The sequence below is a fragment of the Mycolicibacterium sp. XJ2546 genome (genome assembly GCF_053483195.1).
In genome coordinates, this window is record NZ_JBEFRW010000012.1 from 1 (window position 1) to 115,010 (window position 115,010).

A 115,010-nucleotide genomic window follows, 5' to 3' on the forward strand; every position below is an offset into this window, starting at 1 on the left:
TCTTCTGCGACCCACCGCCCACCGCTCCGGACCCCGAGCATCTTTCGACGACGTCACGACAACATCGCCGATGACGTCTGGCTTTGCCATCGCGCTCCTCAGGACTGCGTGATCGGGCGATCGGATTGAACCGTCTCCCGAACGCAAAGGTTCGCACCGAACCACGGCGCCTCACACTGAGCGTCCCGCTTACCGGGAGAACCGGTCAGCGGAACATTCCACGGACGCGCCCGGGTGCGCATGGCAGGCTTGTCGTGTGACCAATATGCGTGAGATTCAGACGCCCTCAGGGACGTTGCGCTACTACGACACCGGCGCCGGCCCCGTATTGCTCTTCCTGCACGGCTCCGGTCCGGGGGTGACCGGTTGGCGCAACTTCCGCGGAGTGCTTCCGGTGTTCGCCGAGCACTTCCGGTGTTTGATTCTGGAGTTTCCCGGGTTCGGGGTCAGCGACGACTTCGGGGGGCACCCGATGGTCACGGCACAAAGTGCGGTCGCACCGTTCCTCGACGCGCTGGAAGTCGAGCGTGTCGACATCGTCGGCAACTCGATGGGAGGCGGTGTCGGTATCAACTTCGCGATTCACCATCCGGACCGCATCGGCAAGCTGGTCACGATCGGCGGCATCGGGACCAACATCTTCAGCCCCGGACCCAGCGAGGGCATCCGGCTTCTTCAGGAGTTCACCGAGGATCCGACGCGCCAACGCCTGGTCGACTGGCTCAACTCGATGGTCTACGACCAGTCGATTGTCACCGAGCAGCTCATCGAGGAACGCTGGCAGCTGGCGACCGATCCGGACACGCTCGCGGCCGCGCGGCGCATGTACGGCAAGAAGGCGTTCGCCCAGATGATGGCGATGATGAAGTCCGCCGATATGCCGATGCCGTGGGCGTTGATGCACAAGGTGGCGGCCCCGACGCTGCTGACCTGGGGTCGAGACGACCGGGTGAGTCCCCTTGATATGGCGTTGATTCCGATGCGCACCATCCCCAACGCCGAGCTGCACGTCTTCCCCAACTGCGGGCATTGGGCCATGATCGAGGCCAAGGAGGCGTTCGAAAGCACCGTGCTGGGGTTCTTGACGCGCCGTTGAGCGTTACGGCGCCGAGATCAGCTCGAACCCCTTATAGCCGGCGTCGGCCACCTCGTTGCAGATATCGAGGTACACGCCGAAACCGCCGATGAACAACATGAACCCACGCGGTTTGCCCGGCACGTTGGCGCCCATGTACCAGGAGTTCGCTTTCGGAAACAAGGTGGCTTCGGCGCGTCGGTCGCATTCGGCTACCCAGTTGTCCACCGCATCCGCCGTGGCCTCTATCGCGGCGTACCCGTGCGCGTCGAGATAGCCGATCGCGTCGGCGATCCAGTTCACGTGGGCTTCGGCGTGCAGCACCATGTTGGCCAACACCGCGGGTGCGCCGGGGCCCGACACCAGGAACAGGTTGGGGAAGCCGTCGACGCCGAGTCCCAGATAGGTGCGTGGCCCGTCGGTCCAGTCGTCGCGCAGCTTCTGCCCGCCGCGGCCCACGATGTCGATCTTGGCCAGGGCGCCCGTCATCGCGTCGAAGCCGGTGGCGAGCACGATGGCGTCCACGTCGTAGTGGGTGTCGGAGGTGTTGATGCCGGTCGCGTCGATGGACTCGATCGGTGTCTTGCGCACGCTGATCAGGGTCACGTGCGGCTTGTTGAACGTCTGAAAGTAGTTGGTGTCGGTGCAGATTCGTTTGGTGCCGATCGGATGGTCGTTAGGGATCAGCAGGTCCGCGACCTCGGGGTCGTCGATGACCGCCCGCACCTTCTCCTCGTAGAACTTGCGGGCCTCCTCGTTGGCCTCCATGTCGATCATCTGGTCGCTGAAAGTCTTGGAGAACAGCACACCGCCGAGCTGCCAACGTTTTTCGAATGCCTCCCGACGTTCTTCGGGGGTGGCCTCCATCGTGAGCTTGGGGTGGGCAACGTGCGGTGACCCGCCGCCGCTGCGCCACGACAGCCTGCGTCGCTCGGCGTACGTGGCCTTGATCTGTGCCCGCTCGTCGTCGGAGAGCGGCCGGTTGCCCGACGGCACGCTGTAGTTGGGTGTGCGCTGGAACACGTACAGCCGCTCGGCCTGTTCGGCGATCACCGGAATCGACTGGATACCTGAGGATCCGGTGCCGATCACCGCGACGCGTTTACCCGTGAAGTCGACGGTCTCGTGGGGCCAGTGCGCGGTGTGGTACAGCTCCCCCGCAAAGCTGTCCAGGCCGGGGAAGTCGGGGGTCAGCGCCGCCGAGAGCGGGCCGGTGGCCATGATGCAGAACCGGGCGCTGACAACGTCGCCGCGGTCGGTGGTGACCGTCCACCGCAGGGTCTCTTCGTCAAGCACGGCCGACGTGACCCGGGTGTTGAACGTGATGCCGTCGCGCAGTTTCAGCTTGTCGGCAACCCAGTTCAGATAGCGCAGAATTTCGGCCTGGGTGGCGTACTTCTCCGACCAGTCCCATTCCTGCTCGAGCTCGGTGGAAAACGAGTAGCAGTAGTCGACGCTCTCCACGTCACAACGCGCGCCGGGATAGCGGTTGTAGTACCAGGTGCCGCCGACTTCGGGGGCCGCCTCGAACACCGTCACCGACAACCCCTGGCCGCGCAGCTTGTGCAGTGCGTAGAGACCGGCGAACCCCGCGCCGACCACGACGGCATCCACCTCGACCACCGAACGCTGCGAACCCGCGGAGCTACTCACGGCGCCACGGTAGGCCGGTGGCGTCGCCGCTGCACGGTCGACGTCCCGGTCACCGGGCGGTTGGTGCGACTCTCTCCCGGCTATCGGGCACGCGCGTCGACAGTGCGCGAACCGCTGGACAGGATCGCCTCATGTCGCATCCCGAAGTGTGCCGCGTCCGCGTCGACGCGACGGTCCACGTCGACCTGGACGGGACGCGCCATCGGCTGCGGTGGCCATCGGACAAGACCCTGGTCGATGTCCTGCTGGAGGCCGGGCTCGACGTACCGCACTCGTGCCGCGAAGGCCGTTGCGGATCGTGTGTTGCCACGGTGGTCTCGGGAGCCGTGGACATGGGCGCGGGCATGGACGCGGGCGCTGTGCTGCAGCCCGACGACCTCGCCGAGGGCCTGATCCTCGGTTGTCAGGCGCACCCGGCCAGCGCCGAATTGCACATCGAATATTGAGCTGAATCCAGTCCGCTGAACGGGATTACCGCCCGAACGGCGATCGACTGCGGTAGACCATGAATCAGTCCACCCACAGATAGGACCTTTTGAAGATGAGCGAGCGCGTACTCGACCGGCTGATGGAGCTGGCCGACCAGTTCAAGCAGCAGGCTGTCGAGGCCGAGAAGATCGGCCAGTTGCCGGACGCCACGGTCAAGAGCATGAAGGCCATCGGCTCGATCCGCCTGCTGCAACCCGAGTCGCACAGCGGATACGAGGTCCATCCGCGCGAGTTCGCCGAGACGGTGATGGCCACCGCTGCGCTGGATCCGTCCGCCGGCTGGATCAACGGCGTGGTCGGGGTGCACCCCTATCAGATCGCCTACGCCGATCCGAAGGTCGCCGACGAGGTGTGGGGCGATGACGTCGACACCTGGATCGCCTCACCGTATGCGCCCCAAGGAGTGGCCAAACCGGTGGACGGCGGCTACCTCTTCAATGGCCGCTGGCAGTTCTCCTCCGGTACCGATGCATGCGACTGGATCATCCTCGGCGCCATGCTCGGCGATGCCGACGGCAAACCGCTGATGCCACCGCAGATGCTGCACATGATCCTGCCCCGTAGCGACTACGAGATCGTGCCCGACTCCTGGGATGTGGTGGGTTTGCGCGGCACCGGATCCAAGGACGTCATCGTGCGCGACGCGTTCGTGCCGCAGTACCGCACGATGGACGGCATGAAGGTGATGGACGGCACCGCCCAGCTCGAGGCCGGCATGACCAAGACCCTCTACAAGATGCCGTGGTCGACGATGTTTCCGCTCGGGATCAGCTCGGCCACCATCGGGATCTGCGAGGGCGCGCTGGCCGCGCACCTGGACTATCAGCGGGAGCGCGTCGGCGCCAGCGGCACCGCGATCAAAGACGATCCGTATGTGATGCATGCCGTCGGCGAGGCGGCCGCCGACATCAACGCCGCGCGCCAGGAGATCCTGGCCAACGTCGACCGCATCTACGACATGGTCGACGCCGGCAAGGAGGTGTCCTTCGCCGATCGGGCCGCCGGTCGGCGCACCCAGATCCGCGCGGTGTGGCGCGCCGTGATGGCGGTCGACCAGATCTTCGCCCGCTCCGGCGGTAACGCGCTGCGCATGGACAAACCACTGCAACGGTATTGGCGCGACGCCCACGCGGGACTGGCCCATGCCATCCACGTGCCGGGCACCGTCTATCACGCCTCGGCGTTGAGTTCGCTGGGTGTCGATCCGCAGGGTCCGCTGCGGGCCATGATCTAGAAGGGCCGCCATGAGTGATCTGAAAAGCCTTGGATACGTGAAGGTTCAAGCCACCGACATGCAGCGCTGGCGCCACTTCGCGTTCGGCGTGCTCGGCTTCGCCGAAGGCTCTGGCCCCGACCCGGACGCACTGTATCTGCGCATGGACGAGCGCGCCGCGCGCATCATCGTGGTGCCCGGCGACGTCGACAAGATCGTCACCGTGGGCTGGGAGGTGCGCGACCACGCCGCGCTCGAACGGGTGAAGGCCACGCTGACCGGCGCCGGGATCGCGGTCAAGGAACTGTCATTGCAGGAGGCCGACGCGCGCCGCGTGGAGGAAGTGCTCGCGTTCGACGATCCGGCGGGCACGTCGACCGAGGTGTTCCACGGTGCGGTGCTCGATCACAGCCCTGTCGTCACACCGTTCGGCGCCAGGTTCGTCACCGGCGACCAAGGGCTGGGCCATGTGGTGCTGCCGGCGCTGGATGTGCCGGGGCTCTTCGAGTTCTACACCGAGACACTCGGTTTCAAGTCCCGCGGTGCGTTCCGGGTGCCGACACCACCGGAGTTCGGTCCGCTGCGGGTGCGGTTCCTCGGGATCAACGAGCGCCACCACAGCCTGGCGATCTGTCCCGCGATGACGTTGCGCGACCCCGGGTTGATCCACCTGATGGTGGAGGTGGACAGCCTCGACACCGTCGGGCAGGCGCTGGACCGGGTGAACAAGGACGGCTTCCAGTTGTCCTCGACGCTGGGCAGACACACCAACGACAAGATGGTGTCGTTCTACGTCCGCGCACCCGGCGACTGGGACATCGAGTTCGGCACCGACGGTATGCGGGTCGACGAAACGTATTACACCGCAGAGGAGATCACCGCGGACAGCTACTGGGGCCACGAGTGGGTCAGCGACCTGCCCGCAGCGATGCGCCCGTGACACCCGACGCCGAGGTCACCCCGGTTCCCGCCGCGTCGATCACCAGCTGGGACCACGAGGCCGACGTCGTGATCGCCGGATACGGCGTGGCCGGCGCCGCCGCCGCGGTGGAGGCGTGCCGCGCCGGTGCCGACGTGCTGGTGCTCGAACGCACCGGCTCGTGGGGCGGCGCCGCGTCGATGGCAGGCGGCTTCATCTATCTCGGCGGCGGCACCGCGATCCAAAAGGCCTGCGGTTTCACCGATTCCGTCGAGAGCATGGCAGCGTTCCTCAACGTCGCGATGGGCCCCGGCGCCGACGAGAACCGCATCGCCGACTACTGCGCGGGCAGCGTCGGCCACTTCGACTGGCTGGTCGACTGCGGGGTGATGTTCAAGCCGGAGTTCTTCGCCGAACCGGGCTGGGAGCCGATGGGCGACGAGGGCCTGATGTACAGCGGCGGGGAAAACTCCTACCCGTTCAACACGATCGCCGACCCGGCGCCGCGCGGACACGTGCCGCAGATGTCAAACAAGAAGCAGGGCGAGGCCAGCGCGGGTTTCATGCTGATGAAGCCGCTCGTGGAGACCGCCACCGCGGCGGGCGCACGGGCGATCTATGACGTGCGAGTGCAGCGCCTGGTCGTTGAATCCGACGGCCGGGTGGTCGGCATCTGCGCGCGCCAGTACGGCACCGACGTCGCGATCCGCGCCCGCCGCGGCGTGGTGCTCGCCACCGGCAGCTTCGCCTACAACGACGCCATGGTGGCGCGGTACGCACCGCGCATCGCGGGCCGCCCGGCCGCGTCCATCGAGCAGCACGACGGCCAGGCGATTCGGATGGCGCAGGCGCTCGGTGCGGACCTGGCGCACATGGACGCCACCGAGGTGGCCATCTTCATCGACCCGCAACAGCTGGTGCGCGGCATACTCGTCAACGCCCGCGGACAGCGCTACGTCGCCGAGGACACCTACCCGGGCCGGGTCGGACAACTCACGCTCTACCACCAGGACAACACCGCCTACCTGATCATCGACGGCGACGCGCAGGACGAGGCGATGGCCTCGTTGTCGCCGCAGTTGATGTTGCGCCCGCCGACGTGGGTGTGCGAGACCGTCGCCGAACTCGAACACGAAATCGGCCTCGCCCCAGGCGCATTGCAAGCAACCGTGAGCGCCTATAACGAGGGCGCGCAACGCGGTGAGGATCCGCTGTTGCACAAAAAGGCGCAGTGGCTCAAACCGATCGGCTCGCCGGTGGGCGCCATCGACCTGCGCGAGAGCACCGGTGGCTTCACGCTGGGCGGGCTGCACACCACCCTGGACGGCGAAGTGCTGCACGTCGGCGGCGCGCCGATCCCCGGGCTGTTCGCCGCCGGCCGATGCACGGCCGGGTTGGCCGCCTGGGGCTACGCCAGCGGCGTGTCCCTGGGCGACGGCAGCTTCTACGGCCGCCGCGCCGGCTGCGCCGCCGCCAAGGCCTGATCCCGTTTCTGACGTCGCTTCCGGCCGTGAACGCGGCCACTTTTGTCGTTTCGTCGTGAGATCAACCACAGCCTGCTATATTTCTATTAGTCATATACCGACTAGAAACATTTGGTCGTCTCGGAGGACACATGGCAACGAAAGTCGAACCGTCTACCCCCAGTGCCGTCATCGACCGGGTCTCCCTGGTCCTCGACGCGTTCGACGGGCCCGGCCGGTTGACTCTCGCTCAGATCGTGCGCCGCACCGGCCTACCGCGGTCGTCCGCGCATCGCATGCTCGAGCGGCTGGTCCAGTTGCGGTGGCTGCGCCGCAACGGCCGCGACTACGAGCTGGGCATGCGGCTCGTCGAGCTGGGTTCGCTCGCGGTGCACCAGGACCGGCTGCACCGCGCGGCGATCCCGCTGCTGCACGACCTGCACCGGGCCACGGGCCTCGTCGTGCACCTGGCCGTGCTCGACGGCGCCGACGTCGTGTACCTGGAGAAGATCGGCGACCGGATGACCGCGGCCATCCCGACCCGGGTGGGCGGACGCCAGCCCGCGCACTGCACCGCGGTCGGCAAGGCCGTGCTGGCATACCGCCAGGACGACGTCGACGTCGATCTCACCAACCGCAAGACCCGCTATTCGATCGGCACGCCCGCCCAGCTGACCGCCGAGCTGGCCAAGGTACGCGGCCGCGGGGTGTCCTTCGACCGCGAAGAGTCGCTGCCCGGCTTCGGATGCGTGGCCGCACCCATCGGTGGCCCCGGCGAAGCCGTTGCGGCCGTATCGGTTTGCGGCCCGATGAACCGGATGATGTTCGACCAGCGGCTGGCCGCGCCGGTCCGCATGACCGCGATGGGCATCTGGCGCAACGTCGAAGACGGGCCTCAACGGGTGGCGCCCACCCTGCAGCCGATCCGGCCGCTGCGCGCCGTTTCGGCACGCGAACCGGCTACCCTGCAGTACGCATGAGCCTGGATCCACAGATCGCCGGTTACCTCGAGGCGCTCGACTCCGGATTTCCCGCCGTGCACACGATGACGGGCGCGGAGGCCCGAGCGGTCATCAAGTCACGGTTCGTCCCGCCGCGCCAGCCCGAACAGGTCGGCGCGGTCGCCGATGAGATCGTGGCTGGGCCCGACGGTTCGATTCCGGTGCGCATCTACCGACCCCTCGGGGCGAGCGGTGCACTACCGGTTCTCGTGTACGCCCACGGCGGCGGCTGGGTGTTCTGCGACCTGGACAGCCACGACGGGTTGTGCCGGGCGTTCGCCAACCTGCTAGGCGCCGTGGTGATCTCCGTCGATTACCGGCTGGCGCCCGAGCACCGCTGGCCGGCGGCCGCGGAGGACGTGTACACGGTGACGCAGTGGACGGCGCAGCGCGCGGACGCACTCGGCGTCGACCCGGCACGGCTGATGGTCGGTGGTGACAGCGCGGGCGGCAACCTGGCGGCCGTCACCGCGCTGATGGCCCGTGACCGTGGGGGCCCCGTGATCTCGGCCCAGTTGTTGGTGTACCCGATGATCGCCGCCGACTTCGACACCCGCTCGTATCAGCTGTACGGACGCGGCTTTTACAACCCGCGTCCTGCGCTGCAGTGGTACTGGGACCAGTACGTCCCCTCCCCTGCCGACCGCAGCCATCCGTACGCCTCACCGCTTTTCGCCGACCTGCAGGGTTTACCGCCGGCGGTCGTGGTCATCGCCGGCCACGATCCGTTACGCGACGAGGGCGTCGCGTATGCAGATGCGTTGACCGCGGCCGGCGTGCACACCGTGCAGTGCCACTACGAGGGGGGCATCCACGGGTTCATGACGATGGCGATGCTGGATTTGGCTCAACGGGCCCGCGCCGAGTCCTGCGCCGCACTGTCAGCGCTGCTGGCCGAGACGGCGGCGGGCACCCCGTAACGCTGCTCCGGGTCCAGCACGCAATGTGTGCGGCCGAAGACGGTCACCATGCATTTGTTGTTGTGTGTGCAGCGACTTTTCGTGTCTGGGTCGGCGATCATCTTGTTGACGAGGTCGGGTTCACGCAGCAGCGCACGGCCCATCGCCATCAGATGAAAGCCCTCGCGCATACCGGTCTCCAGATGCGCGCGGTTGGTGATGCCGCCGAGCAGGATCAGTTTGGTGTTGCGCATGACCGGAACGAACTGCCGTGCGGCGTCGAGCATGTACAGGTCCTCGTACGGGTAGTCCCCCATCGCCCATTTACCCGCCAGCCGCACTCCAGCGCGCATGCCGCGCGGCATGACTTCGGCGAACTCCTTGACCGGAACGTCGCCGCGGAACAGGTACATCGGTTTGAAAACCGAAGATCCCTGGGTCAATTCGATGGCGTCGAGTGTGTTGTCGGCATCGAGCAGCTGTGCGGTGCGCAGCGCCTCGTCCACCCAGATGCTGCCGGGCAGCCCGTCGTCCATGTCGAGTTTGGCGATCACCGCGATCGACGTACCGACCGTCTCCCGCACCCGCGCGGCGATCTCGCGCACCAGCCGCGACCGGTTGTCGATGCTGCCGCCGTACTCGTCCTTGCGGCGGTTGATCAGCGGACTCAGGAACGAACTGGGCAGGTAGAGATGGCCGAAATGCAGTTCGACGGCGTCGAACCCGGCGTCGACCGCGACCTGCGCGGCGCGCCCGAACTGGTCGATGACCTCGGCGATTTCGGCGCGGGTGATCGCCCGGCAGTACGCCATCGACGACGGGTTCACGAACCTGCTGGGGGCCACCGGTGTCACAGCGGTGAGCTTTTTGGGCGCGACCACGCCGGCGTGACCGAGTTGCGCCGAGATCGCCGCGCCAGCATCGTGAACGGCGGCGGTGAGCCTGCGCAGGCCGGGCAGCGCGGCGTCGCTCATCACGATTTGTCCTGGCGCGCTCGCACCTTCCGGTGACACGCAGCAGTATGCGACCGTCGTCATCCCCACGCCGCCGTCGGCGTAGGCCCGGTGGAACTCGATCAGGTCATCGGTGACCAACCCATCCGGGGATCGTCCCTCCGAGGTCGCGGCCTTGACCACGCGGTTGCGCAACGTGACCGGCCCAAGTCGAGCGGGGGCGAAGGGGTCCATGGCACCACGATGCCGTCCGAGTCGGCTATCCGAATGGATCTTTCCCGATGGATGGGAGCGGATAGCGCCCTGCCCAGCCGCTCGAAATATCGTCGGGCCCATGGGCGCCGTCTACGTCATCGACCGCGTCATCACCCGGCCCGGCTGCGCGCACCGGTTCGTCGACACCTACCTGGCCGAATACGCGCCAGGGGCCCGGGATCGCGGCATGACGCTGCGCAGCGTGCTGGTCAGCCCGCCGATCTGGTTCGAGGATCGATCCAACGTCGTCACCGTGACCTGGACGCTGCCCAACCCGCGGGCCTGGTGGGAGATGACGTGGAAAGGGCGGCCGGACCCGTCGCTGGGCCAGTGGTGGGACGGCATCGCCGAGCTGATCGTGGAGCGGACCCGCGACGTCGCGGCCGCGGCAGACGACGTCGACGGGCTGGGCGATGTTTAGCGTGACGCGGTTGCTCACCGCAGAAGAAAAAGACCGCGACCGGTTGGTGCGCGCGATTCGCACCGCCGCATCGGAAACGGGCGTCGCGCACGCCGTCGTCGAACCGACCTTGCCCGGATCCCGCAACGGCGGCGACATCCTCGCGCATCTCCGGTTCACCGACCGCGCCCAGTGGGACTGTGCCGCAACGCGATTCGAGGGCATCTTCGAGGACCCGGCGGTCCACCACGTCGACGGTGTGACGTATTCGGGCACCATGACCGTCTCGGAGCCGTCCACGCCGGCCACCGTCTACCGGACGCTGCTGCTGCGGGTGGCGCCGGGCACATCCGATGCCGTCGTCGAACGCTTCGAGGCCGACCTGGAGCTCATGCCGCGATATGTCGACACGATCACGGCGTGGCAGCTGAGCCGCGTCGAGTCGGCGATCGGCACCTCGCCGTGGACCCATGTGTTCGAGCAACGCTTCGTCGACGCCGACGGCCTGATGGGTCCCTACCTGATGCACCCGATTCACTGGGCCTACGTGGACCGCTGGTTCGACCCGGAATGCCCCGACGTCATCGTGCGCGACCGCGTCTGCCACAGCTTCTGCCGCTACGCGTGATTTCGGTGCGCAAACCATCGCTGAGCGCAGGTTTGGGCACCGAAATCACTACATGCCGGCCGGTTTGATGTTCGGGTTGGCCGTGGCCGGCGGTTCCAGCGGCGGCAACACCGTGCGGCCGTCGAGGCTGTGCACCGACAGCTTCTGCGACCACGGATAGTGCAGGCTGAACGCCACCAGCCCGGTGCGCTCGGCGGCCGGCAGGTGACACATCGCGAGCACGGTTTCGGCCAGGTACTCCACCGGTTCGGTCGGAAACGTCTCGGGTATCAGCGATGAGGCGCCGGGGGTGCGGATCGCGGTGGACGGTCCGACGCAGTTGACGGCGATGTTGGCGTCGAGCAACTCGGCCGCCACCCCCTGGGTGAACCGGTGTAGTGCCGCCTTCATCGACGCGTACACGACGTCGCCTGAGGTCTTGTTGTACTCCCGGTAGGGCCGCACAGGCGCGACGCCAGTGACCGACCCGATATTGACGATCCATCCGGCACCCTGTTTCCGCATGTGCGGGATCGCCGCGCGGGTCAGCACGAACGGGACGCGAAGGTAGTGCTCGACCGTGCGGTCGAACGTCTCCATGTTCATGCCTTCGACGAGGGCATAGTCGGCGAAACCCGCGTTGTTGACCAGGATGTCGATGCGCCCGGTGCGATCGAGAACCTCGTCCACCAGGTCTGCGCGTTGCTGCGGATCCTCCAGGTCCGCGGCGATGCCGATGGCCGTGCCGCCGGCGGCCTCGATCAGCTCGATGGTCTCACCGATGGTGCCCGGCAGTTCCGTCGCTGCCGCGCCCCGTACCGACGTCGACGGCTGATATGAGCGCGCGGTCACCACCACCGTCGCCCCTTCGGCCGAAAGACGTTGCGCAACAGCGCGACCTATCCCCCGGCTGCTGCCGGTGACCAATGCCGTTCTGCCGGCAAGACGTTTGCTCATGACAGCGTGAAGTGGTCTTCGACGGGAGCGCGGTGCTGGTGCCACACGTCGACCAACCGGTACGGCGAGGCCACCACCACCCGACCAGAACCCGAACGGTAGTAGGTGTGGGCATTGGGGGTGTGGCACCACACCGTCTGCGACATCGTCTCGTCGATGTCGGCCACATACTCCTCGTACGCTTGGCGGGTCACCTCCATGGTGGTCGCGCCGCGCAACGCCATCAGCTGCAGGCACTCGATGATGAAGTGCGCCATCACCTCCATCGAGAAGTTCGCACCCGCACCGTGGCCGGGGCTGTAGTTGGGTGCGGAGTTGATGAACAGGTTCGGGAACCCGGGCACCGTGCCGCCGCGGTAGGCCCGTGGGCTGTCGCCCCACTCCTGCTGCAGGGTGTGCCCGTCGCGGCCGCGGATATCGATGGTGGACAGGAAGTCCAGGTGATATCCGGTGGCGTAGATGATCACGTCGAGATCGATCTGCCGACCATCCTGGGTGACAATGCCTTTCGGGTTCACCTGGGCGGGTTCGGCGGCCTCCACGTCGACGTGGTCGCGGGTCAGCGCCGCATAGTAGCCGCCCGGGTCGCGCACGATCCGCTTGCCGTACGGCGCGAAATCCGGTGTGACCTTCTTCGCCAGTTCGGTTCCCTCGCCGAAGGTCTGGTTGATGTAGTCCAGACATATCTGCAGCAGCACGTCGTTGGCCGGGGAGATGGACAGGTTCTTTTCGGCCCATTGCGGATCGCGCACGATGACCGGGTAGTTGTTGTCCGCGGTGCCCCAGTAGGACTTGAGCCGATGCCAGTTCGCGTAGTACGGCAGGTGGTGGCCCAGGAAGCGGCGATGCTCGGGCACGTCGTCGGTGAGCCGTTTGCGCGGCGCCACCCAGTGCGGCTGGCGCTGGAACACGGTCAGGTGCTCGACGTCGTCGACGCACGCGTCCACGATCTGCACCGCGGTGCAGCCCGCACCGATCACCGCCACCCGCTTGCCTGCCAAGTCCAGCGACGGATCCCACAGTGCCGAGTGAATGCTGGTGCCGGCGAACGTGTCTCGGCCGGGCACGTCCGGCCAGCGCGGACGGTTCAGATAGCCGGCCGCGGTGACCACCACCCGTGCGTAGCTCACCTCACGCTTACCGGCACGGTCGACCGAATGGATCTGCCACTGGCGGCGATCCTCGTCCCACCACAGCGCCTCCACCTCGGTGCCGAACCGGGTGTGCTGACGAAGGCCGTGCTTGTCGGCCAGGGCCACCAGATACGCCTGATATTCCCCGCCTTCGGGGTAGTAGCTGGTCCAGTCCGGGTTCACTTCCCGCGACAACGAGTAGTAGGCAGAGGGGGTGTCGACGCCGATGCCCGGGTAGGTGGTGGTCAGCCAGGTGCCGCCGACTTCGTCGTTGCGGTCGAAGATCTGGTAGCTCACCCCGGCGTCGGCCGCCGACAGCGCGGTGATGATGCCAGCCAGCCCGGCACCGATGATCGCCACCGTCATCGTTTCCGGAATCGGCACTGTGCGCGGCAGGGTCGGCTGCGAAAGTTGAAAGCCGCCCTGCTCGAGCAGCAGCGGAACGAACTCGTCGTCGACGTCGGAGCCAAGCGCGACGGGCAGCAGCCGGGTGAACAACTGCGGGTCGTCGGCCGCCAGCGCGTCCGGTGCCCGCGGTGTGTCCAACGCGTCGACGATCGCGCTGATCAGTGCCGCCATGGTGTCGGCGTCGGTGACGCCGGCACGTTCGGGGGGATCGGGTACGTGCGAGATGGCCGGTGCGAACCGGTCGGCCACCGTCGGATCGCCGGTCAGCTGCGCCAGCACCGCCACCAGCACCCCGGGGTCCGCCTGGCGCAGGTGCGCCCTGAGTTCGGCCGCATCGACCGGTACTCGCGTCATGGCTTGCGCATCAGTCGTCACACCGACGAGTATCGGCGCGAACCGGGCGGTTGGACATCGGGTGGCCTACTGAGCGGGACACCAACCGGCCGGGACCGGCCGTCCCGGCCTACGCTGCGGCTCATGCAACGGTCGCAGGATTTGAACGCCGTGATCGCACAGGCGCGCAGCCACAGCGTCGGCGATATTCCGCGTCGGTCGGCCCGTCGACACCCTGACAAGACCGCCATCATCGACGGCGACCGGCAGTTGAGCTTCGCCGAATTCGACCATGTCGTCGACCGGGCGGCGGCTGCGTTGCACGACAACGGGTTTCGGCCGGGCGACCGGTTGGCTCTGTTGTCGCGCAACTGCTGGCAGTACGCGGTGCTGGCGTTCGCGACGGCGCGCGCCGGGGTGGTGCTGGTCCCGATCAACTTCATGCTCACCGCCGATGAGATCGCCTACATCCTCGGCCACTGCAACGCCACCGGGTTCGTCGTCGAGGCCGACCTCACACCGACCGCCGAGCAGGCCATGAGGTCAGGTGGTGCGGTCACGACCACCGCGGCGCTGATCCCGCCGGGGCAAGCGGCGCCGCCGGGATGGGACGACTTCGCGCAGTGGTTGACCACCACCTCGCCCGCACCGACACCGCACATCGACGATGACCAACTGCTGAGGCTGATGTACACCAGCGGTACCGAGTCGCGCCCCAAAGGGGTCATGCACTCCAGCCGCAGCCTGATCTGGCAGTACGTCAGCACGATCGTCGCCGGCTCGATGTCCGGCGATGACGTCGAGGTCCATTCGTTGCCGCTCTACCACTGCGCGCAGTTGGACAACTTCCTTGCCACCGACATCTATTTGGGCGCCACCAGCATCATCGTGCCGCGGCCCGACCCGGATCTGGTGCTGCGGGCGATCGAGCGTCACGGCGTCACCAACTATTTCGCCCCGCCGACGGTGTGGATCTCGCTGCTGCGCTCACCGGTGTTCGACGAGGTGGACCTGTCCAGCCTGCGTAAGGGCTACTACGGCGCGTCGGCGATGCCCACCGAGATCCTCGCCGAGCTGCGCCAGCGGCTGCCGGAGCTGCGGCTGTGGAACTTCTACGGCCAGACCGAGTTGGCGCCGCTGGCCTCGGCGTTGGGACCGGACGAACAGGATGCGCACGCGGGCGCGGCCGGACGGCCGGTGGTCAACGTGGAGACGACGATTCTCGACGACGCCGACAACCCGGTGCCCGCCGGTGTGGTGGGTGAGATCGCGCACCGCAGCCCGCACTTGATGCTCGGCTACCTCGACGACCCGGCCAAGACGGCGGATGCGTTCCGCGGCGGCTGGTTTCATTCCGGCGACCTCGGCTACTACGACGAGCACGGGCTGCTGCACGTGGTGGACCGCAAGAAGGACATGATCAACACCGGCGGCGAGAACGTCGCCAGCCGGGAGGTCGAGGACGTGTTATACCGCCACGCCGGCGTCGAGGAAGTCGCGGTGTTCGGCCTGCCGCATCCCGTGTGGGTCGAAGCCGTGGCGGCAGCGGTCGTTCCTCGTGCCGGTGTCGTGTTGACCGCCGACGAGCTGCTGAGTCACTGCCGGGAACACCTGGCCGGGTTCAAGACACCCAAACAGGTCTTCTTCGTCGACGCGTTACCGAAGAACCCGAGCGGAAAACTGCTCAAACGTGTGCTGCGCGAACGTTTCCGCGCCGAGCAGCACACCCCTAACTGAACCGAGAGGAACCAGTGTTCACAGGACGGATCGCACGATTCGACGAACCGCGCAAGCCGTTCGAGATCGAGACGGTCAGCCTGCCCGAGGTGGGGCCGGGCGAGATCTTGATCAAGGTGAGCCGCACCAACATCTGCGGCTCTGACGTACATGCCTGGCACGGCACCTTCGCTACCGGCGGGCTCGGCGGCCAGTTGCCCACGGTGCTCGGCCACGAGATGGTGGGTGCGGTGGCGGCGCTCGGGGACGGCGTTTCCGCGGACTCCAACGGCGCGCCGCTGACGGTGGGCACCCGCGTGGTGTTCCCGTACTTCTTCGTCTGCCATACGTGCCGAAACTGCCTGGCGGGTCGGCGTAACGCCTGCCTCAACCTGAAGATGGCTATGCTGGGCCGCGCCGACGAGCCGCCGTACTTCGTCGGAGGCTACGGCGACTACTTCCTGCTGCCCGCAGGCGCGGTGCTGTACACCGTGCCCGACAGCCTGCAAGACGATGTGGCGGCCGGTGCGAATTGCGCGCTGTCGCAGGTGATGTACGGGCTGGAACGGGTCGACCAGCAGCTCGGTGAGTTCGTCGTGGTGCAGGGCGCCGGCGCGTTGGGCCTCTACGCCGTGGCGGTGGCCAAGGCCCGCGGTGCGGCCCGCGTCATCGCCGTCGACGGGGTGCCGGAAAGACTCGAGCTGGCACGGGCTTTCGGAGCCGACGAGGTGATCGACATCAACGAAGCGGCGACGGTGAAGGACCGGATCAAGATCGTGCGGAACCTGACCGACGGACAGGGCGCCGACGTGGTGGTCGAGGTGGTCGGTCACCCCGCGGCGATCGACGAGGGCCTGAAAATGCTGGGCCAGTTCGGTCGTTACGTCGAAATCGGCAACATCAACATCGGCAAAACGTTCGAATTCGACCCGTCGCGGTTCGTGTTCGGCAACAAGACGATGGTCGGGGTGTCGCTGTATGACCCTGCCGTGCTGTCGCGGGCACTGACGTTTCTCGAACAGCACCAGGACAGGCTGCCGCTGAAACGCCTTGCCGCCGCACAGTATCCGCTCGACGACATCAACGTCGCGTTCGCGGCCGCGGAGGCCAAAAGCGACGTGCGCGCCAGCATCGTTCCCTGATCGCCTGAGGAGATCCATGCACGACTACACCCGTAAAACGCTGTTCATCGACGGGCAGTGGGTGACGCCGTCGGCAGGCGACGTGATCGAGGTCGTCGACCCCGCCACCGAGAACGTGATCGGCTGCGTGCCCAACGGAACGGCCAGCGATGTGGACGCGGCGGTGGCCGCCGCCCGCCGCGCCTTCGATCCGCTGATCACCCTCGCCGAGCGACGTGACCGCCTGGCCCGCGTCATCGCCGCGATGGAAAAGCGGCTACCCGACATCGCCGAGACCATCAGCCGCGAGATGGGCGCCCCGGTGCGCGTGGCGCAGGGCGTTCAAACCAAGGTTCCGCTGGCGGTGGCACGCGGGTTCGCCGACGTCCTCGACTCCTTTGAATTCGAAGAGCGCGTGGGTAACGCGTTGGTGCTGCGCGAGCCGTACGGCGTCGTCGGCGCGATCACCCCGTGGAACTACCCGCTGTACCAGGTGGTGGCCAAGGTGCTGCCCGCGATCGCGGCGGGCTGCACCGTCGTGCTCAAGCCGAGCAACGAGGCCCCGCTGTCGGTGTTCGAGTTCATCGAAGCGGTGGAAGAAGCCGGACTTCCCGGCGGTGTGGTGAACCTGGTGTCGGGCCGCGGATCCGTGGTGGGCGAGCGCATCGCCTCGCATCCCGACGTCGACGTGCTGTCGTTCACCGGGTCGACCGCTGTGGGCCGCCGGGTCGCCGAGCTCGCCGCCGGATCGGTGAAGAAGGTCGCCCTCGAACTGGGCGGCAAGTCCGCCAACGTCATCCTCGAGGGCGGCGACCTGACCACGGCGGTGAAGGTCGGCGTGGGCAACGCGTTCCTCAACAGCGGGCAGACCTGCATGGCGTGGACCCGGATGCTGGTGCCGCAGTCGCGCTACGACGAAGCCCTCGAACTGATCGCAGCCGCCGCCGCCAAGTACACCGTCGGCGACCCGTCCGATCCCGACACCCGGATCGGCCCGCTGGCCTCGGCCGCGCAATTCGACTCCGTGCGCGGGTTCATCGACCGCGCGCGCAGCGACGGCGCCCGGCTGCTCACCGGCGGATCAGAATCGGTCCGCGACGCCGGCTACTACGTCGCCCCGACCGTGTTCGCCGACGTCGATCCCGACTCCGAGTTGGGCCAGGAGGAGGTGTTCGGGCCGGTGCTCGCCGTGATCCCGTTCCGCGACGAGCAGGACGCCCTATCCATCGCCAACGGAACGCCCTACGGGCTCGCGGGCGCGGTGTGGGGTCCCGACCTCGACACGGCCATCTCGTTCGCCCGCCGCGTGCAGACCGGACAACTCGACATCAACGGCGGCATGTACAACCCGGTGGCTCCGTTCGGCGGATACAAGAAGTCCGGTGTCGGCCGGGAGCTCGGCCGCGCGGGGTTCGAGGAATTCCTGCAGACCAAGTCCCTACAGTTGCCGTTATGAGCACACCGCTGAACATCGCCGCTCACGGTGCGACGCAGACGTGGACCATCGATTTGCCCGAGGTCGGCAACGCGATCACCGACAAGGGTTTCATCGGGGCGTTCGAGGCCGCCGTCGACGCGGCCAACGCCGACATCGACGTGCGCGCGGTGGTCCTGACCGGCGCGGGCAAGATCTTCTCCGCGGGCGGCAACGTCAAGGAGATGGCCGATCGCACCGGAATGTTCGGCCTCGACGCCCTCGACCAGCGGCGTGCCTACGTCGACGGAATCCAGCGGATACCGCGCGCACTCGGTCGCCTGGAGGTCCCGTTGATCGCCGCGGTCAACGGTCCCGCGGTCGGGGCGGGCTGCGACCTGGCCCTGATGTGCGACATCCGGGTGGCCTCCGAGCGGGCCTCGTTCGCCGAGAGCTTTGTGCAGATCGGCATCATCCCGGGCGACGGCGGCACCTGGTTCCTGCCGAGGGCGATCGGCTACGAGCGCGCCGCAGAGATGACGTTCACCGGCGACCGCATCGATGCGGCCACCGCGTTGGAGTGGGGCATGGTCAGCCGCGTCGTGCCGCACGACGACCTGCTCCCCGAGGCGCTCGCGCTGGCCGACCGGATCACGAAGAACCCGGCGCACGCGCTGCGGATGGCCAAACGTCTGCTGCAGGAGTCGCGGACCGGCTCGCTGGACTCCACGCTGGCCATGCCCGCGGCGATGCAACCGCTGGCCCACCGCGACCCCGAGCACGAACAGCGCATCGACCGGTGGCGGACCGTCCGGTGACGCTCCCCCGCCTGGTGCCCCCCGCGGCCGTCGACGCCACCGCGACGGCGGCCCTACGAACCGAGGTCCGCGAGTTCCTCGCCGAGCAACGCGCCGCGGGCGCGTTCACGCCGTCGGTCGACGCGTGGCTGACGATGTGGGACGAAGACTTCACCAAAGCACTTGCCGCGCACGGTTATCTCGGCATGACGGTGCCGGTCGAGTACGGCGGGCACGGACGCTCGTTCGTCGAGCGGTTCGCGGTGACCGAGGAACTCCTCGCTGCCGGCGCACCGGTCGCAGCGCACTGGATCGCCGACCGGCAGATCGTGCCGTCGCTGCTCAAGTACGGCACCGAACTGCAGAAGACGAAGTTTCTGCCGCAGATCACCCGGGGCGAGTGCTTCTTCGGCATCGGTATGAGCGAACCCGACTCCGGTTCCGATCTGGCCAGCGTGCGCACCAAGGCGGTGCGGGTCGACGGTGGCTGGTCGCTGTCGGGCACCAAGGTGTGGACCTCGGGTGCGCACCGCGCGCATGCGTTCATCGCGCTGGCCCGCACCGCGCCGGTCGACCCGGACAACCGGCACGCCGGGCTGAGCCAGTTCATCGTCGACCTGCGTGGGCCGGGCGTCGACATCCGACCGGTCGTCTCGATGAACGGCGCACACCATTTCAACGAAGTGATCCTCGACGACGCGTTCGTGCCCGACGACATGGTGTTCGGCGAGATCGGCGCGGGCTGGCGTCAGGTCACCTCGGAGTTGGCCTTCGAGCGCAGCGGACCCGAGCGGTTCCTGTCCACGTTCGTCTTGCTCAGAGCGTGCGCTGACAACGCTGCGGCACAACAGGTCCCGCGCGACCCAGGGATCGGTCGCCTGGTCGCCAGAGTCGCCGGCCTGCACCAGATGTCGGCCGCCGTCGCGGGCGCGCTGGAGCGACATGAGCCTGCCGATGTGCCGGCGGCGGTGGTCAAGGTGCTCGGCACCACCACCGAGGGCGACATCGCCGACTTCGCCGACACGCTGGCCGACGCCACCACGGATCCCGCTCTCGCCGAACTGATTTCGAGGGCCGTGGATCAGCGGCCCGGCTTCACGCTGCGCGGCGGCACCAACGAGGTGTTGCGCGGTGTGATCGCACGAGGGTTGGGACTGCGATGAACACACTGTCGGCCGTCGATCCGGCGCTGGTCGAGATGATGGGCGCGGTCTTCGCCGAGCACCGCGAAGCCCACCCGCCGGCGAACACAGTCGCACGAGACACCGAGTTGTGGCGGCGCCTGGACGATTTGGGCCTGGTGCGCCTGACCGGCGCCGAGGAGTCCGGCGGCAGTGACGCGAGCTGGTTCGAGGCCGCCGAACTGCTCGCGGCCGCGGCGCGCAACGCGGTGCGAATACCGTTGGCCGAACACGACCTACTGGCCTGCTGGCTGCTCGAGGCGAACGGGATGGGCAGCGACGATGCGGTGCGCACGGTGTGCCTGCTCGGTGACGACGGAACCGCAAGCGGTGTCCCCTGGGCGGCGAGCAGCGACCGGGTGGTCGTCGTGTGGCGCGACGGCGACGACCACCGCGTCGCCGACGTCGACGCCGCGGCACTGGCGATCACGCCCGGCACCAACCTGATCGGGGAACCCCGCGACACCGTCCAGGCCGACGTCGCCGCGCTCCACGGTGTCCCGGTGGACTCCGGGCTGGTCGAACAGTTGTGGCTGAGATCGGCGCTAGTGCGGGCGATCCAGGTGTGCGCGGCGCTCGACACGATCGTCGCGTCGTCGGTGGAACACGCCGCGTCACGGGTCCAGTTCGGTCGGCCCTTGTCCCGGTTCCAGGCCGTCCAGCATTTGATCGCCGACCTTGCGGCCGAGGCGGCGCTGGCCCGGGCGGCGACCGAGTCGGCGTTGACGACAGCGGTCGGCAGTAGTTGGGCGGCGACGAACCTGCGCTTTCGCGTCGCGGCGGCCCGATCGTGCGTCGGCCACGCCGCCTCGGTCGTCGTGCGCAACGCCCATCAGGTGCACGGTGCCATCGGCACCACCCTCGAACACCGGCTGCACGAGTTCACCCGCGCCGCGCTGGCGTGGCGGTCGGAGTACGGGTCGGTGCGCTACTGGGACGAGCAGGTGACCGACGCGGCGCTGGCCGCCGGCGCGGACGTGTGGACGCTGATCACCGACTGAGCAGCCGGGCGAGCGGTGTTCCACTCAACGGGCACCGCGGTGCCAAGGGCAGCCCGCCGGAGGTTGACTCGCTGCCATGAGCAACGACATCACGCTGTCGGAGGTCCAGGAGTTCATCGCCGGCTTCTGGTACCACTACGACCAGGGCCACTTCGACGAACTCGGCGCCCGCCTCGGCGACGAGATGGAGTACCTGAGCCGATCGGACTCGGGCAACTGCCCGTTCGAAGAGCTGCTGGCCGCCGAGTTGCACGGCAAAGCCGAGACGTTGGCGTGGCTCACTCAACACCGCAACGAGAACCCCTATCCGCTGCGTCACCACGCGACCAACATCTTCCGCACCGGCGTCGACGGGGCCGTCACCACCGTCCGCTTCTACCTGTACGTCAACCAGGTCACCAACAACGTCCCGTTCGACGTCTCCAGCGGCGTGGTCGACGTGGGCATCCGGCGGGCCGAGGGCGGCGGGCTGGTCTTCACGTCGATGACCGTGATCCTCGACGCCGAGGATTCCATCCCGTTCGCCGAGCACGCCGCCAAGTCCGCGACTGCCGCGACCGGTTCCTAGCCGGTGGACGCACGGGCGACCTTCGGCGGTGGTGTCGCGGTCATCACCGGCGCCGGCAACGGCATCGGTGCGGGGCTGGCGCGTCACGCCGCCGCGCTGGGCATGACCGTAGTCCTGGTCGACGTCGACACCGAGGCCATCGCCGCGTTGGGTCGGGAGCTCCCCGGCTCCGTGGCCGTCGTGTGCGATGTACGCGAGCCAGATGCACTCGAAAACGTTGCCGCACAGGTCTACTCGGATGTCGGCCCGGTACGGCTGTTGGTCAACAACGCCGGGGTCGAGCAGTTCGGTTACCTCTGGGACACCCCGGTCGCCAACTGGGACCGGTTGGTCGACATCAACGTCAGCGGGGTTTTCTACGGGATTCGCGCGTTTCTGCCCCGCATGATCGCCGCCGAGACCCCGGCGTGGGTGTGGAATCTGTCGTCGATCGGCGGGGTCGTCGCGGTGCCGTTGCAGACGCCCTACATCATGAGCAAGCATGCGGTGCTGGCGCTGACCGAATGCCTGCGCCTGGAGGTGGAACTGGCCGGGCACGCCGACCGAATCTGCGTGCAGGCGGTGCTGCCGGGGGCGGTGCGGTCCAACATCTTCGAAGCGGCCGGTGGGGTCGACGACGGCGACGTGGGGGCGGCCGAATCGCAGCGGACGGCGATGCTCGACATCAAGGCCGAGGCGATGGATCCGCTCGAGGCGGCGCGTGTGGTGTTCGACCAGTCGGCCGTCGGTGAGTTCTATCTGCTCACCCAACCCGACTATGTCGGAAACGCGATGGCGGAGCGGGCCGAAGTGCTGGCGCAGCGCCGCGCGCCGGTGTTGCGCACCAAGCAGCGATTCGATCCCGCGCAGCAGTGACGGCATCCGGCTGAAAGAAGGTCGCTGAAAGAGGGTTGACGTGCAGATCGCCGACAGGGTGTTCGTAGTGACCGGCGCAGGCAACGGAATGGGCCGGCAAGTCGCGCTTGGCCTTTCCCGCCGAGGCGCCCGCGTCGCGGCGGTGGACCTCGATGCCGTCGGGCTGGCCGGCACGGCTGAGCTCGCGCGCAAGATCGGGACCCCGGTGTCGACCCACGTTCTCGACGTCACCGACGACGAGGCCGTCGCGGCACTGCCGCACGTGGTGACAGAGGCGCACGGGCGGGTCGACGGGCTGGTCAACATCGCGGGCGTGATCCACCGATTCGCGCCGTTCGCCGAGCTGCCCGCGGCCGAGACGGACCGCATCATGGCCATCAACTTCGAAGGCACGGTGCGCATGTGCCGCACGTTCCTGCCCACGCTGCTGGCGCGTCCGGAGGCGAACCTGACCAACATGTCGAGTCTTTCCGCGCTGTTGCCGTTTGCCAGCCAAACGCTGTACAGCGCGAGCAAGGGCGCGGTCAAGCAGTTCAGCGAAGGCCTTTACGCCGAACTGTGCGACACCAACGTCCATGTGATGACGGTGTTTCCGGGCAACATCGACACCAACCTGACGGGCAACTCCGGGGTGCAGATGCTCGACGCCGGCGGCAAGAGAGTCCGTTCCACCAGCGCCGTGGCCGCGGGCGACAAGATCGTCGACGGCATTGCCGATGACCGGTTCCGCGTCCTGATCGGCACGGATGCGCGGGCTCTCGACATCCTGACCCGACTGTCGGCGAAGCGCGCCACCCGGTTGGTCGCCAAACAGATCAAGTCGGTCCTGTGAGAGTGAACATGCCAACAACAACTGAGTACGACGTCATCGTCGTCGGGTTCGGGGCTGCCGGTGCCGCCGCGGCGATCGAGGCCGCCGACCGCGGCGCACGCGTGCTGGTGCTGGACCGCGGATACGGTGGCGGGGCCACCGCGCTGTCGGGCGGAATCATCTACGCGGGCGCGGGAACCGCCGAACAGCGGGCCGGTGGATACGACGACACCGTCGAGGACATGCGGGCCTACCTCGAGCAGGAGGTCGGCGACGCGGTCAGCGGCGAGACGTTGCAGAGGTTCTGCGAGCAGAGCCCGGAGCTGATCGACTGGCTCAAGAAGCAAGGGGTGCGGTTCCGCGGCGGTCCGGTGTCGGCGTACAAGACGTCGTATCCGACCGACGACTTCTACCTGTACTACTCCGGAAACGAAAAAGCCCATCCCTACTCGCTGCACGCGCGTCCCGTACCGCGCGGCCACCGAGTGCTGGCGCCGGGTATGAGTTCGGGCAAGGTACTGTTCGAGCACCTGCGCCGCTCGGCGAAAGCCAAAGGCGTCGAGTTTGTTCCGTTGTGCCGAGTGCACGAGCTCATCGCGGACGGCGACGGGCGCATCCGCGGGGTTCGCTACCGCGCGATGCCCGCGAATCATTCCCACGCACGTCGACACCGGGTGCTGACCAAGCTCACCGGAAAGACCGGCACCTGGCTCCCAGGTCTGGTCAAAGGCGCGGTCGACCGTGCCGAAAGGCTCTGGGCCGATGCCGCCGAAGACGGTGCCGCCCACGCCCGCGCCGTGATCCTGGCGGCCGGTGGCTTCGTGCACAACCGCGACTGGATGGCCGAACACGCGCCGGAGTTCCTCAAGATCTCCCCGCTGGGCACCCCCGGCGACGACGGCTCGGGCATCGCCCTGGGCGTCGCGGCCGGCGGCAGAACCGACAAGATGGGCAACATCACCGCCTGGCGCTTCCTGTCGCCGCCGAGCGCGTTCCTGGAAGGCCTCACCGTCGGCCGCGACGGCAGGCGCATCGCCAACGAGGACCTCTACGGCGCCACCCACGGCAACGTGATGATGCGCGAGTTCGGCGGCACCGGATGGGCCGTCTACGACGCCCCGACCTGGCGGAAGGTCAAAGACCAGATCGGTGAGCAGACACAGCTGTTCCAGCGCCTGCAGCTGATCTACCTGTTCACCGTCGGGCACAAGAAGGCGTCGACGATCGAGGGCCTGGCCGCCAAGAACGGGATCGATCCGGCGGGGCTGCGTCGCACCGTCGACGACTACAACCACGGCATCTCCAGTGGCGCGGGCGATCCCGCGCACAAAGAACCGGACCTGTGCCCGCCGCTTCTGACCCCGCCGTTCTACTCGATCAACATCTCGGCGGACTCGTCGATGTTCTATCCGATCCCCGGGTTGACGCTGGGCGGCCTCGTCGTCGACGAACGCACCGGCGAAGTCGCTCATCGGGACGGCGGGACGGTGGCCGGTCTGTACGCCGCGGGCCGCAACGCGATCGGCATCTGCTCCAACAGCTATGTCAGCGGGCTATCCATCGCAGACTGCATCTTCAGCGGGCGACGCGCGGGCGCACACGCCACCCCCACGCTATGGTCGGCCTCCGGGGACCGAGATCAGCCGTGACGCAGTACCGTCTGGACCCCGACGCCGCCGAACGCGTCGCCGCCTTCGGGCCGATTCCACCGATGCGGCAGCGCGGTCTGAACGAAGTACGCCGGGGCATCGAATCCGCGCCGCACCCCGACGACATGCCGGAGATGGTCGAGGTCGAAAACCGCGCGATTCCCTGTGCGGGGGGAGCCATTCCGATCCGGATCTACCGGCCGACCCTCACCGACAGCGCCCCTGTCCTCGTCTACTTCCACGGCGGCGGAATGGTTTTGGGATCCAACCACTCGTTCGAACCACTCGCCCGCGCACTAGCCGTACACAGCGGCGCCACGGTGGTGTCGGTCGAATACCGGCTGGCGCCCGAAGCGCCGGCGCCTGCGCAGTTCGAGGACGCCTATGCGGCCACCTCATACGTCGGGGCCCACGCCGGCGAACTGCGGATCGATCCCCGACGGTTGGCCGTCGTCGGCGACAGCGCGGGCGGCTCGTTGGCCGCGGCGGTCGCGCTCGCCGCACGGGACCGCGGCGGCCCGGCGATCTGCTGTCAGGTGCTGATGTATCCGGGTCTGGACCGCGACATGACCTGCACATCGATTGTCGACATGCCCGACGCGCCGATGCTGTCCCGCGACGACATCGACTACATGCACGCACTCGCCGACCGCGACGTGCGCATTCCGCCAGACCAATACCGTTTCCCCGCAATGGCAACCGATCTGACCGGGCTGCCGCCGGCCGTCGTCGTCACCGCCGAATACGATCCGATCCGCGACTGGGGCGAGCGGTACGCGCTTCGGCTACGCGACGCCGGCGTGCAGACCACGATGACCCGCTATCCCGGCATCTACCACGGCTTTCTGATGCGCTCGGAGGCCACGGCCAGGGGCCGGTTGGCAATCGCCGAGATCGGTGCGCTGTTGCGCGCGAAACTCGCCACCTCCTAGGGCGCGAGCAGCCACCTCCTAGGGCGCGAGCAGGCGCAAAAGCCCCTTGAAACCCGCCGAAAAGGGGGCTTTCATGTCTGTTCGGCGGGAAGACCGGCGTAAAAGCGGTGTCCCGATGACCGGACAGGTGCACGGTCGACCGCCACCGAACGCGCCAGAATCAAGCCATGCTTACCGAACAGCAGCGGATGGAGCTTTCCGACGTCCTGCGGCCGGCGTCGCCGCCGCGGGAGATCGACGATGTCTACACCGACGACCAACGCGAGCGGTTGCTCGATGTGGTTCGCACCCAGGGTCCGTGGCGGCTGATCATCGCCCAGCACTTCGCGTCGGCCGAGGAGCTGATGGCCACCATGAGCGGAATGTTCCCCGAGGGGTTCACCCCGTCGCTGGACCTGTTTCTGACCGCGACGTTCCGCGGCTATCTGGCGAACTACGGCACGGTGCTCTACCCGGAGTTGCACGACTGCTTCTACAACAAGCGGTTCGTCGACCTGGCCAAGAGCTACTGGAACGCGGAATACGCCAAGCCGCAGATGATGCTGTTCAACATCAACGGGCCGTGCGCCAACCGCGATCCCGGTCATCTGGACTCCCCGAGCTTTCGCGGTGTGCGCCACGAGAACGCGCCGACCTGGCTGTGCAGCGTGATGGGCAAGTCCGGGCTGTTCCAGGACTACCTGATCAAGATGGCGCAGGTGATCGCCTGGTTCTCCCTCGATGAGGGCAGCGGTTTCACCTACTGGCCCGACGGTCCGCTCAAGGAGCCGCGCCGTGTCCGGCCGCCGATCTACAACCGCGGTGTGCTGGTGCAGAACGAGATGATGGTGCATCGCGGCGAGGCGAACGGGCCGCTGGAGCAGCAGACCCCGCCGGGCCTGGCTTTCGACACCGTGTTCACCGGTGACCCCGCCGATCGTGACCATTGGCTGCTCAAGAATGGCGACGACGTGATCGCCCGGCACCACACCGACGAACTGCGGTTCCTGGTGCACTGGTCGGCCGAGGTGTTCACCGACTTCGACGAGCTGAAGAAGAACATGGACGGCAGCGACGACCTCACCGTCGACAAGGCCATCGACATGCTCGTCGACGACGTGCACAAGAAGGGCATCAAGCTCGACGTGCCTGCCGAACCGCTACACGACCCGGAGTTCATCGCCGCGCTCAACGCGGTCTACGACCTGGGCGGTCCGACCAGCTACCCGGAGGAAGCGCCGATCAGCGCCTTCCAGCTGACCTGACGCGTCAGCGCACGACGACGTCGCTGGGCGGGCGCGGTGCGCCCAGCATGTCCCGGTGCGACGGCGGCTGTCGGCCGTCCTCGTCGGTGATGCCGTAGCGCTGGGCGAGTTCGGCGGCGATCAGGGTGTGCCCGCTGTACTGGCCGCGCTGCGGGTCGCGGTACAGCGCGTCGATCACATGCCCGACGAACTCGGGGGTTTCGGCGTGCTGCGCCATGGCCGCCAGGGCTTCGGGCTTGCCGTCGAAAGCGTTGCGCAGCTTGGCCGTCAGCAGGATTCCCATCCAGATCGATGCGGTGTGCACGGGGGTGCCGCGGAAGTCGACGGCCATATCGGCGGTCATCTTGTCGAGGCCGGCCTTCTGCGCCCCGTAGGCGGGTCCGTGCATGTAGCACACCGAACCCGGCGAGGACGTGAAGGTGATCAGCCCCCGCTCGGCACGAAGCAGCAGCGGGGCCGCGAAATACGACGCGACATACGCCGAGCGCAGGCCGACATCGAGGATTTCGGCCAAGTCGATGGGCTTGTCCCAGAACGGTTTCGGGTCGGTCAGCGCGTCGTGTACCGCGGCGGCGTTGTTGACGAGCAGGTCCAGCCGGCCGTTCTCGGCGCCCACCCGGCGAAACAGCGCGGCCACGGCGTCGTCGTCGCGGTGATCGAGCGGCGCCGCGATCACACCGTCGCCGCCGTCGGTGACGCTGCGGCCGGTCGCGTACACCCGCCAGCCGCGCGCCACCAGCGCCCGCGCGATGCCGAGGCCCGCGCCGCGGCTGGCGCCCGTCACGACGGCGACGGGCGGGTCGTGGTTTTCGGTCACGAGAGCCGCCCCGCGATACCGTCCGACAACAGCGTTCGCGCCTCGGCGCGGCCGTCGAGTGTGCGGGTGGCGCGGTGGGTGATCTGCCAGCGCCCGTCGATCCGCTTGAGCCGGAAGTGGTTTGCGGCTGCGCGCCACACCGCGTAGCCGTCCTCGCGCCGGGTCACCACCAACGATTCGCACACCGCGGTCGCCTCATCGCCGTGCACGGTGACCACTGCCGGACCGAGGAAGTGGGCGCAGCCGCGCTCGATCAGGCCGCGGTGGGCGTCGGAGGCCACCATGGCGGCGACGTCGGCGCGGCTGCGCATCGGCCAGCCCTCGACGTCGTAGGCGCCGTCGACCGCCCACAGCCCGGCCGCCGCCTCAGCCTCACCCGCATCGACCAGCGGGCCGTAGGACGCGATGATCCGTTCGATCGCACGCTCGTCCTCGACGCGGGAAAGCCGCGCTTCCAGTTCTGCCAGTCGGTCGTCGGTCACGACGGCTCCTCACATGTCGTCGGCCACCGTGCGTAGCGCGCCGAGTTGGTCACAGTAGTCGTCGGGGTTCCGGGCCGCCAAGGAGCAGGTGACGGAAGTGGCACCCAGGTCGGCCAGCTTGCGCAACCTGCGCACCGTCGTATCGGCATCGCCGCGGGGGTCCAGCGGGCCGACCGGTAACACGACGTCGAACTGCGGCGGAAGTTCTACGGCGGCAAGCAGTCTGGCGATCTCGGCGCTGCGCAGCCCGAAGGGCATCCAGCCGTCGGCCAACTCGACCGCGCGGCGCAGCGACCGGGCGCTGCGGCCACCCACCCAGATCGGCACCCGTGGCTGCACCGCGCACGGTTCGACCACCATCGCGTCGTACCGGTAGTACTCGCCGTCGTACGCCGGGTGCGGTGTGGACAGCGACGCCCGCAGGGCACGGATCGCGTCGTCGGAGCGCCTACCCCGGTCCGCCCACGCGGCACCGAGCAGGTCGAACTCGGCGGACAGCGAGCCGACGCCGACGCCGAGCACCAGCCGTCCACCGCTGATGCGGTCCAGCGTGCCGTAGCGCTTCGCGAGCGCCAGCGGGTGGTGATATCCCAATACCACCACCGACGTGGCCAGCCGGATGCGTGCGGTGCGCGCCGCCAGAAACGCCAACGTGGCCAGTGGATCCCAGTAGACCGAGCCGCGCACCGAGGCGTCGTCGTCGGGGACGGCGACATGCTCCGAACACGTCAGGTAGTCGAACCCGAGTTCGTCGGCCGTCTGTGCGATCCGCGCGATGTCCTCGATACCGGCGTCGCGCTCCCACGCGCCGGCCACGCCGGGCATCTGGATGACCACCGGTGTCGACAATCCGATTCGCACAGCTTCAGTTCTAGTCGATGTCGGCGTTTCCGATGAGCTGCTGTATCGCGCGGTGGGCTCCCAGCACCACTTTCGCGCGGTCCGGATGGGTGCGCCGCGCGACGTCGTCGGCGTTGCCGCCTGCGACGAACACCGGACCGTTGGGAAGTTGTTCCAGTCCTTCGCGGGCCACGTCCTCCGGTTCGGCCACGCGCATGCCCGGGACGTCGAAGTTCAGCCCGACGCGTTCCATCGCCGGCGTGCGGGTCACGCCCAGCACCAACTCCAGCACGTGCACGTCGTAATCCCGCAGTTCCAGCCACAAACTCTCGGCGAAGATGCGGCCGAACGCCTTCACCCCGCCGTAGATGGTGTGTCGCATCGAGCCCAGGTAACCCACCATCGAGCCGACCAGCAGGATTCCGCCACGGCGACGCTCACGCATCGGCCGGGCGAAATGCTGGACCAAGGCGAGCATGGTGCCGACGTTGAGGTCGATGACCCGTTGGAATTCCGCGAGGTCACCGTCGAGGAAGTTCTCGCTGCAGGTGTTGGCGCCCGCGTTGTAGATCAGCAGTCCCACCTCGAGGCCGTCGGTGGCCTCGATGACGCGCTGTACCGCGTCCTGGTGCACCAAATCGACTGACAGGGTGCGGACTTCGACGCCGTGTTCGCGACACGCGGCGGCGGCGGCTTCCAGCGGGCCGGGTTTTCGCGCCAGCAAGACGAGATTGAGGCCCGAGCGCGCGAGTAACCGTGCGAACTCCGCGCCGACGCCCTCTGATCCGCCGGCGATCACCGCCCATGGCCCGTATCTCGCGAGATCTGTCATAGCCCGATTCTGCGTCACGACGACGACGCGTCATCGGGGACGTCTGGCGCTTCGTCGACGATGCGCACTGTGCCGCTGTTCACCGCCTCGTCGATCGAGTCCCGCAGGTCCGAACACGCCAGGAACACGCCGCCGCCGTGCGTGTTGAGCTCTGCTGCCTGCCGTCGTTGCGGACACCGCGCGGTCGCTTGCGCGTTCCATTGGATGCTGGTCTGTTGCCAGCTGCTCTTACGCACGAGTACTTCAGCGGCGCAGCGGCTGCACCGCACCGGCACCGGCGGCAGGTCCTGCAGGCGGTTGTCGGTCCGGACAGCCATTTAAGCCTGCGCGGCGCGTGCGGCGGTGTTTTTGATGTTGTCCTCGATCTGCTGCTGCCACGCCTCGCGGGGGCGGGTGACATCGATCTCGTACTCGAACCGGTCGACCATGTCCGGTTCGACGTCGGCGACGTCGACGTAGAACTGCTCATACCAGCGCCGCAGCTGATAGACCGGGCCGTCTTCCTCGCACAGCAGCGGGTTGTCGATGCGGGCCTTGTTCTTCCAGATCGCCACGTCCTGCTCAAAGCCCATCTTGACCCAGTCCCCCAGCGCGATCGCCGTGGCCATCGCGGCCTCCTCCGGCAGGCTCGCGGACTTCTTGACGATGATCCCATACTGCAGCACGAAGGAATTCGCGTCGATCGGGTAATGACAGTTGAGCAGAATCGTGTTCTGGTCTTCGTGCTCGAAATGATAGGTCAGATCGTCGATCATGAACGACGGGCCGAAATACGATGCCGCCGAGGTGGTGCCGAGCATCTTCGGTTGGTCCTCCGGGTGGGGGATGTCTTCCCGGGCACCGCTGTTCATGTACTGCGTGGCGACGTGTCCTTCGAAGATGTTCTTGAAGTAGGTCGGCATCGACCCGTGAATGTAGAAGAAGTGCGCCATATCGACGACGTTGTCGATGATCTCGCGACAGTTGGTGTGCACCACCGTGGTGTACCAGTGCCAGTCGGTCCACTCGTCGCTGCCGGCGCCTTCGATGCGCGGAATCGTCACCTCGTCCGGCGGCGGATTGCCCTCGGGGTCGTTCCACACGAACAGCATCCCGTCCTGCTCCAGCGTCAACCAGGTCCTGGTCCGGGCCAGCCGCGGCGCCCGCTTGCTGTAGGGCACCTTCTTGCAGCGGCCGTCACCGCCCCACCGCCAGTCGTGGAAGGGGCACGCGATCTCGTTACCCTTGACCTCACCCTGGGACAGGTCACCGCCCATGTGCCGGCAGTAGGCGTCGAGCACATTGATCCTGCCGTCACCGCTGCGGAACACCACCAGCTTCTGGCCGAAAGCGTTGACGGTGTGCGGCGTACCGTCCCCGAGTTCGCGCGCCAGGCCCAGGCAGTGCCAGCCGCGAGCGAACCGTGTCGGCGCCTGCTCTGTTTCGATTTCGCGGACCTCGACATCAGGCTGCAGCGTCATGGCTTGAGTTCTACCGCAAAAACCGACCGGGTTCGAAGATCGTCCCGCTGGTAGGGATGCTGAATTCGGGCTGCGGCGGCGGCTCTCTACTGTCGACAAACGTGACGACTTGCAACTCAAGCACCATCCCCGCCGGGTTAGGGATCGACGACACCGTCGTCGACCTTCTGGTCGTCGGCGCGGGCACCGGGATGGCCGCTGCGCTGGCCGCCAACGAGCTCGGGTTGTCCGTTCTGCTCGTCGAGAAGTCCTCGCATGTCGGGGGTTCGACCGCAAGGTCCGGCGGTGCGCTGTGGATTCCGGCGAGCCCAGTCCTCGAAGAGAACCGCGCCGGTGACACGCCGTCGCGCGCGCAGCAGTACCTGGACTCGGTCGTCGCCGAAACCGCGCCCCGACACCGCTCCACAGCGTTTCTCGCACACGTCGGACAGACGGTCGAGTTGCTGCGGCGGACCACGCCGATGCGGCTGTTCTGGGCGAAGGACTATTCCGACTATCACGCCGAGAAGCCCGGCGGCAGCGCGGCGGGACGCACCTGCGAATGCCGGCCGTTGAACACCTCGATCCTCGGCGCGTACCGGAGCCGGTTACGCGGCGGGGTGATGGAGGTCAAGATCCCGATGCCCACCACCGGTGCCGATTACCGCTGGCTGAACCTGATGTCGCGGGTGCCGCGCAAGGGGTTGCCGACGGTCGCCAAACGCCTCGGCCAAGGGGTGGGCGGGCTGCTGCTCGGCCGCCGTTACGCCGCGGGCGGTCAGGCGCTGGCCGCCGGCCTGTTCGCCGGTGTGCTGCGCGAGAACATCCCGATCTGGACCGATACCGCGTTGCGCCGCCTGACCACCGAGAACGGCAGGGTCACCGGCGCCGTCGTCGACCACGACGGGCGCGAGGTGACCGTCACCGCGCGGCGCGGTGTCGTGTTGGCGGCCGGCGGCTTCGACCACAGCATGGAGATGCGGTGGAAGTTTCAGTCCGACGCCCTCGGCGAGCATATGAGCCTGGGCGCCGACACCAACACCGGTGACGCGATCTGCTGCGCTCAAGAGCTCGGCGGCGCAATCGATCTGATGGATCAGGCATGGTGGTTCCCTGCTGTCGCACCGCTGCCCGGGGCGGCTCCATTGGTGATGCTGGCCGAACGGTCGCTGCCCGGCTCGGTGATCGTCGACCAGAACGGCACCAGGTTCGTCAACGAGGCAACGGATTACATGTCGTTCGGGCAGCGGGTTCTGCAGCGCGAACGTGCGGGCACTCCAGTCGAATCGATGTGGATTGTGTTCGACCAGCAGTACCGCAACAGCTACGTCTTTGCCGCAGAATTGTTCCCACGGATGGCCATTCCGCAGGCCTGGTATGACGCCGGCATCGCACACCGCTCGTCCGATCTCGCTGAGTTGGCAGCGCTGATGGGAGTTCCGGCGTCGCAGTTCACCGTGACGATGACGCGGTTCAACGATATGGCGCGTGCCGGTCACGACACCGACTTCCACCGCGGAGGTGGCGCCTACGACCGCTACTACGGCGACCCGACCATCAAACCCAACCCGAACCTGCGGGCCCTCGACAAGGGGCCGTTCTATGCGGTCAAGATGGTGCTCAGCGATCTGGGCACGTGCGGCGGTCTTCGTGCCGACGACCGAGCCCGGGTGCTGCGCGAAGACGGCAGCGTCATCGAGGGTCTGTACGCGATCGGCAATACCGCGGCCAATGCGTTCGGTGCCGCGTATCCCGGCGCGGGCGCGACCATCGCCCAGGGTCTGGTGTTCGGATACATCGCGGCGCGGCACGCCGCCAGCGTCGCGGAGCCGACCGGCTAGTCGGACTCTTCGGCCTCGGCCTTCTTCTCGATCTCGTACCAGTATTCCGGCTTGGGCCAAGGGATTCCGGCCTCCGTGCCGCCGGTGGCCTGGGCAAACACGGCCTGCGCCTCGTCGAGGTCCTTGATCATCTGCAAAGTCAGTTCGCGCTCTGCGGCGTAATGGCGCTCGGCCCACTGCAATCCGACGCGGGCGAACGCCCACGCCGGCTCCACGTCGGCCCAGCGCGCATCCTTGGCCGCCTCGGCGTGCATCTGCTCCGCCCAAGCCAGGTGCTCCTGCAAGATCTCCTTGAGCCGGGCCGGATTGGTCAGATGGCCCAACGTCACCCGCAAGATCGCGCTGTGCTTGAGCACCGGCGGATCCAGCGGCGCCTCGTTGGCCCACCGGGTCACCGCCTCCATACCGGATTCGGTGATCTTGTACAGCCGACGGTTGCGGGCGCCTGCGCTGCTCTCCACCCGCGACGTGACATAACCGTGCTCTTCGAGCTTCTTCAGCTCGGAGTAGATCTGGCTGTAGGCCGGGCTGCCGTAGAAGAACCGCATGCTCCAGCTGATCCATTTGCGGATGTCGTAACCGGACAGCTCCGTGTCGTACGACAGCATGCCCAGCAGCGCCCACGCGGTCGCTGTCAGGTTCGGCATCGCCGAGGTCGGTTCCACCGGTCAAGGCTATCAACGGCGGTGTCGGCGACCTTGTCAGCTGCCGCTCACCGGGACGCACAAATCACCGGCTCTGCCTGCGATGGAAGACTGTGGTCGTTGTCGATGCGGCGATGGAGGCAGATGTGGTGGCGTATGACCAGGTCGTGGATGTCCTGGTGGTCGGGTCGGGCGGCGGTGTCACCGGCGCCTATACCGCGGCGCGCGAAGGTCTTTCGGTGGCGCTGGTCGAGGCGACCGACAAGTTCGGCGGAACCACGGCCTATTCGGGCGGCGGCGGGATGTGGTTTCCGTGCAACCCGGTGCTCAACCGCGCGGGCAGCGACGACACCGTCGAGGACGCCCTGGCCTACTTCCACGCCGTCGTCGGCGACCGCACACCGCGGCAGCTGCAGGAAACCTACGTTCGCGGCGGCGCCGCGCTCATCGAATACCTGGAAGCCGACCGGCATTTCGAGTTCGCCGTGCTGCCGTGGCCCGACTATTTCGGCGCGGTGCGCGGCGCGCGAACCGACGGTCTGCGTCACATCGTCGCCAAGCCGGTTCCGGCAGCACGGCTCGGACCGTACGCCGGGTCGGTGCGCGGACCGCTCGACAGCGAGCGGCTCGGCGTCCCCCAGCCCGATTCGCTGACCGGTGGACGTGCGCTGGTCGGGCGGTTCATCGCCGCGATGGTCGACATGCCCAACGCCACAATGCATCTCAATTCTGCGCTGGTGGAGCTGATCACGGAGGACGGCACCGTGGTGGGCGCGGTCCTGGAACGTGAAGGCAAGCGGGTGGCCGTCGGCGCCCGACGTGGTGTGCTGCTGGCGGCGGGCGGATTCGAACACAACCACCGCATGCGTGCACGCTATGGAGTACCCGGCCGCGCCGAGGACACCATGGGAGCACCCGGCAACACCGGCGCCGCGCACGAAGCCGCGATCGCGGTCGGCGCGTCCACCGATTTGATGGACCAGGCGTGGTGGTCACCGGGGTTGACCCATCCCGACGGCCGTTCGGCGTTCGCGCTGTGGTTCACCGGCGGCATCTTCGTCAACCAGGCCGGAGACCGCTTCGTCAACGAATCCGCACCCTACGACCGGCTCGGCCGCGAGATGATCGGCCAGATCGACAGTGGGGCACTGCGGTTGCCGTGCTGGATGGTCTACGACGACCGGGAGGGCGAGGTGCCGCCGGTCAAGGCGACCAACGTGTCAATGGTCGAAACCGACCGTTACCGCGCCGCAAGCCTGTGGCACTCCGCGGACACGTTGGAGGGACTCGCGCAGCTGATCGACGTGCCCGCCGACCGCCTCGCGGCCACAGTGAAGCGTTTCAACGACCTGGTGGCCCGCGGCGAAGACGAGGACTTCGGCCGCGGCAACGAAGCCTACGACCGGGCGTTTTCGGGTGGACGGCTGCCGATGGTCCCGATCGACAAGCCGCCGTTTCACGCCGCGGCCTTCGGGCTGTCCGATCTGGGCACCAAAGGCGGACTGCGCACCGACAGCCGCGCGCGGGTACTGGACGCGTCGGAGCGGCCGATCCCGGGCCTGTACGCGGCCGGGAACACGATGGCGGCGGTCAGCGGCACCGCCTACCCCGGCGGCGGCAACCCGATCGGCGCGTCGATGCTGTTCAGCCATCTGGCCGCGCTCGACATGACATCGCGGGGACCGCGCGCGTGACCGACGACTTCGAACCGCTCACGCAGTCGGTGCGGCAGCTCATCGACGCCACCATCCGCAGCGAAGTGAACCGCGACGTGGCCGCAGAGGCCAAGGCGCACGTCGACCGGGCCGTGGAACTGTTGTCCGCCGAGTTGATGCCCGGTTCCTACGGGGTGCGCGCCACCGCCGACGGCCGGCCGACCGCACTGGGCAATGTGTTGATCGGGGCCCGCAACGCCGTCGCTCCCCCGCTGGTGATCCACCACGAGCCGGGCGGGCGCGCAGCCACGGAATTCGAACTCGGGGCAGCCTACGAAGGCCCCGCGGGACACGTGCACGGCGGGGTCTGCGCGCTGATCCTCGACCACGTGCTCGCCGCACCCGCCCACCAACCGGAAAAGCCCGCCGTCACCGGAACCATCACTGTGCGCTACGTGCGCCCGACCCGGCTGGGCCGACTGCGCGCCGAGGCGTGGGTCGACCGCGTCGACGGAGTCAAGACCTACGTCGTCGGCCATATCGCCGACGCCGAAGGGGCCACGGTCGAGGCGTCCGGCGTGTTCATCCAGCCCAAGCGACCGTGATTCCAACGATCGGGACATCCGGGTGACACCTGGTTCCCGACAGTGTTGTATCGGCCCATGGCATCTCTTCAGCGATACACCGACCGTCGTGTGCTGATCACCGGCGGTGGTTCAGGCATCGGGCAGGCCACCGTCCTTCGCATCCTCGACGAGGGCGGCCGCGTGGTGGCCGCCGACATCAGCGAGGCCGGATTGAAGGACACCGTCGCCAAGGCCGAACCGCACGGTGACCGGCTCACCACATTGGTGATGGACATCAGCAGCGAACCGTCGGTGCAGGCCGGCGTCGCCGAGGCGGTGCGGACGCTGGGAGCGCTGGATACCCTCGTCAACGCGGCCGGTGTGTTGCGCTCGGCGCACTTTCTGGATACCACGCTGACCGACTTCGAGCAGGTGCTTCGGGTCAACCTGATCGGCACCTTCCTGGTGACCCGCGAAGCGATCCCGGCCCTGCGCATGGGCACCAAACCCGCTGTGGTGAATTTCAGTTCGACGTCGGCGGCGTTCGCGCATCCGTACATGTCGGCCTATGCCGCGTCCAAGGGCGGCATCCAGGCGATGACGCACGCGTTGGCCCTCGAGTTCGCCAAGGAGGGCATCCGGTTCAATTCCGTTCAGCCGGGCTCGATTTCGTCGGGTATGACCGACGGCACCGGCGAATCCAAGCAGAGCGTCGGGCCCGGTCTGCCCGCCGACATTGACTTCTCCCTCTTCGGCAAGATTCAGCCCGTGCTGCACGTCGACGACGGGACGATGTTCGCCAAACCCGACGCGGTCGCCGCGGTGGTCGCGATGCTGGGCTGCACCGACGCCTACTTCGTGACCGGCACCGAGGTTCGCGTCGACGGCGGCACCCACATGTAACCTCCTGCAGATGAACGCACCACCCCGGCCCCTTCGCGTCATCCAATGGACCACCGGCAACATCGGCCGCCGGTCACTGCACGCCATTCTCGGCCGCGACGACATGCAGCTGGTCGGTGTCTACGCCCACGGCGCCGACAAGGTCGGCGTCGACGCCGCGGAGCTGTCGGGCTGGCCCGAACCGACCGGGGTGGCCGCCACCAACGACATCGACGCGCTGCTGGCCCTTGCGCCCGACGCCTGCTGCTACAACCCGCTGTGGCCGAACATCGACGAGCTGGTCCGCCTGCTGGAAGCCGGCGTCAACGTCTGCTCGAGCGCGGCATGGATCACCGGCGGCAAGCAGTCGCCCGAAGATCTCGACCGCATCCGAAAAGCCTGCGAGAACGGCAATTCCACGATCTTCGGCAGCGGAGCGCATCCGGGGATGTCCAACATGGTCGGCATGGTGCTGTCCGGTGCGTGCGAACGGGTCGACGAGATTCGCATCACCGAGTCGGTGGACTGCTCGACCTATGAGTCCGCGGGAACCCAGACCGCGATGGGGTTTTCGCAAGATCCCGACACACCGGGTCTGGCCGAGAGCGTGCGCCGGGAAAGCGAGGTCTTCGCCGAATCCGCCGCGATGATGGCCGATGCCATCGGCACGAAACTGGACCGGATGACGTTCGACGTGACGTTCACCGCCGCCACCGGCGACAGCGATCTGGGCTTCATGCAGATTCCGGCGGGCACGGTGGCCGGGGTGCACGGCTATCACCGCGGCTGGGTCGGCGATCACAATGTGGTCAGCGTGGGGTTCAACTGGATCATGGGCAGCCACGTCACCCCGCCCAAACCGCTCGAACACGGCCACGTCATTCAGGTTTTCGGATTGCCCAATATGCGCACCGTGCTGCACTGTCTGCCGCCCGAGGACTGGGCCGAACCCGGCTTCATGGGGCTGGGCATGATCTACACGGCGCTGCCGGTGACCAACGCGGTGCCTGCCGTCGTCGCCGCCGAACCGGGCATCGTCACGCTCAAGGACCTGCCGCCGATCACCGGGCGTGCCGCGGTCTGACCCTCGAGGCGCCGAGCGCACAGCTACGTACGGTTTTCTCGACAGTTTCCGTACCAGGGTGAGCGCTCGCGCCGGTGGGGGTTAGTCGACCAGACCGGCGTAGCGATGCAGATACAGCGGCCAACCGCCGTCGCCGCCAACACCTTCCGCGACCGCCTGCCAACCCTCGCCGTGGCGCTCGATGTGACGGTGTTCGAGATCGACGCGGGTACGGTCGGCGGCCTCGGCGGTGAAACGGACTTCGACTTCACTACACCGGGCACTGTCGGTTTCCAGCTGCCAGGTCGGCCCGATGTTCCAGGTGAAGACGACCCGGTGCGGCGGCTCGTAGGCGACGATGGTCGCCCATTTGCACAGGCTGCCGTCCACGCCACGGTCATAGATGTGCCCGCCGACGCGGGGTTCGAAGACCGTCTCGGCGATCGGACCGCTGAGCAGATTGTGCTCACGCGGCTTGAAATCCCCGAACTGCTCGGTGAATACGCGAAACGCCCGCTCGAGCGGTGCGGCCACGACGACATGGTGGCGGATGATTTCGGGCCGGGTTTGCGTCATGGTTGGTCACCTTCCATAGATTCGACGGTCTCCTTGAAGCCGGCCAGCGTCTGCGCCCAGAACCGGTCGAGGTAGTCGCGCAACGCGATCAACCCGTCGTGGTTGACGCGGTAGATCCGCCGCGTTCCGGCGATCGATTCGACCACCAGATCGGCGTCCTTGAGTACGCGCAGATGCTGAGATACCGCAGGCCGGGAAATCGGCAGCTGTTCGGCCAACACCCCGACGGCCGCCGGTCCGTCGGCCAGCTTCTCCAAAATCGAGCGCCGGGTCTTGTCGCCCAGTGCGTCGAGGACAGCGGATGCAGAGGCGGACACATCCGTAAGTCTACGCTAACGGTAAGTCTGTATCAACCGTTCGTCGTTACTTACGGATTTCTGGACGACGACGCCCACTGCCCCTGCGCCCACGTGGATCGACAGCACCGGCCCCATATCGGAGACCGTGAGCGACTCGATCTGCGGGAGCCGCGTCGTCAACTCCGCACCGATCGCGTCGGCGCCATCATGGTTGTCGACGTGGTGCACCGCGACCGCGGCCCGACCGTCACCGACCACGTCGACCACCCGGTCCACCATCGCCGCGTGTGCCTTGGTGACCGTGCGGACCCGCTGATCCAGCACCAACCGCCCGTCGACGTCCAGGCACAGCAGCGGTTTGACCGCCAGCGCGGTGCCAAGCCACGACGCGGCAGCCCGGATGCGTCCGCTGCGGCGCAGGTTGTCGAGGCGGTGCACGACGACGTATACGCTGCCGCGGTCGGCAGCCTCACGTGCGGTGGTTTCCACGGTGTCGAGGTCCGCACCGGATGCCGCGGCACGCGCGGCGCTCAACGCGACGAAACCCACCCCCATCGCGACCGATCGCGAGTTGACCACCCGCACCGCCGGGCCGAACTCGCGGGCGACCTGCACCGCCGAACTGTACGAGCTAGACAGGGCCGCCGAAAGGTGCACGGCCACAACGCCGTCGCCGCCGCTGTCCTGTAGCGCCTGTCCATAGGCTTCGGCGAGTTCGGCCGGCGTCGCCCCCGCGGTACTGGCGCGCGCCAGCTCGTGGACGTCGTAGGGCACCTCGTCGACGCCGTCGCGCAGATCGACCTGGTCGACGAGCACGTGTAGCGGCACCTGCCGGATCTGCCACTGCTTGAGCTCGTCGGGATGCAGCCGCGACGAGGAGTCCGTGACTACGACTACGGACACGAGACCCCTGCCTCCACCAGTGCTTTGAGCATCAGTTCGGCAACGGCCTGGTGGCCTTCGAAGTTCCAATGGATGCCGTCGGGGTTGCCCTGGCCGGACATCACGTATTCGCCGACGGCCGCCTTGAGGTCGACGAGCGCGATGTCGTGCTGTTGCGCCCACTCGGTGATCGCCCGCACGGTCTGGTCGCGGCCGCTGTGCACCTTGGCGTAGGTGTCGGCGATGTGCACTGACGGCAGGCACGCCACCACGGGAATGCCCGGACGATTGAAATCGATGGCGCTGCGGGTCATTTCGAGGTACGCCGCCGACAGGTGCCCGGGAAGGGCCGGGCGCGCCACCGGCGAAAGCCGCGGCTGCAGCCACCCGTAGCCGTCGCGCACCCAGCGTCGTAGCCACGGCGGACGCACATAGCGGATCAGCTCACGCAGCGCGGTCGGCAGCGGCGACGGAAGCGAGTCCATGCCGCCGGTCGCAAAGATCACCGCTCCCGCGCGCGGCAACGCCGCCCACGCCCGCGGATCCTGGGTGGCCGCCCACCACACGTCGCGGCAGGTCCAGCCGATCCGCCCGATCAGCTCGACGTCCCAACCCAGTTGTCGGGCAACGATATTCGGCCAGATCCTGGGGTCATCGGACGGCAGCCCGCCGGTCGGCCCGTAGTAGGACAGCGAGTCGCAGAAGATGAGCAGGGTCGGACGGGGTGGCGGATCACAAGACATCGTTGGCAACCTGCGCCGAGGCGTTCCACACATCGAGGCGCCAGCGGATGTGCTCGGCGGGGGCGTCGGCGTCGCTGTGCCCGGACAGCTGTACCCAGCTGGCGTTGCCCATGCCGCCCAGGATCGGCCAGTTGTCGACCGGCAGTCGCAGCACGGCCGCCGTCAGCGCCGCGATCAGCCCGCCGTGGGCGACCAGCACCACCGGCCGTTCGGGTGCCTCAAGGCCCCAGTCGGGCTGGTCGACGACCAACTCGGTGACCAACGGCATGGCCCGGGTGGCGACGTCGACCCGGCTCTCCCCGCCGTGCGGTGCCCAGCGGGCGTCCTCGCGCCAGGCCAACCGCGCGCCGGGCGCGACGGCGTCGACCTCGAGGTGCGTCATCCCCTGCCAGTCGCCGAGATGGGTCTCGCGCAGTCGGGTGTCGACCAGCACCGGCAGCCCGGCGCGGTCCCCCAGTACCACGGCGGTGTCCAGCGCACGGCGCAGGTCCGAGGACACGATGACCCGCGGCTGGCGTTTGGCCAGCACCTCGGCGGCCGCGACCGCCTGCTCGCGGCCCAACTCCGACAGGTCGGTGTCGAGCTGGCCTTGCATGCGGCTGCCCGCGTTGTACTCGGTCTGGCCGTGGCGCAACATGACCAGGCGGCGGATCCTCACGTCTGGCCGTCCAGGTCGACGGGTACTTCCGGACAGTCGCGCCAGAGCCGGTCCAGCGCATAGAAGTTGCGTTCGTCCTGGTGCTGGATGTGCACGACGATGTCGACATAGTCGAGCAGGGTCCAGCGCCCCTCGCGCGCGCCCTCGCGGCGCGCCGGCTTGTACCCGGCCACCCGCATCTTCTCCTCGACCTCGTCGACGATGGCGTTGACCTGACGCTCGTTGGCGGCCGAAGCGATGACGAAACAGTCGGTGATCACCAGCTGGCTCGAGACGTCGATGACGACGACGTCGTCGGCCAATTTGGCTGCGGCGGCCCGCGCGGCCACCGTGGCCATCTGGATCGCTTCGTCAGAGGCGCTCATTGCTGCCTTCCCTGGGTCGCTAACGGTGGGGCGGCGTAGAGCTGGCGCTTCGCCACGTACTGAACCACGCCGTCGGGCACCAAATACCAGATCGGACGGTTCTGCTCGGCGCGTTGCCGGCAGTCGGTCGACGAGATCGCCAGCGCGGGCACCTCCACGAGGGTCAACGCGTCCTCAGGCAGTTGTTTGCCCGCGGCCGCGACGTGCTCACCGTCCAGCTCGTAGCCGGGTCTGCTGACGCCGACGAACTTCGCGATGGCGAACATCTCCTCCCAGTTCTGCCAGGACAGGATCGACGCCAACGCATCGGCGCCGGTGATGAAGTACAACTCGCTGTCCGGGTTGAGGGCATGCAGATCGTTCAGCGTGTCCTTGGTGTAGGTGGGTCCGCCGCGGTCGATGTCGACGCGGCTGACATTGAATCGCGGGTTGGAGGCGGTGGCGATCACGGTCATCAGGTAGCGGTCCTCGGCTGCGGTGACGTCGCGGTGGTGCTTCTGCCACGGTTGGCCGGTCGGCACGAACACCACCTCGTCGAGCTCGAACAGGTCGGCCACCTCGCTGGCGGCGACCAGGTGTCCGTTGTGGATGGGATCGAACGTCCCACCCATCACCCCGAGCCTGCGTCCAAAAGCCACAAACAGCGAGCTTACTTCTCGCGCCGAATGTGGGGTCGTGTCACGGTTCGGGCCGCCGAGGCGTGCGGGTAACCCACGTTCGCGCCGTACTCAGACGGGGAGCAGCGCATCGATCACGCCCGCCAGCTGTTTGGCCGAGCGGCATTCGTGCATGGGAATGGCGTCCTCGTAGCGCGGCACGGCTGAATCGCCGCTGCCCCACAGATGCCTGGGCTCGGGGTTGAGCCAGTGCGCGTGGCGGCTGGAGTTGACCATGTGGGCCAGCAGCTCGGTCTCCGGATTGCGGTAGTTGTTGCGGCCGTCGCCGAGCACCAACAGGGAGCTGCGCGGCGACAGCACGTTGGGCCACCCGTCCAGAAACGACACGAACGCGTGGCCGTAGTCGGAGTGCCCGTCGCGGGTGTACACCGCCGCCTCGCGGGTGATGCGCTGCACCGCGACGGCCAGATCGGCGTCCGGGCCGAACAGTTCGGTCACTTCGTCGGTGGTGTCGATGAACGCGAAAATCCGCACCCGACTGAACTGCTGGCGCAGCGCGTGCACCAGCAGCAGCGTGAAGTGGCTGAACCCGGCCACCGAACCCGACACGTCGCACAGCACCACCAGCTCGGGACGCGCCGGGTGCGGCTTTTTGAGCACCACGTCGATCGGCACCCCACCGGTCGACATCGACTTGCGCAGCGTCTTGCGCAGGTCGATTTCACCCGCCCGGGACCGGCGCCGACGCGCCGCCAGCCGGGTCGCCAACGTACGCGCCAGCGGCGCGACCACCCGGCGCATCTGGTTGAGCTGCTCGCCCGACGCGCGCAGGAACTCGACGTTCTCGGCGAGCTGCGGCACCCCGTACATCTGCACGTGATCGCGGCCGAGCTGCTCGGCGGTGCGCCGCTTGGTCTCGGCCTCCACCATCTTGCGCAGCTGCGTGATGCGTTGGGCCGCCATCGCTTTGGCGATCTGCTCCTGGGTGGGCGTCGGCTCGTCACCGTAGGGCGCCAGCAGCCCCGCCAGTAGCCTGCCCTCGAGGTCGTCGAGGTTCATCGCCTTGAGCGCCTGATACGACGAGTACGACGGGCCGCGGCTGGAGTTGTACCGGCCGTAGGCCTCGACGATTTGAGCGATCATCGCGGCCATCCGCTCGTCGAGGTTGGCCAGCTCCTCGTTGTCGGCCAACAGATCCAGCAGCACCGCGCGCATCGCCTCGACGTCCTCGGGCGGCAACCCTTCCTCATCCAGCAACGGTTGGTCGTCGTCGTCGAGCAGCACGGTCCTGGCGCCCAGCGCCGCGGGGAACCACAGATCGAACATCGCGTCGTAGGTGTCGCGGTGATCGGGGCGGCGCAGCACCGCGCACGCGATGCCCTCGCGCAGCGCCTCCCGGTTGCCCAGGCCCAGCACCGAGATCACCCGGCCGGCGTCGACGGTCTCCGACGGCCCGACCGAGATCCCTTGGTTACGCAGCGCTTCGACGAACCCGACCAAGTGGCCGGGGATACCGTGCGGCGCCAGCGGCTGCGGCGGACGGGTGCGGCGGACGGCCATATCAGTTCAGCCTGAGCTCGCCGCTGGCCTTGATCTGATCGGACTGGTGTTTGAGCACCACGCCCAGCGTGGCCGCGATGGTCGCGTCGTCGATGGTGTCCATCCCGAGCGCCAACACGGTGCGGCCCCAGTCGATGGTCTCGGCCACCGACGGCAGCTTCTTGAGCTGCATCCCGCGCAGCACCCCGATGATGCGGACCAACTCGGCGGCCAGATGCTCGGGTAGCTCGGGCACCCGCGACAGCAGGATGCGCCGCTCCAGCTCGGCATCGGGAAAGTCGATGTGCAAGAACAGGCAACGCCGCTTGAGCGCCTCGGAAAGCTCGCGGGTGGCGTTGGAGGTCAGCAGCACGAACGGGGCACGTTCGGCGCTGATCGTGCCCAGCTCCGGGACCGTCACCGCGAAGTCCGATAGCACCTCCAAAAGCAGACCCTCGATCTCGATGTCGGCCTTGTCGGTTTCGTCGATCAGCAGCACGGTCGGCTCGGTGCGCCGGATCGCGGTCAGTAGCGGGCGCGACAGCAGGAACTCCTCGGAGAACACGTCGTCGCGGGTCGCATCCCAATCGCCGGAACCGGCCTGGATACGGAGTATCTGCTTGGCGTGGTTCCACTCGTAGAGGGCCCGCGCCTCGTCGACCCCCTCGTAGCACTGCAGCCGCACCAGACCCGAGCCGGTCGACTGCGCGACCGCACGGGCCAGCTCGGTCTTGCCGACCCCGGCGGGCCCTTCGACCAGTAGTGGCTTGCCCAGCTGGTCGGCGAGGAAGACCGCGGTGGCTGTAGCGGTGTCGGGCAGATAGCCGGTTTCGGCCAGCCGCCGCGCGACATCGTCGATGTCGGCGAACAGCGGCGCCGGGCGTGCGGGGACAGTCAAGGTAGTAACTCCTGATTCAGGCCGGGCGGGTGTGGCCAGTCACGGGCGAGCCCCACACGATCCACTTGGTTGATGTCAGTTCGGGCAGCCCCATCGGGCCGCGGGCGTGCAGCTTCTGGGTCGAGATGCCGATCTCGGCGCCGAACCCGAACTGCTCACCGTCGGTGAACGCCGTCGACGCGTTGACCATCACCGCGGCCGCGTCGACCTGAGCGGTGAAGCGTTGGGCCGCAGCCAGATCGGTGGCCACGATGGCCTCGGTGTGCCCGGTGCCGAACTCGTTGATGTGGGCGATCGCGCCGTCGACGCCGTCGACCACCGCCAGCGCGATGTCCATCGACAGGAACTCGGCGCGCAACTGGTCCTCGGACGGGCTGCCGTGCACGGCCACCCCGGCGTCGGAAAGCGCCTTGGTCAACCTCGGCACCGCCTGCTCGGCGATCGCGGCGTCGACGAGCACCGACTCGGCGGCGTTGCAGACGCTGGGCCTGCGCGTCTTGGCGTTCAGCAGGATCCGCTCGGCGACGTCGAGGTCGGCCGACTTGTCAACGTAGACATGGCAGTTGCCCACCCCGGTCTCGATCGTCGGCACCGTCGCGTCGCGCACCACGGCGTCGATGAGGCCGGCCCCGCCGCGCGGGATGACGACGTCGACGAGGCCGCGAGCCTGAATCAGGTGGGTGACGCTGGCCCGGTCCTCGCTGGGCAGCAGCTGCACGACGTCGGCGTCGAGCAGTTCGGTGGCCAACGCCGCGCGCAACGCGTCGACCAGGGCTGCGTTGGAGCGCGCCGCGGACGAGCTGCCCCGCAACAGCACCGCGTTACCGGATTTCAGCGTCAGACCGAACGCGTCAACGGTGACGTTGGGCCTGCCCTCGTAGACGATGCCGACCACGCCGAGGGGGACCCGCACCTGGCGCAGCTGCAGCCCATTGGGCAGGGTGCTGCCGCGCAGCACCTCGCCGAGCGGGTCGGGCAGCCGCGCGACCTGCCGCAGCCCGTCGGCGATGCCTTCGATGCGGTTTGGGTTCAGCGCGAGCCGGTCGAGCATGGCCTCGGGTGTGCCCGCGGCTCTGGCCGCCTCGAGGTCGGCTTCGTTGGCTGCGAGGACCTCGCTGACGTGCATCAGCAGGTGGTCGGCGGCGGTGTTGAGCGCACGGTTCTTGGTTTCGGTGCTCAGGGTGGCCAGCGCGCGGGCCGCGACGCGGGCACGGCGGGCAGCGTCGTGGACGTGTTCGCGCAAACCGGGTAGCGAGGGGGCCTGCACAGTCATTACCCCAGCGTATCGAACGGTGTCCGGGCCGTTGGACACGTGTCGGGTAGGCGCGGATGGTAGCTCGACCGGTACTTCTGCGGCGGAACGCCGACCAGGCGCCCGAAGTGATGGCGCAGTGCGGCCTCCGAGCCAAAACCGGACTCCTCGGCTACCCGGTGCACCGGCAGGTCGGTGGCTTCCAACAGTCGCCGGGCGTGATCCACCCGCATCCGCACCAGCAGGTCCAACGGCGTCGTACCGAGGTAATCGCGGAAGTGCCTGCTGAGGCTGCGCACGCTCATCGTCGCGTGATCGGCGATCGCCTTGAGGTCCAGCGGAGCCTGCGCGTTGCGTCGCATCCAGTCCACCGTGTCCTGAAGTGGATGTCCGGCCGGCGCCGGATCGAGGTGCTCGACGAACTGGGACTGCCCGCCGCCGCGCCATGCCGGCATCACCAGCCGGCGTGCGGCGGCGGCCGCCAGCTCGGCGCCGTGGTCGGCGCGGACGAGGTGCAAACACAGGTCGAGCCCGGCGCCGACGCCGGCCGAGCAGAGGGTTCGACCGTTGTCGACGAACAGCACCGTGGGGTCGACGTCGACGGCCGGATACCGGCGCGCGAGCTCGGCGGCCAGTTGCCAGTGGGTGGTGGCGCGGACGCCGTCGAGCAGGCCTGCGGCGGCGACGGTGAAGGCGCCGACGCAGATCGAGGCGACACGGCTTCCGCCCGCCGCCGCCGCCCGCAGCGCGGCGGTCACATCGGGATCGGGCGGTTCGAGAAACTTCTCCGAGCCGGCGACCACCACGATGTCCGCGCCGACGACAGCGTCGAGGTCGTGATCGGTGTGCAACCGCATCTCACCCCACGCCGCGACGGTGGCCACCGAACCACCCGGGGCGCACACCCGGATCTCGTAAACCGGTGCGCCGAGCGCAGATTCGGTGGCAGCCCGGTTCGCCATCCCGAACACCTGCCCCGGCGTCATCACCTCGAACCCGATGGCCCGCGGCGGGGCCAGCACCGCAACCGTGCGCACTCCCATGGCTAGATCTTAAAGAAGTTTGTCTTTCCAGCCACTAGATCGGTGCAGCTGTGTTCCGCCAGTCTCGGCATCAACCGACGAAAGGACGACCATGACATCGTTCGAACTGCCCGACTCCGACCTGGCCGTGTCCGCGCGCCGGCTGGCCGAAGAGGTATCTCCGGAGTTCGTTTACCACCACTGCGTGCGCAGCTATCTTTTCGCCCGCGAGCTGGCCGCCGGCGACGGGCTGCGCGCAGGCCGCGACTACGACGACGAACTGGTCTTCGTGGCGTGCCTGCTGCACGACCTCGGGGTTACCGACTACGCCAACGGTGACCAGCGGTTCGAGGTCGACGGCGCCGACGCCGCCGCGCGGTTCCTCCGCAACCAAGGCGTCGATGAAGCCCGCACCGCGACCGTGTGGAGCACCATCGCGCTGCACACCAGCCCCGGCCTGGCGCATCGCTTCGGCGCGGTCCAAGGAGTCGCCCAGCGCGGCATCGCGACCGACGTCGTCGGGCTGGGCCGCGAACAGCTCAGGTCGGGTTTCGCCGAGCGGGTGCACGCCGCCTGGCCGCGCCACGATCTGGGCTATGCGCTGGCCGAGGTGATCGCACGCCAGGTGCACCACAATCCCGCCAAGGGTGAGCCGTTGACGTTTCCCGCCCACGTGCACGCCGTGTACTACCCCGACGCCGGGGCGCTGTCGTGGTTCGACCTGGTCGCGGCGGCCGGGTGGAACGACCAGCCCCCAACGGTTGTCAAACCGCACAGCGCTCTTTAACGTCCGGAGAGTGGCGCGGGTGTGCGTAGTGGGCAGCGTGAATCTCGATCTCATCTTCGCCGTGGACGACCTACCCCGACCCGGCCAGACCGTGCTGGCGTCGTCGATGTCGACGTCGCCGGGCGGCAAGGGCGGCAACCAGGCAGTGGCCGCGGCGCGGGCCGGCGCCCGGGTGCGTTTGGTCGCGGCGCTGGGCAGCGACGCGGCGGCCGACCAGCTGCGGGCGCACCTGCGCGCTAATGACGTCGGGCTCGACGGCGTGGTCAGCCTGGCAGGGCCCAGCGGCACCGCCATCATCACGGTCGACTCCTCGGCCGAGAACACCATCGCGGTGGCCCCCGGCGCCAACGCCGCGCTGAGCGTGGACTCCCCCGAGGCGCAGGCCGTCATCGCCGACTGCGACGTGATGCTGCTGCAACTGGAAATCCCCGTCGCCACCGCCATCGCTGCCGCGCGGACCGCACGCACCGCAGGCGCGGTCGTCATCGTCAACGCCTCCCCGACCGGAGCCAAACCGCACCACCTGCTGACCCTGGCCGAGTTGGCCGACGTCGTCGTGGTCAACGAGGCCGAGGCGCGCGAATGGCACTGGCCGGTCCCGCACCTGGTGATCACCCGGGGCCGCCGCGGCGCCAGCTATCTCGGTGCCGACGAACGGTTCGACGTGCGCGCGCCGACGGTGAAAGCCGTCGACACCACCGGCGCGGGCGATGTGTTCGCCGGTGTGCTGGCAGCCGGGTGGCCCGACGGTCACGAGGACGCGCTGCGCCGCGCATGCGCAGCCGGGGCCCTCGCCACCCTGGTGCCGGGTGCGGGCGACTGCGCCCCCTACGCCGAGGCGATCGACGATGCGGTAACCATCCGAAAGGCAGAAAGGCAGTTATGACGACCACCCAGCCGAGCAGCAGCACACCCCGTCCACCCGACGGCGACTGGCTGGGCACCCCGTATCTGCGCTTCACCCGCCAGGGGCCGTTCGGGGTCTGCACCCTGGACCGGCCCGAGGCGCGCAACGCGATGACGCCTGCGATGTACTTCGGCATCCGCTACGCCGTGCGCCACGTCGACGCCGACCCCGACCTGGCCGGCCTGCTCATCACCGGGGCAGGCGACGTCTTCGCCCCGGGCGGCGACATGGGCGGCGGCGACGGCAGCGACAACTGGCTGACGTTCGGTTCGGCGCTGGGCATGGACGTGACGCCGTTCGAGACGCTGCGCCAGTCGGTCAAACCGGTGGTCTCGGCGGTCAACGGGCTGTGTCAGGGCGGCGGCCTGCAGATCGCGCTGTGCAGCGATATGGCGGTGGTCAGCGACCGGGCCACGTTCCGGGTGCCCGAACTGCTGCGCGGTATCGCCGACACGTACTACAGCCAGATGCTGACCCGGCTGATCGGACCGGTGCGCACCCGCGACCTGATGTTCACCGGCCGCACGCTGGACGCGCAGGAGGCGCTGGACTGGGGCATGGTGGCCCGGGTGGTGCCGCACGACGAGTTGCTCGAGCAGGCCCGCGAGGTGCTCACCCAGTGCGCCCGGACTGCGCCGGGTGCTCGGGGCGTGGTCAAGTCCAGCATCGACAACTATCTCGGGTTGTTCGACCGCATCGGGATGCAGTCATCGCTGGCCGGGCCCGAGATCATCGAGGGGTTCCGGTCGTTCAAGGAGCGACGTTCGCCGGACTGGGTGCACCCCGACCTGCGCGTCCACGGCCGCCTCTGAGTGGCGATTTCGGTGCGCCAACTAGCGCGTACCGCGTGTTTGCGCGCCGAAATCACATCACGACGGTTCAGCACTGGCTGAATACAGTAATTGTTGTACTGTTTCGCGCATGCAGACGGTCACCCAGCGAAACGCGTTGTCGCGGTTCGGCTACGCGCTCGCCGACCCGACGCGCTGCGAGATCCTGCTGCTCCTGCGCGACGGCCCCGGCTACCCCTCCGAGCTGGCCGACAAGATCGGGGTGTCGCGCCAGATCTTGTCCAACCACCTGGCGTGCCTACGCGGCTGCGGGCTGGTCGTCGCGCAGCCCGAAGGTCGGCGCAACCGCTACGAACTCGCCGACGCCCGGATCGCCCACGCGCTTAACGATCTGATCGGTCTGGTGCTGGCGGTCGACCCAGCCTGTTGTCCGGCGACCGATTCTCAGGAGTGCTGCTGATGCCGGCGACGACGGCGGCCCGGCGTGACGTCCTCATCCGCCGCGTCCGGCTGTTCGTAGCCGCGACCATCAGCTACAACGTGATCGAGGCGATCGTCGCGCTGGCCGAGGGCACTCGCGTGTCGTCGACGGCGCTGATCGGCTTCGGGCTCGACTCGGCCGTCGAAGTCGCCTCCGCGGCAGCGGTCGCCTGGCAGTTCGCGGCCCGGGACCCCGAGACACGGGAGAAGCCCACGCTGCGGTTCATCGCGTTCTCGTTCTTTGCGCTGGCGGCCTACATCACCGTCGACGCGGCGCTGTCGCTGTTCGGGATCGGCGAGGCGCGGCCGTCGCGCATCGGCATCGCGCTCGCCGCGCTGAGCCTGGTGATCATGCCGGTGCTGTCGTGGGCGCAGCGGCGCGCCGGACGCGAGCTGGGGTCGGCCTCGGCCGTTGCCGACTCCAAACAGACCTTGTTGTGTGCGTACTTGTCGGCGATCCTGCTGATCGGGCTGGTGCTCAATGCGCTGCTCGGGTGGTCGTGGACCGATCCGGTCGCCGCCCTGGGCATCGCTGCCATCGCCGTTCGTGAAGGCGTCAACGCCTGGCGCGGAGACACCTGCTGTTCATGAGAGGAGGGGCCGTGCCAGCCATCGCACTGGTGTTGTTCGGTGTCTTCGCGCTGCTCGGATTCGGTTGGCGCAGTTGGGTTCAGCGGCGACGCACCGGCTCGACCGGGTTCCGCGGAATCAGCGGCCGCATCGGCTCGGTCGAATGGCTGGCCGGTGTCGGCTTCGTGGTGGCGATGGCCGCGGCGGTGTTCGCGCCGACCCTGCAACTGCTCGGCGTCGTCGCGCCACTGCCGATTCTGGATCACACGTGGCTGAACGTCGTCGGGGTGGTACTCGCGGTCCTCGGCATCGCGGGCACGGTGTACGCGCAACTGGACATGGGTGATTCGTGGCGGATCGGTGTCGACCACGACGAGACGACGACGCTGGTGCGCAGCGGAGTGTTCGCCGTGGTGCGCAACCCGATCTTCACCGCGATGCTGGTGTTCGGACTCGGAATCGCCGTGGTGACACCGAATCTGGTGGCCTTGATGGGCTTCGGGATTCTGGTCGTCACCATCGAGCTTCAGGTCCGAGTGGTCGAGGAGCCCTACCTGCTGTCGGTGCACGGCGACGAGTTCCGCGAGTACACCGCGCGGGTCGGCCGCTTCGTCCCGGGCCTCGGGCGATTTCGGTGCGCTGCGTAGCGCTCACCGCGACTTGGCGCACCGAAATCGCTGACTAGACTGCCGGGCATGCCGATTGTGGGAAAGCTGCTCAGGCGGTTCCGCGCTGGCGCGCACCGCAGCCCGCTCGCCGCACCCGAGTACGCGGGCGCCGACACCGTCGACGTCACCAGCCCCGCGTTCGACGAGGGCGGCCCGATCCCGCAGAAACATGCCGGGTCAGCCGTCGGCGACAACATCTCGCCGCCGCTGCGCTGGAGCGGCGTGCCGGCACCGACCCGACAACTCGCGCTCGTCATCGACGACGTCGACGTACCCGGCCCCAAACCGCTGATGCATACGATCGCGCTGATCGAGGCGGACCGCCGCAGCCTCGACGAAGGCGAACTCAAGCCCGGCGCCGCCGGCGTGCGGTTCGTCAAGGCGTTCGGCGACTCCTACTTCGGGCCCGCACCCATCCCCGGTCACGGTGCACACCACTACCGGTTCATGCTGCTGGCGCTCGACACCGAAGTTCCCGACGACGTGACCGACCACAAGGCGTTTCTCGCCGCAATCGCCGGGCACGTGCTGGCGCGCGGCGCGTTGACGGGCACCTACGAACGCTGACCGCGCTAGCGTGGACGTGATGCCACGCAGACAGGTGAACACCAAGCAGGAAGCGGGCTGGCTCTGGATGCCGTTGATCCTCGGCTTGATCATCGGCGTGACCGTGGCGGCGATGACCGACCAATGGTGGTGGTCGACGGTCGGAGCGCTGGCCGGTGCGGCGGTCGGCGCGATCGGCGCAGGCAAGCTGCGCCGCAAACGCTAGCCCGCGTCGGGGATTTCCCGGTCGATCTCGTCGAGCCACACCCGCGCCGACATATCCGACGGCGCGCGCCAGTCCCCGCGCGGCGACAGCGAACCGCCGTGAGACACCTTGGGCCCGTTGGGCACTGCTGACCGCTTGAACTGTGCGAACGAGTAGAAGCGCTGGGCGAACACCTGCAGCCAGTGCCGGATCTCCTTGAGCGAGTATGACGGTCGCTTTTCTTCCGGGAACCCCGCCGGCCAGTCACCGCGGTCGACATCGCTCCACGCATGCCACGCCAGAAACGCTACCTTCGACGGCCGGAACCCGTACCGCAGCACCTGGAACAACGAAAAGTCTTGCAGCGCATATGGTCCGATCTTGGCTTCGCTGCTCTGGATCTCTTCGTCCTCGCCGGTGGGCACCAGCTCCGGGGTGATTTCGGTGTCCAGCACCGACTGCAGCACCTCGTTGACCTCGTTATCGAACTGCCCCGAGACGACCACCCAGCGGATCAGGTGCTGGATCAGCGTCTTGGGCACCCCACCGTTGACGTTGTAGTGCGACATCTGGTCACCGACGCCGTAGGTGGACCAGCCCAGTGCGAGCTCAGACAGATCGCCGGTGCCTAGTACGATGCCGCCGCGCTGGTTGGCCAGCCGGAACAGGTAGTCGGTGCGCAGCCCGGCCTGCACGTTCTCGAACGTGACATCATAGACCGGCTCACCGCGCGAGAACGGATGCTCGATTTCCTTGAGCATCAGCTCGGCGGTGTCGGAGATGTCGAGTTCGGCGAACGTCACGCCAAGGGCTTCGGCGAGCCGCACCGCGTTGCCCTTGGTGCGGTCCCCTGTCGCGAAACCCGGCATGGTGAACGCGAGGATGTCGCTGCGCGGCCGCTCTTCTCGATCCATCGCCCGCGCGGCGACGATCAGCGCGTGAGTGGAGTCCAGCCCGCCGGACACGCCGAGCACGATCTTCGGATAGTCCAGGGCCCGCAGGCGCTGTTCGAGCCCGGACACCTGGATGCTGTAGGCCTCGTAGCAATCCTGTTCCAGGCGTTCGGGATCCGACGGCACGAACGGGAACCGCTCGACCTGGCGGCGCAGCCCGATGTCGCCCGAGGGCGGGTCGAGTTGAAACTCGATGCGCCGGAACGTGTCCGGGCTGATGCCGTGGTGAATGCGGTTGTCGTCGAAGGTGCCCATCCGCAGCCGCTCGTTCCGCAGCAGCTCGAGGTCAACGTCGGCGACCGAGCGTCGCTCCCCCTTCGGGAACCGTTCGGACTGCGCCAGACACACCCCGTTCTCCCAGATCATCGTCTGACCGTCCCAGGCCAGATCGGTAGTGGACTCGCCCTCACCGGCCGCAGCGTAGACGTAGGCGGCCAGACACCGCGCCGACGCCGAACGGGCCAGCAGACAACGGTCCTCGGCACGTCCGACCGTGATCGGGCTGCCGGACAGGTTGGCCAGCACCGTCGCACCGGCTAGCGCGGCCTGCGCGCTGGGTGGGATCGGCATGAACATGTCCTCGCAGATCTCGACGTGCAGCACGAACCCGGGCATGTCGACGGCGGTGAACAACAGGTCGGGTCCGAACGGCACGTCCGTATCGCCCATTCGGATCGCGCCGCGCACGTCGTCGCCGGGGGCCATCTGGCGGCGTTCGTAGAACTCGCGGTAGGAGGGCAGATACGACTTCGGGGCAACGCCGAGCACCTGGCCGCGGTGGATGACCACGGCGGTGTTGTAGACCCGGTGCGCGTACCGCAGGGGCGCGCCGATGACCAGCACCGGCATCAGATCGGCGGATGCCCGCACGACGTCGAGCAACGCGTCTTCGACGGCGTCGAGCAGGGCGTCCTGCAGCACGATGTCCTCGATCGAATACCCCGACAGCGTCAGCTCCGGAAACACCGCGAGCGCGACGCTGTCGTCGTGGCAGGCGCGGGCCAGCCGCAGCACCGACTCCGCGTTGGCCTGCGGATCCGCGAGCGCGGTGTGGTGTGTGCAGGCGGCGACGCGGACGAAACCCTGGCGGTACGCCGAGTAGAAATCCATGCCTCATTGTTGCCCGAAAACAGAACGGGGTATGCAAGAGCCCATGAGTGACACCGCTGTGCTGGTCATCGACATGATGAACTCCTACCGGCATCCCGATGCCGAGAAGCTGACCCCACACGTCGCGGAGATCATCGATCCGCTGGCCGATCTGGTCTCGCGGGCCCGGGAACGCGACGACGTCGAGCTCATCTACGTCAACGACAACTACGGCGATTTCAGCGCTGAGTTCAGCGACATCGTGTCATCGGCGCTGCAAGGTGACCGTCCCGACCTGGTCGAGCCGATCGTCCCGCAGAAGGGCTGCCGGTTGATGACCAAGGTGCGCCACAGCGCGTTCTACGCCACCTCGCTGGCGTATCTGTTGAACCAGCTCAGGCCGCGGCGGGTGATCCTCACCGGCCAGGTCACCGAGCAGTGCATCCTCTACACGGCGCTGGACGCCTACGTCCGGCACTTCCCCGTCGTCGTCCCGCCCGATGCGGTGGCCCACATCGAGCCCGAACTCAGCGATGCGGCGCTGACCATGATGAGCAGCAACATGAGCGCCGAGATCATCCCGGCGGCGCGCTGCCTGAGCTGAGCCGAGAGGTTTCTGTCACCTGACAGAAACCTTGGTCGCACACTGTTAACCGAACCGACGGCATCGGTTACCTCACCGCAACCACCTCCGCGCGGGTGCCGCGAAAACTGTCGAGCGACAGAAAGTCCGCCACCTCGCCGGAGAGTAGATGGTTCGCACCGAAAGCCCACCAGCCCACGCGTCCGACACGGCCACCACGTCCGGCGCCCGTGCGCACGCGCGGGCACAGCACGGCCGCAGCGCCGAGTTCATGCGCCACGTTCCTGCCGCCACGGCACCCACGGCACCGGCCGACGTGCCCGCCGAGCAGCTGACGTGGTCGGAAACCGTTGCGCCGGGCGGATACACCACCGCCGTTCTATCCCGTGGCACCCGGATACGGCTGACCGACCGTGACGGCGACGCGTGCGCGCACCTGCTGCTGCACCGCGCGGACGCTCCGCACGAACGCCTTAACGTCGCCGACACCGTCAAAGTGCCCTGGCAGGCCTACCTCGGCGTCGGTCACCCGCTGCTCAGCGGCTTCGGCCGGGTGCTGGCCACCGTCGTGGCCGACACCTCGAGCAGTCATGACGCGCTGACCGGAACCACCACGCGGGCAGGCAATCTGGCCCGTTACGGCGCCGCAGCACCGGAGTCGCCGTCGCCCGCCGGCCGCGAACTGTTCACAGTGGCCGCCCTCAAGCACGGCCTGGACCGCCGTGACCTGCCCCCGTCGGTGTCGTTCTTCAAGGGCGTGCGCGTGCAGCCCGACGGGGCGTTCCGGTGGCTTGGTTCGGCCGGCGCCGGAACCGCCGTCGACCTGCTGCTGCACGTCGACGCGATCGTGTTGCTGGCCAACACCGCCCACCCCCTCGATCCGCGGCCGGAGTTCACGTGTTCCGCGCTGCTGGTATACGCGTGGCCGGCGGCCGCGGAGCTGGACCGGCTCGCCGCGGGCCAGCTGGTCGGGCCCCTGAATCCCGAACATCGCCAGGCCGTGAGCAACACCGACACCGATCTCATCGCGAGAGGACAGCTGTGACAACCACTTCCGCTCCGACCGTCGAGCCGCTGGTGGCCGGCGAGGTAATTCTGGACCAGGTGGTGCCTGCACGCTCGCCGTGGTCGGCGGTAATCGCCGCCGGCGACGTGTTGACCATCGTCGACCTTGCGGGCAATCAGGCCGTGGACTGCCTGCTGTACGCGGCCGCCGACACCGGCGTCCGGTATTCGGCGCCGGAAACCATTCGGCGCCAAGGCCGGATCACGTTGACCACCGGATCGGTGTTGCGCGCCGACACCGGCGACGCGTTGATGACCGTCGTGGCCGACGAGGTCGGTGCGCACGACACGCTGGGCGGTGCCTGCTCGAAGGAGTCCAACACGCTGCGCTACGGGCAGCACACCCGTGCCCAGCACGGCTGCATGGAGAACTTCCTGCTCGAAGGTGCCCGCTGGGGGCTGACCGCGCGCGACCTGGCCTCCAACATCAACTGGTTCATGAACGTGCCCGTCGACGCCGACGGCGCGCTGGGCATCGTCGACGGGCTGTCCGCCCCAGGCAAACGCGTGGCCGTGCGCGCCGACGTCGACACGCTGGTGCTGGTGTCGAACTGCCCGCAGATCAACAACCCGTGCAACGCCTTTGACCCCACACCGGTCCGGATGATCGTCACCCGCCCGGCGGGCAGCGCATGACGGCCACGGTGCTGATCGCCAACCGCGGCGAGATCGCCGTGCGGTTGATCCACGCCGCCCGCTCGCTCGGGCTGCGTTCGGTGGCGGTGTTCTCCGACGCCGACCGCGGCGCGCCCCATGTCATGCTCGCCGAGGAAGCGGTGCGCATCGGTCCGCCACCGCCGCGCGAAAGCTACCTGCGCGCCGACGCGATCCTGGCCGCTGCCGCGGCGACCGGTGCCACGATGATCCACCCGGGCTACGGATTCCTCTCCGAGGACGCCGACTTCGCCTCGGCCGTCGAAGCCGCAGGTTTGGTGTTCGCCGGCCCTACCCCGGGTCAGTTGCGCCGGTTCGGGACCAAACACACCGCGCGCGCGGCCGCCGAAGCCGCCGGCGTGCCGGTGTTCGCGGGCTCGGGTCTGCTCGACGACCTCGACGCCGCGCTCGCAAGCGCCGAACGGATCGGCTATCCGGTGATGCTCAAGGCCACCGGCGGGGGCGGCGGCATCGGTATGCGGGTCTGCCGCGACGCCGACGACCTGCGCGCGGCCTATCGGTCGGTCAACGCGCAGGCCGAGCGCAACTTCGCCGCGACGGGTGTGTTCGTCGAGCGCTACGTCGAGAACGCCCGCCACGTCGAGGTGCAGATCTTCGGCGACGGCGCCGGACAGGTGGTGTCGCTGGGCGACCGCGACTGTTCGCTGCAGCGCAGGCACCAGAAGGTCGTCGAGGAGGCGCCCGCCCCGGCGCTGCCCGACGAGGTGCGCGAGCGCCTGCACGCCTCGTCACGGGCGCTGGCGGCCGCGGTGGGCTACCGGTCGGCGGGCACCGTCGAGTTCGTCTACGACCCGATCCGCCGCGAGGCGTCGTTTCTGGAGGTTAACGCCCGCCTGCAGGTCGAGCACCCGGTCACCGAGGCGGTCACCGGGGTGGATCTGGCCGCGTGGATGCTGCGCCTGGCGCTGGGCGACACCACGATGTTCGACGACTACCCCGACGCGGTGGTTCCGGTTGCCGGCCACGCCGTGGAGGCGCGCATCTACGCCGAGGACCCGAACCACGACCATCGCCCGAGCGTGGGCACGCTCAGCGCCGTCCGATTTCCCGCCGGCGTGCGCGTGGACACCTGGGTGTCGGACGGCACCGAGGTCACCGCGGCCTACGATCCGATGCTGGCCAAGGTCGTCACCGTCGGCGCCGACCGCGACGACGCGTGGAGCCGCCTCGGCGCCGCCCTGGCCGACACCCGGATGTACGGCATCGAGACGAACCTCGGACTGCTGTGTGCGGCAACCGATCACGACGCTGTCCGGGCAGCCCGGCACAGCACCGCGACGCTCGCCGCGATCACCGACGCCCGGCCGCGGATCACCGTCGAGCGGGCGGGCCTGATGACCACCGTGCAGGACGTGCCCGGCCGGATCGGGCTGTGGCGGGTCGGGGTGCCGCCGAGCGGCCCGATGGACGACCTGTCGTTCCGACTGGGCAACCGCGCCCTGGGAAACGACGAGGATGCCGCGGGGCTGGAGTGCACGGCATCCGGACCGGCGCTGCGGTTCACCCGCCCGACCACGGTGTGTGTGACCGGCGCGGAGTGTCTGGTCACCCTCGACGGTGCACCGGCGCCGATGTGGGAACCCGTCGAGGTGCCCGCGGGCGGCGTGCTCGACGTCGGTGAGGCCGCGGTGGGTCTGCGCACCTACGTGCTGTTCGCGGGCGGGCTCGACGTGCCGACCTATCTGGGCAGCGCCGCCACCTTCACCCTCGGGCGCTTCGGCGGCCACGCCGGCCGCGAGCTGATCGCCGGAGATGTGTTGCGCACCGGGGCCGCCGGTCCCGACACCGCCTCTTGTCCCGGCGCGGGACCGGTGCCGCCGGAGGTGCGTCCCGCGCTCACCGGCGAGTGGGAGCTCGCCGTCACCGAGGGCCCGCACGGCGCTCCGGAGTTCTTCACCCGCGCCGACATGGACACCTTGTTCGAGGCGTCCTACCGGGTGCACTTCAACTCGGCGCGCACCGGGGTGCGGCTGGAGGGCCCCAAGCCGGAATGGGCGCGCCCGGACGGCGGCGAAGCCGGACTGCACCCGTCGAACATTCACGACACCGCCTATTCGGTGGGTGCGCTGGACTTCACCGGGGACACGCCGATCCTGCTCGGGCCCGACGGCCCCAGCCTGGGCGGGTTCGTGTGCCCAATCACGGTGACCGCCGCCGACCGCTGGAAGCTGGGCCAGCTGCGGCCCGGCGACACGGTGCGGTTCGTGCCGGTGCGTGCGGCACACGCGCCGTCGCGCCGCGAACTCGGCATCGCCCGCGGCGCCGCCACCCCGGTGGTACCGCGCGCCGGCGGCGATGGCGACGACGGGGCGCTCGCGCGTCGGGAGGGCGTCGACGGCGCCCCGGCGGTGACCTACCGCCGCAGCGGCGACGACAACGTCCTCGTCGAGTACGGCGACATCGTCTTGGATCTCGCGCTGCGCGCCCGAGTGCACGCGCTGCACACCCGCCTCGACGGCAGCACTGACGGGATTCTTGACATCACCCCCGGCATCCGGTCGCTGCAGGTGCACGTCGACCCCGACGTGCTGCCGATCCCGAAACTGCTGGCCCTGCTGGCCGAGATCGAGGACGACCTGCCCGCGTCGTCGCAGCTCGTGGTGCCCAGCCGGCTGGTGCGCCTGCCGCTGTCCTGGGACGACCCCGCCACCCGCGAGGCGATCGCCCGCTACAGCTCGGGGGTGCGCGACGACGCGCCGTGGTGCCCGTCGAACATCGAATTCATCCGGCGCATCAACGGATTGGCCAGCCACGACGAGGTCCGCGACATCGTGTTCGACGCGCAGTATCTCACCCTCGGTCTCGGCGACGTCTACCTCGGTGCGCCGGTGGCCACACCGCTGGATCCGCGCCACCGCCTGGTCACCACCAAGTACAACCCGGCACGCACCTGGACGGCGGAGAACTCCGTGGGCATCGGCGGGGCGTATCTGTGCATCTACGGCATGGAGGGGCCCGGCGGATACCAGTTCGTCGGCCGCACCACCCAGGTGTGGAGCAGCCACCGGCACCGAGGCGCGTTCGACTCCGAACATCCTTGGCTGCTGCGGTTTTTCGACCGGATCTCGTGGTATCCGGTGTCGGCCGAGGAGTTGCTGGACCTGCGCGCCGACATCGCGGCGGGCCGGGGCACGGTCGACATCACCGACGGCACGTTCTCGCTCGCCGAACACGAGCGGTTCGTGTCCGACCACGCCGATGCCATCGCGGCGTTCCGGGGCCGGCAGGCCGGCGCGTTCGCTGCCGAGCGCGCGGCGTGGGCGGCCGCAGGCGAATTCGACCGCGCCGAGCGCGCCGCCTCCCACTTGGCCGCGCAACCCGTGGCGGAGCTGATGCTCGACGACGGTGAGCAGCGCGTCGACGCGCCGTTCTCGTCGAGCGTGTGGAAGGTCGACGTCGCCGTCGGCCAGCGCGTGGTGGCGGGGCAGCCGCTGCTGGCGCTGGAGGCGATGAAGATGGAGACGGTGCTGCGCGCCCCGTTCGACGGGGTGGTGACCAAGATCCTGGTCTCCGCAGGCCATCTCGTCGACGGCGGCGCGCCGCTCGTCGTCGTCGGCCCCGGGGATCGTCGATGACCCCGGCGACGGGCGCGGTCGAGCGGGTGCGTGCCGCCTACGCCGCGATCGACGACGCCGACCGCCCGGACATCTGGATCGCGTTGCGCCCCTTGGCCGACGCGCTGGCCGATGCGATGGCGATCGACGCTGCCGGGCGCGGCGGGACCGCGCTGCCGCTGGCCGGGCTGGTGGCGGCGGTGAAGAACAACATCGACGTCGCCGGCATCCCGACCACGGCGGGCTGTCCGACGTTCGCCACCGGCCCCGCGGTCGCCCATGCCCCCGCGGTGGCGCGGCTGCGCGAGGCGGGGGCGGTGGTGATCGGCACGACCAACCTCGATCAGTTCGCCACCGGGCTGGTCGGCACCCGGAGCCCCTACGGCGCGGTGCGCGACGCCCGCCGCTCCGAATACATCTCCGGCGGTTCGAGTTCGGGCTCGGCCGTCGCGGTGGCGCTGGGCCTGGTGGACGTCGCGTTGGGCACCGACACCGCGGGCTCCGGGCGGGTGCCCGCCGCGCTGCAGGGCATCGTCGGCGTCAAACCCACGATCGGCGTGGTGCCGACCGAGGGTGTGGTGCCGGCCTGCCGCTCCTACGACTGCGTCACGGTGTTCGCCCGCGACCTCGACACCGCCGACACCGCGATGGGTGTACTGGCCGGCGGCGCCCGCGATTTCCCGCCCGACGCGCCGCTGGCCGCACCCCCGGACCTCCGGGTGGCGGTGCCCCGCGAGCTGCCCGAACTGGCGCCGCAGTGGCGAGCACCCTTCCGTCAAACCTGTGAACGCCTGGCGCGCAACGGTGTGCGGCTCGTCGAGATCGACCTCGCCCCGTTTCTGCGCGCGGCGCGGCTGCTCTACGACGGCGCGCTGGTCGCCGAACGCCACGAGGCGGTGGGGGCGTTCGTCGACGAGCGCCTGGGTGTCGGCGACGAGACCGTGGACCCGACGGTGGGAAGGATCATCGCCGCCGCGGGGTCGGTGTCCGCCACTGCGCTGCTTCGCGATCGGCTCACCTTGGCCGCGCTGACCGCCGCCGCGCTGGCCGAGCTCGGGGACTGCCACGCCCTGTTGGTTCCGACCACCACCGACCACCCCACCATCGCCGAGGTCGACACCGACCCGGTCGGGGTGAACTCCCGGCTCGGCACCTACACCAACTTCTGCAACCTGATGGACCTGTGCGGGGTCGCCGTCCCGTGCGGAACCGCCTCCGACGGCGCGCAGTTCGGCGTCACCGTGCTGGCCCGCGCCGGCGCCGACGCGCTCGCCCTCGATGTGGCGCGGCTGATCTGCGCACCGTGTGCCGCGGTGCCGACGGTTCCGTGGCCCGCACGCGCGGGCCTGGCGATTACCCGCCTCTTCGTCGTCGGCGCCCATCTGCGCGGACATCCGCTGGCGCACCAGCTCGAGCAGCGCGGCGCACGGTGGTGCGGCCCCGCCGCGACCACCCCCGCCTACCGACTGGCGCGGTTGAACACCGAACCAGCCAAACCCGGGCTCGTTCGAATCGACGACGGCGGCATGGAGATTCGCGGCGAACTGTGGCTGATCGGCACCGCCATGCTTGGTGACTTCCTGGCCGCACTGCCCGCGCCCATGTCGCTGGGGCCGGTCACCCTGTCCGACGGCACCGAGGCCGTCGGGTTCGGCTGCACCCTGCAGGCCTGGCAGGACGGCGAGGACATCAGCCATCACGGCGACTGGCCGGGTTACCTGCGCAGGGTCACCGCGGGCGTCGCGGCGAGCCGCTCGGACGTGGTGCGCCGCTGCTGGCGTCGCAGGGCGCTCGCGGCGCCCGGACATGCCCTCGACACCGCCACCGACGTCGAGTGGCTGCAGGGCGACGACCTCTATGTCGACCTTCGCATCCCGGCCGACATGGCGCCGATCGCGGCCAGGTCGCTGAGCGGGCTCACCCGGGACGACCTGCTCGCGCTGTGCGCCGTCGAAGCGTTCGCCGGGCGCCTGGTCGACGACGGCGGCGACTGGACGTGGACGCGCACGATCGATCTGCATCCGGCCGAACCGCTACCCGATCGGGGTCGGCTGCACTTCGCCGACGGTGTCCTCGTCGAAACCGGTGTCGGGCGCGACTATCACGAGGACTGGGTCCCGGCGCGACCGTCACCCGATGCGGCGCATGTGGAGTTGGCGCTAAATGACCCCGACGGGCGACGCGGCATGTTGCTGCGCGTCGGTCACCGATTCGGCTACGTGCGCGACCGCGCACCCGATGTGGTGATCCCATCCGGGACCGCGCTGCGCGACGCCGTCGCCGCCGCGGACCTGCCGCGCGCCCGGACCCTGCTGGACCTGGAGGTCTCGCTGGGCATCGTGGACGGCGACCGCTGGCGAATCACCCGGTCCACCTTACCGTTTCGGGTCGGTGACGACCTGAGTCCCGAGCTGACCGACGATGCGGTCAGCGTCGGCGCCCGCGACCCCGACGGCCGGCCGGCGCGGCATCGGTGGGCCGTGGCACGACATCACTCCGACCAGTTGCTGGCCCGTTAGGACGCTCTATGACAACAACATTCACCGACGTGCCGGTGCTCGACATCGCCGCGCTGTTCGACGAGGCCGGATCCGGCTACCAGGACACGGTGCATGCCCTGGGCGACGCCGCCCGGCGGGTCGGTTTCGCGCAGATCGTCGGCCACGGCGTGGATCCGGCGTTGTTCGCCGCCCTGCTCGACCGCACCCGCGCGTTCTTCGCCCAGCCCGACGAGGAGAAACGCCGGGTGTACATCGGCCGGTCGAGCAACCACCGAGGCTACGTGCCGCCGGGCGAGGAGATCTTCGCCGAGGGCAGCTACGACACCAAGGAGGCGTTCGACGTGGCGTTCGAGCTGCCGGCCGACGATCCCCGCTACCTGGCCGGCCATCCCCTGCTCGGACCCAATCAGTGGCCCCGGCTGACGGGCTTCCGCGAGGCCGTAACCTCCTGGTACAACGCGGTTTTTGCGCTCTCTCGGGCGCTGTTGCGGGCGTTCGCGGTCGCGCTCGGCGAGCCCGCGGACCGCTTCGAGCGGCACGTGACCGCACCGCCGTCGCAGCTGCGGCTGCTGCACTACCCCTACGATCCCGACGCCGCCGACCGACCCGGCATCGGCGCCCACACCGACTACGAGTGCTTCACGCTGCTGCGGCCGACCGCGACGGGCCTGGAGGTTCTCAACGCGGCCGGCGAGTGGATCGACGTGCCGCTCATCGACGACGCGTTCGTCGTCAACATCGGTGACCTGCTGGAGATCTGGACCAACGGCGAGTTCGTCGCCACCACCCACCGAGTCCGCAGGGTCGCCGAGGAGCGGTACTCGTTCCCGCTGTTCGTCAACGTCGACCACGACACCGTCGTCGCTCCCCTGCCCGCGTTCGTGCGCGACGGCCAACCGGCGATGTCGCCCGTGATCGCCGGGGAGCACCTGTTCGCCCAGACCGCGCAGAGCTTCCGCTATCTAAAAGAACGCCTGGCCCGGGGGGAGGTGAACCTGCCCGACGACGCCCGCCCGCTCGCCAGCTTCGGACGCAAACCACTGAGCACCAACGCATCACACTGACGACCCGTCACTCCGGCATCGGCGCCGGAACTCCCCAACCATCCCACCGTCGTTTGGAGTTCCGCCATGATCATCACCGGCGTTGCCCTTTTCATGCTTGTCCTCACCGTCAGCGGGGTGATCTCCGCGCGGCGGGTGCGCGGTGACACCGCCAACTATCTGGTCGCCGGGCGCACGCTGCCCGCGGTTCTGGTCGCCGCCGTGCTCATCGCGCAGCCCGTCGATTCCAACGCCACCATCGGCAACGCCGACCTGTCGGCCACCTTCGGTTTCTGGGCCGGCGCGGCGCTGCCGATCGGCTTGGCGCTGTGCCTGTTTCTGATGGGATTGTTCTTCGCCAAACGGTTGCGTGCCACCAGCGTGGTGACCTTGCCGGAGTACTTCCGCAACCGCTTCGGCCGCGGCATCGAAACGGTGTCGTCGTGTCTGACGGTCGGCAGCTTCGCGATCCTGTTGGCCGGCAACCTCGTTGCGCTGGGCTTTCTACTGGAACGCTTCCTCGGCGTGTCCTACACCCTCGGCATCATGATCACCATCCCGCTGGCGCTGCTCTACACCATCACCGGCGGCATGTTCGCCAGCGTCTACACCGGCGTCGCCCAGGTGATCGTCAACGTCATCGCGGTGTTCTCACTGGTGATCTGGGTGGCGACCACACACGGGTTCAGCGCACCGGAGGGCCTGGGCGCCGGTGACCTCAACCAGCTCACCTCCGCCGAGTCCGGTGCGGTGATCAACTGGGCCACCATCATCGCGTTGGCGCTGGGCAACCTGGTCGCGATCGACTTGATGCAGCGCGTCTTCTCGGCGCGCAGCCCGGGTGCGGCGCAGCAGGCCTGTTTCACCGCGGCCGCAGGCATTCTGGTGCTGTGCATTCCGTTGTCGTTCGTGGCGCTCGCGGCGGTCGGCATCGTCGGCGACGCCGCCGGTGACGGCCCGATCCTCTACACGCTGCTGGGCCAGTTCGCGCCGACGTGGCTGGCGATCATCGTCATCTCCGGGCTGCTGGCGGCGACGCTGACCACCGTCAGCGGGATCCTGCTGTCGACGGCATCGGTGGTGGTGCGCAACGTGTTCCGCATCGATGAGCACGCCACCGTGATGACCCCGCGGATCCTGCGGGCCACCCGGTGGTGGACCCTGCCGATGGCGGCGCTGGCAGCCGTTGTGGCGCTGCGGGTTCCGCAGACCGGGATCCTGCTCACGTTGTCGTTCGACCTGCTGCTGGCCAGTCTCGTGGTGCCGTTCATCCTCGGGCTGTACTGGTCGCGGGGCGGAGCCGCGGCCGCGACCGCGGCGATCGTGGTGGGCGGCGCGGTGCGGCTGAGTTTCTTCGTGCTCAGCCCGACCATCTACGGCGTCGACAACACGCTGCTGTACTTCCCCAACGAGTGGGTGTCGACAGCGGTCGACGGCTGGTCCACCCTGCTGGCCGGGGCCGCATCCCTGGTGGCCTACGTGGTGGTGGCGCTGATGACGACGCGTCCGGTTGCGCCGGCCGAGCCGGCCACCGCGGTCGAGACGACGCCCGCCACGCTCACGGCGGTCCAGCCCTGACACGCGTGAACACCGTGGGTGCGCACGCGTCGGACCCGCCCGGCTGGCAGGATCGACGCGTGCACACCACCGGGGGCGGACGTCCCCGACTCGAGGAGCGCAAGCGGCCGGGTGACACCGCCCGCGACGAGGTGCTGGACGCCGCGGCGGAGTTGTTCACGACACTGGGGGTGGCGGCGACGTCGACCCGCCAGATCGCCGAGGCGGTCGGCATCCGGCAGGCGTCGCTGTATCACCATTTCCGCACCAAGGACGACATCCTGGCGGCGCTGCTGCACGGCACCGTGGCGTCGTCGTTGGCCGCCGCGCAGCGCCTGCTGGACCGCCAGGAGCCGGCCGCGGTGCTGCTGCACGCGTTCACGTACCTCGACGGCCGGCTGCTGTGGGACAGCCCGTGGAACCTCGGCATCCTGTATCTGCTGCCCGAGGTCCGCGCCCCGCGTTTCGACGAATTCCACCGGCAGCGCGGCCAGTTGCGGCAGGCGTATCACACGCTGGTGCATCGCGTGCTCGACGGTCGACAGCGCTGCGCCGACGCGTTCGACGTCGGCGTCGACGAGGATGTGGTGTTCCGGCTGGTCGAGTCGCTGCCGAACATGCGGGCCGACGGGATGGGTGAACCGGATCAGCCGCAACGCACCGCCGATTTGGCGCTGCATGTGCTGGGCTGGCGTGGGGACTGGCCCGCGCTGCGCGCGGCCTCCCAAGCGGTCGCCGACGCGATCGGCTGATTCTTTTCTCGCCCACAGGGGCAAACGGGCGGGAACGTGCGAGGTAGATCCGTCGAACGTCGATCTCGGCGCTCGGCGGCGGAGCGGGCCCGTGGCCGCTAGCGGACCTCGGCCAACAGCTCGTCACACGCGCGCTCACACCGGCGGCAGACGTCGGCACAGATCCGGCAGTGCTCGTGGTGTTCGGCGTGGCTGCCGCATTCGTCGGCACACGTGCGGCAGGCGGTCACACAAGACTTCAGCACATCGGCGGTGAGGTGGGCGTCGTAACCGGTTTGCCGCGACAGAACCCGGGCGGTGGCCGCACAGATGTCTGCGCAGTCGGAGTTGGTGCGGATGCACCTGGTCAGATGCGCGACCGACGCTTCACCGAGGCAGGCGTCGGCGCATGCGGTACACGCCTGCGCACACTCCACACAGGCCGCTATAGCAGCCGCGAGTTTTCCGCGGTCGATACCGCCCAGATCCTGCGGGTAGGTCTCGAGCATCCTGCCGGCCACATCCATGGTCTCCTCCTCGACTCTGGGCGCTTGCCCGTCGCTTACCCGCCGGCCGCGGCCGAAAACAGGTGCCTGGTCGACGCCGGCCAGCGCCGATCCGTCACCGGCCTGCTCGGCCGAGATGACGCTGAGCGAACCGTCCGTCTCGAGCACCACGGCGGCGACGTCGGCGACATCACCACGACCCGACGCGCGTACCGCCTGCCGCACCTCATCAGCGCTCACCCGCTGCCCGCGCAGCGCCGACTCCCGAAACCGCCCGCTGGACAGCAGCAGCGTCGGCGTCGACTTCAGCGCCATCCGGCCGACCCGCGCACGGGAGGAGATCAGCGCCGCAGCGAACTGCAGGGCCACCAGAAGTGCCAGCGCCGTCACGCCCTCGACATACGACACCTCGGAGCTGAGCAGAATCGTCGCCAGCGTGGACCCGACCGCGACCGTGACGACGAGATCAAAGGCGTTGAGTTTGGCGAGCGTGCGCTTTCCCGAAATGCGAAGCAGCACAATCAATGTACCGTAGGCGGCCGCACCGATCACCAGCACTCTCGCGGCATCCGCCCAACCGTCGAACCACACCCTGTCATTCCTCCCGGGTCAATGGCACCGGCCGGCCTCGTTCCGTCACAACAGCCGGCGCGAACACGCGAACTCCTACCCAATGGCAGCGGCAACAAACCGCATGGGCTTCGGACGTTTGACGAAGCAACGGCTGGGTACGGCTTCGGCGATGAGCCACTCGAACCACCGTTCCCCGTCACGATCGGCGGCGTCACACGTTCCTGCGAGGCGAAATGAGCAGCGGTAAACGCGATCGCATCGCCGAGCCGTGGGGCACGCGAATGCCCTACGCCAAGGGCGCGCGGTGGCCGCAGCGCGTCGACATGTACCTCGCCGACGGGCTGGATTCGGATTCGGTCGACCGTTGGGTGCAGTCGGCCTCGGTGCTGCACTCCAACGGTGACGGGCTCGACATCGCGGTCAAGGACGGCCGCATCGTCGGGGTGCGGGGGCGCGCCGACGATCGGGTCAACCACGGGCGGGTGGACACCAAGGACCTGTTCGGCTGGCAGGCCAATGCGTCGGCCGACCGCCTGACGACGCCGCTGATCCGCCGCAACGGGCGGCTGGTCGAAACCGATTGGGACACCGCCATGAACGCGGTCGTGCAAAAGACCCACGGCCTGCTCGACACATTTGGCCCTGGCTCCATCGGCTTCTACACCAGCGGCCAGCTGTTCCTCGAGGAGTACTACACGCTCGGGGTCATCGCCCACGGGGCGATCGGCACCAACCACGTCGACGGCAACACCCGGCTGTGCACCGCCACCGCCGCCGAGGCGCTCAAGGAGTCCTTCGGCTGCGACGGTCAGCCCGGCTCCTACACCGACGTCGACCACGCCGACGTCATCGCGTTGTTCGGGCACAACGTCGCCGAGACCCAGAGCGTGCTGTGGATGCGGATGCTGGACCGGTTGGCCGGCGAGGACCCGCCCGCGATCGTCTGCGTCGATCCGCGAGACACCGAGGTGGCCCGCCACGCGACGGTGCACCTCGCCCCGCTGCCGGGCACCAACGTGGCGTTGATGAACGGCCTGTTGCACGAGATCGTGCGCAACGGGTGGGTGGATGACGCCTACGTCGACCAGCACGCCGTCGGTTTCGAGGAGTTGAAGAAGCGGGTGGCCGAGTTCCCACCGGAACGCGTCGCCCAGATCTGCGCCGTACCGGCCGCCGACGTGCAGGCGGCAGCGCGGCTGCTCGGCACCGCGACCGCGCTGCTGTCGACGGTGCTGCAGGGCTTCTATCAATCCCATCAGGCGACGGCGGCCGCGGTGCAGGTCAACAACATCCACATCGTGCGCGGCATGCTGGGCCGGCCGGGGTGCGGCCTGCTGCAGATGAACGGCCAACCGACCGCGGAGAACACCAGGGAGTGCGGTGCCGACGGTGACCTAGCCGGTTTCCGCAACTGGTCCAACGACTCCCACATCGCCGAGCTGGCCGAGCTGTGGAACATCGACCAGATGCAGATCCCGCACTACGCGCCTCCGACGCACGCGATGCAGATGTTCAGGTACGCCGAGCAGGGCACGCTTCGCATGTTGTGGGTCAGCGCCACCAACCCCGCGGTGTCACTACCTGAATTGGCAAGGATCCGAAGCATTCTGGGTCAGGACCGGCTGTTCCTCGTGGTGCAGGACATCTACCCGACCGAGACGACCGAGCTCGCCGACGTGGTGTTGCCCGCCGCCGCCTGGGGTGAGAAGACCGGCACGTTCACCAACGCCGACCGCACCGTGCACCTGTCCGAGAAAGCTGTAGAACCACCCGGGCAGGCCCGTCCGGATCTCGACATCTTCCTGGATTTCGCGCGCCGCATGGGATTTCGGGACAACGACGGTGCCCCGCTGCCGCCCTTCAGCGACGCGGAGTCGGCGTTCGAAGCGTGGACGAAGTGCAGCGCCGGGCGGCCGTGCGACTACACCGGCTTGAGCTATGCGAAGCTGCGTGATTCGGCCGGAATCCAGTGGCCGTGCAACGACGATCGGCCCGACGGCACCGAACGGCTGTACTCCGACGCGAAGTTCTGGGCGGACCCGGACTACTGCGAGGCCTACGGCAAGGATCTGATCACCGGCGCGCCGCTGGAACCCACCGAATACCGGGCGATGAACCCGTTCGGCAAGGCGATTCTCAAAGCCGCCGAATACATTCCGCTGCACGAGCCACCGTCGGACGACTATCCGTTCGTGCTGATCACCGGTCGTACCCTGTATCACTTCCACACCCGCACGAAGACCGCCCGCTCACCGCAACTGCAGGCGGCCGCACCCGAACCGTGGGTAGAGATGTCGGCCGCCGACACCCGGAGGTTGGGAATCGCCGAGGGTGACGTCGTCGAAGTGAGGACCCCGCGCGGCGCGGTCACCGCGGCGTGCCGGATCAGCGGTATCCGCGACGGCGTGGTGTTCGTTCCGTTCCACTACGGCTACTGGGACGTCGACGGCCCCGCACGTCAGCGGGCCGCCAACGAGTTGACGATCACCGACTGGGATCCGGTGTCCAAACAGCCCATCTACAAGACCGCGGCGGCCAAGGTCGCCCGGGTCGGCCAAGGCGGCGCGCCGGCACCGGCACCGACCACCGCCGCGTCGGCACCGGTGTCTGCCGCCGTCGATGCGACTACCGGAGGCGCGGCGGCGCAGGTATCGGAATCTACGGAGACACCATGAAACTTGGTTTGGCGCTACGCGAGTTGCACCGCTCGGAGTTGCGGGTGGCCCGCGCACTGGATGCGATCGCCGCCCGCCACCACGACGATCACGCCATCTTCTATGTGGCACAAGACCTTGCCCGCTGGTCCAAAGAGCATGTCGCGCTGGTGGCGCAAACGGGTCGGCGCTACGACGTTCGGCTCAGGGAACATCCCCGCACGGTGGCTCTCACCGGCGCCGCGCAGCAGTGGATCAGCGACCGCGTCGGTCGCCGCCCCGAACCCGCCCTGCTGCTGCTCGCCGACCTGCGCCGCCTGCACCGGCTGGCAGCCGGTGTATCGCTCGACTGGGAACTGCTGGCCCAAGGCGCCCAGGCCGCCAAGGACCAGCGGCTGCTGGAGTTGACCCAACGCTGCCATCCGCAGGCGCTGCGGCAGATGCGCTGGGCGAACGCGATGCTCAAAGAGCTCTCACCCCAGGCGTTGATGAACTGAGCCGTACCCTCGACACCATGGATGCTGCGGAACTCGTCGCGCTGCTGCGAGGGTGCCGGGTCGCAGTGCTGACCGGCGCCGGCATGTCCACCGACTCCGGTATCCCGGACTACCGCGGGCCCGACTCGCCGCCCAGTAACCCGATGACCATCGGGCAGTTCACCTCCGACCGGGAGTTTCGGCAGCGGTACTGGGCGCGTAACCACCTCGGCTGGCGGCACATGGACGACACGCGGCCCAACGCCGGTCACCGGTCGCTGGCGCAGCTCGAGCAGGCCGGCGTCGTCAGCGGGCTGATCACCCAGAATGTCGACCTGCTGCACACCAAGGCGGGCAGCCGTGCGGTGGTCAACCTGCACGGCACCTACGCCGAGGTGATCTGCCTGGACTGCGGGCATGCGATGTCGCGGGCAGCGTTTGCTGACCTGCTGGAAGCCGCCAACCCGGGCTTCGCGCAGCGCGCCCAGCGACTCGGCGGCATCGCCGTGGCCCCCGACGCCGACGCGGTAGTCGACGACACCGCATCGTTTCGCGTCGTCGACTGCGGGCAGTGCGGCGGCATGCTCAAACCCAACATCGTCTATTTCGGCGAGAACGTTCCCAAAGACCGTGTCGCGCAGGCATTCTCCATGGTCGACGCCGCCGATGTGCTGCTGGTGGCCGGGTCGTCGCTGACGGTGTACTCCGGCTACCGGTTCGTCCGGCACGCAGCGGCGGCCGGTATGCCGATCGCGATCGTCAACCGCGGACCCACCCGCGGCGACGAGCTCGCCACGCTCAAAATCGACAGCGGGTGCTCCGAAATGCTGACGCGGCTGGTCTGCGAGTTGGGCGCGCAAAAGGACGCTCTCGGGGCTTAACCGCGCCGAAATCGCAGATTAAACGGCGACCAGGTCGTCGGCGTGCACGGCGGGGCGGCGCAACTCAGCGGGCAACTCTGAGGTCGAGCGGCCCAACATGGTCTCCAGCTCGGCGTGGTCATAGGCCACCACGCCGCGCGCGACCATCGTGGCGTCCTGCGCCCGCAACTCCACGACGTCACCGCCGTAGAAGCGCCCGGACAGCGCGGTGATGCCGGCGGCCAGCAGCGACCGGCGTTGCCGCACGACCGCTTGCACCGCGCCGTCGTCCAGCGTCAATGCCCCCGACGCCTCGGCGGCGTAGCGCACCCAGAACCGGCGCGCCGACATCCGTTCGCCGCGCGGGGCGAAGACGGTGCCGACCGACGCGTCGCGTAGCGCGGTGGCGGCGTCGGATGCCGCGGCCAGCAGCACCGGCACCCCGGCGTCGGCGGCCAGCAGCGCCGACGACAGCTTCGAGGCCATCCCGCCGGTACCCAGGTTGCTGCCCCGCCCGGCGACCACACCGTCGAGGTCGCCCGGCCCGGCCACCTCCGGGATGAAGCGCGCCTGGCCCCTGCGCGGGTCGGCGTCGTAGAGGCCGTCGATGTCAGACAGCAGCACCAGCGCGTCGGCGCCGACCAGATGGGCCACCAGCGCCGAAAGCCGGTCGTTGTCGCCGAACCGGATCTCGTTGGTGGCCACGGTGTCGTTCTCGTTGACGATCGCCACGGCGTGCAGCGCGCGCAGCCGGTCCAGGGTGCGCTGGGCGTTGGTGTGCTGTACCCGCATCGAAATGTCGTGCGCGGTCAGCAACACCTGCCCGACGGTGCGCTCATAGCGGGCGAACGCCGTGCTCCACGCGTTGACCAGCGCCACCTGCCCGACGCTGGCGGCGGCCTGTTTGGTGGCCAGGTCGGCCGGGCGCTTGGAGAGCTTGAGCGGTTCGATACCGGCGGCGATCGCACCCGATGACACGATCACCACATCCGAACCGGCCCGCATCCGACCTTCGATCGCCTCGACCAGGGTCGCCAGCCGGCTGGCGTCGAACACCCCCGACGGTGTGGTCAGCGCGGTGGTGCCGATCTTGACGACGACGCTGCGGGCGCGGCGGATGGCGTCGCGGTGGGCGCTCACGACTCACCGTCGGGTCGGCGGCGCTCACGGCGGGCCGCCTTGCGCTCGGTTGCCGACACCCGGTCGGTCTGCTCCAGCCGCGCATCGGTGCCGCGCCCGGACCGCGGCACGTCGACGCCGGCGGGCGTCTGGGGCTCCCAGTCGAAGGTGACGTCGCCGATCGTGACGGCGCAGCCGGGGGTGGCGCCGAGCCTGAGCAGTTCGTCCTCGACGCCGAGTCGAGCCAGCCGGTCGGCCAGATAGCCGACGGCTTCGTCGTTGTCGAAATCGGTTTGGCTGATCCATCGTTCGGGCCGCACGCCGTGTACGACGAAACCGCCGTGGCCGTCGGGTTCGACGGTGAACCCGGTCTCGTCGACCGGTACGGGCCGGATGACCGGCCGGCGCGCCACGTCGGGCGGCTGCGCCTCGCGGTACGCCGACACCATGTCCCACAACGCGAATGTCAAGGACCGCAGCCCTTCTCGGGTGACCGTGGAGACGGCGAAGGTGGGCCAGCCGAACCGGTCGGCGATCTCCTCGCGGACGAACTCGGCGAGCTCACGCGCCTCGGGCACATCGATCTTGTTGAGCACCACCGCTCTTGGGCGTTGCGCGAGATCACCCAGCGTGCTGTCGCCTTTCAGCGTCGGAGTGTAGGCGGCCAGTTCGGCTTCGAGCGCCTCGATGTCGGAGATCGGGTCGCGGCCCGGTTCGGCCGTTGCACAGTCCACGACATGCACCAGCACGGCGCAGCGTTCGATGTGACGCAGGAAGTCCAGGCCCAGGCCGCGGCCAGAAGATGCGCCGGGGATCAGGCCGGGCACGTCGGCGGCGGTGAAGGTGTGCTCGCCGGCGGACACGACGCCGAGGTTGGGCGCCAGCGTAGTGAACGGATAGTCGGCGATCTTGGGTTTGGCCGCCGAGATGACCGACACCAGCGACGACTTGCCCGCGGACGGAAATCCGACCAGCCCGACGTCGGCGACGGTTTTGAGCTCCAGCGTGAGGTCGCGGACCTCACCTTTTTCGCCGAGCAGCGCGAAGCCGGGCGCCTTGCGGGCACGCGAGGCCAGCGCCGCGTTGCCCAGCCCGCCGCGACCGCCGGCGGCGGCCACGAAACGGGTGCCGGCGCCGACCAGGTCGGCGAGCAGGCGGCCGTTCTCATCGAGGACGACGGTGCCGTCGGGCACCTTGACTTCCAGGTCATCGCCCGCGGCGCCGTCGCGGTTGCTGCCGGCGCCGGGCTTGCCCGACGGCGCGACGACATGCGGGCGGAAGTGGAAGTCGAGCAGCGTGTGCACCTGCGGGTCGACGACCAGCACGACGCTGCCGCCGCGGCCGCCGTTGCCCCCGTCGGGGCCGCCGAGCGGTTTGAATTTCTCGCGGTGGACCGAGGCGCAGCCGTTGCCGCCGTTGCCGGCCCGCGCGTGAATCACCACGCGGTCGACAAACCGAGGCATCGGATACTCCTCTCCATTCGCCGAAAGGGACGTTTGGGCGCGAAAGTGCGAGAGCCTAACGCCAAAACGTCGGTTTCGACGGCGGAGTTAGGCCTCCGCGGACGGTCGCACGACGCTGACCGTCTTGCGGCCACGCTTGGAGCCGAACAACACGGCGCCGGGAGCGGTGGCGAACAGCGTGTCGTCGCCGCCGCGGCCGACGTTAGCGCCGGGATGGAAATGCGTACCCCGCTGCCGCACCAGGATCTCGCCGGCCTTGACGATCTGGCCGCCGAAGCGCTTGACGCCGAGCCGCTGGGCTGCGGAGTCGCGACCGTTACGTGAGCTGGAAGCGCCCTTCTTGTGTGCCATGTCGTAAGTCCTCGCCTCTGCTATCTGTTCTTCGCCTGACGGCTCATCACTTGATGCCGGTGACCTTCAGGACCGTCAGCTGTTGACGGTGGCCCTGACGCTTGTGATAGCCGGTCTTGTTCTTGAACTTGTGGATGCGGATCTTGGGGCCCTTTTTGTGCTCGAGCACCTCGCCGGTGACGGCGACCTTCTCCAGGGCCTTGGCGTCGCTGGTGACCTTGGCTCCGTCGACGACGAGGGCGACGGGCAGCGCGACCTTCGAGCCGGGTTCGCCGTCGAGCTTTTCGACCTTGACCACGTCTCCGACGGCGACTTTGTACTGCTTGCCGCCCGTCTTGACGATTGCGTACGTGGCCTTCTCGGCTGCCATCGTGCTCGTGCTCCTACGTCGTTTCTGCACACAGCGCTGCTCGCGACTGCGCTGGTCTGGGTTTGGACATCGCCGGCAGGGCCTGGCGACAACTGCTCAAGGCTACTTGAGCCGTGCCGCAAGGGTCAAATCACCGCAGGTCACGGCGCCGGTCCAGGCGGACCCGCAGGTCGCGCTGCGGCGCGCCGACGGTGCCGACCGCCCGGGCGGGTCACCCCGACGGACCGCTCGTCGTCGTCATCGGAGTCGTCGTCCTCGTCCTCGTCCTCGTAATCATCGTCGTCGTCGGAGTCCTCGTCGGAGTCATCGTCGTCATCGGAGTCGGAGTCGCCGTTGATGACCTCGATGTCATCGTCGATGTCGTCCTCATCGTCGTCGGAATCCAGGTCGATCTCGTCCTCGTCCTCGTCCGAGTCGTCCTCGTCGTCGGGCTCATACGAGTCCTCGTCGTCCTCCTCCGAGGACGACACCGCCTCGCGGATACTATCGGAATCGGCCTCGGCGACCGTCTCGGCGGGCTTCTTCTCCTCGCCGTTCCCCTCGCCGTTCTCCTCGTCGTCCTGGCGTTCGGCCGTGGCGGCCATCGCCTTGAACATCGGATGCTCCCCGGCCGGATGGGCAGGCACCTTGGCGACCGCCACATCGTCGGACTTGCCGCCGCGCTTACCGCGCTTGCCCCGACGACCGCCCCCGGAACTGCGCCCGTTGCCCGACGTCGAGTCGATGGGGTCGGTGTGCACCACAATGCCGCGCCCGCTGCAGTGCGTGCACGACGTGGAGAACGCCTCGATCAGCCCGGTGCCCAACCGTTTGCGCGTCAACTGCACCAGCCCCAGCGAGGTGACCTCGGAAACCTGGTGGCGGGTGCGGTCCCGGGCGAGCGCCTCGGTCAGCCTGCGCAGCACCAGGTCGCGGTTGGACTCGAGCACCATGTCGATGAAGTCGATGACGACGATGCCGCCGATGTCGCGCAGCCGCAGCTGGCGCACGATCTCCTCGGCGGCCTCGAGGTTGTTGCGGGTGACGGTCTGCTCGAGGTTGCCGCCCGATCCGGTGAACTTGCCGGTGTTGACGTCGATCACCGTCATCGCCTCGGTGCGGTCGATGACCAGCGTGCCGCCCGATGGCAGCCACACCTTGCGGTCCATCGCCTTGGTCAACTGCTCGTCGATGCGGTGCACCGCGAACACGTCCGGACCGTCGGGCGCAACGGGCTCATACTTCGTCATCCTCGGAAGAAGTTCCGGCGCAACGTTATTCACATATTCGGTGATGGTCTTCCACGCGTCGTCGCCGGCGACGGTGAGCCCGGTGAAGTCTTCGTTGAACAGGTCGCGGATCACCTTGACCAACACGTCGGGCTCTTCGTAGAGCGCCACCGCCGCGCCGGCCTTCTTCTCGGTGATCTCGGCGGCCTTGGCCTCGATCTCGGCCCAGCGCTTCTGCAGCCGGTCGACGTCGGAGCGGATGTCTTCTTCCTTGACGCCCTCGGAGGCGGTGCGGATGATCACGCCCGCGTCCTGCGGTACGACCTCACGCAGGATCTCCTTGAGCCGCTGCCGTTCGGTGTCGGGCAGCTTGCGGCTGATCCCCGTCGACGACGCGCCCGGCACGTAGACCAGGAAGCGGCCGGCCAACGACACCTGCGTGGTCAGCCGCGCCCCCTTGTGGCCCACCGGGTCCTTGCTGACCTGCACGACGACGTAGTCGCCGGGTTTGAGCGCCTGCTCGATCTTGCGGTTCTGCCCGCCGAGGCCCGCAGCCTCCCAGTTCACCTCGCCGGCATAGAGCACCCCGTTGCGGCCGCGGCCGATGTCGACGAAGGCGGCTTCCATCGACGGCAGCACGTTCTGCACGATGCCCAGGTAGATGTTGCCGACCAGCGACGCCGACGCGGCCGACGTCACGAAGTGTTCGACGACGACGCCATCCTCGAGCACCGCGATCTGCGTATAGCGGGAGCCCTCGTGCGGCGGCTCGGTGCGGACCTTGTCGCGCACCACCATCATCCGCTCGACCGCCTCGCGACGGGCCAGGAACTCGGCCTCGCTCAGGATCGGCGGGCGGCGCCGGCCCGCGTCGCGACCGTCGCGGCGGCGCTGACGCTTGGCTTCCAGCCGGGTCGATCCGTTGATGCCCTGGATCTCGCCGTCGCCGCTGGCGGACTTGTCGGCCTTCGTGGCCTTCCGCGGCTCGCGTTCGTGCACGACGGTGTTGGGCGGGTCGTCGGGCGCCGACGCCGTGTCGTTGTCGTCGCCGGAGCCGGACTTGCGACGACGGCGGCGGCGACGACGGCGGGTCGCGCCCTCCGCGCCGGTGTTGTCGTCGTCGTTGGTGTCGTCGTCGGAGTCGTCAGAGTCGTCGTCGGAGTCGCTGCTCTGGCTGTCGGTGTCGTCGGAGTCGTCGTCACCGCTCTGCTCGCCGCGGCCACGCCCTCGGCCGCGCCGGCCCCGGCGCCTGCGCCTGCCGGACGGCCGCTCGAACTGGTCGTCGTCGGAATCCGAGTCGTCATCGGAGTCCGAGCTGTCGTCGTCCTCGTCGTCATCAGCGGAGCGGTAGTCGACGGCGACGGGCTGGGGCGCGACGAACAGCGGAAGGTAGTCGGCGGGCTCGGAGTTGGCGGGCGCCGCGGTGTCCGGCGGCTGCTCGGACTCCGTCTCGGCTTCCGGCTCCGCGGTCTCGGTGTCCGCCGCGACGGTCTCGCCCTCCGGCGGTTCGGCGGGCGTTTCGACGACCGTGTCGGAAACCCTCAGCCCCTCGGGCTGAGGGTCCTCACTGGGTGATGTCTGGTCTTCTTCGGTCGGGGCTTGGGAATGGTCTTGAGAATGGACATTGTCGGCCACGTAGTCTCCTTAAGCCCCCGGGCGCGTCGTGCTTGACGCGGCCACGCGAGGGCTTCCGCTATTGGCCCGGGTAAACGTCCCCGAGCTTGTTATGGTCTCGCCCCGAGCGGCTCCTGGGTGGAACCATCCCGGCGCCTATTGCGAATGATGGCTGGACGGTCGGCGCCGCACCGCGCGTGGCGATGGTCGCGCACGTCTAAGTCTTCATTCGGGCGTCCGACCCCAATTACAGGTCGGTAACCCACGACAAGTATCCCACATCACGCCAACTCGCCCGACCATGCCGCACGAGCAGGCGATATCGGTGTTTAGCTGCCTGGGAACCAGAGGTCGATCTCGCGGGCGGCCGACTCCGGTGAATCCGAGCCGTGCACGATGTTGTCCTGGGTGACCAAGGCCAGGTCACCGCGGATCGAGCCGGGTGCGGCCTTCTCGACGGGATCGGTGCCGCCGGCGAGCTGGCGGAACGCGGCGATGGCGCGGGGGCCTTCCACGATGGCCGCCACTACCGGCCCGGAGGTGATGAACTCCAGCAGCGAGCCAAAGAACGGTTTGTCTTCGTGCTCGGCGTAGTGCCGACGGGCCAGGTCCTCGCTGACGTCCTTGAGCTGCAGCGCCGCGATTGTCAGCCCCTTGCGTTCGATCCGGCTGAGAACTTCGCCGATCAGGCGCCGCTTGACGCCGTCGGGCTTGATCAATACGAGGGTCCGCTCAGTCACGGCCGACAGCCTAGTCGGGCGACTGCTGCTGTCCGGGTAAGAGTCCGCGTTTCTGCCGGCGCAGCACCTCGGCGCGCAGGTAGGCGATCACCAACCACACCACCAGGAAGATGACCGCGATCAGCCCGATCGCGACGTGGACCAGGAACCCGGCGACGAACACCGCCTGAACGGCCAAGTTCACCCAGATCGCCCACGGCCGGCCCTGCACGCCGCACAGCAACACGAGCAACACCGCGAAGCCGATGAGGTAGCCGCCGCTGGCCGCGGTCAGCCCTCCCCCGATGCGCGCCACCACCGGCAGTGCAAGCAGCACCACGATGGCCTCCAGGATCAGCGTGCCGGCCATCACGCCGCGGAAGCTCTTCCACGGGTCCGGCTGCTGGGTCATTGCGGGTCCTTTCCGAACAGGGTCCGCGCCGCGCCCGCGGTCACCACCGAACCGGTGATCACGATTCCGGCACCACCCAACGCCTCGCCGTCGTTGCCTGGGTCTTCGACGATCGCCGTCGCGGTCTCGATCGCGTCGGGCAGGGTGTCCGCGGTGACAACCCGTTCCGGGCCGAACCGCTCCTCGGCGCGCAACGCCAACGCTGCCACGTCGAGCGCGCGCGGGGAACCGTTGTGCGTCACCACGATCTGATCGAACACCGGTTCCAGCGCGCTCAGGATGCCGTCGACGTCCTTGTCCTCCATGACCGCGACGACGCCCACGAGGGTGCGGAAGTCGAATTCCTCGGTGAGCGCCTGCGCCAGCGCCGACGCGCCCGCCGGGTTGTGGGCAGAATCGATGAACACCGTCGGCGCACTGCGCATCCGCTCCAGCCGTCCCGGGTTGGCCACGGCGGCAAAGCCGGCCCGTACCGCCTCCACGTCGAGTTGGCGTTGCGAGCCGGCCCCGAAGAACGCTTCGACCGCGGCCAGCGCCACGGCCGCGTTGTGCGCTTGGTGCTCACCGTGCAGCGGCAGATAGATCTCGGTGTACACGCCGCCGAGGCCTTGCAGTTCCAGAAGCTGGCCACCGACGGCGATCTGCCTACCGAGCACGGCGAACTCCGAATCCTCACGCGCGACGGCGGCCTCGGCCGCGACGGTCTGGCGCAGCAGCACCTCCATCGCCTCGGGGGCCTGCCGGGCGATGACGGCCACGGTGTCGGTCGGCACCAGATCCTCGTCCTGCTTGGTGATGATTCCGGCCTTCTCCGAAGCGATCTCGGCGATCGTGTCGCCGAGGTAGTTGACGTGGTCCACGGAGATGGGGGTGACGACGGCGACCGGGGCGTTGACGACGTTGGTGGCGTCCCAGCGTCCCCCGAGGCCGACCTCGACGACCGCGACGTCGATCGGTGCGTCGGCGAACGCGGCGAACGCCATCGCGGTGACCACTTCGAACTTGCTCATCGCGGGCCCGCCCGCCTTTTCGGACTGCTCGTCGACGAGGTGCACGAAGGGTTCGATTTCGCGGTACGTGGCCACGTACTGCGCCGGGCTGATCGGCTTACCGTCGATGGAGATCCGCTCCACGGCCGACTGCAGGTGTGGGCTGGTGGTGCGCCCGGTGCGCCGGTGCAGAGCGGTCAGCAGCGCGTCGACCATGCGCGCCACCGACGTCTTGCCGTTGGTGCCCGCGATGTGGATCGACGGGTAGCCCCGCTGCGGCGAGCCGAGCAGCTCCATCAACGCCGCGATGCGTGCGGTGCTCGGCTCGAGTTTGGTTTCGGGCCAACGCTGGTCGAGCAGGTGCTCGACCTGAAGCAGCGACGCGATCTCGTCCGGCGTTGGGACGGGTTTCGTCATTTCAGCGACGCCAGCCTCGCGGTGATGCGCTCGACTTCTTCCTCGGCCAGCCGTTGGCGTCCGCGGATCTTGTCGACCACATCCGCCGGCGCTTTGGCCAGAAACGCCTCGTTGCCGAGTTTGCCTGTGGTGCCCGCCAATTCCTTCTGCGCGGCGGCGAGATCCTTCTCGAGCCTGCGCCGCTCGGCGGCCACGTCGACAGTGCCGGAGGTATCGACCTCGACGGTGACGGTGCCCTTCGACAGCCGCACCTCGATGGCGGCGGTGCGGTTGAACCCATCGTCGGCGGCGGTCAGCCACGCCAACGCGCTGACGGCGGGCACCTGGGCGGCCAGGTCAGCGGCGTCGATGTCGGACAACCGCGCGGGCACCTTCTGCCGGTCGCCCAGCCCTTGGTCGCTGCGGAACCGGCGTATTTCGGTGATCAGCTTCTGCATATCGGCGACCCGCTGTGCGGCCACGGGGTCCACCGTAAAGCCGGTGGGTTCGGGCCAGTCGGCCACCACCAGCGACTCCTGGCCGGTCAGCGTCTTCCACAGCACCTCGGTGACGAACGGCATCACCGGGTGCAGCAGCTTGAGCAGGGTGTCCAGCACAGCCGCAAGCACCGCTGTCGTGTGCTCGATACCTTCTGCCAGTTGGGTTTTCGCCAGCTCCACGTACCAGTCGCAGAACTCGTCCCAGGCGAAGTGGTACAGCGCTTCACAGGCCCGGTTGAATTCGTAGCCCTCGAACGCCGTGTCGACTTCGGCGCGCACCACTTCCATCCGGCCCAGAATCCACCGGTCGGCGTCGGTGAGCTGCGAGGTGTCCGGCAGCGCAGCGGGTTTGGTCCCGTTCATCAGGGCGAACCGAGTGGCGTTGAACAGCTTGGTGGCGAAGTTGCGCGAGGCGCGCGCGTGGTCCTCGCCGATGGACAGGTCGCCGCCGGGGCTGGCACCGCGGGCCAACGTGAAGCGCAGCGCGTCGGCGCCGAACTTCTCCACCCAGTCCAGCGGGTCGATCCCGTTGCCGCGCGATTTGCTCATCTTGCGGCCGTGTTCGTCGCGGATCAGCCCGTGCAAAAAGACGTTCTCGAACGGCACCTGCGGTGCGCGCTTGCCGTAGTCGGTGATCGCGTCGTCGCCGGCGACGAACGTGCCGAACATCATCATCCGGGCCACCCAGAAGAACAGGATGTCGTAGCCGGTGACCAGAACCGTTGTCGGGTAGAACTTCTGCAGTTCGGGGGTGTGGTCGGGCCAGCCCATGGTGGAGAACGGCCACAGCGCCGACGAGAACCAGGTGTCGAGCACGTCGGGGTCCTGATCCCAGCCCGCGGGCGGGGTTTCGTCCGGGCCGACGCACACCATCTCGCCGTCGGGTCCGTGCCAGATCGGGATGCGGTGGCCCCACCACAGCTGCCGTGAAATGCACCAGTCGTGCATGTTGTCCACCCACGCGAACCAGCGCGGTTCCAGGCTCTTGGGGTGAATCACAGTGTCGCCGTTGCGCACCGCGTCGCCTGCCGCCTTGGCCAGCGCGTCGACCTTGACCCACCACTGCAGCGACAACCGGGGTTCGATCGGCTCACCGCTGCGTTCGGAGTGCCCGACGCTGTGCGAGTACGGCCGCTTCTCCTCGACGATGCGGCCCTGGCCGGCCAGCGCCTCGCGAACCTTCACCCGCGCCTCGAACCGGTCCATCCCGTCGAATTGCGTGCCGGTGTCGGTGATCCGGGCCTTGGTGTCCATGATGGTGGGCATCGGAAGCCCGTGCCGCATGCCGATCTCGAAGTCGTTGGGGTCGTGGGCCGGGGTGACCTTGACCGCGCCGGTGCCGAACTCCGGGTCGACGTGTTCGTCGGCCACGATGACGATTTCGCGCTCGAGGAAGGGGTGCGGCAGGGTTTTGCCGACCAGGTGGCGGTAGCGGTCGTCGTCGGGGTGCACCGCGATCGCGGTGTCGCCGAGCATGGTCTCCATCCGGGTGGTGGCCACCACGATGTGTGGTTCGTCGTCGGACAGCGAACCGTAGCGGAACGACACCAGCTCACCGTCGACGTCTTCGTATTTGACCTCGAGATCGGAGACGGCGGTCTCGAGCACCGGCGACCAGTTCACCAGCCGTTCGGCGCGGTAGATCAGGCCCGCGTCGAAGAGCCGTTTGAAGATCGTGCGCACCGCCCGCGACAGCCCGTCGTCCATCGTGAACCGGTCGCGGCTCCAGTCCACGCCGTCGCCGATGCGGCGCATTTGGCCTTCGATAGTGCCGCCCGATTCGCGTTTCCAGTCCCACACCTTGTCGACGAACAACTCGCGGCCGAAGTCCTCTTTGGTCTTGCCGTCGACGGCGAGTTGCTTTTCGACCACCGACTGGGTGGCGATTCCGGCGTGGTCCATCCCGGGCAGCCACAGCACCTCGTAGCCCTGCATCCGCCTGCGCCGGGTCAGCGCATCCATCAGCGTGTGATCGAGCGCGTGGCCCATGTGCAGGCTGCCGGTCACGTTCGGCGGCGGCAGCACGATCGAGTAGGCGGGTTTGGTGCTGGTGACGTCGGCGGTGAAGTAGCCGGCGGCCACCCAGCCCTCGTAGAGGTCGGCCTCCGCCGCGCCCGGGTCCCACGACTTGGGCAATGCTTCAACGCCGGGATCGGCGGCGCGGCGGGGGGTTGAGGTCACCCGGCAATTCTAAAGCGTGTCGAAAAACTCGGTTGAGTGGTCGACACCGCCCTTCTCGGGCATCCGGTTGGTTTCAGGCCGCGGGTGCGGTGTGATCGCCGGTTCCCGCGTCATCCGGGCTGGTTTCACCGACACGAGGGTGTTGGCCAGCGCCGTCCCGTCGGCGGGCATTGGTGGCCCGGCCTCCTGCTTGGGGGTCCGGGGATCGATGAACGTTATCGTCATGGTCGGCCCGGCCCCAGCGGGCCAGGTTCACCGCCGCGTTGAGATCACGGTCAGCGTAATAGCCGCAACCACAGGCGAACACCCGATCGGACAGCGTCATCGAACGATTGACTACCCCGCATTGGGGGCATAGGCGCGTCGATGGATACCAGCGGTCGGCTTCGACAAGGTGGCCGCCGCGCCACGCCTGCTTGTATTTGAGCAGGCGAGCGAACTCGGCCCAGCCAGCATCCGAGATCGCGAGAGCCAGCCGGCGATTGGCCAACATTCCGGCCACGTTCAGATTCTCGATGACGAGCCGGTCGTGAGTCTTGACCAACTTGTTGGCAACCTGATGCTGGAAATGGCGACGCATATTGGCCACACGACGATGATGCTGGCCCAATCTAGCGGCGGCATCCTTACGGTTCTGCGATCCTTTCTTCTTGCGCGATAACGATTTCGAAAGACAACGTTGCTGTTTGAGCCCGGTGGCCAACGCTTTGGGCGCGTCGCCCATCCGGGCGACCTCAGTGCCCTCCGCGGTGGCGGCGACCACAAACGCCGACAGGCCGCGATCCACACCCACCCAGCCGGTGTTGTCTTCCGGATGACGGGCCGGATGTTGCAGATTCGGGTGCATATCGGCAGCCTCGACGTTCAGCGATATCCACCATCGGCCCCCGTATTTGACGCGGTTCCGGCGTCCTAGGCGTTCTGCTGCAATCCGCCGACGAGGACGGGCACCAGGATCCGGATGGCGTCGTTCACCTCGTTGTGGTCGACGCCCAACCTGTTGAAGCGATCCCTGGGTGGGATCTGGTTGAAGAGTTCGTCGAGACCAGCCTGACTGCCCACCCTTCGTCGCAGGGATTGTGCGCAACCGCTACGCGACGACAGTAATCCAATCGGTCTTGGTGGCGGACGTGTTCGGCACGGCGGATCAGATCAGTCGGGACGTCTCCAATGACACGCCCGCGGCCGGGAACCGCGCCAGCAACGCGTCGCCCATCGCCGCGGCCGGGGTGAGCACCCCGCGTAGGTCCGACAGCCGGTCCCGGTCGAGGGCGAGCGCCAGACCGCTCTCGCCGAGCAACACCGAGGTGGCCTTGTAGCCGGGGTCTCCCTGCTGCGACATCGTGGCCTTGTACCGGGCGCCCGTCGTCGTGGTGGTGTAGGTCTCGACGGTGTAGTGCCCGCTTTCGCGAGTGCGCTCGCTGGGGCCGGTGCCCGGCTTGGGCACCACGCGTTCGACGAGCTTGCGTGGCAACCGGTGGAAGAACCGACTGCCCAGAGCCAGGGTGGCGGTGTTGCCGGCTGCCGAGACGGCCGCGGCCACCGGCGCGAGGACCGAGCGGCCCACGCTCATCTGCTCACCGTATTCGAACCGCCTGCCGTAGCCGTAGTCGAGTAATGCGTTGCTGCGCCGCACGATCCGGGTGTTGACGGTGGCCATGACGAACGGGCCGGTCCAGTATCCCTTCAGCTCCGGCGCGATCTCGGCGCCGCGGCGCCACCTCATATCGGGTTGCGCCCCGAACTCCGGCTCGGCGCTGCGATCCTCGGACAGGGTGTAGGGGTCCTCCATCAACCGCCTGGCTTCCGAATCGGTGGAGGCGGTGTGCATCACCTCCAGCATCGAGGCCACCGTGCCCCCCGACACCCCGCCGGCGAACTTGCGCACCACGAGGTTGGTGTCGGTGAGCTGTCCCGCCTGATCCTCCTGTGCCCTGCGGTACAGCGCGAACACCGTGAGATCGGAAGGGATGGAATCGAATCCGCACGAGTGCACGATGCGCGCGCCGGTGTCGATCGCCTGTTTGTGATAGAGGTCGATGCTTTGGCGGATGAACATCGGCTCACCGGTCAGGTCTGCGTAGTCGGTGCCGGAGGCCGCGCACGCGGCCACCAACGGCAACCCGTACTTGATGTAGGGGCCCACGGTGGTCACCACCACCTGGGTGCGCGCCGCCATGGCGTTCAGCGACGACGGCTGCGATGCGTCGGCGGTGATCAGCGGCCAGGATTGCGCCGACGCCGGCAGTTCGTCGCGCACGGCGAGCAGCTTGTCCTGCGAGCGGCCCGCCAGCGCGATGCGGGCGTCTCCGGCGGCTCTGGCCAGGTAGTCGGCCGTCAGCTTGCCGACGAATCCGGTTGCCCCGTATACGACGATGTCGAATTCCCGTTGCGGGGTTGAATGTCGCCGGTCTCCCGGCTCCGCTGCGCTCATGAGGGCGACGCTACCCGAGGGTTTCGGGAAGCTCGATGTCTTCACCGAGCACATGGCGGGCCAGAAACGCGGTGACCACCTGGTACCAGATCTTGGCGTGTTGCGGGGTGAGCACCCAGTGGTTCTCGGAGGGAAAGTACAAGAACTGGTGTGCGCTGGTGCCGTCCGCACCGGCGGGCAGGCCGGAGTCGGTGAGCAACTCGTACCACAGCCGCAGGGCTTCCCCGATCGGCACCCGGTAGTCCTTGTCGCCGTGGATGACCAGCATGGGGGTGCGGATCTGGTCAACAAAGCGGTGCGGTGAGTACGTCGCGCCCATCTCCCGGGTCATCTCGCGCACCCAGAAATAGGACGAGTCCGTGGTGCCGCCGAACTGGTCGAGCGCCCACAGGCTGGCGTGCGTGACGATGGCGTCGAACCGGTCGGTGTGGCCAGCGACCCAGTTGGCCATGTAGCCGCCGAAGGATCCACCCATCGCCGCGGTCCGCCCGGCGTCGACGCGGGGGTGCTCGCATGCGGCGTCGGTGGCCGCCATCAGGTCCTCGAACGGCGCGCCGCCCCACGCGCCCCAGCCGCGGGTGATGAAGTCCTGGCCGTAGCCAGTGGACAGGCCCGGATCGGGCAGCAGCACCGCGTATCCGCGTGCGGCCAGCAACCACGGGTTCCAGCGCCACGACCAGCAGTTCCAGCTGGCCAGCGGTCCGCCGTGGATCCACAGCAGCAGCGGCGCCTGCCCGTCACCATCGGGCAGCACCAACCAGGACCGCACCTTGGCGCCGTCGGCCGCCGTCGCCTCCAGCTCGGTCAGCGCGCCCGGCAGCTGCGGGGCCTGCACGCACGGCAGCTCCGTCACTGCGCCGTCGGCGTCGATGCGCACCGGATGCGGCGGCGCGGCGTACGAGCTGCGCAACGCATAGAGGACACCGTCAGGCGCGGCCGTCACATCGGTGTAGGCGTAGTCGTCGTAAGTCAGCTGGGTCACCGCGCCGTCGGCCAGACCGATCGAGAACATCGGGCTGCGCCCGTCCTGATCGGCGGAAACAATCAATGCCGACCCGTCGCGTGCCCACGTCACCGACGCCGGCCAGCGGTCCCACTCGGCTGCCACGGTTTCGGACTGTCCGTGGAAACGCAAGCAGCGTAGCGTGATTCGGGGCGCCTTGTCCGGCGTCGAATAGGACTCATGCAGATAGGCGACCGCTGAGCCGTCCGGCGCGATCGCCGGGCTCCACAGGTCGGCGTCGGGTTCGTCGGCGATCACGGTGCGTTCGCCGGTGTCGGTGTCGATGCGCATCAACACCGAGTGCTGCGCGGCGCCCGGTGCGGGCTGCTGCCAGGTGGTCACCACGAACCGGCCGTCGGCGCTGACGTCGAACTGCGCGTCGCGTAGCGCGCCTGCCGGTGACACGGTGAGGTCGGTCGGTTGGCCCTCACCGGTTCCGAGTCCGAACAGATGCGGATGGCTGAGCCCAATGTCTTTGTCCCAGCGTCGGATCGGGTAGCCGGTGTGCAAAACCGCGGTGATCGTGTTGTCCTTGCGGAGGTCGCGCAGCCGGCGGTCGTCGTCGACGGTGTTCGCCGACGGCAGCATCGGCGCGCGGATCACCGTCACGTCCGCCTCACGTGCCGTGCGGGCGGCCTCCACCCCGCCCGGCAGCGCCAGCTCCTCGTAGGCTTCCCCGCCCGCGGCGGGCAGACGCCACAGCGCCGCCGGCGGTTTGTCGTCGTCGTCGGCGGGGCGCGCGGCGAGAAACAGCAGGTCACCGTCGGCGGCGAAGACGGGTGACGACTCCCCTTTTGCGCCGCGGGTCAGCCGTCGCGCGGGCCGGCTGCCCGCCGGGTCGAGTTCCCACACCGCGGTGATGAATTCGGTGCGCTTGTCGTTGAGTTCGGCGATCGTCGTCACCACCCGGGTCCCGTCCGAGGACACCGCCAGCCCGGAGACGCGCGGCAGCGCGATGTAGTCGTCGAGGTCGTCGAACGGCGTCGCGGTCATGCCCTGTTGGTAGCACAGCCCCGGTTCGGTTCTCGCCCCGATTCTGCGCCACGGCTGTGGTCCCGGGGGCACGAGAACGACCGCCGCGCAGAAACCGGCGACGCCCCGGCCGGGGGCACGCGCTACGTTCGACGGATGCCGAAGCGGATCGTGGTGGTCGGGGCCGGCATCAGCGGCTTGGCGACCGCCGTCGCGCTGCAGCGACGCGGTCACGACGTCACGCTCGTCGAGGAGCGCACCGACGCGTCCTCGGGTGCGGGCATCAGCATCTGGCCCAACGCGCTGGCCGCGCTCGACGAGTTGGGCGTCGGAGACGCGGTGCGTGACGCCGGCGGCCGGGTGACTGCGGGAGCGCTGCGCTGGCGCGACGGCGCCTGGCTGCGGCATCCGTCGCCGCAACGGATCGTCAAGGCACTCGGCGAACCGCTGGTGGTGATCCGCCGCTCGGCGTTGACCGCGGTGTTGGCCGACGCGCTCGCCGACGCCACGTTGCGCACCGGTGTGGCGGCGACCGCGCTGGTGCCCTACGGCGACGGTGTGCGGGTGACGCTGTCGGACTCGTCGACGCTGACCGCGCACGCCGTGATCGGCGCCGACGGTACGCATTCGATGGTGGCGCGCCACCTCAACGGCACGCTGCACAACCGCTACGTCGGCTACACGGCGTGGCGCGGGGTCGCCGCGTGCCCGATCGATCCGGACGTCGCCGGTGAGGTTCTCGGACCCGCCGTCGAGTTCGGCCACGTTCCGCTCGGGCCCGACCACACCTACTGGTTCGCCACCGAACGCACCCCCGAGGGTGGACGGGCCCCGCAGGGTGAACTGGCCTACCTGCAGTCGCGGTTCGCCACGTGGGCCGAACCGATTCCGCAGGTGCTGGCCACCACTGATCCGCGCTTGACGCTGCGCAACGACCTCTACGACCGCGACGAGGCGCGGCAGTGGTCGCGCGGACCGGTGCTGGTGGTCGGCGACGCCGCGCACCCGATGCGGCCACATCTGGGCCAGGGCGGCTGCCAGGGCATCGAGGATGCGGCGATCCTCGCGGCGTTCGTCGGCGACGGCGCCGACCTGCCCGGGGCGTTCGCGCGGTTCGTGGCGTTCCGCCGCCCGCGGGTGCGGTCGGTGGTGCGCGAATCCTGGCTGATCGGCGCTGTCGTCAACCTGCGTCCGGCGCTGCTGAGCACACTGGCCAGCCGCGCCACGGTGCTGGTGCCCGAGTGGGCGCTGACGCGGCACCTGGCCACCGTCGCGGCACGGTCGGCGTTTCGGTTGCCCGGCACGTGAGCACCGCACTGGGCGCCTTATCGGTCGAGGCCGCCGAACCGCAGGCAATGCAGAAGTTCTGGGCCGACGTGCTGGGTCGCGACGCCCAGCAGGCGCTGTTGGCGTTTCGTCGCCAGCAGCGGCCCAAGACCGTGAAGAACCGCGTGCATCTGGACCTCTACACCCGCGACGTCACGGCGTTGTTGGACACCGGAGCCCGGATGCTGGGCGAGCATTCCGGCTGGGTGACCCTGGCCGACGTCGAGGGCAACGAGTTCTGCGCCTTTCCCGATCCCGCACCGGCAGGTGAGGCCATCGCGCGGGTCTTTGCGGTGTGCACCGACAGCAACCGCCCCGAGGAACTCGCCGCGTGGTGGGCGGCCCTGGTGGGCGCCGACGTCCGAAACGGTCCCGACGGCACCCCGCGCTGGCTGTACGGCGCGGCCGGCTGGGAGACGTTGATCTGGAAGTTTGTCCGCGTCGCCGACGAGCGGGTGGTGCCCAATAGGTGGCAGTGGACGCTTCAGGGTGAGCCCGCGGTGGCCGTGGCGCGCGGTCCCGGCGGCGTTCTCGTCGATCCGCAGGGCAACGAGTTCAGCCTGTGGCGCCCAGGGTGCCCAGCGGGTTGAGCAGGGCCGTGCACATCTGGCGCGGGTTGACGAAGCCGAGCAGGGCCCGGGTCGGCATCGCCGAGCAGCCGGTGGCGGCGGGAGCCGACGGCGCCGCGGGCGTACCGGCATTGGTCCACACGGCAGGTGTCGCGCCGCGGGGGCCGCACTTGGGCCAGGCCTTCAGACCCTGAGTGCGCAGCACGTTCTCGGCAACGCGGATCTGCTCGGAGCGCGATGCGTGCGCGGGATTGCCGACGCCGCCGTTGGCGCTCCAGGTCGCCTGCTTGAACTGCAGACCGCCGTAGTGACCGTTGCCGGTGTTGATGTTCCAGTTGCCGCCCGACTCGCATTCGGCGATGGCGTCCCAGTTGACCGACTCGGCTTGTGCGGTGGGCGTTGATACGGCCATCGGCACGAGCGCCAGAGCGCCGGCGATTGCGGTGGCCCACAGGCCCTTGGTGACTGCCTTACGAATGTTCATCGTTGCGGTCCTTCCCCGACCGGTTGAAAACAAGGTCCGCGTGAAGAGCTGCTCTCCGTTGCGGTCATCCGGTCTGTCGGGTGAGGAACGTCACCTGTTACGTGAGTGTCAAAAGTTTTATTCGTTACTTAACTGGTGTAAGAGGCTTCTGAGAAAGAAGAGGCGGCGCCGCCCATCGGCGGCGCCGCCCTCTACGCTGTCTAGCCCTGCTGGCAGGATCCGCGTCCTAGCCGCGCCCGCCGCAGGTCGGCCATGCGCCGATGCCCTGCGTCTGCAGCACGTTTTCCGCGACGCGGATCTGCTCAGACCTGCTGGCCTGGTGGGGCATGCCCGACCCGCCGTTGGACCGCCAGGTGCCCAGGGCGAACTGCAGACCGCCGTAGTAGCCGTTACCTGTGTTGATCGACCAGTTGCCGCCGGACTCGCAGGCCGCGACGGCGTCCCAGTTCACGCTGTCCGCACTGGCGGTGCCCGCCAAGGCCATCGGAGCCACGGCGAGTGCGCCTGCGAAGGCCGCCAGGCCAAACGTCTTGCGGATGTTCTTCACTTCGATCCTTTCGCCAAGCGCGCGCCAACAAGCACCCGCGGCTACGCAGGTGTAGGTGCCTGGTCAGGCGACAGGGGTTGGGCCGCACCGTCTCGGTCGGGTGCGACAGCGGAAGGCCGAAACCTCGCCGGACATCACCGTCCAGCGGCCACCGGAGGTATATCTCCCCCGACAGCCCCACTCACACGCAGGTTCGTGGGTTTGCAGTTGTTTGCTCCCGCAGAAGCCGTTTTGGACCGTACAAACCCAAACGGCGGAAGTCATATCGGTGAAGAACGTGTCGCGGAATGATCACGGACAGATCACGGCCGCGCTTTACAAGCGTCCGTGCAGGTCACTGGCGACTTCGACTACAGCGAAAAAAGATGGGGTCGACGCACATCGGTGAGCCAAATCACGGCAATTTTGTGAGGTGGCCCACGTGTAGGAACGTATTTTCCGGGCACACGGAGGGCGAAACCGCACTTCCGGCGCAAGAATCGCCGCCCACAGCAGGTGAAGTTCGCTGGCTTGGCGCCTCGCCGGTCAGCGCCTCGGTACGACGGATTGCCCTGTATCCGAGCATATTTCACTGCCTCCGGCAAAATTTGGCGCTCAACAGCAACTGGCCGCGACAGCCGGCCCAAGACCTCAGAATCATTGGTATACAGCTGTTCTCGTGATTGAGAGGTCGTAGGCTGCACGGCGCGCACATCCGTGCCGCGTCAACATCCGCGCACCTGACCGAATCATCGCTTCCGGGATCAGTCGCACCGTTGTCGCAGAGCACATTCCATGGCTCGAATTGGTTCACATTGTTGGTTGGACGATTCGAAACCACATGCGGCGGAAACGGATCCGCGCTTTATCGGCAGCGGCTAACCGAAATGAAATAGGCGGCGGGGTGCTATTGCTGACGTTTATAACGAACACAATTCATGCAACAGAATTGAATTCCATCCGCTACAAATAGCGGATTATTCAAAAGTGAATTTGCTAGGCAATTTGCAGAGAGCGCACCGCGGCCAAGTCCTCGGCGGTGTTGACGTTGGTCAACGCGGCCTGCTCGGGCAGCACGATGCGCTGCGTGTCGACGGTCTCCACCAACGCGCGCATGCTGCGCTGTCCGGCCGCCACCAGGTCGTCCACCCGATCGGCCAGCGACGTCCGGTAGACACCGGCCAGGTAGTGGTCGCGTCCATCCCAGGGCAGCACCACGTCGGCGTTGAGCGCCACGGCGGGACCCACGAGTTGGTCGATGAGTTGGCCCGTCAGCAGCGGCATGTCCACCGCCGAGACGAATGCCAGCTCATGACCGGCCTCCGCGGCGGCGTGCAGACCGCGCCCGGTCGCCAAGAGTGGACCGACGCCGCGGACCTCGTCGCGCAGCACCTCGGCGTCGAGTGCAGGAAGCGCCTGCCCCGGTGCGGCCACTACGAAAACCGGCGCACAGCGGCGCTTGAGAATGGCCACCATGTGCTCGACGAGGGTGCTGCCCGCATAGGGAAGCGTGGCCTTGTCCCGGCCCATACGGCGAGAAGCCCCGCCCGCCAAAATGATCGCGGCAAGGCCCACGGTGGTCGTCATGGCTCAGACGTTAGTCGACCATCCAGGTGTCTTTACCCCGAAGCAGCGACTGCAACGCGGTCGTGTCGTGCGGTTGGCCTTCCCTGGCCGCGACGACCTGCTGGCGGGCAGCGTCGTCGTAGGTCGGCCTGTGGACCTGTCGGAACACGCCCATCACCATGTGTTCGAGGTTCTGCTCGGAAAGTCGCGACAGCGCGAACGCATACGCCGAGTCCTGGTTGTGCGCGTCGTGCACGACGATCTCCTCGGCCGACACATCGGCGGTCTTGGCGACCTCGAGGCCGTAGCCGGACTTCACCACGCAGTACTCGCCGTCGGCGCCGAAGACCACCGGCTCACCGTGGGTGAGGTTGATCAGGCGCTCTTCAGCACCCTCCTTGCGCAGCGCGTCGAACGAGCCGTCGTTGAAGATCGGGCAATCCTGCAGGATCTCGACCAGCGCGGCGCCGCGGTGCGCGGCCGCAGCACGCAGCACCTCGGTGAGGCCCTTGCGGTCGGAGTCCAGCGCGCGGCCGACGAACGTGGCGTCGGCGCCCAGCGCCAGCGACACCGGGTTGAACGGGTAGTCCAGCGAGCCCATCGGGGTGGACTTCGTGATCTTGCCGACCTCCGACGTCGGCGAGTACTGGCCCTTGGTCAGCCCGTAGATCCGGTTGTTGAACAGCAGAATCGTAAGGTTGACGTTGCGGCGCAGCGCATGGATCAGATGGTTGCCACCGATCGAGAGCGCGTCGCCGTCGCCGGTGACCACCCACACCGAAAGGTCCTCGCGCGCCAGCGCCAGCCCGGTCGCGATGGTGGGCGCGCGGCCGTGGATGGAGTGGAAACCGTACGTCTCCAGGTAGTACGGGAAGCGACTCGAGCAGCCGATACCGCTGACGAACGCGATGTTCTCGCGCCGCAGACCCAACTCGGGCAGGAAGTTGCGGATGGTGTTGAGGATGACGTAGTCACCGCAGCCCGGGCACCAGCGAACCTCCTGGTCGCTGGTGAAATCCTTGCCCTTCTGCGGCTGGTCGGTCGTGGGCACCCCACTGGTGCCCGATGTCAGGCCGAGATCAGCTCCAACCAGATCTGTCATGCGTTCGCTCCCACACCAGTCGCGTCGGCTGCTTCGGCCTCGATGGTGGCCGCCGCCAGCCGCGCGAACTTGGTCTTGTCAGTTTCCTTGTCGCCCAGTGTTCCCTCGAGCGCGGCGTCGATGATGCCTTCCACCTCGTCGGCCAGGAACGCCATACCTTCCACCTTGGTCACCGACTGGATGTCGACCAGGAACTTGCCGCGCAGCAGCAGCGCCAGTTGGCCAAGGTTCATCTCCGGCAGCACGACCTCGGGGTAGCGTCGCAGCACCTCACCCAGGTTGGCCGGTAGCGGGTTGAGGTTGCGCAGGTGCGCCTGCGCGACCTTGATCCCGCGGCGCCGGGCGCGCCGGCACGCCTCGCCGATGGGGCCGTAGCTGCTGCCCCAGCCCAGCATCAGCAGTTCGGCATCACCGGTCGGGTCATCGACCTCGATGTCGGGCACCTTGATGCCGTCCACCTTGGCCTGCCGCAGCCGCACCATCAGATCGTGGTTCTTCGGCTCGTAGGAGATGTTCCCCGAGCCGTTGGCCGCCTCCAGCCCGCCGATGCGGTGTTCCAGACCGGGCGTACCGGGGACGGCGAACTGACGTGCCAGGGTCTCCGGATCGCGTGCGTACGGTTGGAACGGCTCACCGGATTTGGCGAAGGTGTGCTCGATCGCCGGGTACGTGTTGACGTCTGGAATGCGCCATGGCTCAGAGCCGTTGGCGATCGCGCCGTCGGACAGGATCATCACCGGCGTGTGATAGGTGACCGCGATGCGGACGGCCTCCATGGCCACCTCGAAGCAGTCGGACGGCGAGCGCGGCGCGACGATCGCAACCGGCGACTCACCGTTACGCCCGAACATCGCCTGCAGCAGGTCGGCCTGCTCGGTCTTGGTCGGCAGGCCGGTGGACGGGCCACCGCGCTGCACGTCGATCACGATCAGCGGTAGTTCGGTCATCACCGCCAGGCCGATGGCTTCGGACTTCAGCGAGATCCCCGGTCCCGACGTGCTGGTGACGCCGAGCGCGCCACCGTAGGAGGCGCCGATTGCCGCACCGATCCCGGCGATCTCGTCTTCGGCCTGGAAGGTCAGCACGTTGAAGTTCTTGTGCTTGGACAGCTCGTGGAGGATGTCGGACGCCGGGGTGATCGGATACGTGCCGAGCACGACCTGTACGTCGGCCAGCTGGCCGGCGGTGACGATGCCGTACGCCAGCGCGGTGTTCCCCGAAATCTGGCGGTACTCACCGGATTTCAGCTTGGCGGGCGCCACCTCGTAGGTGCTGGCGAACGCCTCGGTGGTCTCACCGTAGTTCCAGCCCGCCTTCAGCGCCAGCACGTTGGCTTCGGCGATGTCGGGCTTGCGGGCGAACTTCTCGCGGATGAAGGCCTCGCTGTGCGACAGCTCGCGGCCGTACATCCACGACAGCAAGCCGAGCGCGAACATGTTCTTGGCGCGCTGGCCATCCTTCTTCGACGCGCCGATGGACTCCACCGCGCCGAGGGTCAGCGTGGTCATCGCAACGGGCTGGACGACGTAGTCGGACAGTTCGTCGCTTTCGAGCGGGTTGGACTCGTAGCCGACCTTGGCGAGGTTGCGCTTGGTGAACTCATCGGAGTTGGCAATGATCAGGCCACCGCGGGGAAGGTCGGAAACGTTCGCTTTGAGCGCGGCGGGGTTCATCGCAACCAGCACGTCCGGGCGGTCGCCGGCGGTGAGGATGTCGTAGTCGGCGATCTGGATCTGGAACGACGAAACCCCGGGCAGCGTGCCCTGGGGGGCTCGGATCTCGGCAGGGTAATTCGGTTGCGTGGCAAGGTCGTTGCCGAACAGCGCGGCCTCGGTGGTGAATCGGTCACCGGTGAGCTGCATACCGTCGCCGGAGTCACCGGCGAACCGGATGACGACTTTCTCTAGCTTCTGCCGAGTTCCTGGACTGGCGCTGTTGCCGTTGGCCCCCACTCGCCTGCCTCTCTTGTTTGTGGACCGACGAACGTCGTTTGCGTCGCCGTCAGCATGACCCGCGCCGTCAGACGTTCACCCAAAATTTTTTATGTCACTGCCAGTACCGATTATTGCACTTTCCTTAGGTAGGCCTACACCGGACTCGCGGGGGACACTCGGACCAGGGTAGCCCAAACGCGCTGCTCACGTGTGTGGGGGGTGCTCTCGTGAGACAAAACTGTGCTTTTCGTCACCCCGTGAGGCGCCGCCATTTCTAAGGAAATGGTTACCGGGCAGTAGCAGCTGGCTAGCACGCCGCCTTCGGGTCGACGACCGGCGCGGCGCTTCGCTACGCGAGCCGCTCGGCCACCGCCGCGGCGCGCCGCTCATGCCAGCGCAGACGCAGGAGCAGCAGGTTTTGGTGCGCGCGAAACCCGGCCGAAAGCGGATCACGCCACGCGCGCGTACGAGCCTTCGATGCGGTTTCAAGATCCACGAATCCATTGTGCCGGTTCGCTGCGACAGCGGCGAGTCCAACAGGTGTGGGCTGCGTCCTAGGCTGGACACATGCCGTCGAGCAGAGGACGCGCCGACGCTGGCGCCGTGATCGGGCGGGAGCGGGCGTAATGGGCCGGGTCACCGCGCGGCGCCGGGTTCAGCACGTGACCGCGGCGGACGCCATCGCCCGACCGGACACGCTGGTGGTCGAAGAGCCGCTGGAGATCCGGGTCAACGGCACCCCGATCACCGTCACCATGCGCACACCCGGCTCCGATATCGAACTGGCGCAGGGCTTTCTGCTCACCGAAGGGGTGATCGCGCATCGCGAGGACGTGCTGACCGTGCGCTACTGCAGGGGCACCAGCCCTGATGAGTCCGGAGTCGCGGCCAACACCTACAACGTGCTCGACGTCACGCTGGCGCCCGACGTCGCGATGCCTGACGTCGATGTGACCCGCAACTTCTACACCACCTCCTCATGCGGGGTGTGCGGTAAGGCCTCGCTGGAAGCGGTGCAGTTGAGCAGCCGACACTGCCCCGGCGACGACCCGTCGACCGTCACCGCGCGGACCCTGACGAGCCTGCCCGCCCTGCTGCGCGACGCGCAGAAGGTATTCGCCAGCACCGGCGGCCTGCACGGCGCCGCGCTGTTCGACACCGATGGCGCCACGCTCGCGGTCCGGGAAGACATCGGCCGCCACAACGCCGTCGACAAGGTGCTCGGGTGGGCGCTGGAGCACGACCGGATTCCGCTCGGCGGCACGGTGCTGCTGGTCAGCGGACGCGCATCGTTCGAGCTGACGCAGAAGGCGGTGATGGCCGGTGTCCCGGTGCTGGCCGCGGTGTCGGCACCGTCGTCGCTGGCGGTGGATTTGGCCAGCCAGTCCGGGCTGACGCTGGTGGCTTTCCTGCGCGGCGACTCGATGAACGTCTACACCCGGCCGGACCGGGTCCTGCGCTAAGGGGTTAAACGGACTAGGCGCTCTTGTCGCGGCGTTCGTTACGGGACGGCTTGCGCGGCACGATGGTCGGCAGCACGTTGTCCTGAACCGTCTCCTTGGTGACGACGACCTTGGCGACATCGTCGCGGCTGGGGATGTCGTACATCACCGGCAGCAGCACTTCCTCCATGATCGCGCGCAGCCCACGGGCGCCGGTGCCGCGCAGGATGGCCTGATCGGCGATGGCCTCCAGCGCGTCGTCGGTGAACTCCAGCTCCACGCCGTCCATCTCGAACAGCCGGGTGTACTGCTTGACCAACGCGTTCTTGGGCTGAGACAGGATCTGCACCAGCGAATCCTTGTCCAGGTTGGTGACCGAGGCCACGACCGGCAGCCGCCCGATGAACTCCGGGATCAGACCGAACTTGATCAGGTCCTCGGGCATCACTTCGGCGAAGTGGTCCTGGGTGTCGATCTCGGCCTTCGAGTGCACCTCGGCGCCGAAGCCCAGCCCGCGCTTGCCGACGCGGTCGGAGACGATCTTCTCCAACCCGGCGAACGCACCCGCCACGATGAACAACACGTTGGTGGTGTCGATCTGGATGAACTCCTGATGCGGATGCTTGCGTCCGCCCTGCGGCGGCACCGACGCCTGCGTGCCCTCGAGGATCTTCAGCAGCGCCTGCTGCACACCCTCACCGGAGACGTCGCGGGTAATCGACGGGTTCTCGCTCTTGCGGGCGATCTTGTCGACCTCGTCGATGTAGATGATCCCGGTCTCGGCGCGCTTGACGTCATAGTCGGCGGCCTGGATCAGCTTGAGCAGGATGTTCTCGACGTCCTCGCCGACGTAGCCGGCTTCGGTCAACGCCGTGGCGTCGGCGATGGCGAACGGAACGTTGAGCATCTTGGCCAGCGTCTGCGCTAGGTACGTCTTGCCGCAGCCGGTGGGGCCCAGCATCAGGATGTTGGACTTGGCCAACTCGACCGGCTCGGAGCGGGAGTCACGGGTCTTCTCGGAGGCCTGGATGCGCTTGTAGTGGTTGTAGACCGCTACGGCCAGGGTGCGCTTCGCGGTGTCCTGGCCGATGACGTAGCCCTCGAGGAAGTCGCGGATTTCAGCCGGCTTGGGAAGCTCGTCGAGCTTTACGTCGTCGGCGTCGGCGAGTTCCTCTTCGATGATCTCGTTGCAGAGGTCAATACACTCATCGCAAATGTAGACCCCTGGTCCCGCAATGAGTTTCTTGACCTGCTTTTGGCTTTTGCCGCAGAACGAGCACTTCAGCAGGTCACCGCCGTCTCCGATGCGCGCCATGGTGGTGGGGTCCTACTTTCCTCGCAGTCGGTACTGAATCTTCTTGTGGTTGTCGCCGAGCTTTCTGGGGAGTTGACTCGACGCTACCCGTTTGTTCCCGCACGGTGCGACCGATAAAGCCGAATCGCGTGGTTGGTATTTAGCTGTGTCGCGCCAACATATCGTCTGAGGCCGCCGATCGCCGACCGGAACGCACACTGTGTCCCTGGCGTGTCGCCGCCGTTATCGCTTCGGGAGCCGTCCGACACCAAAGTACCCGTCGGCGAGCAGATATCCAGCGCGCGGGCTCAGCGCCTGCCCGGGCCTCCCGGACCAACCGGGCCGGGACCCACCGGGCCTGGTCCCACCGGCCCGGGGCCAACCGGGCCGACCACTCCCCCGACGCCGACCGGGCCTGCCGGGCCCAAAACGGGGTTCGGGCCGTAGATCGGTGTCGGGTTCAGATATACGTCGACGGCCGAATACGGGATGCACTGGTTGGTGTAGACGTCCCAGTACGTCCCCGCCGGACAGGGTTCTTGGGCGTGGCTCACCGCCGGCGACGCCACGTGAAGCGCCAACCCCACGGCACACGCGGCCATGGCGCCGCCGAGTCGTGTCCCCACCTGCATCACGCTCTCCTGCCGTCTGATCCCCCGGATGGCTGCCGGAAAAGAGTGCCACACGGCGGGTCCGCGACGAAGGTAAACGACGCGATTGAAACTCAGGCGGTCTGCGCCGAGAGCTTGCGGTACTCCAGCACCGTGTCGATGATCCCGTACTCCTTGGCGTCCTCGGCCGTGAGGATCTTGTCGCGGTCGGTGTCCTTTCGGATCTGCTCCGGCGTCTTGTCGGTGTGACGGGCCAGCGTCGTCTCCATCAACGTCCGCATCCGCTCCACCTCGGCGGCCTGGATCTCCAGGTCGGAGAACTGGCCTTGGATGACGCCCGACAGCGCCGGCTGGTGGATCAGGACGCGGGCGTTGGGCAATGCCATGCGCTTACCCTTCGTGCCTGCGGCCAACAGCACAGCCGCGGCCGACGCCGCCTGCCCGAGGCACACGGTTTGGATGTCGGCGCGCACGTACTGCATGGTGTCGTAAATCGCCATCAACGAGGTGAACGAGCCACCGGGTGAGTTGATGTACATGGTGATGTCGCGGTCGGGATCCAGCGACTCCAGCACCAGCAGCTGGGCCATGATGTCGTTGGCCGACGCGTCGTCGACCTGCACGCCGAGGAAGATGATGCGCTCTTCGAAGAGCTTGTTGTACGGGTTGGACTCTTTGACGCCGAAGCTCGAGTGCTCGATGAACGACGGCAGGATGTAGCGGGCCTGCGGCGCAAGGCGGGGATCAAGAGACGGATGGATGTGATCGGTCATTTGTCTAGTCCTGCTCCCGGTCCTTGGCCGTTGACTGACGCGCTGGTGATGATGTGGTCGACGAACCCGTACTCCAGCGCTTCCTGTGCGGTGAACCAGCGGTCACGGTCGGAGTCGGCCTCGATGCGTTCGACGGTCTGCCCGGTGAACTCGGCGTTGAGCCGGAACATCTCCTTCTTGATGACCGCGAACTGCTCAGCCTGGATGGCGATGTCGGAGGCGCTGCCCGTCACACCGCCGAGCGGCTGGTGCATCAGGATGCGCGCATGCGGCAGGGCGAAACGCTTGCCCTTGGTTCCGGCGGCGAGCAGAAACTGCGCCATCGACGCGGCCATGCCCATGCCGTAGGTGGCGATGTCGCACGGCGCGAGCACCATGGTGTCGTAGATCGCCATGCCGGCGCTGATAGAGCCGCCCGGTGAGTTGATGTAGAGCGAAATGTCCTTGGTGGGGTCCTCGGCGGCCAGCAGCAGAATCTGCGCGCACAGCCGGTTGGCGATGTCGTCGTCCACCTGCGAACCCAGAAAGATGATCCGCTCGGACAGCAACCGCTCATACACCGAGTCGACCAGGTTGAGCCCGTGGCCGTTCGACCGCATGTCAGTCACGACTGGTACCTGCTTTCTGTCAAAGTCTCGTTCTCACCGACACTAACCAACAGACGCCGTTGCGCAGTCCTCAGAGGGGCCGCGTTCGCTCACAGCGTCACTTGGCGTCGGCGGGTTCCTCGTCGGCTTCGGTTGCGTCGGCTTCGGTTGCGTCGGCTTCGGGTGCGTCGGCTTCGGGTTCTTCGTCGGCGGCTTCCGTCTCCGCCTGCTCACCGGTGCGGCCGAAGAACTCCGTGGTGTCGATCTCGGTGCCGTCGGTGTCGGTGACGGTGGCGCCCTGCACGACGGCGGCCACCGCCAGCCCGCGTCGCACATCGGCGAACATCGCCGGCAGCTGGTTGTTCTGCTGCAATGCCTGCAGCAGCTGCTGTGGCTCCATGCCGTACTGCTGTGACATCAGCACCAGGCGTTCGGTGATGTCGTTCTGGCCGACCTGGACCTCGAGTTTGTCGGCGATCGCGTCCACCAGCAGCTGCGTCTTGATCGCCTTCTCCGCGTTGGTGCGGTTGTCGGCGTCGAACTCTTCGCGGCTGGTCCCTTGGGCCTCCAGCGCTTCGGCGAAGCGGTCCTCGTCGTGGTCGAGGTTGTGGATCGCGCTGTGCAGGGTGTCGTCAACCTGAGCCTGAACGACGTTCTCCGGCAGCGGCACCTCGACCTGCTCGAGCAGGGTCTCCAGCGTCTTGTCGCGGATCTGCTCGGCCTGCTGCACCCGCTTGGTGCGCTGCACCTGCTCCCGCAGGCTGGCACGCAGCTCCTCGATCGTGTCGAATTCGCTTGCCAGCTGGGCGAAGTCGTCATCGGGCTCGGGCAGTTCGCGTTCCTTGACCGATTTGACGGTGACGGTGACCTGAGCGTCCTTGCCGGCGTGCTCGCCCGCGGCCAGCTTGGTGGTGAAGACTCGGCTCTCGCCTTCCTTGAGCCCGACGATCGCCTCGTCGAGGCCTTCGATCAGCTGTCCGGAACCGACCTCGTGCGACAGGCCTTCGGTCGCGGCCTCGGGCAGCTCCTCGCCGTCGATCGACCCCGACAGATCGATGGAGACGAAGTCGCCGTTCTGCGCGGCGCGGTCTACCCCGGTCAGCGTGCCGAAGCGGGCGCGCAACGACTGCAGTTCGGCGTCGACTTCCTCGTCGGTGACCTCGATGGGGTCGACGGTGATCGTCAGCGCGGTCAGGTCGGGCAGCTCGATGTCGGGACGGACGTCGACCTCGGCGGTGAAGACCAGGTCCTCGCCGTACTCCTTCTTGGTGATCTCGATCTCGGGCTGCCCGATCGGGTTCACCTGCGTCGTGGTCACCGCCTCGGTGTAGCGGCCGGGCACCGCGTCGCTGACCACCTGGTCCAGCATCGCTTCGCGGCCGACGCGGGCTTCGAGCAGCTTGCGGGGCGCCTTACCGGGGCGGAAGCCGGGCAGCCGCACCTGCTTGGCGAGCTGCTTGAACGCGCGGTCGAACTCGGGCTCGAGCTCAGTGAAGGGCACCTCCACGTTGATGCGAACCCGGGTCGGGCTCAACTTCTCGACGGTGCTCTTCACGTTCATGCTCCTCGTTTTCTGGTGTGGTCCGTGTTGCAGTCGGGGTGACAGGATTTGAACCTGCGGCCTTCCGCTCCCAAAGCGGATGCGCTACCAAGCTGCGCTACACCCCGTCTTCTGCTCGGCCGTCCGGAAAACACAGAACGACCACGCGAGATACTACGGGCTGGACACGCGATGCCTTTAATTGGATTTGGTTCCGGTGCCGCCGGTACAGTCTGCTGGTGCTGCACACGCGGGCGTAGCTCAATGGTAGAGCCCTAGTCTTCCAAACTAGCGACGCGGGTTCGATTCCCGTCGCCCGCTCCAGAGAAGCCGCTGTTTGCGGCGTATTCGCAGACCGCTGGCCGTTTCGGGCCGCGCGCTTGCTCCCGCATTGCTCGCGCACACAGCGACGTTTCCACCGAGCGGGCCGCACGACGTTGTTAGCTGCCCTTCCTCACCACACACCAAATACTCGGTGCCGCTGAACCCCAAAGCCGTCGGCTGTCCTGAGCCTAACGAGGAGCCTTCGCCTTCCAAACTAGCGACGCGGGTTCGATGCCCGTCGCTCCGACGAGCGGGCCGTCACGCCCGGCACGGTCAGACGTCCACACCGTCAGCCGAGTGCTCCACGGGCGGTGTCTCGCCGTTCTCGTTGAGGTGGTTGAGGTACTCCTGCGAGCTTTCGAACTCAGGGGTGTCGAACACTTCGCCGGCGATCGGGTCGTCGACGGAGTCGACGCCTACCGGCTCCCCGGTCGCGGGATGGAACGTGACGTCGCCCGGTCGCAGGTGCCGGACGGTGAGGATCTGTGTCTCCGGCGGGGCCGGTTCGGCGCCCGGTGTCGCGATCGGGGGCAGGCCGATGTAGGTCGACGACACCCCCGACAGCCCCTTGAACATCCGGCGTCGGATCCGTTCTTCCGGTTGTGCTCTGCCGTCGGGCAAAGCTCCCGCGACGGTGTCGGTATCGCTCGACACCGATCCGTTGGTGATCTGGATATATCCCTGCATGTTCGCGACCTCGTAACGGAACGCACGCAGCATCGCCAGGCACGCCAGCAGCAGAATCACCGAAAACGGCGCGGCCGTGGATATCGACAACGTTTGCAATGCGGTAAGCGCCGCACTGCCGCCCACCACCAGGAGGACCGCCGCAACAACACCTTCGAGGACAGCCCAGTACACGCGGGTGATCGGTGAGGTGTCGGTGGCTCCGCCACTGGCGAGCATGTCGATCACCAACGATCCCGAGTCCGACGATGTTACGAAGAAGAACAAGACCACCAGCATCGCGATCACGCTGAGCAGGGTGGCGAGCGGAAACGCCTCGAACGTTTGGAACAGCGCCGTCGTAGTGTCCAGGGCCCATCCCCCTTCACCGTCCGGCGTGGCGATGTTGCCGTCACGACGCTGCAGCCACACACCGGTGTTGCCGAAGATGGTAAACCACACCAGGCTGACCAGGGTCGGGGCCAGCAGCACGCCGGCGATGAACTGGCGGATGGTGCGGCCACGTGAGATGCGCGCGATGAACATGCCGACGAACGGCGCCCAGCTCGTCCACCATCCCCAGTACGCGATGGGCCACAACGCCTCCCACCCGTCGGTGGCATAGGGGCCGGTGTGGAACGCGGTCGTCGGCAGCATCCGCAGGTACCCACCGAAGTTCTCCGGGATGCCCTTGAGCAGGAATATCGTCGGACCGACGATGAACAGGATCGCCGCCATCAGCGCGGCCAGACCCATGTTGAAGTTCGACAGCCACTTGAGCCCTTTGTGCACGCCGGACAACACCGACAAGGTCGCGATGGCGGTGACGAAGACGATGACCCCGATAATCAGCGTGTTCGACTTCTGCATCCAGCCGAGATATTCGAGACCGGCGATGATCTGGGACACACCGAAGCCGAACGACGTCGCGACACCGAACAGCGTGCCGATGATCGCGACCGCGTCGATCGCGTGACCGATCCAGCCTTCCACACGCTGCCGGCCGATCAGCGGTTCGAGCAGCCAGCGCACCGCCAACGGGCGTCCCCGGCGGAACGACATGTAGGCCATACCCAGTCCGACCATCGCGTAGATCGCCCACGGGTGCAGGCCCCACTGCAGCATCATCACCCACACCGACTCGCGGGCAGCCTGGTCGGACGCCGGCTCGGCGCCGAACGCCTCCGCGGGCGCCACGTAGTTGCTCAACGGTTCGGCCACACCGAAGAACACCAGTCCGATTCCCATTCCGGCGCTGAAGAGCATCATGAACCACGACACGACACCGAACTCGGGCTCTTCGTCGTCCCGGCCGAGCTTGATGCGACCGATCTTGGAGAACGCGAAGTACAACGCGAATCCGAGGAAGGTGTTCACGGCGATCACAAACCACCAGCCGAGGCCGTCGGTGATCGTCTTGTTGAGCTCCGCCGTCAGCGTTTCGGCCTGGTCTCGGAAGACGATGACGAGAACGACCAGGCCGAGGATCACGGCCGAGGCCGGGATGAACACCGGTTTGAGGATGGTGCTCGCCGACCGGGCCTCCGTTTTGTTCTCGACGGTTTCCGATTCCGATGATGACATGGACTCGACTCTCCACCCCACCGCGTGGCGCCGCGTGAGGTTGTGTTCACGGGTATGCGCTGCGCCTGATCGTGCCAGACGACCACGGCGCCAGTGCACATCGCCGCGTCCGTGTGCGCACCGGTTTCCACCCAAGGCCGGAGCTTTGCGATCGGTAGGCTGGACGCCATGAACGGCGTGCTGCTCGTGCTGGTCGTGCTGGTCATCGTCGCGTTCGGCGTGCTCGTCTACGCGGCGATGAAGGCCTCCGACAAGCGCGGCGCGGCGGCGCTGGACGATGCCAAGGCCGACGCGCGTCGGGTCATCGAGCGCCTCGGCGGCCAGGTGATCAACCTGACCGGCACCGACGAGGCGTCCAAGCAGGCCATGGCCGACGCATCAGAGCGTTACACCGCCGCGGGCTCGCAGATCGAGCAAGCCAACACGGTGCGGCAGGCCGCGCTTGCCAAGGAAAGCGCGCTCGAAGGCATGTACTACGTACGCGCCGCGCGCATCGCGATGGGCATGGACCCGGGACCCGAGTTGGAGACGCTAGCGGGTCAGCGGTCGGCGGGCACCGTGACCGAGGACCGTCGCGTCAACTTCGAGGGCCGCGAGATCGAGGCGTCGCCGATGCCGTCGGAGCGCACCCCCAACTACTATCCCGGCGGCCAGGTCGCCGGACGCCCGGTGCCTGCCGGTTGGTACTCCGAACCATGGTGGAAACCGGCGCTGGTCGCCGGCGCGTGGGGTGTGGGCTCGATGCTGCTGTTCAACGCGCTGTTCTCCGGTATGCACGGCACCGGGTATGAACAGGGCTTCGCCCAAGGCTATGACCAGGGTTTCGATCAGGGGATGGGCGGAGACACCGGCGCCGCTGAGGGTGGCGGCTTCGATTTCGGCGGGGACTTCGGCGATTTCGGCGGCTTCTAGTCCGGCGCTTACGTCTGGCAGGTAGGGCACCAGAACACGTTGCGCCCCTCCATCACCGCGGTCCGGATCTCGGTCCCACAGATGCGGCACGGCTCGCCGGCGCGGCGGTAGACATAGGTGCGGGGCCGGTCCGGACCGTACGCGGGCGCGCCATGGTCGTCCTCCGCACGCATCACGATGATCTTGCCGCGGCGCAAACCGACCTTCATCAGCGCGACGAGATCGGTCCACATCGCGTCGAACTCGGCCTCGTCGATCTGCGTGCCCGGGCGGTACGGGTCGATGCGGTGGCGGTACAGCAACTCGTTGCGATACACGTTGCCCACCCCGGCGATCACCGTCTGGTCCATCAGCAGCGAGCCAATCGCCCTGCGCGACTTGCGGATTCGCTCCCACGCCAGCGAGCCGTCGGCGTCGCGGCGCAACGGATCGGGACCCAGCCGCGCGATCACGTCGTCGATCTCGGCTTCTTCGATCACCTCGCACACCGTCGGCCCACGCAGATCGGTGCCGTATTCCTCGCCGATCATCCGCATCCGCACCTGCCCGACCGGCAGCGGCATCGGCAGCCGCATCTCGGTGAAGGTTCCGTACAGCCCAAGGTGCACGTGCACCACCCGACCGCCTTCGTAGTGGTGAAACAGATGCTTGCCCCACGCGGTCGCTTTGCGCATCACCCGCCCGTTCACCGCGGCGGCCCCGTCGGCGAACCTGCCCTGCGGGCTGGACACCAGCACCGGCGCCCTGGCGTAGCGGCGCTGATGTAACCGGGCCAGCCGGTGCAGGGTGTGGCCTTCTGGCATTCCTAGGCGCCGGGCACAGGCGGCGCGACGTGGGTGCGCTCGTACTCGGACAGGATGTCGATACGCCGTTGGTGGCGTTCGGCCTGCGACCACGGTGTGCTGAGGAACGCGTCGACGATCGCGAGCATCTCGTCTTCGGTGTGCATGCGCCCGCCGATGCCGATCATCTGCGCGTTGTTGTGCTCGCGCGCGAGCTTGGCCGTCTCGACGCTCCAGCCCAGCGCGCACCTGATCCCGGGAACCTTGTTGGCCGCGATCTGCTCGCCGTTGCCCGAACCGCCGAGCACGATGCCCAGGCTGCCCGGGTCGGCGACCGTCTTCTCGGCGGCCGCGATGCAGAACGCCGGGTAGTCGTCGACGGCGTCGTAGGTGTAGGCCCCGCAGTCCACCGGCTCATGCCCGTTGGCCTTCAGGTGCTCGATGATCCGCTGCTTGAACTCGAAGCCCGCGTGGTCGGCTCCCAGGTAGACGCGCATGGCGGTCACCCTACTTCGGTGTTCGCGAAGTGAACATGAGGGTCGCGCCTTCCCGCTTCCCAACGACCCCGGTGTACGTCTCGCGAAACGTCGCGCGCGGAAAGGTCAGTCGAAGCTCGGCTCCTCGGTGCGGCTGCGCTTGAGTTCCCAGAAGTGCGGGTACGACGCGAACGTCACCGACGCGTCCCACAGCTTGCCGGCTTCCTCACCACGCGGGATCTTCGAGAGCACCGGGCCGAAAAAGGCGACCCCGTTGACGTGGATCGTCGGCGTGCCGACATCCTCGCCGACGGCGTCCATGCCCTCGTGGTGGCTCTTGCGCAACGCCTCGTCGTACTTGTCGGTGTCGGCGGCTTCGGCCAGTTCGGCAGGCAGACCCACCTCGGCCAGGGACTCCTTGATGACGGCATCAAAGTCCTTGTTGTCCTGGTTGTGGATCCGGGTTCCCATTGCGGTATACAGCGGTTCGAGAACCTCCCGACCCTTGGCCTGCTCGGCTGCGATCGCGACACGCACCGGGCCCCACGCCTTCTTCATCGCCTCCTGGTAATCCTCGGGCACATCGCGGCCCTCGTTGAGCACCGCGAGGCTCATTACACGGAAGTTCACCTCGATATCGCGGACCTTCTCGACCTCGAGGATCCAGCGCGAGGTGATCCAGCACCACGGGCACAGCGGATCGAACCAAAAACCGGCCGATGATTTTTGGCTGGACTTCTCGGCCATCAGGGCGTCCTCTCGTTGACTGTGATCCGTTCAGCACAACTGCGTAGATGTGAAACGTGTTCCCCAAGCATGACGGACCAATCGGAGCCACATTAGAAACGCCTTAGTGTGCAAACAGTTATCAAACCGTGTTTCCGATGTGACTGCTGTAAAGAATCGTTACCAAAGTGAATAAACATGTTAATCGAACCGCCCAGACGTTCGCGCTGCTCATCGGCGCGACCGCCGCCGCGGCCCTGCTCGCGGCACCCGCCCACGCCGACCCGGTCGATGACGCGTTTCTGGCCGCGCTTCGCGGCGCGGGCATGACCGTCGTCAATCCGGTGGACATGGTCGCCCTCGGCGAATCGGTATGCCCGCTGCTCGTCGAACCCGGCAAGGACCTCGCGAAGGTGTACGCGCGGGTGACCGACAGCGGTGTCCCGCCGGGCATCGTCGCGTTCTTCACGGGCGTCGCGATCTCGTCGTACTGCCCGCAGATGCTGGCTTCGGTCGGTAACGGCACGGTGCTGGACTGGCTGCCCGCGGCACGGGCGATCCCGGGCATCTAGCGCAGCGGCGGGCGACGCCGCGCCAGCCGATAAGTTGGTTGGGTGGCCTTACCCAACCTGACCCGCGACCAAGCCGTCGAGCGCGCTGCGCTCATCACCGTCGACAGCTACCGCATCGCCCTCGACGTCACCGACGGTGACGGTAACCCCGGCGAACGCACCTTCCGCTCCACCACCACCGTCGAGTTCGACGCGCTGCCCGGCGCCGACACCTACATCGACCTCGCAGCCGACACCATTCACCGCGCGACGCTCAACGACCGCCCCATCGACGTCTCCGGGTACGACGAATCCACCGGCATCCCGCTGACCGGGCTTGCCAAGCACAACGTGCTCGTCGTCGAAGCGGACTGCCGCTACTCCAACACCGGTGAGGGTCTGCACCGCTTCGTCGACCCGGTCGACGATGAGGTGTACCTGTACTCGCAGTTCGAAACCGCCGACGCCAAGCGGATGTTCGCGTGTTTCGACCAACCCGACCTCAAAGCCGCCTTCGACATCGCCGTCACCGCCCCATCGCACTGGGAAGTGGTGTCCAACGGCGCCACCCTGGGCATCGAGAACGACGGAAAAGCCAAGCGGCACAGCTTTACTGTGACGCCGCGGATGAGCACCTACCTGGTGGCGTTGATCGCCGGACCGTACGCGCGCTGGGATGACACCTACTCCGACGAGCACGGTGACATCCCGCTCGGCCTGTTCTGCCGCAAGTCGCTGGCCGAGTTCATGGACGCCGACCGGCTGTTCAGCGAAACCAAGCAGGGATTCGACTTCTACCACCGCAATTTCGGCATTCCTTACGCGTTCGGCAAGTACGATCAGCTGTTCGTGCCGGAGTTCAACGCCGGAGCGATGGAGAACGCGGGCGCCGTAACGTTCTTGGAGGACTACGTCTTTCGTAGCAAGGTGACCCGGGCGTCCTACGAGCGTCGCGCAGAAACACTGCTGCACGAGATGGCGCACATGTGGTTCGGTGACCTGGTCACCATGGTTTGGTGGGATGATCTGTGGCTCAACGAATCCTTCGCGACGTTCGCCTCGGTGCTGTGCCAGGCCCAGGCCACCGAGTACACCGAAGCGTGGACCACATTCGCCAACGTCGAGAAATCGTGGGCGTACCGCCAAGATCAGCTGCCGTCGACGCATCCGGTGGCCGCCGACATCCCCGACCTCGCCGCCGTCGAGGTCAACTTCGACGGCATCACCTACGCCAAGGGCGCCAGCGTGCTCAAACAGCTCGTCGCCTACGTCGGCGAGGACGAGTTTCTGGCCGGGCTGCGGAATTACTTCCGCGACCACGCGTTCGGCAACGCCACCTTCTCGGATCTGCTCGGCGCGCTGGAGAAGGCCTCGGGGCGCGACCTGTCGGGTTGGGGGCAGCAGTGGCTCAAGACCACCGGGCTCAACACGCTGCGACCGGACTTCGACCTGGACGCCGACGGCCGGTTCACCCGGTTCGCGATCAGCCAGAGCGGCGCGCAGCCCGGTGCCGGTGAGACGCGGGTGCACCGGCTGGCGGTCGGGATCTACGACGACGACCCGGCCAGCACCGGCAAACTAGTGCGCGTGCACCGCGAGGAGCTCGACGTCGAAGGGTCATTGACCGAAGTGCCAGCGCTGCAAGGGGTTTCGCGCGGGAAGTTCATTCTGGTCAACGACGACGACCTTACGTACTGCTCGCTGCGTCTGGACCCCGATTCGTTGCAGACGGTGCTGACCCGCATCGCCGACATCGCCGAGCCACTCCCCCGCACGCTGGTGTGGTCGGCGGCCTGGGAGATGACCCGCGATGCGGAGCTGACGGCCCGTGATTTCGTGGCGCTGGTCTGCGGCGGTGTGCACGCAGAGACCGAAGTCGGTGTGGCGCAACGGCTGTTGCTGCAGGCGCAGACCGCGCTGAACTCCTATGCCGACCCACAGTGGGCCGGCGACGAGGGCTGGCCCGAGTTCGCCGACCTGGTGCTGGAATCGGCCCGCAACGCCGCGCCCGGCTCGGATCACCAATTGGCCTTCGTCAACGCATTGTGCAGCTCGGTGCTCAGCCCGCGCCACATCGAGGTGCTGTCGGCGCTGCTGGACAGCGACCCGGCCGACAAGGGACTGCCCGGGCTGAACGTGGATACCGACCTGCGTTGGCGCATCGTCACCGCGCTGGCCGCGGCCGGTGGGATCGACAGCGACGGGATGGCGACGCCGTTCATCGACGCCGAGGCGCAACGTGATCCGACGGCGGCCGGACAGCGCCACGCGCTGGCCGCCGCGGCGGCCCGTCCCGAGCTGGCGGTCAAGGAAGCGGCCTGGGAGCAGGTCATCGAGGACGACACGCTGGCCAACGTCACCGCACGATCGATCGTCGGCGGGTTCGTGCAGCCCGGTCAACAGGAGCTGCTGCAACCGTTCCGGGACAAGTACTTCGGCGCGATATCCGGGGTGTGGCAGCGACGTTCCAGCGAGGTCGCGCAGACCGTCGTCATCGGGCTGTACCCGTCCTGGGATGTCAGCCAGGAGGGGCTGGAGGCCGCCGACCGGTTCCTTGCCGACCCCGACCTACCGCCGCCGCTGCGCCGGCTTGTCGTCGAGGGTCGCGCCGGCGTGGAGCGCGCGCTGCGGGCACGCCGGTTCGACTCCGGCTAGCGTCCGGTTCGGGGCGCGAGCGTGCGTGTTCGCGCCCGACACGCCGAGGTTTCGCGGGAGTTTACGCACGCTCACGCGGCATCCTCGTGAGGTGGCAGTCAATCGGAGCCGTCGGGCACGCGCTGCGCGCAAGCGCAAACGTCGACTCGACGCCGTCGACAACGACCTCACGGCCGAACAGTGGGCGGCGATCAAAGCCGCGTGGAACGGTTGCGCCTACTGCGGCGCGAACGAGAGCCCGCTGCAACGCGACTGCGTGATGGCGATTTCGCGGGGCGGGCGCTACACCATCGACAACGTGGTCCCGGCGTGCGCGTCGTGCAATACCAGCAAGTGCAACGAAGAGGTCACCGGCTGGATGCGCCGCAAGCGCCTCGACGAACGTAAGTTCCTGACCCGCTACGTCGAAATCCGGGCCACGTTCGCCGACCAGCGTGCGTAAAGTTCGGCGACAACGCGGCGTGTCGTGTGCAAACACGCACGCTCGCGCCCTAAGCGAGGGGTCAGCGCGGTGAGACGCCCGCGCTCATCACCTCGACGGCCTCGATCAGGCCGTCGATCAGCTTGCCGTCCTTGAACGCTGCTGCGGCGGCCGACACCCCTTTGGGCGCGGAGTCCTCGATACCGCGTCCCTTGACGTCGTTGCCGTACGCCACCTCGATCGCGCGCTGGTTGGGCGAGACCGCGAGCAGCACCGCATTGTCGGGCGTGGGCACCGTAGCCAGGATCTCGCGGGCACCCGCGGCGGTGTCAGCGCCAAGATCGCCGACGTACACCGCGAAGCGTGCCTGGGCGGCGCGGGAGCCGTACTTCAGCGCCTCGTCGAGGAAGACCAGGTCCTTGACGGGAAACGGGTAGGAAAGCGACGGCTCGTCGGGTTCCTTGACCCCAGAGATCCGTCCGCTGCTCGTGACGACCCAACCGAGCGGCAGGTCCGCCGATTCGATTGTCGTAACTTCACCACTTGCCACTGGCGCCGCCTCCTACGGTGAACGGGTGTGACTCATGGCCGCCATGGCCATGGACAGCGGGTTCATCGGACGCCCACAGGATCGGTTCGTGCGTCCACTTCTCGGACATCTCGTAAGTCTCCAGGTGCGCCTTCTTGCCCCGCCCCCAGACCAGCGCAGCAAGCACAGCGGTCAGCGCCAGCGGCACCAGGATCACTATCGCGTATGAAGTTGCGTCGCTCACGTCGCAAACCGTATACCAGCCGCGATCATGCCGCGCCTTCGCCCAGGTATCGCACCCATGACGGATCGAGGTCCTTCACCGATGACAGCAGCCGCCAGTGCTGTCCCTTCGGCGGCAGCGGAACCGAACGCAGCGTCCAGCCCAGCTCGCCGAGCAACCGGTCGGCCTTGCGGTGATTGCACGTCGAACACGCGGCCACGCAGTTCTCCCAGGAGTGGTCGCCGCCGCGGCTGCGCGGCACCACGTGGTCGACGGTGTCGGCCTTACCTCCGCAGTAGGCGCAGCGAAACCGGTCGCGATGCATCAACGCCGCCCGGGTCATCGGGATGCGGGCCCGGTAGGGCACCCGCACGTAAGCCTTCAGCCGGATCACCGAGGGCACGACGATGGACCGGGTGGCGGAGTGGATGACCGGCCCGGCCGGGTCGTCGTGCACGACGTCGGCTTTTCCGCACATCAGCATGATGACCGCCCGCCGCATGGGCAGAGCGGTCAACGGTTCGTAGGTGGCGTTCAGCAGAAGGACTCGGCGACGCCCCCAAAAGGAGCCGTCGCTGCTACTTGGTGGATGGGTTTCGACGCTGTGCAGAACACGCGTCTGGGCGCGCGATGCCGCGGCCCCGGACAAGCCCGCTCTTCTGGACGGGCCTTTCTTGCGATGCGCCATACGTCCTCCGACGGACAGTAAACCCTTGTTTCGCGCCGATCGCACGGTCTTTCTCCCCGTGTTCGCAGGTCAGTCCGATGAACAACCGGTGGCCGACCGTCTGACCAGCCACATCGGGCGACAAGACACAATGGGGGCGTGACCCAGTCCCAACGATCGTTCTACGACGAGGTCGGTGGCCACGAGACGTTCCGCGCGATCGTGTCGCGCTTCTACCAACTCGTGCGCGACGACGAGATCCTCTACCCGCTCTACCCGGAAAACGACCTGGACGGCGCCGAGGAGCGGCTGCGGATGTTCCTCGAGCAGTACTGGGGTGGACCGCACACCTACTCCGAGCGGCGCGGCCATCCTCGGCTGCGGATGCGCCACGTCCCCTACCGCATCGGCTACCTCGAGCGCGACGCCTGGCTGCGCTGCATGCACACCGCGATCGCGGAGATCGACTCCGAGACGCTTGACGACGTCCACCGCAAGCAGCTGCTGGGCTATCTGGAAATGGCGGCCGACTCGCTGGTCAACGCGCCGTTCTGATGCCCGCGCGCTGGTGGTCTTCGGCCGTCTTCTATCAGGTGTATCCACGGTCGTTCCGTGACAGCGACGGCGACGGTGTCGGCGACCTCGACGGCGTCACGGCCCGGCTGGACCATCTGCATTGGCTTGGCGTCGACGCGATCTGGCTCAACCCGGTGATGGTGTCGCCGATGGCCGACCACGGCTACGACGTGGCCGACGCGCGCGACGTGGATCCGCTGTTCGGCGGCCTTGGCGCGCTGGACCGGCTCATCGAGGCCGCCCACCGGCGCGGCATCAAGATCACCATGGACCTGGTACCCAACCACACCAGCTCACAGCATCCGTGGTTTCAGTCGGCGCTGCGGGCCGGCCCGGGCAGCGTCGAGCGTGAGCGCTACATCTTCCGCGACGGCGCCGGGCCGGACGGCAGCCAACCGCCGAACAACTGGGTGTCGATCTTCGGCGGCCCCGCGTGGACACGCGTAGTCGAACCCGACGGCGCACCCGGGCAGTGGTACCTGCACCTGTTCGATGCCGAGCAACCCGACCTCAACTGGGACAACCCGGAGGTGTTCGAGGATCTCGAGAAGACGCTGAGGTTCTGGATGGAACGCGGCGTCGACGGGTTCCGCATCGACGTCGCCCACGGGATGGCCAAGCCGCCGGGGCTGCCGGACATGGAGGTCGCCAGGGCCGAGATGCTGTTGGCCGATATGGACTCCGATCCCCGGTTCAACAACGACGGTGTCCACGACATCCACCGCCAGATCCGGCGTGTGTTCGACGATTTCGCGCACGCCGTCGCGATCGGGGAAGTCTGGGTCTACGACAACGAGCAGTTCTCCCGCTACGTGCGCCCCGACGAGCTGCACCTGGGCTTCAACTTCCGGCTGCTGCGGGCCCGGTTCGACGCGGCCGGCATACGCGAAGCGATCGAAAACTCCATGGCCGCTGCGGATCTGGTGGACGCCACGCCCACCTGGACGCTGTCCAACCACGATGTCGACCGCCCGCCGACCCGGTACGGCGGCGGGCAGCTCGGGCTGTCGCGGGCGTTGGCGATGACGCTGGTGATGTTGGCGTTGCCCGGGGCGGTGTTCGTCTACAACGGCGAGGAACTCGGGTTGCCCAACGTCGACCTGCCCAACGAGGCACTGCGTGACCCGATCTGGGAGCGGTCGGGACGCACACAGCGCGGACGCGACGCATGCCGGGTGCCGATGCCCTGGGATGGTGACGCGCCGCCGTTCGGGTTCTCCACCAATCCCGACACGTGGCTGCCGGTTCCGCCCGAGTGGGCGGCGCTGACGGTCGAGAAGCAGGTCGACGACCCCGATTCCACGCTGTCGTTGTTCCGTCGCGCCATCGAATTGCGCTGCACCCGCGATGAATTTGACGGCCGAGCGGTCTTATGGCTGGACTCCCCCGGCGACAGTGTGGTGTTCGCGCGCGACGGTGGCTTGGTGTGTGCGCTCAATACCGGTGACACCGCCATCGCGCTGCCTGACGGCGAGTTGCTGTTGGCCAGCGCCCCACTGGTTGACGGCAAGCTGCCCCCGAACACCGCCGCCTGGCTCTCCCGGTCTTAACCGCGAGCAGATGCAGAAGCGTGTGAAAACGCGCTCAGGAACAACCCTTTGCGTCTGCTCGCCGGAATTGGGATCACGGAGCCGTGGGAGGGAGCAGCATCTGCTGCCATGTCTGACCTTCCGGCGCGTCGCTCGCGAGGTTAGCTTGCGTGTATTTGCGGCCGTCGGGTCCGACATAGGCGCCGGAGTTCGGGTCGTACTGTGCAATCGCTGCCGGCGGTGGCGTTTCGGGTCGAAGTTGCGGAACGGACTGCCCGGACAAGGTCGCGTTGGGGTCGCCCTTCCAGTTGTAGCCGTCGTTGAGAGGCACGTAATTCTCTTCGCTCTCACACATTTTGGCCGTCGGAGCACGCTTGCCGGGGCGGGCGGCGCAGGGCAGGTTGCGCAGGCCGCGCACGTTGAACTGCGAGTCCTGCGGCACCCGGCAGTACAGGTCACCGGCGGGACGGTCGGGATAGTCGACCTCGCTGGGTGCTCGTCGCTGTTGAGCCGGGAGATATCCGGTCATACAGGGTGGCGGGAGGTTGAGGTTCAGATTGAACGACAGGTAAAGACCGCGGTAGTCCTGTTTCGTGTCGCGGTTCGCCAGGCCCGCGCCTTGCAGGATCTCCAGCCCCGGTGGAGTCAGCACCAGGAGTTGTTCCAAGTTGGGTTGGTAGGTGACGGCCACGTCGGCGACGCTGACCAGGTTCGCCATCAAAATCGGCAGTGTCGGTTGCACACGATCGAACATGCCGCGAACCTCCTCCGCGGCGTCCGGACCGGTGTCCAAAATGCCCCGCAGCGCCGTGTCCTTTTCCTGCACCTGGCGGGTGATCTGCGCGGTGTTGGCGGCCCAAGCTTGAATCGAGTCGGAGGTGTCGATCTGGGTGTCCAGAATCGGCTGAGACTCGTCGATCAGGGTGGTCAACGCGTCTAGATTGTCGCGCGCATCGATGGCCAGTGTGGTGCTGGATCTGACAATCCGTGACAGTTCGGGACCCAGACCGCCCACGGCGGTGAACGCTTCATCAATGGCCGTCTTCAGGTTGTCGTGCGGAATCGCTTGCAAGCCCCGGTTAGTCGCGCTCAGAAGCGCGTTGATGTCGGCAGGGACCGTTGTGCGGTCAGCGGGTATCACGTCGCCGTTCTTCAGCATCGGGCCACCATCGCTGCGCGGCACGAGCGCGATGAACTGTTCGCCCAGCGCCGTCTGGCTGTGTACGTGCGCATCCAGGTCGGCGGGTATGTCGATGCCGGTCTGCATGGTGAGAACGGCATCCACTCCGGTCGGGCTCAACCGCACATCCTTGACGAGGCCGGCCTCGGTTCCGCGGTAGGTGACGTTGGCATTGGAGTAGAGCCCGGCGGCGACGGGCAGGTTCACGGTGACCTGGTACTGGCCCGCGCCGAAAAGAAGATTCGGCACTCTGAGATACGTCAATGCCATGGCGCCGCCGGCGAGCAGGGAGATCACGGCGAAGAACACCAGCTGCAACTGGACTCGTCTGTTGAGATGCATGTTACGGCCCCTGATCCCAGCGGTAAGGCGCCATCAGCGGGTTACTTGCGGTGTAGGGGCTGGGCAGCTGACCGATGGTGCGACCCCATTGCAGCTCCAACTCCGTAAGGTCGCCCTCCCAACGAGTTCCGGTGAACAGTGCAGAGTCCATCCGGCTGAGGGTCAGGTCCGCGACGACGGTGACGTTGGCGTAGTCGCCGCGCATCCAATTGGTCAGGGTTTCCTTCGGGAAGGGGTAGGTGGTCAGCAGGCCGAGCGAACGTGTCAAGGCGGGTCCGGCGTTCGCAAGCGACTCGAGCACCGGGCCGAGGTCTTTGAGTTCCTGAACCAGCGCGCCCCGGGTCTGGTGGACCGAGTCGGACGCCAGTGCGCCGAACTTACCCAACTGGTCGAATACCTCGACAAGGTTGTCGCGCTGGCTGTTCAGGACTGCCAGGCCATCTGGGATCGCTTCGAGAGCCTCGTCGACCACAGGTTTCTGAGCAGCGAACTGTTCGACGAGCCGGTTGAAACTTTCGGTCGCGGAAATGATGTCGTCGGTTTGATCGTTGGTTCGGGCCATGAAGGTGTCCAGCTGCCTCAGCAGGCTCCGCAGGTCATCTTCGCGGCCGGCGAATGCGGTGCTCAACGCCTTGGTGATGTCGTGAAC

Annotated in this window: 109 protein-coding genes, 2 tRNA genes and 3 pseudogenes (1 of these 114 running past the window's edge); 55 read left to right on the forward strand and 59 right to left on the reverse strand. The window is 67.8% G+C overall.

The window, feature by feature from the left end:
• Positions 1-265: 265 nt before the first annotated feature.
• Positions 266-1,096, forward strand: a complete 831-nt coding sequence (locus tag ABQE44_RS18630; protein WP_448394680.1) for an alpha/beta fold hydrolase — start codon at positions 266-268, stop codon at positions 1,094-1,096.
• Between the two features lie 3 nt (positions 1,097-1,099).
• Here the strand turns inward: ABQE44_RS18630 and ABQE44_RS18635 are convergent, their stop codons facing one another.
• A complete protein-coding gene (locus ABQE44_RS18635) occupies positions 1,100-2,728 on the reverse strand; it encodes a flavin-containing monooxygenase (protein ID WP_448394669.1) in 1,629 nt (542 codons plus the stop codon).
• A gap of 131 nt (positions 2,729-2,859) precedes the next feature.
• On the opposite strand from ABQE44_RS18635, the gene ABQE44_RS18640 reads away from it, so the two are divergent.
• From ABQE44_RS18640 to ABQE44_RS18665, 6 genes are all read left to right on the forward strand, one after another.
• Positions 2,860-3,174, forward strand: coding sequence for a 2Fe-2S iron-sulfur cluster-binding protein (locus ABQE44_RS18640; RefSeq protein WP_448394668.1), 315 nt, complete (start codon positions 2,860-2,862; stop codon positions 3,172-3,174).
• A gap of 95 nt (positions 3,175-3,269) precedes the next feature.
• Positions 3,270-4,451 (forward strand): acyl-CoA dehydrogenase family protein, encoded by a 1,182-nt coding sequence (locus ABQE44_RS18645; RefSeq protein ID WP_427055533.1) that lies wholly within the window; start codon positions 3,270-3,272, stop codon positions 4,449-4,451.
• 10 nt (positions 4,452-4,461) lie between these two features.
• Positions 4,462-5,370, forward strand: a complete 909-nt coding sequence (gene bphC / locus ABQE44_RS18650; RefSeq protein WP_427073682.1) for a biphenyl-2,3-diol 1,2-dioxygenase — start codon at positions 4,462-4,464, stop codon at positions 5,368-5,370.
• The gene (locus ABQE44_RS18655; RefSeq protein ID WP_448431256.1) at positions 5,367-6,833 is read left to right on the forward strand and encodes an FAD-dependent oxidoreductase; all 1,467 of its coding nucleotides are present in this window, start codon (positions 5,367-5,369) and stop codon (positions 6,831-6,833) included. Before bphC ends, ABQE44_RS18655 begins: the two co-directional genes overlap by 4 nt.
• Before the next feature lie 131 nt (positions 6,834-6,964).
• On the forward strand, positions 6,965-7,792 hold the full coding sequence (locus ABQE44_RS18660) for an IclR family transcriptional regulator (protein WP_448431258.1): 828 nt from the start codon (positions 6,965-6,967) through the stop codon (positions 7,790-7,792).
• Positions 7,789-8,733 carry a LipP1 family hormone-sensitive lipase gene (locus ABQE44_RS18665; RefSeq protein ID WP_448431260.1) on the forward strand — a complete coding sequence of 315 codons (945 nt, stop codon included), beginning with the start codon at positions 7,789-7,791 and terminating at the stop codon, positions 8,731-8,733. The genes ABQE44_RS18660 and ABQE44_RS18665 overlap by 4 nt, the downstream gene beginning before the upstream one ends.
• Here ABQE44_RS18665 and ABQE44_RS18670 read toward each other — a convergent pair.
• On the reverse strand, positions 8,661-9,899 hold the full coding sequence (locus ABQE44_RS18670; RefSeq protein ID WP_448431262.1) for an NADH:flavin oxidoreductase: 1,239 nt from the start codon (positions 9,897-9,899) through the stop codon (positions 8,661-8,663). The genes ABQE44_RS18665 and ABQE44_RS18670 overlap by 73 nt on opposite strands.
• Before the next feature lie 100 nt (positions 9,900-9,999).
• Between ABQE44_RS18670 and ABQE44_RS18675 the strand changes: the two genes are divergently transcribed.
• Together ABQE44_RS18675 and ABQE44_RS18680 are read left to right on the forward strand one after the other, a co-directional pair.
• A complete protein-coding gene (locus tag ABQE44_RS18675) occupies positions 10,000-10,341 on the forward strand; it encodes a hypothetical protein (RefSeq protein ID WP_448431264.1) in 342 nt (113 codons plus the stop codon).
• Complete coding sequence (locus ABQE44_RS18680) at positions 10,334-10,948, forward strand: Dabb family protein (RefSeq protein ID WP_448431266.1); 615 nt, start codon at positions 10,334-10,336, stop codon at positions 10,946-10,948. Before ABQE44_RS18675 ends, ABQE44_RS18680 begins: the two co-directional genes overlap by 8 nt.
• 48 nt (positions 10,949-10,996) lie before the next feature.
• On the opposite strand, the gene ABQE44_RS18685 is transcribed toward ABQE44_RS18680, so the two are convergent.
• Together ABQE44_RS18685 and ABQE44_RS18690 are read right to left on the reverse strand one after the other, a co-directional pair.
• Positions 10,997-11,884, reverse strand: coding sequence for an SDR family NAD(P)-dependent oxidoreductase (locus tag ABQE44_RS18685; protein ID WP_448431268.1), 888 nt, complete (start codon positions 11,882-11,884; stop codon positions 10,997-10,999).
• Positions 11,881-13,779, reverse strand: a complete 1,899-nt coding sequence (locus ABQE44_RS18690) for a flavin-containing monooxygenase (RefSeq protein WP_448431392.1) — start codon at positions 13,777-13,779, stop codon at positions 11,881-11,883. The genes ABQE44_RS18685 and ABQE44_RS18690 overlap by 4 nt, the downstream gene beginning before the upstream one ends.
• A gap of 123 nt (positions 13,780-13,902) precedes the next feature.
• Here ABQE44_RS18690 and ABQE44_RS18695 point away from each other — a divergent pair, with 123 nt between their 5' ends.
• The 12 genes from ABQE44_RS18695 (at position 13,903) to ABQE44_RS18750 (ending at position 27,047) form a co-directional block, all read left to right on the forward strand.
• Positions 13,903-15,495, forward strand: a complete 1,593-nt coding sequence (locus ABQE44_RS18695) for an acyl-CoA synthetase (protein WP_448431270.1) — start codon at positions 13,903-13,905, stop codon at positions 15,493-15,495.
• Positions 15,496-15,509: 14 nt separating this feature from the next.
• Positions 15,510-16,616, forward strand: a complete 1,107-nt coding sequence (locus ABQE44_RS18700; protein WP_448431272.1) for a zinc-binding dehydrogenase — start codon at positions 15,510-15,512, stop codon at positions 16,614-16,616.
• A gap of 16 nt (positions 16,617-16,632) precedes the next feature.
• A complete protein-coding gene (locus tag ABQE44_RS18705; protein WP_448431273.1) occupies positions 16,633-18,051 on the forward strand; it encodes an aldehyde dehydrogenase family protein in 1,419 nt (472 codons plus the stop codon).
• Complete coding sequence (locus ABQE44_RS18710; RefSeq protein WP_448431275.1) at positions 18,048-18,827, forward strand: crotonase/enoyl-CoA hydratase family protein; 780 nt, start codon at positions 18,048-18,050, stop codon at positions 18,825-18,827. The genes ABQE44_RS18705 and ABQE44_RS18710 overlap by 4 nt, the downstream gene beginning before the upstream one ends.
• On the forward strand, positions 18,824-19,969 hold the full coding sequence (locus ABQE44_RS18715; RefSeq protein WP_448431277.1) for an acyl-CoA dehydrogenase family protein: 1,146 nt from the start codon (positions 18,824-18,826) through the stop codon (positions 19,967-19,969). The genes ABQE44_RS18710 and ABQE44_RS18715 overlap by 4 nt, the downstream gene beginning before the upstream one ends.
• Positions 19,966-20,988, forward strand: coding sequence for an acyl-CoA dehydrogenase family protein (locus ABQE44_RS18720; protein WP_448431279.1), 1,023 nt, complete (start codon positions 19,966-19,968; stop codon positions 20,986-20,988). The genes ABQE44_RS18715 and ABQE44_RS18720 overlap by 4 nt, the downstream gene beginning before the upstream one ends.
• Positions 20,989-21,064: 76 nt before the next feature.
• On the forward strand, positions 21,065-21,556 hold the full coding sequence (locus ABQE44_RS18725) for a nuclear transport factor 2 family protein (protein WP_427055518.1): 492 nt from the start codon (positions 21,065-21,067) through the stop codon (positions 21,554-21,556).
• Positions 21,557-21,559: 3 nt separating this feature from the next.
• A complete protein-coding gene (locus tag ABQE44_RS18730) occupies positions 21,560-22,411 on the forward strand; it encodes an SDR family oxidoreductase (protein WP_448431282.1) in 852 nt (283 codons plus the stop codon).
• A 40-nt stretch (positions 22,412-22,451) separates the two neighbouring features.
• Complete coding sequence (locus tag ABQE44_RS18735) at positions 22,452-23,243, forward strand: SDR family NAD(P)-dependent oxidoreductase (protein ID WP_448431284.1); 792 nt, start codon at positions 22,452-22,454, stop codon at positions 23,241-23,243.
• A gap of 8 nt (positions 23,244-23,251) precedes the next feature.
• A complete protein-coding gene (locus tag ABQE44_RS18740; protein WP_448431286.1) occupies positions 23,252-24,871 on the forward strand; it encodes an FAD-binding protein in 1,620 nt (539 codons plus the stop codon).
• Positions 24,868-25,803 carry an alpha/beta hydrolase gene (locus ABQE44_RS18745; protein ID WP_448431288.1) on the forward strand — a complete coding sequence of 312 codons (936 nt, stop codon included), beginning with the start codon at positions 24,868-24,870 and terminating at the stop codon, positions 25,801-25,803. The genes ABQE44_RS18740 and ABQE44_RS18745 overlap by 4 nt, the downstream gene beginning before the upstream one ends.
• Positions 25,804-25,970: 167 nt before the next feature.
• Positions 25,971-27,047 (forward strand): hypothetical protein, encoded by a 1,077-nt coding sequence (locus ABQE44_RS18750; RefSeq protein ID WP_448431290.1) that lies wholly within the window; start codon positions 25,971-25,973, stop codon positions 27,045-27,047.
• Positions 27,048-27,051: 4 nt separating this feature from the next.
• Here the strand turns inward: ABQE44_RS18750 and ABQE44_RS18755 are convergent, their stop codons facing one another.
• From ABQE44_RS18755 to ABQE44_RS18780, 6 genes are read right to left on the reverse strand one after another with little or no spacing between them, the layout of a single operon-like run.
• Complete coding sequence (locus tag ABQE44_RS18755; protein ID WP_448431292.1) at positions 27,052-27,864, reverse strand: SDR family NAD(P)-dependent oxidoreductase; 813 nt, start codon at positions 27,862-27,864, stop codon at positions 27,052-27,054.
• Entirely contained in the window at positions 27,861-28,346 is a 486-nt protein-coding gene (locus ABQE44_RS18760) for a nuclear transport factor 2 family protein (protein WP_448431294.1), read from the reverse strand. Before ABQE44_RS18760 ends, ABQE44_RS18755 begins: the two co-directional genes overlap by 4 nt.
• 9 nt (positions 28,347-28,355) lie before the next feature.
• The gene (locus tag ABQE44_RS18765) at positions 28,356-29,207 is read right to left on the reverse strand and encodes an LLM class F420-dependent oxidoreductase (protein ID WP_448394645.1); all 852 of its coding nucleotides are present in this window, start codon (positions 29,205-29,207) and stop codon (positions 28,356-28,358) included.
• Positions 29,208-29,217: 10 nt separating this feature from the next.
• A complete protein-coding gene (locus ABQE44_RS18770) occupies positions 29,218-30,018 on the reverse strand; it encodes an SDR family NAD(P)-dependent oxidoreductase (protein ID WP_448431296.1) in 801 nt (266 codons plus the stop codon).
• Between the two features lie 14 nt (positions 30,019-30,032).
• The gene (locus ABQE44_RS18775) at positions 30,033-30,335 is read right to left on the reverse strand and encodes a ferredoxin (RefSeq protein WP_448431298.1); all 303 of its coding nucleotides are present in this window, start codon (positions 30,333-30,335) and stop codon (positions 30,033-30,035) included.
• Entirely contained in the window at positions 30,336-31,478 is a 1,143-nt protein-coding gene (locus ABQE44_RS18780) for a 3-ketosteroid-9-alpha-monooxygenase, oxygenase component (protein WP_448431300.1), read from the reverse strand. It lies immediately after the preceding gene.
• Positions 31,479-31,534: 56 nt separating this feature from the next.
• Between ABQE44_RS18780 and ABQE44_RS18785 the strand changes: the two genes are divergently transcribed.
• Positions 31,535-33,298: a 3-ketosteroid-delta-1-dehydrogenase gene (locus ABQE44_RS18785; protein ID WP_448431302.1), complete on the forward strand. Its 1,764-nt coding sequence runs from the start codon at positions 31,535-31,537 to the stop codon at positions 33,296-33,298.
• On the opposite strand, the gene ABQE44_RS18790 is transcribed toward ABQE44_RS18785, so the two are convergent.
• Complete coding sequence (locus ABQE44_RS18790; protein WP_448394678.1) at positions 33,295-33,945, reverse strand: PadR family transcriptional regulator; 651 nt, start codon at positions 33,943-33,945, stop codon at positions 33,295-33,297. The two genes, ABQE44_RS18785 and ABQE44_RS18790, sit on opposite strands and share 4 nt — an antisense overlap.
• Before the next feature lie 131 nt (positions 33,946-34,076).
• On the opposite strand from ABQE44_RS18790, the gene ABQE44_RS18795 reads away from it, so the two are divergent.
• The 4 genes from ABQE44_RS18795 to ABQE44_RS18810 are packed head-to-tail and all read left to right on the forward strand — an operon-like array spanning position 34,077 to position 38,129.
• The gene (locus ABQE44_RS18795; RefSeq protein ID WP_448431394.1) at positions 34,077-35,636 is read left to right on the forward strand and encodes an FAD-binding protein; all 1,560 of its coding nucleotides are present in this window, start codon (positions 34,077-34,079) and stop codon (positions 35,634-35,636) included.
• Positions 35,633-36,202, forward strand: coding sequence for a PaaI family thioesterase (locus tag ABQE44_RS18800; protein WP_448431304.1), 570 nt, complete (start codon positions 35,633-35,635; stop codon positions 36,200-36,202). Before ABQE44_RS18795 ends, ABQE44_RS18800 begins: the two co-directional genes overlap by 4 nt.
• Before the next feature lie 57 nt (positions 36,203-36,259).
• Positions 36,260-37,066, forward strand: coding sequence for an SDR family NAD(P)-dependent oxidoreductase (locus ABQE44_RS18805; RefSeq protein ID WP_448431306.1), 807 nt, complete (start codon positions 36,260-36,262; stop codon positions 37,064-37,066).
• Positions 37,067-37,076: 10 nt separating this feature from the next.
• Positions 37,077-38,129: an NAD(P)H-dependent amine dehydrogenase family protein gene (locus ABQE44_RS18810; RefSeq protein WP_448431308.1), complete on the forward strand. Its 1,053-nt coding sequence runs from the start codon at positions 37,077-37,079 to the stop codon at positions 38,127-38,129.
• Between the two features lie 81 nt (positions 38,130-38,210).
• Here the strand turns inward: ABQE44_RS18810 and ABQE44_RS18815 are convergent, their stop codons facing one another.
• The 11 genes from ABQE44_RS18815 to ABQE44_RS18865 all read right to left on the reverse strand — a co-directional run bounded on the left by ABQE44_RS18815 (position 38,211) and on the right by ABQE44_RS18865 (position 46,980).
• Entirely contained in the window at positions 38,211-38,684 is a 474-nt protein-coding gene (locus tag ABQE44_RS18815; RefSeq protein WP_448431310.1) for an SRPBCC family protein, read from the reverse strand.
• Positions 38,681-39,001 (reverse strand): ArsR/SmtB family transcription factor, encoded by a 321-nt coding sequence (locus ABQE44_RS18820; RefSeq protein WP_448394636.1) that lies wholly within the window; start codon positions 38,999-39,001, stop codon positions 38,681-38,683. Before ABQE44_RS18820 ends, ABQE44_RS18815 begins: the two co-directional genes overlap by 4 nt.
• A 15-nt stretch (positions 39,002-39,016) precedes the next feature.
• Entirely contained in the window at positions 39,017-39,886 is an 870-nt protein-coding gene (locus ABQE44_RS18825) for a DegV family protein (protein WP_448431312.1), read from the reverse strand.
• The gene (gene octT, locus ABQE44_RS18830; protein ID WP_448394634.1) at positions 39,877-40,608 is read right to left on the reverse strand and encodes a diglucosylglycerate octanoyltransferase; all 732 of its coding nucleotides are present in this window, start codon (positions 40,606-40,608) and stop codon (positions 39,877-39,879) included. The genes ABQE44_RS18825 and octT overlap by 10 nt, the downstream gene beginning before the upstream one ends.
• Positions 40,598-41,266 (reverse strand): glucosyl-3-phosphoglycerate phosphatase, encoded by a 669-nt coding sequence (gene gpgP, locus ABQE44_RS18835; protein WP_448431314.1) that lies wholly within the window; start codon positions 41,264-41,266, stop codon positions 40,598-40,600. Before gpgP ends, octT begins: the two co-directional genes overlap by 11 nt.
• A complete protein-coding gene (gene rsfS, locus ABQE44_RS18840; RefSeq protein ID WP_448394632.1) occupies positions 41,263-41,631 on the reverse strand; it encodes a ribosome silencing factor in 369 nt (122 codons plus the stop codon). The genes gpgP and rsfS overlap by 4 nt, the downstream gene beginning before the upstream one ends.
• A complete protein-coding gene (nadD, locus tag ABQE44_RS18845; protein ID WP_448394631.1) occupies positions 41,628-42,269 on the reverse strand; it encodes a nicotinate-nucleotide adenylyltransferase in 642 nt (213 codons plus the stop codon). The genes rsfS and nadD overlap by 4 nt, the downstream gene beginning before the upstream one ends.
• Before the next feature lie 90 nt (positions 42,270-42,359).
• Positions 42,360-43,808 (reverse strand): vWA domain-containing protein, encoded by a 1,449-nt coding sequence (locus ABQE44_RS18850; RefSeq protein ID WP_448431316.1) that lies wholly within the window; start codon positions 43,806-43,808, stop codon positions 42,360-42,362.
• A gap of 1 nt (position 43,809) precedes the next feature.
• Complete coding sequence (locus ABQE44_RS18855; protein WP_448431318.1) at positions 43,810-44,685, reverse strand: AAA family ATPase; 876 nt, start codon at positions 44,683-44,685, stop codon at positions 43,810-43,812.
• Positions 44,686-44,701: 16 nt separating this feature from the next.
• Entirely contained in the window at positions 44,702-45,958 is a 1,257-nt protein-coding gene (locus ABQE44_RS18860; RefSeq protein WP_448394628.1) for a glutamate-5-semialdehyde dehydrogenase, read from the reverse strand.
• Positions 45,958-46,980, reverse strand: a complete 1,023-nt coding sequence (locus ABQE44_RS18865) for a GlxA family transcriptional regulator (RefSeq protein WP_448394627.1) — start codon at positions 46,978-46,980, stop codon at positions 45,958-45,960. Before ABQE44_RS18865 ends, ABQE44_RS18860 begins: the two co-directional genes overlap by 1 nt.
• 91 nt (positions 46,981-47,071) lie before the next feature.
• On the opposite strand from ABQE44_RS18865, the gene ABQE44_RS18870 reads away from it, so the two are divergent.
• The 8 genes from ABQE44_RS18870 to ABQE44_RS18905 all read left to right on the forward strand — a co-directional run bounded on the left by ABQE44_RS18870 (position 47,072) and on the right by ABQE44_RS18905 (position 51,934).
• Positions 47,072-47,746: an HD domain-containing protein gene (locus ABQE44_RS18870; RefSeq protein ID WP_448431320.1), complete on the forward strand. Its 675-nt coding sequence runs from the start codon at positions 47,072-47,074 to the stop codon at positions 47,744-47,746.
• Positions 47,747-47,774: 28 nt separating this feature from the next.
• Positions 47,775-48,632, forward strand: coding sequence for a ribokinase (locus ABQE44_RS18875; protein WP_448394625.1), 858 nt, complete (start codon positions 47,775-47,777; stop codon positions 48,630-48,632).
• On the forward strand, positions 48,629-49,465 hold the full coding sequence (locus tag ABQE44_RS18880; protein WP_448431322.1) for an enoyl-CoA hydratase/isomerase family protein: 837 nt from the start codon (positions 48,629-48,631) through the stop codon (positions 49,463-49,465). Before ABQE44_RS18875 ends, ABQE44_RS18880 begins: the two co-directional genes overlap by 4 nt.
• A gap of 109 nt (positions 49,466-49,574) precedes the next feature.
• The gene (locus tag ABQE44_RS18885) at positions 49,575-49,904 is read left to right on the forward strand and encodes an ArsR/SmtB family transcription factor (RefSeq protein ID WP_448431324.1); all 330 of its coding nucleotides are present in this window, start codon (positions 49,575-49,577) and stop codon (positions 49,902-49,904) included.
• Complete coding sequence (locus ABQE44_RS18890; protein WP_448394622.1) at positions 49,904-50,515, forward strand: cation efflux transmembrane domain-containing protein; 612 nt, start codon at positions 49,904-49,906, stop codon at positions 50,513-50,515. The genes ABQE44_RS18885 and ABQE44_RS18890 overlap by 1 nt, the downstream gene beginning before the upstream one ends.
• An 11-nt stretch (positions 50,516-50,526) precedes the next feature.
• Positions 50,527-51,141, forward strand: a complete 615-nt coding sequence (locus tag ABQE44_RS18895) for a methyltransferase family protein (RefSeq protein WP_448431326.1) — start codon at positions 50,527-50,529, stop codon at positions 51,139-51,141.
• A gap of 48 nt (positions 51,142-51,189) precedes the next feature.
• On the forward strand, positions 51,190-51,729 hold the full coding sequence (locus ABQE44_RS18900; protein ID WP_448431328.1) for a YbhB/YbcL family Raf kinase inhibitor-like protein: 540 nt from the start codon (positions 51,190-51,192) through the stop codon (positions 51,727-51,729).
• A gap of 19 nt (positions 51,730-51,748) precedes the next feature.
• Entirely contained in the window at positions 51,749-51,934 is a 186-nt protein-coding gene (locus tag ABQE44_RS18905) for a hypothetical protein (protein WP_448431330.1), read from the forward strand.
• Here the strand turns inward: ABQE44_RS18905 and ABQE44_RS18910 are convergent.
• Positions 51,931-53,976 carry an NAD(+) synthase gene (locus ABQE44_RS18910; RefSeq protein ID WP_448431332.1) on the reverse strand — a complete coding sequence of 682 codons (2,046 nt, stop codon included), beginning with the start codon at positions 53,974-53,976 and terminating at the stop codon, positions 51,931-51,933. The genes ABQE44_RS18905 and ABQE44_RS18910 overlap by 4 nt on opposite strands.
• 43 nt (positions 53,977-54,019) lie before the next feature.
• Between ABQE44_RS18910 and ABQE44_RS18915 the strand changes: the two genes are divergently transcribed.
• The 8 genes from ABQE44_RS18915 to ABQE44_RS18950 all read left to right on the forward strand — a co-directional run bounded on the left by ABQE44_RS18915 (position 54,020) and on the right by ABQE44_RS18950 (position 65,685).
• A complete protein-coding gene (locus tag ABQE44_RS18915) occupies positions 54,020-54,559 on the forward strand; it encodes a cysteine hydrolase family protein (RefSeq protein ID WP_448394617.1) in 540 nt (179 codons plus the stop codon).
• A gap of 148 nt (positions 54,560-54,707) precedes the next feature.
• Positions 54,708-55,583, forward strand: a complete 876-nt coding sequence (locus ABQE44_RS18920; RefSeq protein WP_448394616.1) for an urea amidolyase associated protein UAAP1 — start codon at positions 54,708-54,710, stop codon at positions 55,581-55,583.
• Entirely contained in the window at positions 55,580-56,239 is a 660-nt protein-coding gene (locus ABQE44_RS18925) for an urea amidolyase associated protein UAAP2 (protein ID WP_448431334.1), read from the forward strand. The genes ABQE44_RS18920 and ABQE44_RS18925 overlap by 4 nt, the downstream gene beginning before the upstream one ends.
• Complete coding sequence (gene uca, locus ABQE44_RS18930; RefSeq protein ID WP_448431336.1) at positions 56,236-59,853, forward strand: urea carboxylase; 3,618 nt, start codon at positions 56,236-56,238, stop codon at positions 59,851-59,853. The genes ABQE44_RS18925 and uca overlap by 4 nt, the downstream gene beginning before the upstream one ends.
• The gene (atzF, locus tag ABQE44_RS18935) at positions 59,850-62,351 is read left to right on the forward strand and encodes an allophanate hydrolase (RefSeq protein WP_448431338.1); all 2,502 of its coding nucleotides are present in this window, start codon (positions 59,850-59,852) and stop codon (positions 62,349-62,351) included. The genes uca and atzF overlap by 4 nt, the downstream gene beginning before the upstream one ends.
• Positions 62,352-62,359: 8 nt before the next feature.
• On the forward strand, positions 62,360-63,397 hold the full coding sequence (locus ABQE44_RS18940; protein ID WP_448394612.1) for an isopenicillin N synthase family dioxygenase: 1,038 nt from the start codon (positions 62,360-62,362) through the stop codon (positions 63,395-63,397).
• A gap of 66 nt (positions 63,398-63,463) precedes the next feature.
• The gene (locus ABQE44_RS18945; RefSeq protein WP_448431340.1) at positions 63,464-64,954 is read left to right on the forward strand and encodes a high affinity choline transporter 1; all 1,491 of its coding nucleotides are present in this window, start codon (positions 63,464-63,466) and stop codon (positions 64,952-64,954) included.
• 59 nt (positions 64,955-65,013) lie between these two features.
• Positions 65,014-65,685, forward strand: coding sequence for a TetR/AcrR family transcriptional regulator (locus ABQE44_RS18950; protein WP_448431342.1), 672 nt, complete (start codon positions 65,014-65,016; stop codon positions 65,683-65,685).
• 98 nt (positions 65,686-65,783) lie between these two features.
• Here the strand turns inward: ABQE44_RS18950 and ABQE44_RS18955 are convergent, their stop codons facing one another.
• Both ABQE44_RS18955 and ABQE44_RS18960 read right to left on the reverse strand, forming a co-directional pair.
• Complete coding sequence (locus tag ABQE44_RS18955) at positions 65,784-66,191, reverse strand: four-helix bundle copper-binding protein (RefSeq protein WP_448394675.1); 408 nt, start codon at positions 66,189-66,191, stop codon at positions 65,784-65,786.
• 69 nt (positions 66,192-66,260) lie between these two features.
• A pseudogene (locus ABQE44_RS18960) lies at positions 66,261-66,761 on the reverse strand (DUF421 domain-containing protein); the annotation flags it as partial.
• Positions 66,762-66,976: 215 nt separating this feature from the next.
• On the opposite strand from ABQE44_RS18960, the gene ABQE44_RS18965 reads away from it, so the two are divergent.
• From ABQE44_RS18965 to ABQE44_RS18975, 3 genes are read left to right on the forward strand one after another with little or no spacing between them, the layout of a single operon-like run.
• Positions 66,977-69,418, forward strand: a complete 2,442-nt coding sequence (locus ABQE44_RS18965; RefSeq protein ID WP_448394610.1) for a molybdopterin oxidoreductase family protein — start codon at positions 66,977-66,979, stop codon at positions 69,416-69,418.
• The gene (locus ABQE44_RS18970) at positions 69,415-69,894 is read left to right on the forward strand and encodes a hypothetical protein (RefSeq protein WP_448394609.1); all 480 of its coding nucleotides are present in this window, start codon (positions 69,415-69,417) and stop codon (positions 69,892-69,894) included. The genes ABQE44_RS18965 and ABQE44_RS18970 overlap by 4 nt, the downstream gene beginning before the upstream one ends.
• Before the next feature lie 17 nt (positions 69,895-69,911).
• The gene (locus ABQE44_RS18975; protein ID WP_448394608.1) at positions 69,912-70,754 is read left to right on the forward strand and encodes an NAD-dependent protein deacetylase; all 843 of its coding nucleotides are present in this window, start codon (positions 69,912-69,914) and stop codon (positions 70,752-70,754) included.
• A gap of 18 nt (positions 70,755-70,772) precedes the next feature.
• On the opposite strand, the gene proB is transcribed toward ABQE44_RS18975, so the two are convergent.
• The 13 genes from proB to ABQE44_RS19040 all read right to left on the reverse strand — a co-directional run bounded on the left by proB (position 70,773) and on the right by ABQE44_RS19040 (position 86,485).
• Positions 70,773-71,873 (reverse strand): glutamate 5-kinase, encoded by a 1,101-nt coding sequence (gene proB, locus ABQE44_RS18980; RefSeq protein ID WP_448394607.1) that lies wholly within the window; start codon positions 71,871-71,873, stop codon positions 70,773-70,775.
• Positions 71,870-73,315, reverse strand: a complete 1,446-nt coding sequence (gene obgE / locus ABQE44_RS18985; protein ID WP_448431344.1) for a GTPase ObgE — start codon at positions 73,313-73,315, stop codon at positions 71,870-71,872. Before obgE ends, proB begins: the two co-directional genes overlap by 4 nt.
• Before the next feature lie 87 nt (positions 73,316-73,402).
• Positions 73,403-73,666, reverse strand: coding sequence for a 50S ribosomal protein L27 (gene rpmA / locus ABQE44_RS18990; RefSeq protein WP_448394605.1), 264 nt, complete (start codon positions 73,664-73,666; stop codon positions 73,403-73,405).
• Positions 73,667-73,712: 46 nt separating this feature from the next.
• Complete coding sequence (gene rplU / locus ABQE44_RS18995; protein WP_448394604.1) at positions 73,713-74,036, reverse strand: 50S ribosomal protein L21; 324 nt, start codon at positions 74,034-74,036, stop codon at positions 73,713-73,715.
• A gap of 140 nt (positions 74,037-74,176) precedes the next feature.
• Positions 74,177-76,879 (reverse strand): ribonuclease E, encoded by a 2,703-nt coding sequence (locus tag ABQE44_RS19000; RefSeq protein WP_448394603.1) that lies wholly within the window; start codon positions 76,877-76,879, stop codon positions 74,177-74,179.
• A gap of 308 nt (positions 76,880-77,187) precedes the next feature.
• Complete coding sequence (ndk, locus tag ABQE44_RS19005; RefSeq protein ID WP_448394602.1) at positions 77,188-77,598, reverse strand: nucleoside-diphosphate kinase; 411 nt, start codon at positions 77,596-77,598, stop codon at positions 77,188-77,190.
• Positions 77,599-77,608: 10 nt separating this feature from the next.
• Positions 77,609-77,989: a DUF4233 domain-containing protein gene (locus ABQE44_RS19010; protein WP_448394601.1), complete on the reverse strand. Its 381-nt coding sequence runs from the start codon at positions 77,987-77,989 to the stop codon at positions 77,609-77,611.
• Entirely contained in the window at positions 77,986-79,395 is a 1,410-nt protein-coding gene (folC, locus tag ABQE44_RS19015) for a bifunctional tetrahydrofolate synthase/dihydrofolate synthase (protein WP_448431346.1), read from the reverse strand. The genes ABQE44_RS19010 and folC overlap by 4 nt, the downstream gene beginning before the upstream one ends.
• A complete protein-coding gene (locus ABQE44_RS19020; protein WP_448431348.1) occupies positions 79,392-82,055 on the reverse strand; it encodes a valine--tRNA ligase in 2,664 nt (887 codons plus the stop codon). Before ABQE44_RS19020 ends, folC begins: the two co-directional genes overlap by 4 nt.
• Before the next feature lie 73 nt (positions 82,056-82,128).
• A complete protein-coding gene (locus ABQE44_RS19025) occupies positions 82,129-82,986 on the reverse strand; it encodes an RNA-guided endonuclease InsQ/TnpB family protein (protein ID WP_448431396.1) in 858 nt (285 codons plus the stop codon).
• Positions 82,968-83,117, reverse strand: coding sequence for a hypothetical protein (locus ABQE44_RS19030; RefSeq protein WP_448431398.1), 150 nt, complete (start codon positions 83,115-83,117; stop codon positions 82,968-82,970). The genes ABQE44_RS19025 and ABQE44_RS19030 overlap by 19 nt, the downstream gene beginning before the upstream one ends.
• Positions 83,118-83,202: 85 nt before the next feature.
• Positions 83,203-84,489, reverse strand: coding sequence for a saccharopine dehydrogenase family protein (locus ABQE44_RS19035; protein ID WP_448431350.1), 1,287 nt, complete (start codon positions 84,487-84,489; stop codon positions 83,203-83,205).
• A gap of 10 nt (positions 84,490-84,499) precedes the next feature.
• The gene (locus ABQE44_RS19040; RefSeq protein WP_448431352.1) at positions 84,500-86,485 is read right to left on the reverse strand and encodes a S9 family peptidase; all 1,986 of its coding nucleotides are present in this window, start codon (positions 86,483-86,485) and stop codon (positions 84,500-84,502) included.
• Positions 86,486-86,620: 135 nt separating this feature from the next.
• On the opposite strand from ABQE44_RS19040, the gene ABQE44_RS19045 reads away from it, so the two are divergent.
• Positions 86,621-87,772 (forward strand): FAD-dependent oxidoreductase, encoded by a 1,152-nt coding sequence (locus tag ABQE44_RS19045; RefSeq protein WP_448394596.1) that lies wholly within the window; start codon positions 86,621-86,623, stop codon positions 87,770-87,772.
• The gene (locus ABQE44_RS19050; RefSeq protein WP_448394595.1) at positions 87,769-88,380 is read left to right on the forward strand and encodes a VOC family protein; all 612 of its coding nucleotides are present in this window, start codon (positions 87,769-87,771) and stop codon (positions 88,378-88,380) included. Before ABQE44_RS19045 ends, ABQE44_RS19050 begins: the two co-directional genes overlap by 4 nt.
• On the opposite strand, the gene ABQE44_RS19055 is transcribed toward ABQE44_RS19050, so the two are convergent.
• From ABQE44_RS19055 to ABQE44_RS19080, 6 genes are all read right to left on the reverse strand, one after another.
• Complete coding sequence (locus tag ABQE44_RS19055; RefSeq protein WP_448394594.1) at positions 88,346-88,843, reverse strand: transglycosylase family protein; 498 nt, start codon at positions 88,841-88,843, stop codon at positions 88,346-88,348. The two genes, ABQE44_RS19050 and ABQE44_RS19055, sit on opposite strands and share 35 nt — an antisense overlap.
• A gap of 226 nt (positions 88,844-89,069) precedes the next feature.
• A complete protein-coding gene (locus tag ABQE44_RS19060) occupies positions 89,070-89,390 on the reverse strand; it encodes a transglycosylase family protein (protein ID WP_448394593.1) in 321 nt (106 codons plus the stop codon).
• 975 nt (positions 89,391-90,365) lie between these two features.
• Positions 90,366-90,956, reverse strand: a complete 591-nt coding sequence (mobA, locus tag ABQE44_RS19065) for a molybdenum cofactor guanylyltransferase (RefSeq protein ID WP_448431354.1) — start codon at positions 90,954-90,956, stop codon at positions 90,366-90,368.
• 10 nt (positions 90,957-90,966) lie between these two features.
• Positions 90,967-92,037 carry a 2-oxoacid:ferredoxin oxidoreductase subunit beta gene (locus ABQE44_RS19070; RefSeq protein WP_448394591.1) on the reverse strand — a complete coding sequence of 357 codons (1,071 nt, stop codon included), beginning with the start codon at positions 92,035-92,037 and terminating at the stop codon, positions 90,967-90,969.
• Complete coding sequence (locus ABQE44_RS19075; protein WP_448394590.1) at positions 92,034-93,989, reverse strand: 2-oxoacid:acceptor oxidoreductase subunit alpha; 1,956 nt, start codon at positions 93,987-93,989, stop codon at positions 92,034-92,036. Before ABQE44_RS19075 ends, ABQE44_RS19070 begins: the two co-directional genes overlap by 4 nt.
• A 331-nt stretch (positions 93,990-94,320) precedes the next feature.
• A complete protein-coding gene (locus tag ABQE44_RS19080) occupies positions 94,321-94,467 on the reverse strand; it encodes a hypothetical protein (RefSeq protein WP_448394589.1) in 147 nt (48 codons plus the stop codon).
• A gap of 130 nt (positions 94,468-94,597) precedes the next feature.
• Here ABQE44_RS19080 and fdhD point away from each other — a divergent pair, with 130 nt between their 5' ends.
• Positions 94,598-95,434 (forward strand): formate dehydrogenase accessory sulfurtransferase FdhD, encoded by an 837-nt coding sequence (gene fdhD, locus ABQE44_RS19085; protein ID WP_448394588.1) that lies wholly within the window; start codon positions 94,598-94,600, stop codon positions 95,432-95,434.
• A gap of 13 nt (positions 95,435-95,447) precedes the next feature.
• On the opposite strand, the gene clpX is transcribed toward fdhD, so the two are convergent.
• From clpX to ABQE44_RS19115, 6 genes and pseudogenes are all read right to left on the reverse strand, one after another.
• A complete protein-coding gene (gene clpX / locus ABQE44_RS19090; protein WP_448394587.1) occupies positions 95,448-96,728 on the reverse strand; it encodes an ATP-dependent Clp protease ATP-binding subunit ClpX in 1,281 nt (426 codons plus the stop codon).
• 287 nt (positions 96,729-97,015) lie between these two features.
• Entirely contained in the window at positions 97,016-97,339 is a 324-nt protein-coding gene (locus ABQE44_RS19095; protein ID WP_448431356.1) for a hypothetical protein, read from the reverse strand.
• Between the two features lie 92 nt (positions 97,340-97,431).
• Entirely contained in the window at positions 97,432-98,091 is a 660-nt protein-coding gene (locus ABQE44_RS19100; protein WP_448394585.1) for an ATP-dependent Clp protease proteolytic subunit, read from the reverse strand.
• Positions 98,088-98,702: pseudogene (locus ABQE44_RS19105) on the reverse strand (ATP-dependent Clp protease proteolytic subunit); the annotation flags it as partial. The gene ABQE44_RS19100 and the pseudogene ABQE44_RS19105, both read right to left, overlap by 4 nt.
• Before the next feature lie 94 nt (positions 98,703-98,796).
• Positions 98,797-100,233 carry a trigger factor gene (gene tig, locus ABQE44_RS19110; RefSeq protein WP_448431358.1) on the reverse strand — a complete coding sequence of 479 codons (1,437 nt, stop codon included), beginning with the start codon at positions 100,231-100,233 and terminating at the stop codon, positions 98,797-98,799.
• A 39-nt stretch (positions 100,234-100,272) separates the two neighbouring features.
• Positions 100,273-100,346: transfer RNA gene (locus tag ABQE44_RS19115), tRNA-Pro, on the reverse strand.
• 122 nt (positions 100,347-100,468) lie between these two features.
• Between ABQE44_RS19115 and ABQE44_RS19120 the strand changes: the two genes are divergently transcribed.
• A tRNA-Gly gene (locus ABQE44_RS19120) sits at positions 100,469-100,542 on the forward strand.
• A gap of 273 nt (positions 100,543-100,815) precedes the next feature.
• Here the strand turns inward: ABQE44_RS19120 and ABQE44_RS19125 are convergent.
• Complete coding sequence (locus ABQE44_RS19125) at positions 100,816-102,792, reverse strand: BCCT family transporter (protein ID WP_448431360.1); 1,977 nt, start codon at positions 102,790-102,792, stop codon at positions 100,816-100,818.
• A 168-nt stretch (positions 102,793-102,960) separates the two neighbouring features.
• On the opposite strand from ABQE44_RS19125, the gene ABQE44_RS19130 reads away from it, so the two are divergent.
• Entirely contained in the window at positions 102,961-103,704 is a 744-nt protein-coding gene (locus ABQE44_RS19130; RefSeq protein WP_448431362.1) for a DUF1542 domain-containing protein, read from the forward strand.
• Positions 103,705-103,712: 8 nt separating this feature from the next.
• Here the strand turns inward: ABQE44_RS19130 and ABQE44_RS19135 are convergent, their stop codons facing one another.
• The 3 genes from ABQE44_RS19135 to ABQE44_RS19145 all read right to left on the reverse strand — a co-directional run bounded on the left by ABQE44_RS19135 (position 103,713) and on the right by ABQE44_RS19145 (position 105,709).
• Entirely contained in the window at positions 103,713-104,507 is a 795-nt protein-coding gene (locus ABQE44_RS19135) for an Fpg/Nei family DNA glycosylase (protein WP_448394582.1), read from the reverse strand.
• A gap of 2 nt (positions 104,508-104,509) precedes the next feature.
• A complete protein-coding gene (locus ABQE44_RS19140; protein WP_448394581.1) occupies positions 104,510-104,983 on the reverse strand; it encodes a ribose-5-phosphate isomerase in 474 nt (157 codons plus the stop codon).
• A gap of 105 nt (positions 104,984-105,088) precedes the next feature.
• Entirely contained in the window at positions 105,089-105,709 is a 621-nt protein-coding gene (locus ABQE44_RS19145; RefSeq protein ID WP_448394580.1) for a mycothiol-dependent nitroreductase Rv2466c family protein, read from the reverse strand.
• A 167-nt stretch (positions 105,710-105,876) separates the two neighbouring features.
• Between ABQE44_RS19145 and ABQE44_RS19150 the strand changes: the two genes are divergently transcribed.
• The 3 genes from ABQE44_RS19150 to ABQE44_RS19160 all read left to right on the forward strand — a co-directional run bounded on the left by ABQE44_RS19150 (position 105,877) and on the right by ABQE44_RS19160 (position 109,336).
• Positions 105,877-106,260 (forward strand): DUF732 domain-containing protein, encoded by a 384-nt coding sequence (locus ABQE44_RS19150; RefSeq protein ID WP_448394579.1) that lies wholly within the window; start codon positions 105,877-105,879, stop codon positions 106,258-106,260.
• A 42-nt stretch (positions 106,261-106,302) separates the two neighbouring features.
• A complete protein-coding gene (gene pepN / locus ABQE44_RS19155; protein ID WP_448394578.1) occupies positions 106,303-108,894 on the forward strand; it encodes an aminopeptidase N in 2,592 nt (863 codons plus the stop codon).
• Positions 108,895-108,985: 91 nt separating this feature from the next.
• Positions 108,986-109,336 (forward strand): HNH endonuclease, encoded by a 351-nt coding sequence (locus ABQE44_RS19160; protein WP_448394577.1) that lies wholly within the window; start codon positions 108,986-108,988, stop codon positions 109,334-109,336.
• A gap of 61 nt (positions 109,337-109,397) precedes the next feature.
• Here the strand turns inward: ABQE44_RS19160 and ABQE44_RS19165 are convergent.
• From ABQE44_RS19165 to ABQE44_RS19175, 3 genes and pseudogenes are all read right to left on the reverse strand, one after another.
• A pseudogene (locus ABQE44_RS19165) lies at positions 109,398-109,766 on the reverse strand (DUF5130 family protein); the annotation flags it as partial.
• A gap of 85 nt (positions 109,767-109,851) precedes the next feature.
• Positions 109,852-110,088, reverse strand: coding sequence for an aa3-type cytochrome oxidase subunit CtaJ (gene ctaJ / locus ABQE44_RS19170; RefSeq protein WP_448431364.1), 237 nt, complete (start codon positions 110,086-110,088; stop codon positions 109,852-109,854).
• 25 nt (positions 110,089-110,113) lie between these two features.
• Positions 110,114-110,755, reverse strand: a complete 642-nt coding sequence (locus tag ABQE44_RS19175) for an HNH endonuclease (protein WP_448394575.1) — start codon at positions 110,753-110,755, stop codon at positions 110,114-110,116.
• Between the two features lie 138 nt (positions 110,756-110,893).
• Between ABQE44_RS19175 and ABQE44_RS19180 the strand changes: the two genes are divergently transcribed.
• Together ABQE44_RS19180 and ABQE44_RS19185 are read left to right on the forward strand one after the other, a co-directional pair.
• A complete protein-coding gene (locus ABQE44_RS19180) occupies positions 110,894-111,289 on the forward strand; it encodes a globin (protein WP_448394574.1) in 396 nt (131 codons plus the stop codon).
• Positions 111,289-112,860: a glycoside hydrolase family 13 protein gene (locus tag ABQE44_RS19185; protein ID WP_448431366.1), complete on the forward strand. Its 1,572-nt coding sequence runs from the start codon at positions 111,289-111,291 to the stop codon at positions 112,858-112,860. The genes ABQE44_RS19180 and ABQE44_RS19185 overlap by 1 nt, the downstream gene beginning before the upstream one ends.
• A gap of 73 nt (positions 112,861-112,933) precedes the next feature.
• Here the strand turns inward: ABQE44_RS19185 and ABQE44_RS19190 are convergent, their stop codons facing one another.
• Entirely contained in the window at positions 112,934-114,361 is a 1,428-nt protein-coding gene (locus ABQE44_RS19190) for an MCE family protein (RefSeq protein ID WP_448431368.1), read from the reverse strand.
• 1 nt (position 114,362) lies between these two features.
• Positions 114,363-115,010, reverse strand: the 3' portion of a protein-coding gene (locus ABQE44_RS19195) for an MCE family protein (protein WP_448394571.1). Its footprint extends 492 nt past the window's final position; only the last 648 of its 1,140 coding nucleotides appear in the window; the start codon falls outside the window, past its right edge; it ends in the stop codon at positions 114,363-114,365.

Coding starts and splice junctions, on each gene's coding strand:
- ABQE44_RS18630 (WP_448394680.1), top strand. CDS start 266: ATGCGTGAGATTCAGACGCCCTCAGGGACGTTGCGCTACTACGACACC.
- ABQE44_RS18640 (WP_448394668.1), top strand. CDS start 2,860: ATGTCGCATCCCGAAGTGTGCCGCGTCCGCGTCGACGCGACGGTCCAC.
- ABQE44_RS18645 (WP_427055533.1), top strand. CDS start 3,270: ATGAGCGAGCGCGTACTCGACCGGCTGATGGAGCTGGCCGACCAGTTC.
- bphC (WP_427073682.1), top strand. CDS start 4,462: ATGAGTGATCTGAAAAGCCTTGGATACGTGAAGGTTCAAGCCACCGAC.
- ABQE44_RS18660 (WP_448431258.1), top strand. CDS start 6,965: ATGGCAACGAAAGTCGAACCGTCTACCCCCAGTGCCGTCATCGACCGG.
- ABQE44_RS18665 (WP_448431260.1), top strand. CDS start 7,789: ATGAGCCTGGATCCACAGATCGCCGGTTACCTCGAGGCGCTCGACTCC.
- ABQE44_RS18670 (WP_448431262.1), bottom strand. CDS start 9,899: ATGGACCCCTTCGCCCCCGCTCGACTTGGGCCGGTCACGTTGCGCAAC.
- ABQE44_RS18675 (WP_448431264.1), top strand. CDS start 10,000: ATGGGCGCCGTCTACGTCATCGACCGCGTCATCACCCGGCCCGGCTGC.
- ABQE44_RS18680 (WP_448431266.1), top strand. CDS start 10,334: ATGTTTAGCGTGACGCGGTTGCTCACCGCAGAAGAAAAAGACCGCGAC.
- ABQE44_RS18685 (WP_448431268.1), bottom strand. CDS start 11,884: ATGAGCAAACGTCTTGCCGGCAGAACGGCATTGGTCACCGGCAGCAGC.
- ABQE44_RS18690 (WP_448431392.1), bottom strand. CDS start 13,779: ATGACGCGAGTACCGGTCGATGCGGCCGAACTCAGGGCGCACCTGCGC.
- ABQE44_RS18695 (WP_448431270.1), top strand. CDS start 13,903: ATGCAACGGTCGCAGGATTTGAACGCCGTGATCGCACAGGCGCGCAGC.
- ABQE44_RS18705 (WP_448431273.1), top strand. CDS start 16,633: ATGCACGACTACACCCGTAAAACGCTGTTCATCGACGGGCAGTGGGTG.
- ABQE44_RS18710 (WP_448431275.1), top strand. CDS start 18,048: ATGAGCACACCGCTGAACATCGCCGCTCACGGTGCGACGCAGACGTGG.
- ABQE44_RS18720 (WP_448431279.1), top strand. CDS start 19,966: ATGAACACACTGTCGGCCGTCGATCCGGCGCTGGTCGAGATGATGGGC.
- ABQE44_RS18725 (WP_427055518.1), top strand. CDS start 21,065: ATGAGCAACGACATCACGCTGTCGGAGGTCCAGGAGTTCATCGCCGGC.
- ABQE44_RS18740 (WP_448431286.1), top strand. CDS start 23,252: ATGCCAACAACAACTGAGTACGACGTCATCGTCGTCGGGTTCGGGGCT.
- ABQE44_RS18750 (WP_448431290.1), top strand. CDS start 25,971: ATGCTTACCGAACAGCAGCGGATGGAGCTTTCCGACGTCCTGCGGCCG.
- ABQE44_RS18770 (WP_448431296.1), bottom strand. CDS start 30,018: ATGACAGATCTCGCGAGATACGGGCCATGGGCGGTGATCGCCGGCGGA.
- ABQE44_RS18775 (WP_448431298.1), bottom strand. CDS start 30,335: ATGGCTGTCCGGACCGACAACCGCCTGCAGGACCTGCCGCCGGTGCCG.
- ABQE44_RS18780 (WP_448431300.1), bottom strand. CDS start 31,478: ATGACGCTGCAGCCTGATGTCGAGGTCCGCGAAATCGAAACAGAGCAG.
- ABQE44_RS18785 (WP_448431302.1), top strand. CDS start 31,535: ATGCTGAATTCGGGCTGCGGCGGCGGCTCTCTACTGTCGACAAACGTG.
- ABQE44_RS18790 (WP_448394678.1), bottom strand. CDS start 33,945: ATGCCGAACCTGACAGCGACCGCGTGGGCGCTGCTGGGCATGCTGTCG.
- ABQE44_RS18795 (WP_448431394.1), top strand. CDS start 34,077: ATGGAGGCAGATGTGGTGGCGTATGACCAGGTCGTGGATGTCCTGGTG.
- ABQE44_RS18805 (WP_448431306.1), top strand. CDS start 36,260: ATGGCATCTCTTCAGCGATACACCGACCGTCGTGTGCTGATCACCGGC.
- ABQE44_RS18810 (WP_448431308.1), top strand. CDS start 37,077: ATGAACGCACCACCCCGGCCCCTTCGCGTCATCCAATGGACCACCGGC.
- ABQE44_RS18815 (WP_448431310.1), bottom strand. CDS start 38,684: ATGACGCAAACCCGGCCCGAAATCATCCGCCACCATGTCGTCGTGGCC.
- octT (WP_448394634.1), bottom strand. CDS start 40,608: ATGTCTTGTGATCCGCCACCCCGTCCGACCCTGCTCATCTTCTGCGAC.
- rsfS (WP_448394632.1), bottom strand. CDS start 41,631: ATGAGCGCCTCTGACGAAGCGATCCAGATGGCCACGGTGGCCGCGCGG.
- ABQE44_RS18850 (WP_448431316.1), bottom strand. CDS start 43,808: ATGGCCGTCCGCCGCACCCGTCCGCCGCAGCCGCTGGCGCCGCACGGT.
- ABQE44_RS18860 (WP_448394628.1), bottom strand. CDS start 45,958: ATGACTGTGCAGGCCCCCTCGCTACCCGGTTTGCGCGAACACGTCCAC.
- ABQE44_RS18865 (WP_448394627.1), bottom strand. CDS start 46,980: ATGGGAGTGCGCACGGTTGCGGTGCTGGCCCCGCCGCGGGCCATCGGG.
- ABQE44_RS18870 (WP_448431320.1), top strand. CDS start 47,072: ATGACATCGTTCGAACTGCCCGACTCCGACCTGGCCGTGTCCGCGCGC.
- ABQE44_RS18880 (WP_448431322.1), top strand. CDS start 48,629: ATGACGACCACCCAGCCGAGCAGCAGCACACCCCGTCCACCCGACGGC.
- ABQE44_RS18885 (WP_448431324.1), top strand. CDS start 49,575: ATGCAGACGGTCACCCAGCGAAACGCGTTGTCGCGGTTCGGCTACGCG.
- ABQE44_RS18890 (WP_448394622.1), top strand. CDS start 49,904: ATGCCGGCGACGACGGCGGCCCGGCGTGACGTCCTCATCCGCCGCGTC.
- ABQE44_RS18900 (WP_448431328.1), top strand. CDS start 51,190: ATGCCGATTGTGGGAAAGCTGCTCAGGCGGTTCCGCGCTGGCGCGCAC.
- ABQE44_RS18905 (WP_448431330.1), top strand. CDS start 51,749: ATGCCACGCAGACAGGTGAACACCAAGCAGGAAGCGGGCTGGCTCTGG.
- ABQE44_RS18910 (WP_448431332.1), bottom strand. CDS start 53,976: ATGGATTTCTACTCGGCGTACCGCCAGGGTTTCGTCCGCGTCGCCGCC.
- ABQE44_RS18915 (WP_448394617.1), top strand. CDS start 54,020: ATGAGTGACACCGCTGTGCTGGTCATCGACATGATGAACTCCTACCGG.
- ABQE44_RS18920 (WP_448394616.1), top strand. CDS start 54,708: ATGGTTCGCACCGAAAGCCCACCAGCCCACGCGTCCGACACGGCCACC.
- uca (WP_448431336.1), top strand. CDS start 56,236: ATGACGGCCACGGTGCTGATCGCCAACCGCGGCGAGATCGCCGTGCGG.
- atzF (WP_448431338.1), top strand. CDS start 59,850: ATGACCCCGGCGACGGGCGCGGTCGAGCGGGTGCGTGCCGCCTACGCC.
- ABQE44_RS18940 (WP_448394612.1), top strand. CDS start 62,360: ATGACAACAACATTCACCGACGTGCCGGTGCTCGACATCGCCGCGCTG.
- ABQE44_RS18945 (WP_448431340.1), top strand. CDS start 63,464: ATGATCATCACCGGCGTTGCCCTTTTCATGCTTGTCCTCACCGTCAGC.
- ABQE44_RS18955 (WP_448394675.1), bottom strand. CDS start 66,191: ATGGATGTGGCCGGCAGGATGCTCGAGACCTACCCGCAGGATCTGGGC.
- ABQE44_RS18965 (WP_448394610.1), top strand. CDS start 66,977: ATGAGCAGCGGTAAACGCGATCGCATCGCCGAGCCGTGGGGCACGCGA.
- ABQE44_RS18970 (WP_448394609.1), top strand. CDS start 69,415: ATGAAACTTGGTTTGGCGCTACGCGAGTTGCACCGCTCGGAGTTGCGG.
- ABQE44_RS18975 (WP_448394608.1), top strand. CDS start 69,912: ATGGATGCTGCGGAACTCGTCGCGCTGCTGCGAGGGTGCCGGGTCGCA.
- obgE (WP_448431344.1), bottom strand. CDS start 73,315: ATGCCTCGGTTTGTCGACCGCGTGGTGATTCACGCGCGGGCCGGCAAC.
- rpmA (WP_448394605.1), bottom strand. CDS start 73,666: ATGGCACACAAGAAGGGCGCTTCCAGCTCACGTAACGGTCGCGACTCC.
- rplU (WP_448394604.1), bottom strand. CDS start 74,036: ATGGCAGCCGAGAAGGCCACGTACGCAATCGTCAAGACGGGCGGCAAG.
- ABQE44_RS19010 (WP_448394601.1), bottom strand. CDS start 77,989: ATGACCCAGCAGCCGGACCCGTGGAAGAGCTTCCGCGGCGTGATGGCC.
- folC (WP_448431346.1), bottom strand. CDS start 79,395: ATGACGAAACCCGTCCCAACGCCGGACGAGATCGCGTCGCTGCTTCAG.
- ABQE44_RS19035 (WP_448431350.1), bottom strand. CDS start 84,489: ATGAGCGCAGCGGAGCCGGGAGACCGGCGACATTCAACCCCGCAACGG.
- ABQE44_RS19040 (WP_448431352.1), bottom strand. CDS start 86,485: ATGACCGCGACGCCGTTCGACGACCTCGACGACTACATCGCGCTGCCG.
- ABQE44_RS19045 (WP_448394596.1), top strand. CDS start 86,621: ATGCCGAAGCGGATCGTGGTGGTCGGGGCCGGCATCAGCGGCTTGGCG.
- ABQE44_RS19055 (WP_448394594.1), bottom strand. CDS start 88,843: ATGAACATTCGTAAGGCAGTCACCAAGGGCCTGTGGGCCACCGCAATC.
- mobA (WP_448431354.1), bottom strand. CDS start 90,956: ATGACGACCACCGTGGGCCTTGCCGCGATCATTTTGGCGGGCGGGGCT.
- ABQE44_RS19070 (WP_448394591.1), bottom strand. CDS start 92,037: ATGACAGATCTGGTTGGAGCTGATCTCGGCCTGACATCGGGCACCAGT.
- fdhD (WP_448394588.1), top strand. CDS start 94,598: ATGGGCCGGGTCACCGCGCGGCGCCGGGTTCAGCACGTGACCGCGGCG.
- clpX (WP_448394587.1), bottom strand. CDS start 96,728: ATGGCGCGCATCGGAGACGGCGGTGACCTGCTGAAGTGCTCGTTCTGC.
- ABQE44_RS19095 (WP_448431356.1), bottom strand. CDS start 97,339: ATGCAGGTGGGGACACGACTCGGCGGCGCCATGGCCGCGTGTGCCGTG.
- ABQE44_RS19100 (WP_448394585.1), bottom strand. CDS start 98,091: ATGACCGATCACATCCATCCGTCTCTTGATCCCCGCCTTGCGCCGCAG.
- ABQE44_RS19125 (WP_448431360.1), bottom strand. CDS start 102,792: ATGTCATCATCGGAATCGGAAACCGTCGAGAACAAAACGGAGGCCCGG.
- ABQE44_RS19130 (WP_448431362.1), top strand. CDS start 102,961: ATGAACGGCGTGCTGCTCGTGCTGGTCGTGCTGGTCATCGTCGCGTTC.
- ABQE44_RS19135 (WP_448394582.1), bottom strand. CDS start 104,507: ATGCCAGAAGGCCACACCCTGCACCGGCTGGCCCGGTTACATCAGCGC.
- ABQE44_RS19140 (WP_448394581.1), bottom strand. CDS start 104,983: ATGCGCGTCTACCTGGGAGCCGACCACGCGGGCTTCGAGTTCAAGCAG.
- ABQE44_RS19145 (WP_448394580.1), bottom strand. CDS start 105,709: ATGGCCGAGAAGTCCAGCCAAAAATCATCGGCCGGTTTTTGGTTCGAT.
- ABQE44_RS19175 (WP_448394575.1), bottom strand. CDS start 110,755: ATGGCGCATCGCAAGAAAGGCCCGTCCAGAAGAGCGGGCTTGTCCGGG.
- ABQE44_RS19185 (WP_448431366.1), top strand. CDS start 111,289: ATGCCCGCGCGCTGGTGGTCTTCGGCCGTCTTCTATCAGGTGTATCCA.
- ABQE44_RS19190 (WP_448431368.1), bottom strand. CDS start 114,361: ATGCATCTCAACAGACGAGTCCAGTTGCAGCTGGTGTTCTTCGCCGTG.